Raw genomic sequence first — 115343 nt, 5'->3', positions numbered from 1 at the left:
ACCTACAGCAATCTAAGATATTTAAGTAAGACAAGTGTGAGTTAACGCACAGTAAGGAATTTTATGACTACTATCGTAAGCGTGCGTCGTGACGACAAAGTTGTTATCGGCGGCGACGGTCAAGTGTCACTTGGCAATACAGTAATGAAGGGTAATGCCAAAAAAGTACGCCGTCTTTATAACGGTAAAGTATTAGCGGGTTTTGCCGGTGGTACTGCAGATGCATTTACGTTATTTGAGCGCTTTGAAAGCAAACTAGAAATGCACCAAGGCCATTTGACCAAAGCGGCAGTTGAAATGGCAAAAGATTGGCGCAGTGATCGCGCACTTCGTAAATTAGAAGCTCTGCTAGCAGTTGCTGATGAAACCGCCTCATTAATCATCACAGGTAACGGTGACGTTGTGCAACCAGAGCATGACCTTATCGCCATTGGTAGTGGTGGTAATTTTGCTCAATCTGCAGCCATAGCACTATTAGAGAATACAGATCTAAGTGCACGTGAAATCGTAGAAAAAAGCCTGAAAATTGCTGGCGATATCTGCGTATTCACTAATAATTTCCAAACCATCGAAGAACTATAAGAGGATTGCCATGACTGCGATGACCCCAAGAGAAATCGTGCACGAGTTAGATCAGCACATTATCGGTCAAGATAAAGCCAAAAAAGCCGTGGCAATTGCACTTCGTAACCGCTGGCGTCGTATGCAACTTGACGACGATTTACGCGCTGAAGTAACACCAAAGAATATTCTAATGATCGGCCCAACAGGTGTCGGTAAAACTGAGATTGCGCGCCGTTTAGCAAAACTTGCTAATGCACCTTTCCTGAAAGTTGAAGCGACAAAGTTCACTGAAGTAGGCTATGTAGGTAAAGAAGTTGAGACCATCATCCGTGATTTGGTTGATATTTCAATCAAGATGACTCGCGAGCAACAAGCTAAAAAACACCAGCATCGCGCAGAAGAAGCAGCTGAAGAACGTATTCTAGATGCGCTCCTTCCACCAGCGAAAGATGCATGGGGCGAAGCTCAGCCTGCAGAAAATAGCAGTACACGCCAAGTTTTCCGTAAGAAATTACGTGAAGGTCAGTTAGACGACAAAGAAATTGACATTGATGTTGCTGAAGTTGCACCTCAAGTTGAGATCATGGCACCACCTGGTATGGAAGAGATGACCAACCAACTACAAGGTCTATTCCAAAACATGGGTGGCGACAAGCGTAAGAGCCGCAAGCTGAAAATCAAAGATGCTTTCAAGCTACTTGTTGAAGAAGAAGCCGCTAAAATGGTGAATCAAGAAGAGCTGAAAGAGCAAGCTATCTTTGCGGTAGAGCAAAACGGTATTGTTTTCATCGATGAAATCGACAAAATCTGTAAGCGCGGCGAAGCACAAGGCCCAGACGTGAGCCGTGAAGGTGTACAGCGTGATTTACTGCCTCTAATCGAGGGCTCAACGGTCAGCACGAAACACGGTATGGTTAAAACTGACCATATTCTTTTCATTGCCTCTGGTGCGTTCCAAATGGCAAAGCCGTCTGACTTAATTCCTGAGTTACAAGGTCGCTTACCTATTCGCGTAGAACTTGAAGCACTTTCTGCTGCTGACTTTAAACGCATTCTTACCGAGCCTCATGCATCGCTTACTGAACAGCAACAAGCACTACTTGGCACTGAGCAAGTAACTGTCGACTTCACTGATGATGCGTTAACTAAGATTGCAGAAGCTGCATGGCAAGTGAACGAGAAAACAGAAAACATCGGTGCGCGTCGCCTTCATACTGTGATGGAAAAGCTGATGGAAGAGATTTCATTCGATGCTTCTGAAAAGACAGGCACAACGCTTTCTATCGATGCAAGCTATGTTGAGCAGCATTTAGATATGTTGGTACAAGACGAAGACTTAAGCCGCTTTATTCTTTAAGTTTAGCAAAGATTATGCGCTATTATTAAGCGGGGCCTGTGCCCCGCTTTTTTGTAATACCAAAAATACTCATTGAGAGCAGTCATGTATATTGTCAATAAACTTCACTACCATACTGTATCTAAAACGCTCGACATTCATTTCGATGATGAGCAAATATTCACTTTAAGCTGTGAGTATTTGCGAACCCACTCCCCTTCTGCTGAAGTGCAAGGACATGGTAATCAATCCAAAGATCCACTGAATCTGGTGCTGAATAAACAAGAGGTAGCTATCAAAAAACTTGAGCCTGTTGGACATTATGCCGTAAGGCTGGTTTTTGATGATGGCCATGACTCAGGTTTATATAGCTGGCAATATCTTCGTGCACTTTCAGAAGAACAGACTGAACGCTGGCAGAGATATCAAGCGAGGGTTGAGGACTATCATGCCAACAAAGATCGTATTCCTATCAAGTTCACGCCATAATACCAATCCGCAATAACACTTAATCATTTTGAGGGATTAAACCTGACGCTAGCTGCGTTAAAGATTTCTCATTTAGAACAACTAAATAACGAAATCTTTGCCTTGCCTACATGGATGTAGGTACCTCAGCGATAGCAGGACGCGTGAGCGGTGCTACCAACAAGGTTTTCTTGCCTCAAAATAGACCACTTAGTTAAGCGGACTGGTATAATCTGGAGCGTTAAAACTTGAATATAAAAAAACGCAGCAAATGCTGCGTTTTTCAGTTTTTCCTAGCAATTTAGTAGTGATGCTAATTTAGTATCTATACTTAGCAACCGCCTCATGCAGTACTTTGGCTTGTTCAGAAACCTCTTCACTGCTTTGTGCATTACTCTTCGCATGCTCAGATGCAACTTGTGCAATATCGCGAATACGCACCACGTTTTTATTCACTTCAGACGCAACCTGATTCTGTTCATCAATAGCAGTCGCAATGTGCGTGCTCATTTCCATGATGGTCTGTACATCTGCCGTAATCGAGCTCAGTAATTCACCAGCTTTCTCGGCCTGTGAGACACTCTCACTGCCCTGGGTACGACATTGATGCATAATACTCACAACAGACTGAGTACGCTCTTGAAGAGTTGAGATAATACTCTCGATTTCTTGTGTTGAATCTTGCGTACGTTGCGCAAGTGATCGAACCTCATCTGCAACTACCGCAAAGCCTCGCCCTTGTTCACCTGCACGTGCAGCCTCAATTGCCGCATTCAATGCAAGTAAATTTGTTTGCTCTGCGATTCCACGAATAACATCCAACACCGATCCAATCGTTTCTGCATCACGCTCAAGTTGTGAAACCACATCTGATGCGCCGCCTAATGAGTCTGATAAAGCCATAATACGATGGATCGTCGCATCAACTTCAACTCGGCCTTGTTGAGCGTTTTCATTTGTTGATTCTGCTTTTTGCGCAGCCGCTTCTGTATTGTGCGAGATATCTTGAATCGTCGCTTGCATTTCAGTCGCCGCTGTTGCCACCATATCGGCTTCGTGCAATTGCTCATGCATACCTGCACTGGTTTGCGCGGTGGTTTCACTTAAGTGATGGGTCGCTTCATTAATCGTACCTAAGGCGGTATTCACCTCTGAAATCAGAATCTTGAAGTCATCAATCAAACTATTAAAGTCTTCAGTCATGGTAGTGATTTCATCATCACCTGTTGACTCGATTTTAATTGCTAAATTGTTTTCGCGGCGAATTCGCTCGATAGTTTGATACACACGTTCTACAGGCGTAATAATTGAACGGCTTGTAGAAAGCACTAAGATCATTACGATAATACCCGCAACAATAAAAATGCCAATGGCCGCAGTTTGCGTCGTTCTCGCATTTGATTCAATTGCTTCTTTAGTCTGTAAAACGATATTCTCAACCGTGGCATCACCTTGCTTCACAATCTTAACCATTTCACCAAGTGCGCCGTCTTCAAGGGACATACCCAACTTAACTTGGGCGTCAACAAGGTCAGTAAACTTGTTTTTATAATCTAGCAACAAAGGCGCTAGCCCATAAGATTGTAGCTTTGGATAAAGCTTGTCATAGGTAATATTAAATTTATCTAAGTACTTAGTATCTAAACGCAACATGAAATCTTTTTCTGCACGTCGTAACTGCAACATAAGACTTAATAATTCAAAATTATTGTGCTGCTTTAACCCTGTTTCTACTTCATGCACAGCTGAGCGTAATGCGCCGTACAAAGCATCTTTAGGGTGCAAGCCAATCGTCTTTTGTAACTCCACAACATGTTCAAAGGTTTCTTTGTAAGATCGACTCAAACCGCGAAACTTTTCAAGCTCCCCTTGATCGATAGATAAATCATTTAATAGAACATTTAACTGATCTATTTTTGTGATTAAGTGCTGATATTCTTTATCAAATTTACTAAGCGCTTCCGTGTCCTTATAAAATAGAAAATTCTTTTCGTACTTGCGCATTGATAACTCATGAATTTCAAGCTCTTCAGCGTACTTAATCGCTTCATTGAGTTTCAGCATTGTGCGAGCTTCAAAGATAATCACCGCGAGCATTACCAACATTGCAATTCCGACAACAATTGCATTCAGTTGCAAACGCCTTTTGATGGTTAAATTTTCTAATAAGGCCATACTGTTACCTAAGGTTATAAAACATATGATTAGTATAGACCAAGGTTGAAAAATAGGCTTTTAAATTTAACCTAATAACAATAAAAAATTCTAATACGCTCAATAAATGCACCTATTTATTTTTTAGAACTACCCAACCTTTAGTGTTTTCCAAGCTGTATCATGTAATGCATTAATTTCATGCCACTTTTCAGCTTTTATCCATTCAACTAACAAACAAGGATCCGATGAAAAACTCACCGAGGTTTGACCATCTATTTCTAAAAAATCCTCTACGGCATTATCATTTAAATAATGCATTTGCTTTGCCCAACCTAGTTTTATTAATAAACTTGCATCAATGGTTTGCACTAATTCATGTTCCAACGGTTTTAATAATAAGTTTTTACCCATTTTTAGTGCCGCGTTAATTACTTCAAACTGGGCGTGAGTGATGACCCCTTTACAACTTTTCATGTCTTGTAACAATTGTTCGTGATCGTCGCCTCGATAATGAATATTGCCAACAGATTTAGTGTCTGCCGCTGGGTGAAAACAATAAAATTCAGTATTGGGAAAGCTTTCCAATAAATTCTTTATTGCTGGCAATGACTCGGAAGGTAAGTACACCACCACTTTATTTTTTATACAGGTGGTGTGATAACTAGGTACTATCGGTGGCAAGATATTTTGTGCAAACGGGATCCAGTGAAACCCTAACCGATAATCTGCGGGTACTAACCATTGCTGCCAAATTCTCGTCAGGTTCGCACCATCAAAAGGTAATTGGTGGTGATTAACCGCCACATGATGTCCTAAAGCCATTACCGGGATCCCGGAAAGTTTTGCCGACCATGCGACGATTGACTCATTATCAGTAATCACCAAGTTATAATTCGCCCCCTTAAAATGAGAACGGTTGGTAAAGATATCAGCCACTTTCTGCCTAAAGGTTTTAGTAAACCGTGTGGGTTTATGCCTGATGAAGCAGCTCCCCGTTTTAAGCGCTTCAATCTGAGCAATCAACTGTTTGCTTGCTGGTTTAGATAAATTGTCACCGGATAAAATAACGTCCGCATCAACTTGATGTGTTTTAAAACACTGGATCAATAAATATGTTTGCTGTAATTGCGCAAGATCGATGATTTTTGCTGCATATAGTACTTTCAATGCCATTCACCTTATTCGTTCCATGTAACAATCAGTACCCCTTCGTTGTCATAAGCGGTACTTTTGCACAAATTAGTTGCTCATTGATTAAACTTTAGACTCGAAAAATAACAGCTAGGTGAACTTTTTAAGACACTATTATGGAATCTGCTCGGGTTTGACTAAGCGCATAAAGTGCCTGCTTTTACAGCAACTTTGCCATTGCTATGAAAGTGCATGAGAGTATACTGAAACAAACAAATACTCTCTGGAGAAATCAATATGGACTACAGCACATCTGACTTATGTGATCATTTTGCAGATTCAATCGATGTACTTGAACCCATGTTCATTAACTTTGGTGGCCACACTGCTTTTTGCGGTCGTATTGTCACAGTAAAATGCTTTGAAAATAACGAGCTTATTCAAGAGATTTTAGAGCAAGATGGTACAGGTAAAATTTTGCTGATCGATGGTGGAGGCTCTTCGCGTCGAGCACTTATCGATATCGAATTGGCAGAACTGGCTGTAGAAAACCATTGGCAAGGCATTGTGGTTTATGGCGCTGTTAGACATGTTGATGAACTAGAAGAGTGTGAACTGGGTATACAAGCTATCGCCTCGATCCCTGTTGCAGCTGATAGTCAAGGCAGCGGAGAACAAGGTGTTCCGGTTAATTTCGCTGGCGTCTCTTTTTATGAAGATGACTATCTATACGCCGACAGCACAGGCATTATTATTTCTGCAGAAGAGCTAGTGCTTGAAGATGTTCTAGAAGAAACTGAATAGTTATGAGTAAATGGTTAAATCGTTATAGTGAAGCCGACACCCAGAGCTTCACGACCAGCCGAGCTAATGAAACGCGTTTTTGGCAATCAATTTCATACCTAGACCACACGGCCCCCCTTGAAAGCGCTTTAAAAGATGCTGCACAATTTGGTATTCGTTATGTACTGATTGGCATTAATGAAGATATTGGCCCCAGAGCAAATTGTGGCCGAGGTGGCGCAACCCAAGGCTGGCAAGCATTCTTAAAACGCTTTTTAAATTTACCAAGCAATGAATTTCTCGACCCTAAATCAGTTTTGTTATTAGGTGAAGTGAAGTGTGATGATTTGCAGTCACAGAGTAAACCGCTAGATAACACCCAAGCCGAAGATTTAGCGCAATTGAGAAGTTTATGTGGCGAATTAGATGAGCGTGTCACAGCAGTTTTAAAATCGGTATTTGATGCCGGTTTAGAAGCCATTGTTATCGGTGGCGGCCACAATAATTGCTATCCAATTTTAAAAGCCTTAAGCACAAGTGAAGCCAGCCCATGTAATGCTATTAACTTTGACCCACATGCTGATTTTAGAGCCATTGAAGGTCGCCATAGTGGCAACGGATTCCATTACGCATACCAAGACGGATATTTACATGATTACCATGTAGTCGGTATGCATGAGCAAAAAAATAACCAAACCATTATCAGTGCTTTGACAAATGCCGGGTTTACCTACACCACTTACCAAACATTGCAGGTTATGCGCAGCCGAAGTTTAACTTCTGACTGCACGCACAGTTTAGCCCGCTTTAAAACTGATAAGCCTTTGGGCATTGAAGTTGATGTCGATGCGATTAGCGGCATGCCTGTTAGCGCATTTACTAATTGTGGTTTTTCTGTCAGTGATGCTGAGCACTTCGTATTCCTTGGGGCAACTCATAGTGCAAGCCGTTATTTACACTTATGCGAGGCTGCACCCGCAACCCACCCGAATGGTCTGGAGCAAGGTATCACTGAAGCTGGGCAGGTTTTAAGTGGTCTAGTCTGTAGTTATTTATTAGGCAAACAACAAGGGTAGCAAGGTGCTACCCTTTTTCGTGATCGACTAAATGATGATGCTCAAGCTGGTATTGTTTGATCCATGTAAGCATACCAACGCTACTGAGTGGCCTTTCGAAGTAATAACCTTGAGCAGCAAAAGTATTTAAACTTTGCGCAAAATTAAGCTGCTCTTGGCTTTCTACGCCTTCACAGATAACTGCACAATCTAACTGATGCTGCATATCTACAAGGCCTCTTACAATCCCTCTGAGCGCACCTTGATGTTGGTGATCTCGTGTAAGGGACTGCCCTACTTTAACGTAATCTACAGTTAGCTTAGGTAGTTTAGCTAATACCAGCGGGGCCTCACCAAAACCATCGACACACAAGCGCACACCAATACTACGAAGCCGAGCTATCATCGCAACCCCTTGCGCATCTAAAGACATAAACAACGCAGACGGACACTCTATAATTAAATCACCGGCCTCAAGGTGGTGAGTCAGTAAAACATCGTCTAAAAACTCAATAAATTCTTCATGTAGCATTTCGGGTCCAAACACATTGACACTGAGTGCCATTTTGATCCCTTCCATTTTCAGTGCCATCGCAATTTCTGCTGCTCGCTCAATAACATATTGCGCAACAGGTAATGCTAAACCCGCAATACGAATATCATCAATAAATTGACTCGCAGCAAGGATCCCTTGCTTTGGGTGCTGCCAACGTAGCAGTAACTCTAAGAACTCAATACCATTGTCGCTATGGCGAATGACAGGTTGAAAATAAAGCTCTAGCTGGCCTCTAAAATCACAATGGGTCAATTCTGCTAAGCGTGCTTGCTGCTCTTGTTTCGCCGTTTGCATGGTATTTTGATATTCAGTAACCACTTTTTTCGGCTCTGAATCCAATGCTAAAAATGCGCAAGTAATCGCATTATCAAAATCACTTACTCGTTCGGCACATTGCACAAAACTCGCTCTGGCTTTTATTTCAATCGTGCAGTTACCTACGTTAAAAGGCTTTAATGTACTCTGCACTATGGCACCAATCATTTGTTCGTGAATGTGCTTTTGATGTGCAAGAGAACACAAAAAAACAAAATGAAGGCCACCTAAATGAGCAAGCTTAGACGCTTCGCCGCCATGAGAGATAGCCACAATATCCACATTTTGCAGATGTTGTTTAATTCTATTTGCTGATTGTGCCAATAGTAGGTCACCATATTCTCGACCTAAATGAAAATTAACCTGCTCGAACCCTTCAAGCCTGATCATCACTAAAACCAGTGGTGAAGTGTCTTTTTCAACATGCTGATAGTACGCCTCTCTCAATCCAGCTCTATCAGGCAAACCAAGAATATCTTGCTTTCTTTCAGTTGCATGTTCAGTCGAGCTCGTATGCTGTTGCCCTACCGCTCTCAAACTAAACTCGTATAACTGAGAGATATAAACAAGGATTAAAGGCAAAAGCACCCATTGTATTGGCCAAAACCAGACAATGGAACCTGAAAGTAAAAAGAGGTAGCTTGCCGCTGATACAAAGGACGCAATGAGCAGTGTTTTAGAGCCATGGCGCAGCGCTAATAACAAATGACCGAGTAACACCAATGAGATGGCATAACTCGCCCAAATATTAGGGAGTAAGGCAACGAACGCAACAAGCATAGTCGCAATATGAAGCGCTCGAACAGATTGCAAGTGTGTGAGAATAATTAAGGCAATACTGCCCATTAACACTAACCCGCCCAGAAATGCGGTTAGTAGTGCCAGCTCCCCCTGTTGCAATCCATTGAATACAGGAAAGCTGGTCAATGTACCGATTAAGGTCATCACCAACTTTCACCTATAAATTAAATACTTCTTATTGGATCAGTTTACCTGAGATCCACAAATTTGATAGTTCATTTACACCAAATTGATAACTTAATTGTGCAGGCGTAGCCACATTCCATAACGCTAAATCAGCGCGCATACCCACTTTTAACACACCGCGATCTGCCAAACCTAGTGCTTGTGCTGCGTGCACTGTTACGCCTTGTAAGGTTTCTTCAGGGGTTAATCTAAACAGGGTACAGCCCATATTCAGCATCAATCTTAGAGAGCAAAGTGGCGCGGTGCCCGGATTGAAATCACTGGCCAGTGCCATAGGCACTTTGTATTGACGCAATAAATCGATAGGTGGCATTTGTGTTTCTCGCAGAAAATAAAAAGCCCCTGGCAGTAACACTGCAACAGTACCCGCCTCGGCCATTGCTTTTACGCCAGCCTCATCTAGAAACTCAATATGATCTGCTGATAAACCTTTAAATTCAGCCACGAGCTCTGTGCCATGCTGATTAGAGAGCTGCTCTGCATGGCATTTTACAGGGAGCCCTAACGATTGCGCCTTTGCAAAGACACGCTTAGTTTGCTCATAACTAAACCCTACATTTTCACAGAATACATCAACGGCATGCGCAAGGTTTTGTTCTGCCACCGCAGGCAACATCACATCACACACTAGATCGATATAAGCATCAGCATCATTTTTATATTCAGGAGGCAGTGCATGCGCACCTAAAAAAGTGCTTTGAATGTCAATTGGGTGGTTATCATTTAAAACTTTATTTACTTCTAGCAGCTTGATTTCGGTTTCTAAATCAAGGCCATAGCCTGACTTACTTTCTACCGTAGTCACGCCTTCATTCAATAAACTGTTTAACCTATTTTTACCTGCAACAAATAAGGTTTCTTCATCTGCTTCACGAGTCGCACGCACGGTGCTGGCTATTCCCCCGCCCTGCTGCGCAATTTCTTGATATGAAACACCATTTAAGCGCTGTTCAAACTCCCCAGCTCGATTACCTGCAAATAATATGTGTGTGTGACAATCTATTAACCCTGGTGTTAACCATTGCCCTTTGGCATTGATCACAGGCGTTGCTAGGGCATCAAATTCAGGCAGGTCATGCTGTTTTCCAAGCCATGCAATTTTGTTGTTTTTAATTATCAACGCGCCCTGCTCTATTGCCCCATAAGGCGCGTCAATATCGGCATCCATGGTTGCCAAGTTTACATCGGTGATCACTAAATCTGCTTCAAACATATCAGCCTCATCTGAATTCTTTTTAATTGTCTACAAGACTATCATGCAAACTTGTATATACAAGAAAACTGTGCCATTTTTAAATAAGATCCTAAAATTATATTTTCTAGTATGGCCAACGAACCTAAGTTTGCATTAATAAAACAACACATTACTGAACAGATCCGTACCGGCGTTTGGAAAGAAGATCAACGTGTCCCCTCTGAAAACGAACTTGCAGAGCAATTTAGTGTAAGCCGTATGACCGCCAGACGCGCTTTAAGCGAGTTGACTGATAGTGGCGTATTAACGCGTAGTCAAGGTTTAGGTACATTTGTAGCCAGCTTCAAATCACAGTCTTCTATGCTGGAGATAAAAAACATCGCCGATGAAGTAAAAGAGAGAAATGGTGAGTACAGTGCTGAGGTCATAGCCCTCGAAGAAATCGCCGCAATGGCCCCTATCGCTATCGCGCTCAGTGTTGATATAGACAGTAAAGTCTATCGCAGTGTGATTGTACACCACGAGAATGGCCAACCACTCCAAGCAGAAGAGCGCTTCGTAAGCCCACATCTGGCCCCGGAATATCTGCAACAAGATTTTACTGCCATCACACCACATGAATATTTATCGGTTGTGGCGCCACTGACTGAAGCGAGGCACACCATTGAAGCTGTGATGCCCAGCCAGGATGTTTGCCAATGGCTAAATTTATACAATGAAGAACCTTGCCTCCAAATGATAAGGCGCACATGGAGTTCAAGCGGTATCGTTAGCTTTACTAGGCTTATATCACCTGGCAGCAAATACCGCTTAGGCGGTCATCTTACTTTTAAAAAACAAGTAAGATGATTTAAATTGTGGCTTGATATGCAAACCCTAGCGCTTCAATGGCCGAGCCATCAATGATGCGAACACTCGCCACATCGCGCGCAAAAGTAGGTGGTTGGGTACCTAGCAGAGCACATTTCTCTTGATAATAATCTTCACGGGTTGGGTGCCAAGGGTGGCACACATTATAAATCGTATCGGCCTGCGGCCATTGTTCCAACACCGTCGAAATTGCAGCAACCACATCATGCTGATGCACCATGTTTACAACCGCTTTGCTGCTACTTTTAAGCGCCTTACCTGCAACAAACTGCCCAGGTTCACGGTTTGGCCCAACTAAACCAGCTAACCTCAGCACTTTGCCACCCGCTTCCAATACTTTATTTTCAGCTGCGATGAGCACTTTTTTCCGAGCTGTTTGGCTATCTAGCTCACTGTGCTCATTGTAAATCGCATCTTTTTCTGCATACACGCCCGTACTCGAACACAGTAAAAAACCTTTGCACTTTAGCTGCTGCGCAAGCTGCAATGCTGAACTGAGAGTGTCGAGATAGTTACTTGCCACATCACGTGCTCTTGGAGGAATCGCGCACACCCAATATGCATCTTTTAAATCAATAGAATGAACCAATTCACCTTCTTGAATCGCAAACTGACGAATGATGCTGCTGGTGTTTGTATTGCTTCGACTTGTTCCCTGAACTTGCCAGTGCTGCTGTCGTGCCTTTTCAATAAATGCACTTCCCAACCAGCCTGCTCCTAAAATTACAACATTCATCTCATACCTCTGTATTAATTTCTCTCTTTAAGTACCAAATCAGAAACAAACTATTGTCAATCTAACGTTTACAGTGGTCAAAATGGCTTAGATATGCTTTGATTGTAGGTAGTGCGATTTCCAATAAAAAGAATATATCATGCTTAACAATCTATCTCTCAGGAGAAAAATACTCCTGCTAATTGGTGGTACTATTTCAGTGCTACTTATCATTGCGTCTAGTTACTTTGTAAACCATCTTGCCAGCCTTTCACGAAATAGTGTTGAACGCGAAGCGCAAAGCTATTTATACGCAGAAAAACTCACTATGGAGTCCTTTTTTGCACAGTACGGTAAATTAGTCAGCACATTTGCCCAAAGCGCCCATGTTTTAGAGTTTTTCGAGCAATATACTGAACGTGAAAGTAAGCTTGCTGGACTGCCGACTTATGAGCGCGTCAATCAAGATTTTGTGCGCTTAACAAATACAGATAAAAATGTGCTGTCGACCTTTTTCGCTTCAGCGATCACCGGTGAATACTTCAAAGAAAATGAGCGAACATCACAATTTTCTGATGGTCGCCCTTATTATGCTTATAAACGCGGATGGTGGCCTGAAGCTATGGCTGTCGGCAAATTACATGTAAGTCCAGTCTCTGTCGATGCCAATACTGGTGATGTATCTGCCGTAATTAAATTACCTGTTTACAACTCAAGCCAAACACTACTCGGGATCGCGGGTATTGATTTACAGATGGAGCAAATCAATCAATTGGTTGAGCAGATCCGCTTTCAAGGGCAAGGGTATGGTTTCTTGCTAGATAATAATTTGAATGTAGTTCACTTATCTAAACAAACAGGCCATAAGCTGTCTATCACCGACGAAGGGCCAAATGGCAAAGAAGGGCTTGATGGACTCGAAAAGCAATTCTCAAATACGTCTGGTTTTAAAGAATTAAATTCACAAATTAAGCGCAACTCGTCTGGCACATCAACAGTGACATTCAAAGGCAAAGACTATTATGTTGTTTATAACAGCGTCAAGTTAGACGAGCCATTACTTGATTGGCACGTGGGTGTCATGATCCCAGTTTCTTTTATTGAAGAACCGGTCAATAAAGCGGTTATGAGCACCATTATCGCGTTCTTAGTGATCATCACCATTATTGTATTAATGATACTTTGGGCCACGCAAATGATCACTAAGCCTATCGTTTCACTTGCAGATACCATGCGTGATATCGCGTCAGGCGAAGGCGATCTCACCCGCCGTATCAACATTGAAAGCAATGATGAAGTTGGTCAGTTAGCAACACACATGAACACCTTTATTGAAAAGCTTCGCACCATGATGCAAATGACGGCTGAGCAAGCTTCGCAACTGGGTCATGCATCTGAGCAACTTAGCGCAGTATCAGCCAGCACTAATAGCGAAATTCAGCAAGAGAAAGAACAAGTAGATAGCGTAAGCGCTGCGGTAACTGAAATGGCGGCAACGGTGACTGAGATTTCTCGTAACGCACAAGAAGCAAGCCATGCTGCCGAGCAAGTACAGCACATGACCAATGATGGCGCAACACGTTCAAGTCAGGCGCAAACCGTGATGACTGAGCTAGCTAATCACATTGGTGAAGCCGCCAAAGTTGTTGCAGGCCTCGAAAAAGAAACTACCAATATCGGCGCCGTAATTGATGTGATTAATGGTATTGCCGAGCAAACCAATTTACTGGCACTTAATGCCGCCATTGAAGCTGCGCGTGCTGGTGAACAAGGTCGAGGTTTTGCCGTGGTTGCCGATGAAGTACGCTCATTAGCGAGCAGAACGCAAGAATCTACTGATGATATTCGCAACATGATTTCACGTCTGCAGCAAATCGCACAGCAAGCGTCAACCATGATGCAACAAGGACAAGATCAAGCCGAGGGCTCAGTTTCACAAACGCAAGAAGTACTCGACTCACTGCAAGAAATCGCTAGTTCGGTGGCAACGGTGCAAGATCAAAGCCATCAAATTGCAACCGCGACTGAGCAGCAGACCATTGTTGCTGAAGATATTAATACCAGCTTAAATGCGATTAATGACCTTGTTAACAGCACTGCTAATCATGCCCATACATTGGCTGATGAAGCGCATGATCTTAACAGCTTAGCCAGAGCATTAAATGGCACAGTAAATCAATTTAAGCTTTAACCTTACTCAGCAAAGCAGGGCATGATTTATGCCCTGCTTTGCTACAGATCAAAACCTACTTTCACTTCTCGTCATACACTACACGCTCTAATCTAATAGATGAGTGCGTATCGTGATTAATTTACCAACATGGGATGAATCCCTAATCAAAAAATATAATGTATCAGGTCCTAGATATACGTCTTACCCTACGGCATTATCATTAGAAAGCGGTTATCAACAGGCTGATTTACATACCGCTGTAAAACAGTCAAAAAACCAAGCCTTATCGCTCTATATTCACATCCCATTTTGCCACCAGCTTTGTTATTACTGCGGCTGCAATAAAATCGTGACGCGCCATCAGTCAAAGGCTGACGTCTATTTAGATCATCTAGAAAAAGAAGTTCAGGCACAATCATCTGTCTTTTCTGAATACCAAGTTGAACAACTACATTTAGGTGGTGGTACACCGACATTTTTAACCGCCGAGCAAATGACACGCCTGATTAATATTGTCGAAGCACACTTCAACTTTACCGAAGACGCACAACGCGGCATTGAAATTGACCCGCGCTCTATTGCTGACGATATGTTAGTCACCTTGAAAAACTTAGGCTTTAACCGAGTATCGTTTGGTATTCAAGATTTCAATGATGAAGTACAGGCGGCGGTAAACCGTCCGCAATGTGTCGAAGAAGTTTTAGCACTGGTTAAACAAGCAAGAGCACTCGGGTTTAAGTCAATCAATACAGATATGATCTACGGTTTACCTCACCAAACCCCAGAGAGCTTTAAACAAAGCATTGAGCAGCTGATAGCGCTGAGCCCAGACAGAGTGTCGGTGTTTAACTACGCTCACCTCCCAGATAGATTTGCCGCGCAACGTAAACTAAAAGAAGCGGATATGCCAAGCCCACAGCAAAAGCTGGAGATCTTCAAAAATACCCTACAGCAAATGACCGAGGCAGGTTATCAATTTATCGGCATGGACCACTTTGCTAAAAAAGACGACGAGCTAGCTATCGCCCAAAGAAACGGTGAGCTTCATCGAAACTTCCAAGGCTACACCACGCATGGCAACTGCGACTTATTAGGTTTAGGGGTTTCGTCGATTTCACAAATTGGCAATGCGATTTTGCAAAACCAAAAAGAGCTTAAAGCCTACTACTCAGACATTAATGAGATTGGTTGTGCCACACACAAAGGCATGCGCCTGAATAATGATGACGAGTTAAGAGCCGATGTAATCAAGCAACTTATTTGTCATTTTGAATTAGACACAAAGGCGATTGAGACGAAATATAATATCGACTTTAACGATTACTTTAGTGAAGCCCTTGAGGCACTCAAACCACTGGCTGAAGATGAATTAGTGGCCTTGTCTGACAACCGCATTGAAGTCACCAGTAAAGGTAACTTATTCATTCGCATTATCTGTATGTGCTTTGATGCGTATTTACAGCAGCAAATTAAAAATACGCGCTTTTCTCGCGTTATTTAATTGTTTTTTTGAATCGTTACAAAAAAGGATGGCTGCGCCATCCTTTTGATTTCACTTTTACTTTAGAGTGAGTCGTTAGCCTAGTGCAGGTAAATAAACTTCAGCGCTTAACCCACCCTCTTTACGATTACGCAGCTTCACAGTGCCACCATGCGTTGCCACAATACGCTTAATAATCGCCAGACCTAAGCCACTGCCTTCACTACCTCGTGCTTGGTCACCTTGTTTAAAGGGTTCAAATACTGTCTCTAACTCAGCCTCGGGAATACCCGGACCTCGGTCTTTGACAGTAACAATCACCATTTTTTTACGAGGGTTATAAGCGGTACTCACATCAATGGCTTCATCGGAATAGCGAATAGCGTTTTCAATCATGTTCGTCACAACTCGCTTTAACGCGACTGTATTCATAATAACCTTTGGCAAAGTCTCGGCCGCAAACAAGTTGATTTCACGCTGATGTTGTTGCTCGGCATGAACCACTTCAGATACTAAGCTATTAATATCTTCAGGGTGCATTTCACCACTATGATGATGACGAAGATATTCAATAAACTGATCAATGATGGCGTTCATATCTTCGATATCGTCGATTATCCCTTCTTTAAGATAATCCTCTTCGTCTGACATCATTTCGGTTGCTAATCGAATACGCGTTAAAGGCGTTCTTAAATCATGAGATACCCCAGCCATTAATAAGCGACGGTCATTCTCAAGCTCCGCGATCCCCTTAGACATTTGGTTAAACGCTTTAGTTACTTCGACCACTTCTGTAGAGCCTCGCTCGACCAATCGAGTTGAGAAGTCACCAACCCCCACTCTACCTGCTGCCGTTTGTAACGCTTTAAGCGGTCGGTTCAGATGCCGTGCAAACCACCAGCCACCCAAGACGCTTAAAAAACCGATACTCGATAAGTAGAAAACTAAAAACTCCATTTTCGTTTCACTAAAACCGGTCAGAGGCACCCTCACCCAATAACCCGGAGCCTGTGGAGCTTCAACCCAATATACCACCGGATCACCTTGGCTGATCCGCACTCGTGCAGATCCATTTAGCTGCTCTGACATGCTCTTCGACAATAAGCTATACTCTTTCGCCTTATCTAAGCCATTTAAATAAGCTTGTCGCTGTGTCATCACCTCAATGCCTGTTATTTCGAAAAACTTATCCGAAATTTCTCGATTAACCTCAACGCCTTCTTCCCAATCTATAAAGACTGTTTTTACCTGCTTAGCCAACATGAGATTGACTTGTTCAAAGGTAGGCTTAAACACATACAGGGTTACTGTGATATACGAAACAATTTGGTTGATCAACAGTAACGCACCGACGAAGAAAACTGTTTGCCCAAAGGCACTACGCGGAAAAAAACTCATAAAGAATTACTTTTCGCCATCAGGAACAAACACGTAACCCAAGCCCCAAACGGTTTGAATATATCTTGGATTGGCAGCATCCTCTTCAATCATGCGACGTAGACGAGAAACTTGAACATCAATACTGCGCTCCAGTGCACTGTAGTCACGACCACGAGCCAAGTTCATCAATTTATCACGACTTAGCGGCTCTCTTGGATGACTTACTAAAGCCTTTAACACCGCAAATTCACCACTGGTTAATGAGATGACCTCATCACCCTTATGCATTTCACGAGTTGCAAGATTCAGTTTAAAAATACCAAATTCAACTTCGTTTTCTTCAGCAGCTGGCGCGCCTGGCACTTCTTTAGCACGACGACGTAAAATAGCTTTAATTCTCGCTAGAAGCTCTCTTGGGTTAAATGGCTTGGGAATGTAATCATCTGCGCCAAGTTCAAGACCGATAATGCGATCAACTTCATCACCCTTAGCTGTCAGCATGACAATTGGAATATCATTTTCTTTTTGGCGTAGACGACGGCAAATAGATAAACCATCTTCGCCAGGTAGCATTAAATCTAATACCATTAAATGGAAGTTTTCGCGCTCAAGTAAGCGGTCCATTTGCTCACTGTTGGCCGCAGCACGAACAATAAAACCTTGCTCAACGAGATAACGTTCTAACAAACTGCGTAAACGCATGTCATCGTCGACAACTAATACCTTGGTAGTTTCATTTCCCATGATTGATTTCTTCTTTTTATCCAATATCTTTGCTTAATATAATTGAAAATAACACTTCTCGACACCATTACTATGAAGAGTTTTGTTACCGAACATTACAATTTTTTAATATTTTGCTAGCTCGACAGGTATAAAATTTTTTATTACCGTGTCGGTTTAGTAAGAATGACCCTAATTAGCGTATGAAAACTAACTTAATTACCCCTGAGGGTTATAACCAATTACAAAAAGAGCACGACCATTTATGGTATGAAAAGCGCCCTGAAATCACCAAGATTGTTAATTGGGCTGCCAGCTTAGGCGATCGTTCTGAAAACGCAGATTACACCTTTAATAAACGCCTGCTGCGACAAATAGATCGACGAGTTCGCTTTTTAAGAAAGCGCTTGCCCGATTTAAAAATCGTCCAATATGACCCTCAACAGGCTGGTAAGGTGTACTTTGGCGCTTGGGTTGAAATTGAAAATGAGCAAGAAGAAATAATGCGCTTTAGAATCGTCGGTCCGGATGAAATTTATGACCGTAAAGACTATATTTCTATAGACGCACCAATGGCACGAGCACTATTAGGTAAGGAAGTCGACGACGAGTTTGTCGTGCGTACACCAGAGGGAGAAAAACTCTGGTATGTAAATTCTATCGAATACCTTAAATAAGCTTCTTATTCATAGACGCTATGCTATGATCGCCCACATAAAATACGCTTAGATAGCACGTATACATCTGAATTTATAAGGATTTTGCATGAGCAACATCTCTGCACGTTTGGCACAAGAGCTAAATGCAAAAGAACAGCAAGTCATTGCTGCCACTGCACTTCTTGATGAAGGTGCCACAGTTCCATTCATTGCACGTTATCGTAAAGAAGTAACCGGTGGTCTTGACGACACGCAGTTGCGTCTACTAGAGCAGCGATTAGGTTATTTAAGAGAGCTAGAAGACAGAAGACGTTTTATTCTTGATACTATTTCTGAGCAAGGAAAGTTAAGTGATGCCCTTGCCGCCGATATCAATAACGCGCAAAGTAAAACAGAGTTAGAAGATTTATACCTGCCGTACAAACCTAAGCGTCGTACTAAAGGACAAATTGCCATTGAAGCCGGTTTAGAGCCACTTGCGGACGCTCTATACAATGATGCTGCTTTAGACCCAGAAAGCCATGCAGCTCAGTTTGTAAATGCTGATAAAGGCATTGAAGATGTCAAATCGGCGCTAGATGGTGCCAAGTTTATTTTAATTGAGCGTTTCGCCGAGGACGCTAAGTTACTAGCAAAATTAAGAAAACAAATTGATTCACACGGTGTAATTGAAGCAAAAGTCATTAAGGGCCAAGAAGAGGCCGGGGCTAAATATCGCGATTACTTTGAACACTCAGAAAAGCTTACAAAAGTACCTTCGCATCGTGCGCTTGCTATGTTGCGTGCCCGCAACGAAGGTATTTTACAGCTAACCATTAACCCTGAGCCGAGCAGCGAAAACCCAGCACAATACTGTGCACAGATCATCGCTGACCATTACCAGCTTAATGTCTCATCAGCCACAGCAAGCGATTGGTTGATGTCAGTTGTACAATGGGCTTGGAAAGTTAAGCTCGCTTTGCACCTGGAAAGTGAGTTCTTAGGCACAATGCGTGAAAAAGCTGAAACACAAGCTATCGATGTATTTGCGAAAAATTTAAAAGATCTATTAATGGCTGCACCTGCTGGCCCTCGCGTGACTATGGGGATTGACCCAGGTTTACGTACCGGCTGTAAAGTGGCAGTGGTTGATGCGACAGGTAAACTGTTAACTACAAACACCATCTTTCCTCATGCACCGCAAAATCATTGGGACAAGTCAGTACGCACCCTAGAGCAATTATGTCGCCAACACAAAGTTGAGTTAATCGCGATTGGTAACGGTACAGCTTCTCGTGAAACAGACAAACTTGCCGCTGAGCTACTTGCCAATAACAAAGAGCTCAACATGAGCAAAATTATGGTCAGTGAAGCGGGTGCATCGGTTTATTCTGCTTCTGAGTTTGCCGCGAATGAATTTCCAAATTTAGACGTGTCGTTACGTGGTGCGGTTTCAATTGCTCGTAGACTACAAGACCCGCTTGCAGAGCTGGTAAAAATTGAGCCTAAATCAATTGGTGTGGGCCAGTACCAACACGATGTGTCTCAAAGTCAGCTAGGTCAGTCACTGATCTCTGTGGTTGAAGATTGTGTTAACTCGGTGGGTGTTGATGTAAATACAGCGTCGGTACCACTACTAACCCGTGTTTCAGGTCTAAACAAAACACTGGCAAGCAATATTGTGCAGTTTAGAGATGAGAACGGTTCATTTAACAACCGTACTCAATTGAAAAAAGTTGCACGTTTAGGCCCTAAAGCATTTGAACAAGCCGCGGGTTTCTTACGTATCGTAAATGGTACTGATCCACTGGATAGCTCAGCAGTTCACCCTGAAGCATACCCTGTGGTTAAACAGATCTGTACTGAAAAGAATATCGAGGTCAGCGACCTGATCGGTAACAGCGATGTGTTAAAACAACTTGAGCCAGCTCAATTCACTAATGACAAATTTGGTTTACCAACGGTTACCGATATTATCTCTGAATTAGATAAACCGGGCCGTGACCCTCGCCCTGAGTTCAAAACGGCGGTATTTAAAGCGGGTGTCGAAACCATTCAAGACCTTAAAGTCGGTATGGTTTTAGAAGGTGTCGTATCGAATGTGGCTAACTTTGGTGCTTTTGTTGATGTCGGCGTACACCAAGATGGCTTGGTACATATTTCTGCAATTACTAACAAGTTTATTTCTGATCCACGAGAAGTCGTAAAAGCAGGCGATATCGTAAAAGTAAAAGTGTTAGAAGTCGATGTAGCCAGAAAACGAATTAGTTTTACCATGCGCCTAGACGATGAAGTGCCACAGGCTGCGCCTCAAAGTAAAGCGGCTTCAAGTAAGCCTTCACAGAACAAAACAGCGAACAAGCAAGCAAAGGGGCAGCGTCCTAAGAAAGATGCTGGCAATGCCGCAATGGGTAATGCCTTTGCTGAAGCCTTTGCTAAATTGAAGAAGTAAACTTGGTCCTTTTAGAGGATTGGTATTAAACCCATAAAAAAGCCGCTGAAGCGGCTTTTTTATTTATTAAGGGTTTTAGACTGATAGTGATAAGTTGCTATTTGAATTTGGCACTGCAACATGTTGGTAAAAATCACTGATCCTCAAAGCCCTAGCTTGAATTTCAGGGTCCGGCTCTATAGGTAAAGCAACTGCGTATGGATCGCCTTCACTTTGCAACGAGGCTTTCTCTAAAGTTTGAAGTTCATTATCAGCGCGATCTTCTTCATTTAACCTGCGTGTTTCATATGTTGCCACAGAACCGCTTTCAGATTTACTCTCTTCGTCACCACTAATAACTTGTTGTGCCAGATCTGCTTGTGCTGACGCCATTTTTTGCGTTGCATCGGCAGCTATTGCTCTGTCGGCACCGGATGGTTCAGCTGGTGCGAGTGCAGCAGCACGTACCGTCTGCATTTTATCTATAGTCGCTTTAGGATCGTTTGGTACTTCAGCTACATCAATCATCACTTGACCGCCTACAGCATAGTTATTGCCGTCTGGTCCTCGTTGATACTCATAGCTTGGTGAACCTGCATATTGTCCACCTACACGCGCATGTGCTTGCTCATGCAAACGCACCTCTCGATCTCGCGCCTTTAACTCTTCAATCTGCTGTTGTTCAGCTTCTTGATTCTGCTGCTCTTGCTCAGAGCTCTCTTCTTCCGAACCCTTACTTTGCTGCTGACCTTGTTGCTCTTCGTCTTCAGCAATAACCTTATTTTGCTGCAACTGACCTGCACTGTCGTAAGTTCCACCTTCGTCAGTAAGGTGAGAGCGAGACTTATCACCATCGTTGAGGGTTTTATTCTCAGTATGGCTGGCATTTGTAGGAGCTGGTTTTGGAATAACTTCGCGCAGCTGGTTATCTCGCCTAGCAGTTTCGGTGTAGACGTTAGAGGTGTTTAAATTCATCGCCGGCTGCGGCGTTACAATGTTCATGGCATGTTAAACAGAAATATCTATTAATGTTCCTAAGACTTCATCAGCTGTACGGATAGATTGAGTATTCGCTTTGGCATTAAACTCTTCAACTTTAAGGTTAACCAAGGCTTCATCGATTTTCGCTGGCTGAGATACAGGTGCTGTAACAGCCTCTTCAGGGCTTGCGCCTTGGAGCTGGCGTTGTTGTGCGAGTTGCGCATCATCCTGCTCAGAGGTTGTTGCACGATTAATTTCGGCAGCTGCACGCTCAATACCTTGACTAGCACGATTGTAACCGTCTATACCGTTATTTAGTACGTCACCTATAGGCATGTTTGCACCATTGAAAATCTTAAATATGTTTAATTATTGCGCAAACCTGGTGCAAAATAAAGTTTTTGGCAGTAAAAAGCGGCAATTTTTTGCCGCTTTTTATTAAAGTACTGATTTTAGGAAATTTAAACTTTCAGCCCGATGTGAGATAAATGGCGCATGCGACGCCTTTGGTAATATTTCTACTTGAAAATTGCTATTTAAGGCACTCATTTTCGTGATAGCGCGCCTTGGGACCAAGGAATCGAGCTTGCCAAACAGACCATAAACGGGCTGAGTTAACGAACTAAAAATGTCACGATAATCATCGTTTAATAAGATATCTAGTCCTGTACTCAACGCGTCTGGGTTAGCTTCTGGCGCATTAAGTAACCAAGCTTTTAATTGCTTTACATCAGCTTTTGCATGCTCTGATCCCATCGCCTGAATAGCTAAAAATCGCTCTATGGTTTTAGCGCTATTTTCTTTAAGTTGGGCTTTAAAATTCTTTAACACTTCAACTTTAATTCCTGCCCACCCTTCCGCTTCGGCAAAATAGGGGGTTGAAGCTATCAGCACAACTTTATTTACTTTTTGTGGATAATATTTTGCAAGGTGAAGTGCAAACAGTCCACCGAGCGACCAACCAACTAATGTTGTGTTATCAGCCAATTGTTCAGCGACAAGTTGAGCTGCGGTTGCTAAAGAGTAAGGTGCTTCGGGCATTGCACCATGCCCAAAGCCTGGTAAATCGATGCTTTTAACCAAGCAAGATACTTCAGACTTTAATTCTTCTTCTATTAATTGCCAAACCTGTCGATTCATTCCCCAACCGTGAAGCAGCACTGTCTCTTTTTGCATTATTTCAACTCTCAACCAAACTTAGAGGTATGATACTGATCCCAAGGATGAACACAATGTCACTGTTTAGGAATTTAATAGATGGCTTATTTCCAAGTATTTGCCATGTTTGTCATAACCCGCAGCAGGGCCGTGGAGGTGTTTGCCTAGATTGTCTGACTGATTATCCATTTATTTCTTTAAAGCAACCTAATTTACTGTTTCAACCTGATATAGCACGCATGTTTAACTTACCCTATTGTCATGGTCTATTAGCCTGTAGCTGGTACCAAGGACATATGCAGACTTGGTTAAAGGAATTTAAATTTTCGAAGCAAAGTTTTTATCAAAATTGCATTGGCAGCGTGATTAAAACGCAACTAGCTCATTTCAACCAAACTCGCATTTTTATGCCCGACTTGATCCTTATTTTACCTCTACATAATCGACGCTTGATCAACCGAGGTTTTAACCAGGTCGCGCAAACATGGTTGCCTTATTTGCCAAAAGAAAAAGTCAGTTTGGCTTGCTTAGTACGCTCTCGCCCTACCAAAGCTCAAAGTGGTTTAAACCTCAAACAGCGCACACGAAATGTAAAACAGGTCTTTACAGTAAATGGGGATTTGAAAGGAAAGAAAGTGGCGATCATTGATGATGTGATCACCACAGGTGCAACTATTAATGCAGCCGCAAAAGCTTGCTATGCAGCGGGTGCTACAGAGATTTGGGCCTATGCAACGGCATTAACGCCCTTGCACGGCCAGCGTATGACCAAAAAATAAGGTGTTCGTTAATAAACGACTACTCCCCTTCCAAAAACCTCTAAACACAGGGTTATCTATCATGCCGACAACACTCCCCTGTCCATATCGATGACCTATCAAGGCTGCTGTATTTGCAATTTGCTTCACATTCTCTTCAGCGGTATAACCTGCAAGTAATGGTTTCGCTTGATACTGGCTCACAGTGACGAATGGCTGCTCAGGCATCGTAAATAATTGAGTGCTATTTTTGAATAAAGGTAATAATTCACGTTCATAACCAAAACTTAGGGGATGAGTTAAATCAAGTTTCGACGCAAAAATAGCTCCAGCGATACGCTGCTTACCTGACAGTTTCTCTCTGTCGCCATAACTTAAACCAGCAGTATCAAACTGCTCTGCCACTTGTTTTGATGTAATCACCTGAGCACTAAGTAGTTGATTATCAACTAACCATTTAGCGCCTCCTTTGTGACCCCAGATCACTCCGCCTTTACTCACCCAAGCAGCAATCTTAGTTTTGGCTTTCTCTGCCATATTTCGATAACGACCATGCGCCAAAATGATGTGGGTGTATTTAGATAAATCAACGCGATGTAATCTATCTTGCTCAATAATCGTCGGCGCAATACCTAATTGCGTGTCTAAGTGATACCACACCTCGCCCACTTCATATTGGCTGCTACCAGAGCCGCCTACCAACAGCACTTTCGGTGCTTTTATCGGGCTCAATTGGCGCGACCCTAAATCAACCCCCTCGCTAGTCAAACCACTTTGAATTGCATGAATTTGTACACCATAGTCAGCTTGTGCTCGTTGCATGATGGCGACAATGTCAGATTGCTTTTGCACCCCAGAAGCAACAACGATGCTTCCGGCATTAAAGTTTTTCTCACCGAATGCGGTTTTTGCTTTAAAACCTTTAAGTGCAACACGTGCATCAATACCTCGCTGTAAAAGTGTATTTAATAACTTAGGTGCAGCACTTGGCTGCCAATCAAATGCATAAGCATAACTTTCTTGAAGCTCTGGAAAACGTGGCGACTCTGACTGCCAAGCTTGCTTCGATACATCAAGTCCCCAACGGCTAGATACCTGACCAAATTTTAAGTTGTAAGCATGTGGTAGCGTCCAACCCGATACATCATAAAACGTATTATCTTGGAAAGTGGTTTGTTCAGAAAAGATGGCTTTAATCAAACGGAATTGAGCTTGTTTCAGTGGAATATATACATCACCCTGAGAGAAACTTTGATCAGACGCTTTGACTGCTTTATTTAAGCCATACGCTTTAATCTGGTGCTGAGTCAGCACTGACATAAATTCTTCAAAGCGTTGTGGATCTTGTCCTTTAGCAACCACATACCCCAAAAACTTCTCTTTGTCAGCCAAGCTTTCAGCCTGATGATAAAAGCCATTCTTAAAATCAATTAACTGCTTCTTGTTTGCCATCACTCCAGCAAAGGTCGATAAACTCGTTGTGACTTGATTTTTAATACTTTGTGCAAAGGTTAACTGACCATTAATGGTCTCTTGTACATGGCCTCGACTACTTGCTTGTTCAAATAAAATACCCACCGAGCCATTGATATCAGGGTAAGTCGATCCCTTACCGTAGTAAAAATCATCAAAGCTTTCTTGTGTAAAATAAAGCTGATTTTGTGCATCTAAAGCTTGCGCATGAAAATTTGCTAGTTCGGTAGTTAATTGCGTATTTTTTGCAGGTGTTAATGGGTGGGTACGCGTTGGGATCCCCGGCTGAAAGAAATATGTACTGTTAGGGCCCATTTCATGAAAATCAGTTAATACATGCGGCTGCCATTTATGGAATGCCGCAATGCGAGCCCGAGATTCTGGATGCTGTAGTAATAACCAATCACGGTTCAAATCAAACATATAGTGGTTTGTTCTACCTGATGGCCATTGTTCAACATGCTCCCTATGTTGTGGATCGGCGGATAAGGTTTTACCTCTATTGCTATTTGCCCATTGTGCAAAACGTGCCAAACCATCGGGATTCAGTGATGGGTCTAAAAGCACCACTGAATTATTCAGCAATTGTTCTACTTCTTCTCCTTGTGCAGCAGCTAAGTAATAAGCAACTAATAAAGCAGCATTACTACCCGAAGATTCGTTACCATGCACGCTGTAACCCATCCAAATAAAAGCAGGTAGATTGTTCGCCTGTTGCTTTTCAAATACTTGCGCATAATGCTGCTCTCGAAGCTGTTCCAGCTTAGCGATGTTATCTGGCTGACTAAACTTTAGTAGTAGTAATGGCCTTTGCTCATGGCTAAAACCTATGGTCTCAATACTCACTCTTGGACTTTTTTCTGCCAATACACGCATATATTGTACTAACTGATCATGGCGAACATGCCACTGCCCAACCTGATAGCCTAATACCTCTTCAGGCTTAGGAATAGCGGGGTCAAACTGGACTTTTTGTTGAAAGTAATAAGAAACAGGTTGCGCTGCCACACCACTTGAAAATAAGTAAGTGCAACAAAATAACGTGAGTGCGAAGAGTGTACGCATATCAAAACCTTTTGCTGAAAATAGTAGCAACTAAGCTAGCAACCAAAATCTGATAAGCCAAATTTTTACGTTCAACACTGGCGACAATGCCACCAGCGGAGTATCATAGCCATTAACCGAGTAATTTAGTCAAGTATAGTTCGATTATGATCACAATTTCTGAAACTGCACAAAGTCACTTTGCCAAGCTTTTGGCTGATCAAACTGAAGGCACAAACATTCGTGTTTTCGTTGTAAACCCTGGTACTTCTCAAGCTGAATGCGGCGTATCTTACTGTCCACCTGATGCTGTTGAAGAAACTGATATTCGTCTTCCTTTCAATGGTTTCGATGCGGTTGTTGATGAAGAAAGCGCACCATTTTTAGATGAAGCTGAAATCGACTTCGTAACTGACAAAATGGGCACTCAGTTAACACTTAAAGCACCTAATGCAAAAGCTAAGCGTCTTAAAGATGATGCTTCTTTAGCTGAGCGTGTTGAACACATGCTAACGACTGAGGTAAACCCACAACTTGCCAACCATGGCGGCCAAGTAAGCCTAGTTGAAATCACTGCTGAAGGTATCGCTGTGGTGCAATTTGGTGGCGGTTGTAATGGTTGTTCAATGATCGATGTAACATTAAAAGAAGGCATCGAAAAAGAGATGGTTGCTAAGTTCGAAGAGATCACTGGAGTACGTGATATCACAGAACACCAAGCTGGTGAGCACTCTTACTACTAATTATGTTGAAGCCCATAATTTACCGTCTAGGGCAGCAACCTAAACTCAGCCTCAAACGCTTCTTTATTGGTTTGGGGCTGTTTGCCATTTCTGCGGCGTGTATTGCCTGGGGTTATTATCATCAAGCCTGGATACAAATCGTTGGTCTAGTTTTTCTAGTACCAGCACTTTTCTTTGCGGGCTGGGGCTATTTAGGCATCTTTGCCAACCGCTTTTCGCAAGTTATTGCAACAATAAACCCTGTCGTTGAATTTGACGATAACGATAAGCCAAAGTAACGCCCCTCAATAACATGAAGCAACTCATGGCGAACCACAGACCATGGTTTTCATACTCCAATGTAAGCCAAATAGGCACCATAAACCCAAAAATGGCAGAAAAGAACATACTGTTACGCATATCTTGAGCTCGGGTTAAGCCGACAAAAATCCCATCGAATATAAAACACCACATTGCCAATAAAGGTAGAAGAATGAGCCAGAATAGATAAGTTGTTGACGCACTGATGACCTCTGGAATGTTTGTTAAAAGCTTAACGATGCTTAAACCAAACACAGCAAAGACTAAGCTATAAAGCAACGCGAACACAGCCCCCCAAAACAAACTTAGGTTGACCCAGATTTTCACTTTTGCTTCTGAGCCTTCCCCCTTGGCCTGCCCTACCTTTGCTTCGGCAGCATAAGCAATGCCATCTAAAGCAAAACTCACTAACATTAAAAAGTTTAATAAAACGGCATTGACCGCCAGTGTCGTTTCGCCCAATCGAGCGCCATAAAAAGTCATAAAACTAAAGCAGAGCTGTAATAACAATGAGCGAATAAAAATATCTCGATTGAGTGATAACAATGCCAAAAATTGCGCTTTATTTGGTAATAACCAACGCCAATTAACTTGCTGCTTTGCCAGTTGCTTTTTTATTAATAAGATGGCGACCAGTAACGCCGTGTAATCTGCAATCACCGATGCCCAAGCCGCTCCAGCCACCTGCCAATCAAAACCAATCACAAATAAGATATCTAAAAGAATATTGGTGATATTTGTAAAGAGCAGTAAGTAAAATGGCCCTTTTCCATACTGCATCCCTAGCATAAGTCCCAACAGCACCAAGTTTGTCATCGCCGCAGGCGCACTGAAGATCCTTATTTCAAAGTAGCTTTGTGCCTGGGTAAAAACATCTGAGGATGCATTCGATAAGGCTTTAATTGCATCCAACAACCAAGGAGAGAGGAAGATTAATGAGATTGAGAAAGTCCAAGCAATCAATAAACTCGCTAAAAGCTGTTGCTGTAATCTAGGCCAGTTTTTTGCTCCATAAGACTGCGCAAGCACGCCCGTGGCGCTCATCCTTAGAAAGCTCGCAAGCCAAAATAGCAATGAAATACTGCCCGACCCTAATGCGATACCTGCCAGAAAGTGAGCTTCTGATAGATGGCCGATCACCGCTGTATCAACTAACCCTAACAATGGCACAGATATATTTGATAAAATCATCGGACCCGCTAGCAATAGCAAACTTATATGGTGCGTTTTATGATTTTTAAAAATCTCTTTCATTGCTTAGTTTTCACTTTGTTATTGTTTTCAAACCCATCGCTATCAGCGGTGATCTTACAGTATCACCACGTCAGCGAGAAGCTACCTGCGGTGACATCAGTGAGTGAAGAAACATTTAAAGCGCACTTAACTTACCTTAAAAACAATAACTTCAATGTTATACACCTAGATAAGTTACTCCAGCATACACAACAAGGTAAACCGCTGCCTGCCAAAACTGTGGCCATCACTTTTGATGATGGTTACGACAATAACATTGAGCAAGCGGCGCCTATTCTCGAAGAATTTGGTTACCCGTATACTATTTTTGTAAACCCTCTGCTTATCGATGAAAACAAATCGTATGTGATGACTTGGGACGAACTCAGAGCTTTAGCAAAACGCGGCGCATTAATTGCTAATCACAGCGCGAAGCATGATTACCTACATTTAAAACAAGGCGGTGAAACCCAAACGCAATGGTTGAAACGCGTCCGTGAAGATATCCTATTCTCAGAAAAACGCATCGAAGAAGAAGTGGGTCATAATGTAAAATTACTCGCCTACCCATATGGCGAATTCAATAGACCTCTACAAAACCTAGTGAAAGAACTCGGCTTTATAGGTATAGGACAACACTCTGGTGCGGTGTCACAATTTACCGACTACACGCGCGTACCACGTTACCCTGCATCAGGTTTTTATAGTAAATTAGATACCCTTAAAACCAAGCTGAACTCTCTGCCTTTTGCGATTGCTGAGCTAGATTACTCGGATTCAGTGACAACTGATCCAACTCCCACGATTGAAATCGAATTTGCAAATAAAGACTTTTATCAATCGCAATTTGCCTGCTTCGTCTCAGGGGTTGGGCGTGCTGATATTGTATGGAAAAATGAGAAAAGAGTGTCAGTGACTTCACCTGAAGACATTAAAAAAGGCCGTACACGATATAATTGTACAGCCCCTTCTATCAAACACTCAGGTCAATTTTACTGGTTTTCGCAACCTTGGGTGCTACAAGTTAGCGAGTAACTGTTTTCAATAAATGTGCTGCTACGCTTTGCAGTGGCAGCACTTGCTGCGCCGCATTCAAGTCAACCGCCGCTTTTGGCATGCCCCAAACTACTGAGGTTTGCTCATCCTGTGCCGCTGTTTTTGCTCCCGCTTCTAGTAACCCCAACATACCTCTGGCACCATCACTGCCCATGCCTGTTAATAGTACCGCGGATACATTTTTGGCAAACGGTTTTAAAGAGTCAAACAATACGTCAACTGCCGGTTTATGACGGTTAACTAGCTCGCCATCATCCAGTACACAGATTTTGTTTAAACCTTTAGAGACTACTTTTAAATGCTTATCTCCTGGCGCAATGTATACATGTCCAAATTCTAAAATATCACCATCTTCAGCTTCTTTAACGCTCATACTGCAGGTTTTATCCATTCTCATGGCGAATGAAGTGCTAAAAATAGGAGGAATATGCTGAGTTATCACTATGGGTGGTGCATCTTTTGGCATTTGCACTAGCACTTCTTTAATTGCCTCAGTGCCCCCAGTTGAAGCACCAATAGCTAGAATTGCGTGACGATCATATGACTGACCTACTGGCAAGGCCGCTTTTTGTGCCGCCGCCTCAGCCGTTCTAAATGGTCTCAATCTTGCTGTCGCGGCTGTTCTTACCTTCTCTTGTACAGTTTCGGCGTAATGTTGCAATTGCTCAGCAACGTTCATTTTTGGCTTTGCAATAAAGTCCACAGCACCGATTTCTAGCGCTTCGAGTGTAATGGGAGAGCCTTGCTGAGTCAGAGTTGAGATCATTACTACAGGCATAGGACGTAAACGCATTAGGTTTCTTAAAAAGCTAATACCGTCCATTTTCGGCATTTCGATATCTAGGGTGATCACATCAGGGTTAAGAGATTTAATCATCTCTCTCGCTTGATAGGGATCCTCTGCACTTCCTACAACTTCAAGATCACTCGCTTGCTGAATAACCTCTGTTAAAATCCCTCTAATCAAAGGTGAGTCATCAACAATTAAAACTTTTATCATGCCAACTCCTAAAACAGCTCAATATCTGTTTGTGCATCTTGCGATTCGATATCATGTAAATAACGCACTTCACGTTTCTCAATTGTATCGTTATGCATTTCTCTTAACTTTTTAACCTGCGCACGACCTGTTTGAGGATGAAAAACGACTTTTCTAGGCCAAGGCCCACCCACATCATGGGATACAAGCTCCAAACCTTCTTCTTGAATGTACGCATGTGCAAAGCGAATATTGCCTACACCGATATCAGTCATTGACCGAATAATTTTACCACCGCCAAATAATTTAACTTTCAGATTAGAGCGTGAAGCGCCGTTTTTGAGTACCTCGTTAATCAGATACTCCATCGCCCAGTTACCATAACGGCAAGTTAAATCATCAGCATGAACCTCTTTTATTCCTTTTGCAGCCGGTAACATAAAATGATTCATGCCACCCACGCCTAGCTTATCATCGTATACACAAGCAGCTATACATGAACCAAGTACAGTGGAAATAAGCTCATCGTTTTTAGATACGTAAAACTCTCCAGGCAATACTTTTGCTATAACACAGCCTCGACCAGAGTCCCAAAATCGCTTTACGTGTTCAAACCCTCTGATAACCGGCTTAAATCGATTATCCATACTATACCTTTTGATACATAGTGCGGCCTAAATTCTTAAACTCATGATGCTCTTTGCCCATAGTTTCTGAGTGACCAATAAATAAATGACCATCCGCAGCTAGCATCTGGTGATACCCTCTAAACAATTTATCTTTTGTTTCCTTATCAAAATAAATCAAAACATTGCGGCAAAAAATAACATCAAAAGGCCCTTTCATTGGCCACTTCTCTAGTAAGTTTAGTCGTTTAAAAAAAATCAGAGACTGCAACTTTGGTTTAACTTTGTAAGCATGGCTATCTGCACTTTTTAAAAACCACTTTTTCAAGACCTCATCATCTAAGCCTGTTACATTACCCGCATCGTAAATACCATTTTGCGCTTTTGCTAAAACATTTGAGTCTAAATCTGTTGCTAGGATCTTTACATCCCAATCCGCAGGAAAGCGATTGGCTATTGTCATGGCTATGCTATAAGGCTCTTCTCCTGTTGAACAACCCGCAGACCAAATACGTACCCTCTTAGTGGTTTTATTTTCATCTAAGATTTTAGGGATTAAGGTATTAGATAAATACTCAAAGTGGTGGTTTTCTCTAAAAAATGACGTCAGATTCGTCGTGATGGCATTAATAAATTGACTAAATTCTTGCTCTTCATTTTCTTCTAAAAAGCTTAAATATGCTGAAAATGAATCAAGTTGATTTGCTCGTATACGCCTCGCTAGTCTTGAATAAACCATTTCTCTTTTATGAGGACCAAGAACTATCCCGCATGCTTTATACACTTTTTGCGAAATGGTCTGAAAGTCCTGATCAGAAAGTGCAAATTCTCTCATGGTTAATCCTATTCAAAGACGATGCTTAGTAGACAAAATAGCTATATCGGAGGCTCATAGTTGGTGTTGAAGGCAGCAAATGCCGCCTTCAAACATGCTCAATTAAAACTCTTCCCATTCATCTGAGTTGTCTGCAAACTGGTTAGCAGTAGCAACAGGATTTACAGGAGATTTTACCGGTGACTTAATCTCAGCTCGCTCTGGACTCGTTGAGGGTGATGCTGAAATTTTCGCTGGGGCAACATTTGTACTTCTAGATTCAATCATGATTGAACTTGCTGAAGCCGAATCATCTATAGTAAAGAAGTTCAATAAACGACGCATATCGTTTGCTTGCTCAGCCATAGATTCACCCGCAGCGGATGCCTCCTCAACTAACGCGGCATTCTGCTGCGTCATTTCATCCATTTGCGTTACCGCTTTGTTCACTTGCTCGATGCCCGAACTCTGCTCTACAGACGCTTCTGCGATATCTGAAATCATATCAGTGACTCGTTTAACAGAAGCAACAATGTCTTTAAGTGTTTCGCCTGATTCATTTACTAACAGCGTACCATCTTCAACTTTACTTACACTGTCACGGATCAAGTCTTTAATCTCTTTCGCAGCACCTGCAGAACGCTGTGCCAGATTTCTCACTTCACCAGCCACTACAGCAAAGCCGCGGCCTTGCTCTCCTGCTCTTGCTGCTTCTACTGCGGCGTTCAACGCTAAAAGATTTGTTTGGAATGCAATTTCATCAATTACACCGATAATATCTGCAATCTTCTTACTCGACTCGTTAATGCCTGACATACTTTGAACAGCACGATTAACCACTTCACCGCCCTGCATTGCTTTTGAACTGGTCTCTTCAGCCAGTTCATTAGCAATTTTCGCGTTATCGGCATTCTGACGTACCGTACTTGTCATTTGCTCCATACTTGAAGCTGTCTCTTCCAGTGAAGAAGCTTGCTCTTCTGTACGTTGACTTAAGTCAGCGTTCCCTTGAGAAATTTCTTCTGCACCACTGGCAACAAGTGTCGCTGAAGAGCTAATACGATTAATAACTTCTGTTAGTTTATCAGCTGTAATATTGGCGTCTTTTTTCAGTTTATCGAACGAGCCATGGTATTCTTGGGTAATTCTTTGTGTTAAGTCACCATTTGCTAATGCATCCAGCATTTGCGCGGTATCAGTCACTGCGTCATCAACAATACTGACAAGTTGATTTAGGCCTTGAGATAACCTTAAGTAGAATCCTACCTTGTCATTCTCATTAATTCTTTGCGTGAGATTACCTTCTGAAGCAGCTTGAACCAGTGCATTAACTTCTTGCTCTATCATGACTTCATTCGTACGATCGCCCCATTCTACAACCGTGCCGATACGCTCATCTTTATCATTCAATATTGGGTTTGCAACTAGCGAGAAGGTACGGCCGCCCACATTGATTTCTGTTTTATATGTAGAAGTTAATCGTTCAAGCATTGTTCTTTGATGCGCCGGGTTCTTATGGAATACATCAATATTCGCCCCCATTAATTTATTGGCATCAAAATTCGGTAATTCTTTTCTTAAATCTGATTCTGCGTTTCTTAACATCTCAACAACAGAGTCATTTAAGTAAACGATATTGAAATCACCATCTGCAATCATGGCATTAGTAGAGACATTATCAAGTGCACATTTCACTCGGAAGTTATCATTCGCCTGCTTCTGAGCTATTTCTTCTTGCGCGATACGCTGCGTTTTATCGTCCCACTCTACAACTGTGCCAATACGTTCACCACTGTCGTCAAATACTGGTGTGGCGATTAACCCAAATGTAAAGCCAGCTACTTTAATATCAGTTTTATAGGTATCTTTTAACGCACTGAGCATTTGTCTTTGGTGTGCAGGGTTAGCATGGAAAACATCAATATTCTCACCAATTAGCTTGCTCGCATCGAAGTTTGGTAAGGCTGTACGAAGTTGCTCTTGGTTGTTACTCAACATTTCAAGCACAGAGTGATTTGCAAAAACAATATTTAAATCAGTATCAGCAAGCATCACATTTGCCTGGCAAACGTCGAGTGCACTTGTGATCCGCGCGTTATGAGCCGCAGAAATTTGCTTTTGTTTTTCAAAAGCAATTTGTTCGGTTATATCTTTCCATTCAACTAATGTAGCAATACGTTGCTGCTGAGCGTCGAATACAGGCGTTGCGATTAAATCAAACGATAAACCGGCAACACTGATTTGAGTTTTATAAACTGTTCGCAGATTACTAAGTAACCCTCTTTGATGACTTGGGTTCTTGTGGAAGACATCAATATTTTGCCCTAGTAATGTTGCAACATTGAAGTTTGGTAAGTCTTTTTGTAGTTTGTGCTCATTGGCTTTTAGCATTTCAGTGACAGAGTCATTTAAATAACTAATATTCAAATTTTCATCAGCAATCATGATGTTTGCTTGGCACACTTTCAGTGCGCTAATCATACTTTCAATATGTTTCGTATCATCAACGGCATCAGTATCATCATTGCTATCAGGCATTAATAAACTTTGTAGGGCTGGATAAGCATCTAAATGCAACCTGTGAGCGGCTTCTTCATCTTTGAACTTTAAATAAGGTATTGCATTATCAGCGGTTTCTAATTGTTCAGCATAAGCCCCAAAACTTTGCTTGAGATAGAAAATCACCGCTATTGTGATAACAAAAGGCAAGCCCAACCCAATTGCGTTTTCACCACTAAATGGCACGCCCAATATTTGTAATGCAATCGCGATTGATGCCACAATCAGAACTGCACTTATCAAAAGCTTATTGGTTATTTCGCTTTGTACGTTTCTACCACTCATCTTGACCCTACCCGTGCTGATTTATTTTTACTCTAAATTAAGAACACTTTCTAAGTTAAGAAGAACGACCATTTTCTCCCCAACATTAACTAACCCATGAACAAACTCTGCGTTATCCGAATCCTGAAAATCAGGAACATCTTTAGCTTGCTCTTCTGAAATACTGTATACATCTGATACTGCATCAACCACGATACCCATGACTTTGTTTTGACCATTAATTTCAACAGCTACAACAATAACAACGGTAAGTGGACCATATTCATTCTCTGCAATACCAAACCTAAGCCTCAAATCAATGATAGGCACAATAGTGCCGCGCAAGTTAATAGCGCCTTTTACAAACTTAGGTGAATTAGGGATTGTCGTTACGTCTTCCCAGCCTCTAATTTCTTGTACCGCTAAAATATTCATGCCGTATTCTTCACCTGCCATCATAAATGTCAGGTACTGATTTTCGTCATGTTGACCTTCTAAAATCAATTGTTGATTATGTTCAACCTGATCTGACATTTATGCTGCTCCTACGGCTTTTTGTTCAACGATTAATTCTTGAGAGCCTGGTCTTTTTAACCCACTTAATTTGATTAAGCCACTGATATCAATGATCAACGATACTCTGCCATCACCTAGAATCGTCGCGCCAGAGATGCCATCAACTTTTTGGTAGTTGGCTTCTAGGCTTTTAATTACAACTTGTTGCTGCGCGAGCAGGTCATCAACCAATAAACCCACTTTATGATTATCACTCTCAACCACAACAAGTAGAGTTTTATCGAGCTCTTCTATCGCGCCGTCATGATTAAAAATATCGTATAAACGAAGGATTGGTATATATTCATCACGTAACCTTAAAACATCTAGGTCTTTCCCTACGCGGCTCACTTTACTGATATCAATTTGTAATGATTCAACAATCGAAATAAGAGGGATAATGTAAGTGTGCTGTGCAACTTTAACCAACTGGCCATCTAAAATAGCCAGGGTAAGAGGTAAGCGTATAGTAAATGTTGAGCCAACCCCTGGTGCCGAGGCTACCTCTACAGAGCCATTAAGCGCTTGAATATTACGCCTGACCACGTCCATGCCAACACCACGACCTGAAATATCACTTACTTCATCTGCTGTCGAAAAGCCTGGCATAAAAATAAGTTCGTTTATCTCATCTGCAGAGAGTTCATCTGTTTCTTGAATTAAACCATTTGCAATTGCCTTAGACCTGATTTTATCGGTATTTAAGCCTTGCCCATCATCCATAATCTCGATAACGATGTTGCCACCTTGATGGAAAGCATTCAAAGTCACTGTTCCAACCGGGTCTTTTCCTGCTGCAACACGTTGTTCTGGAGTTTCTAAACCGTGATCGAGTGAGTTTCGAACAAGATGAACCATCGGGTCTGAAATTTTTTCCATCACCGTTTTATCTAACTCAGTTTGCTCACCCAATAATTTTAACTCGACTTGTTTGTTAAGCTTTTGGGATGTGTCTCGTACCAGACGAGGAAAGCGACTAAATACGAAACTGATAGGTAGCATGCGAATTCGCATCACATTTTCTTGCAGGTCTCGTGTATTGTGAGCTAACTGCGCCAAGCCTTCTTGCAAGGCGGTAATGGTTGACTCGGTGATCTCTTGTTCACCGATTTGGCTTAGCATCGCTTGGGTAATAACTAATTCACCAACCATATTAATCAGTGAATCAACTTTATCTATGCCAACTCGAATCGATGTTGCCGATGAGTCTGAAGATTTTTTTGGCTCTGGTTTTTTAGCGTTATTACTTGCTGCAGGTCCTGCTTGGGTCGTTTTGATCGGTTGAGAGGCTGGAACTTGGCTTTCTTCAGCAGGTCGAGTATCGTCTTGCTTAACGGGTGTAGTATTTTCAATACTTGCATCGGAGTCATCAGTAAGATCGGTCTCAAACAGCCCCCCACAAACAACAATTTCAATATCTGCGTCGTCTTCTACCCACTCGAAAATTTCTGAAATTGCAGACTCTGGTTTAGAGGTAGTAAGAAAGAATCGCCAAGCAAGAAAACACTCTTCAGCATGCAAAGAATCAATATCTGGAATTGCATCATAAAAAGCCTGAGTCTCTAACTCACCTAATTCGGCAAGTTCAGAGATCATATAAAGTGGCTCATTACCCGTTTTGAATAAGTGTGGATGTGGCTTAAAGTCAATTTGGTAGGTATTTTCGCTTAGAGATTCTGCCGTTGTCTGGCTATCTGATGATGACTGTTCAGCCATACCCAAAATAACTTCGAAACGCTTTCTGATTTCATCTGCTTCTGTTAAATCTGGTTCTTGCTCAGCCTGCAAAGCGGCTAACATTCCACGAAGGCAATCAACCGATTTTAGAAGCAAGTTTACATGTTCTGCAGTTAACGCTCGCTGGCCATCTCTTATTTGATCTAAGAGTGTTTCAAGCACATGGGTAAAGTCAGAAACTGACGTAAAGCCAAAAGTGCCACTGCCTCCTTTAATAGAATGTGCGGCACGAAATATAGTATTGATGGTCTCCATGTCTTCGTTTCCTGGCTCCAAATTTAAGAGCTCAGCTTCCATTGCATCTAGCCCTTCGAGGCTTTCCTCGAAAAAGACCTCGAAAAACTGACTTAAATCAATACTCATAATGACATCCTAGCTTAACGAATAACTTTTTTAAGAACAGCTAGTAACTGGTCAGGGTTAAATGGCTTTACAATCCAGCCTGTTGCACCAGCAGCTTTACCTTCGGTTTTCTTATCTAAACCAGACTCAGTAGTTAGCATAAGCAACGGGGTGAATTTGTAGCTTGGAAGTGTTCTCAACTCTTTAATGAGTGTAATACCGTCCATAACCGGCATATTGACATCAGAGATCACGGCATCAAAGCTTTGCTGCTTTGCGATACTTAAAGCCTCACTGCCATCCTTTGCTTCAACAACTTCAAAACCTGCTTTCTTTAGAGTAAAGCCCACCATTTGTCGCATAGATGCTGAATCATCCACTGCCAAAATCTTTTTCATAATGACCTCTTAATTCACGCCGATAGGGCGAGTAATTCTGTTAAACCAAGTTCATCAACCGCATTTTTCAGCGCTTGACTTTCACCATGCCAACGAATTCCATTGTTAATATCAAGGAGGTGCTTTTGCAACGCACATAAAACTTGTATTGATGCTGTATCAACACGCGTTACATCAGAAACATCAATGCTGACATCGTGCTCAGCATGAAGCACTTGAAGCACCTGCTGATGAAATTCTTCAACATGACTGATTGTGAGTTCTGAAGGAAGTTTTAACATGCGCTCTGCGCTCTCCTTGTGTAATTTTTATAATTTTAGCTTAGACCCAGTTAGCAGAAATGCCATAAAACTTATTAAGTAAAAGCTAAAAATAATTAGGGTGTTAGCTCAATTTACAGAGAAAACTAAAACGCACCCAGTTTACTCAAGCACTCTAATGCACGATAGCATTAAAATCTTTTATTACTTGCGCTGAATCAATTAATGGTACTTCATTCACGGCAAACTTTGCCTTAAAAATACCACTCAGATTTCCTTGTGGGTTTATTAATGCAACTGATGCACTGTGGTCCACATAATAATCTTCTTCCTTACTTGTATTGATCGCATATATCAAACCTATATTTCGAACAAAGGGAAACAAGGCTTCATGTCCTGCCGATATCCCCTTAAAATCCGGGTTGAAGTAATCAATATACGCTTTGCGCTTTTGTTGCGTATCTCTATTAGGATCGACCGAAACAAACCAAACTTTAACATTATATTGTTTTGATAATTCGCTTTGAATTTCGGTGAGTTTTGCGAGTGTCATTGGGCAAATATCTGGACAACTAGTGTAGCCAAGAAATATCAATGTCCATTGATTAAGTAAATCACGCTTAGTCACTTCATTACCATGTTGGTCCTGCAAGCTAAATTCATTGATTTCTTTTGCTTGTTTATAGTGAATAGCATGTTCCGAAACAGGCACATTTTCTTCACACCCAAGCATAAATAAAGCTAACAAAAACAATATGTAGCGCATTAAAGGATCCATCTATCAAGAAATAGCGAGATAAAGAGTAGCAGCAAATAAGTAATTGAAAAATGAAAAAGTGTCATCGCTGCCTCATCTGAACGTTTTACGTACAAAACAATACTTTTATACAAGAAAATACTATTAAGGATCAGCACTGAAAGCAGGTAAAAATTACCAGACATTGTGATCAAGTATGGTAATAAACAAACAAGAAACAAAAGAATTGAATAAATTACAATAAATAATCGGGTGAACTCACTACCGTGTGTCACAGGTAACATTGGAATATTGGCACGCTTATAGTCATTTCTTCTAGCGATAGCTAAAGCCCAAAAATGTGGCGGCGTCCAAATAAAGATAATCATCACCAACAACCATGCCTGTACATCAAGTTGCCCTGTTTCACTGATCCAACCAAGTAAAGGGGGCATTGCGCCAGCTAAACCGCCAATGACAATGTTTTGCGGCGTAGCTCTCTTGAGAAACATGGTATAAATCACTGCATAGCCTACCAGCGCCCCAAAAGTCATAACCAGCGTTAACGTATTACTCCAATAAAACAAAGCAAGGGAACCAATCAGTGCTAAAAGTGCCGCGAAGCCCAGTGCTTGATTAACACTTAACTGGGTTTGTGCCAAAGGCCGATGCCGTGTTCTGGCCATTTTCTTATCAATTTCACGATCAACAACATGGTTTATTGCCGCTGCCGACGCTGATAGGAAGCCTATACCAATTAAACTCATTACTTGCGATAAAAGGCCTCTGTCAGAGCTTGGAGCCAACATTAATCCAACCCAAGCTGTAATGACTAACATCATGACTACCTTAAATTTGCATATACCTATGTAAGCTGACAAATTTACAAAGCGGGTTAAACTTTCTGATTTTAACGTGAGACTTCTCATTAGGCCTCCTCAGCACAACGATAGGTAAGTAGAAACCAAATAAACAAACTAATTATGAGCAAACTAGCAGCCATTAAATTATGGAAAAGCGTGACTATAATTGGAAATTGAAGGTGCACTATTAATGCCCCTAACAAAAGCTGACAAAGCAGCCCAAGCATTAATAAAGCAGCCACTTTTTTTAGTAATTCATGTTGGCTATTTTTAAACAGCAACCAAGCCCAATACCCTAAGGTAAATACAGTTACAACAGCCCATAATCGATGGATCATATGTATCGATAGTCGAGTTTCAAATGGCAGTACACCATACTCATAATTTAATTCACCAATTGGTAAATGAAATAGGCTTTCAACAGAAAATAAGTGAATGTTTTCGCAAACGGGTAAACCAACACAATGTGGCGCTGCATAATTCGCAGCGACCCAACCACCTAAAGCTATTTGAAGGGTCAGTACTATCAAGCTTATCTCTGATAATCCCGAAGGGATCCCTTGTGGCTTAGGGATATATTGCTGTTGCGGCGTAAACAAATAAAAGCAGTGCATTGATAACAAAGCTAAAATTGTAAAGCCACCCAATAAATGACCCATAACAATGAAAGGTTGGAGATTCATGGTTACTGTGAGCATACCCAGCTTACCTTGGAGCAATATCATGACAAATAATGCAATGGTTAGCTGCTTAGGAACTTCTTGTATTTTCTTTCTAACGCCAATAAATAATAATGCGACGACAAGTAACCCCAACGAAGAGGCAAAATAACGGTGGATCATTTCAATCCAGGCCTTGGCCGGTTCAACTTCACTACCAGGAAATGCTGCCGATGCAGCAAGTAATTCATCAGCAGAATTTGGCACCGTTAGAAAACCATAACACCCTGGCCAATCAGGGCAACCTAGCCCAGCATTACTCAAGCGAGTGTATGCACCTAACGCAACCACACAAAATGTGACAAATGTACTAATGACAGTGAGGTAGATGTATTTTTTATTCATTATTCCTCCTAGCTGCTTCGCGCATAATTCAAAAGTTTCTTCAAATCAGACAACAATCCTTTGTGCATCAAACGACTTTTTTGTTCGCTCTCATCATATGGATACGCCAACACAATAAGGCCGTGATGATCGACTAAATACAACCAACCTGCTGTTAACTCATCAATTGATGGATATTGAGTGAGACTTGTACTTTGCTCTCCTCCGAGTATTACAAGAGACACCTTATCCTGCTTTTTCCCCAAAGCTTCATACACTTTATTCAGGCGCTTAATCTGCTGATTACAGATTGAAGTGCAAGTGTCAGGTGCAGATAAAGCTATGCTCCACAATTTGTGCTCACTGCTTTGCCAATTAGGCACATAAATTTCTTTACTCAGAAGTAACCCTTTATTTGTTGTATCTCTAGGTTGCCAATCGACTAAAATAGCCCCATAAGCCAAAACAAATGGCGTAATACAGCAAATAACAAACATCCAAATAGGTTTAAACTTCATGTTGTACCTCCATTTTTCTAACTTTCAGTGCAATAAATGCCGCTGCCACCGCAATTAAAAACCACTGCAGTGCATAGGCATGATGCTTTTCTGGACTCAAAACGACAGGGTTATAATGGGGTGATGCAATGAGAGGTGATTGGGGAAGTTGATAAAAAATGGCTGGATAAATTTCCTTGCCACTTTGCTCGGATAAAAATGTGATATCTACAAACTGTAAACGGTTACTGCGTGCATCGAAAGAATGCTCAGTTAAAGAAAATTGGCTTAGATAGCGGCTTTTCACCGCTAAGTTTAAGGTTTCTTGCTTTTCAGGTAATAAAACTTGAGGATTTGTCCTCCCGTGAGTTGCAATAAAACCTAGGTTTATCAACAATGATTGTTTTAGCCCCTTAACTTCAAATAAAGCAAGAACATCAACCCCCACATTACCATTCACAATTCGGTTATCTAAAAACCAAATATATTGCTTATCAAATATCCCCTGTAAAGCGACTTTAGTGCCATGCATAGCTGCTATTTCTTGATTATTTAATCGCGTTAAGAACTCGTGTACCGTCGTCGGTTTCGGCTGAGAAAATTCAGCGAGCTGTAGTTGTTTTTGTTGGCCTCTTAAGAACTGCCAATAAGCCAGGCCTAAGCAGGTCAAGACAACCACCAAACAAACTACCCAGGTAACTATTGCTCGCCATGAAATTAATTTCTTCCCAGCCATATAAATCCCTCATTCTTTGCCTACAAAACATAAACAAAGATAAACAAACAAACCCACACAACATCAACAAAATGCCAGTACCAAGCTGCAGCCTGAAACGCGAAATGTTTTTCTTCCGTGAAATGACCTTTTAAGACTCTTATAAGCATAATCGTAAGCAGGAGCGCCCCAATAGTTACATGCATACCGTGAAACCCGGTTAAAAGATAAAAAGTGTTACCATAAACACCTGACTGTAAGGTTAAATTGAGCTCTTGATATGCATGTACATATTCCTGTGCTTGAAGAGCGAGGAAAATAAATCCTAGCAATACCGTCACCAATAAAAAAACCGTTAATTGTTTGCGCTTATCTGATTCAATTGCTTTATGTGCAAAGTGTAAAGTCACCGATGACGTCAACAGAATAATGGTGTTGACCAAAGGCAAGCCATACCATGGCATGGCTTGAGTTACATCACCCGCAGGTGTAGTTAATAACGGCCAAACAGCCTCAAAGTTTGGCCAAAGTACTTCATTGGTCATTTGATTGTTACTGGCCCCGCCCAACCATGGCACAGAAAATACTCTTGCGTAAAAAAGTGCCCCAAAGAAAGCGAAGAAAAACATGACCTCAGAAAAAATAAACCAACTCATTCCCTGTTTAAAAGATCGATCCATTTGTGCAGAATAAAGTCCTTTGTCTGACTCTTGAATCACATGCTTAAACCAACCAAACAACATATAAAGCAAGACAATCACACCAACACTGAGCACAATCATCCCACTACTATCTTCACTTCCTAACTGCATAACTGTTAAACCGGCTCCAACTGCAATAAAAAACATGGCAACAGCACCGATGATTGGCCATGGACTTTGCGCTGGAACATAGTAGCTTTGCGTTTGCATATTTCCTCCTAACCCTTAAAAGGTTCGGTTATCTCTTCGTTGCGTTGTAACGCAACATCACTGATATCAAAAATGGCGTACGATAAAGTTAACTCTTCAACATCATGAGGCAGGCTCGTATCCACATAAAAAACTAGTTTAAATTCAACTTCTTGATTTGGTTCGAATGGCTGCCTATCAAAACAAAAACAGGCAACTTTATGTAAGTATTTAGCAGCTTTGCCCGGAGAAACAGAAGGTATTGCCTGCATCACTTTTTGCTGAGCACTCAAGTTCTTCGCAATGAATGTCAACTCAGACATTTCTCCCGGTTTAACTGCTACAGAAAATTGCTTGGCTTTTACGCTGAAAGGCACGCCATCTTTTGTTTGGGTAATAAAACTCACATCAACGTTTCTTGTTTCATCAACCAAACTACTGGCCTGTGCAGCTTCCATATCAGGCTTGCCATTAAGACCCGTTACTTCGCAGAAAACGTCGTAAAGCGGCACTAATGCAAAAGCAAATGCAAACATGCCTATGGCTGTTAACAAGAGTTTTTTTACAAGTGCGGCATGCATATTACTTAACCTCTGGTGGTGTACTAAATGTATGTAAAGGCGCAGGTGAAGGTACTTGCCACTCTAGCCCTTCGGCACCATCCCACACTTTATCTGGCACAGTCTCACCACCTTTCACACACTTAATAACACACCAAACAAAAATCAGCTGAGATAAACCAAATGCAAAACCGCCAATACTAATAATCGCGTTAAAATCGGCAAATTGCAGAGCATAATCAGGGATCCGTCTTGGCATACCAGCTAGACCAACGAAGTGCATTGGGAAAAACAAAATATTCACACTGATCAGAGACATCCAAAAATGCCATTTTGCTGTCGCAATACAGTACATATGACCTGTCCACTTAGGTAACCAATAGTAGACAGCTGCCATAATTGAAAATACCGCGCCTGTAACAAGTACATAATGGAAATGCGCCACAACAAAGTAGGTATCATGGTATTGGAAATCGGCAGGAGTAATAGCCAGCATCAGCCCAGAGAATCCACCTAAAGTAAATAACACGATGAATGCGATAGAGAACATCATTGGAATTTCAAAGCTGATCGAGCCCCGCCACATAGTTGCAACCCAGTTAAATACTTTCACTCCTGTTGGTACTGATATCAACATAGTCGCATACATGAAAAATAACTCTCCCGCTAACGGCATACCCGTCGTAAACATATGATGTGCCCAAACAATAAAAGACAAAAATGCAATAGAAGAGGTCGCATAAACCATAGAAGAATAACCAAACAGTTTTTTGCGAGAAAAGGTAGGAACGATCGTAGAAATAATGCCAAAAGCAGGCAGGATCATAATGTACACTTCAGGGTGACCAAAGAACCAGAATATATGTTGGAACATAACTGGATCACCACCTCCCGCAGCGCTGAAGAAACTCGTACCAAAATATTTATCCGTCAATACCATGGTTACTGCTCCAGCTAAAACAGGCATAACGGCAATAAGTAAAAATGCGGTGATTAGCCAAGTCCATACAAACAAGGGGAGCTTCATCCAAGTCATACCTGGGGCACGCAAATTTACGATAGTTACAATGACATTGATCGCGCCCATAATGGAGCTAATACCCATAATATGCACAGCAAACACAAACAGTGCAGTATTATCATTGCTATAAGTAGTTGAAAGGGGAGCATAGAAAGTCCAACCAAAAGCAGGGCCACCACCTTCCATAAATAACGACGCGAGCAATATTGCAAACGCAAAAGGTAAAATCCAAAAACTCCAGTTATTCATTCTGGGTAGTGCCATATCTGGCGCACCAATCATCATAGGGATCATCCAGTTTGCCAGACCCGTGAATGCCGGCATAACCGCACCAAAAACCATGATTAGTCCATGTACTGTCGTCATCTGATTGAAGAAATGGGGATCAACAAGCTGCAAACCAGGTTGAAATAATTCTGCTCTGATCACCATGGCCATCGCCCCGCCAATCAAAAACATGACAAGTGAGAAGATCAGATAAAGAGAACCGATTTCTTTATGATTAGTAGTAAACAACCAACGTTTAATTCCTGTTAAATGCTCTTCATGAGCATGCTCTGAGCTTTGAACTTGAGTACTCATGATTATTCTCCCGATGTTTTATCAATAAATGCTTGAACTTGGCTCGGTTGAATAACCTCCCCAGTATCATTTCCCCAGCTATTACGCTTATAAGTAATCACAGCTGCTATTTGCTTAACAGTTAACTGCTTGGCAAAAGCCTGCATAGCTGTGCCTGGGCGGCCATTAAGTAAAACATCTATATGCGCATCTAGATCTCCTTTCACCACAGCATTATCTTTTAGAGCAGGGAATACGCCTGGTAAACCAAGGCCCGTAGGTTGATGGCACGCAGCGCAATAACCCATATAAACTGTTTGCCCTTCTGCAATGAGCTCTTCTTTACTTAATGTCTGCGATAATAGAGCTTCAGCTTCTTTAGCCGCAGCAGTTTTAGCTTGCTGCTGTTCAGCTAACCAAGTATCAAACTGTTCTGGCGAAACAGCCTCTACAACTACCGGCATAAACCCATGGTCTTTACCACACAGTTCAGCACACTGGCCTCTATAAACACCTTCTTCATTAACTTTTGTCCAAGCTTCATTAATAAAACCTGGGTTGGCATCTTTCTTAACCGCAAAGTCAGGTACCCACCATGAGTGAATAACATCATCAGAAGTCATTAAGAATCGTACTTTTTTATTTGTAGGAATAACGAGTGGCTTGTCTACATCTAAAAGGTATGTCTCAGACTTTGACTCTTCGTTATTGACTTGAGACAAAGGTGTTGAAAGAACAGAATAGAAATCAACATCATGACCCAGATACTCGTAATGCCACTTCCATTGAGAACCTGTAACCTTAATCGTAATATCAGCTTTACTGGTGTCCTCCATAGCTATGAGCGTTTTAGTTGCTGGTATAGCCATAATTACAAGGATTAGAAAAGGGATTGCTGTCCAAATAATTTCTACCTTTGTACTTTCATGAAACTGAGCAGCTACAGCTCCTTTGGACTTTCGGTGTTTAATTAAAGCCCAGAACATTATCGAAAATACAATTACGCCAATAACACAACAAATTAGAAATATCGTCATGTGTAGTTCATAGACACTATGACTGACATCTGTTACGCCTTTGCGCATGTTATAGTCACTGTTAGCAACAGCTACTGAGTTAAAGAGTAGAAAACTAAGCAAATAAGCAAGACTACTTATTTTCATACGACGCCCCCATTTATCGACTTCAACCTGAAGTTCGCAGTTAGAATTATTGGATGACCGTCATAGGATCCGACTAAAGTCGAAGGCAATACATGACCTATTAACAATTAGTCAATAAATAAACAATAAGCAAGAAACCAAAATAGAAGAATTTGATATATGAAAACGTAAATTTAGAAGAGATGAGGGTTAGTTATAGGTAGAAAGCAAAGAAAAGGCAACTAACCCGATAATATTAAAACGAATAAATTACATCCAGTTAGAATTTCTGATTACACCAACTGCAAGGCCTTCAATCGCAAAAGATTCATGCTCTAGGTCAACCTCAATAGCTGAAAACTCTTCATTTTCAGCATGTAAATACACTTTACTTCCTTTTTGTTCAAGTCTTTTAACTGTAACGTCATTGTCAACACGCGCTACAACAACTTGACCATTTTGTGCCACTTGGGCTTTATGAACAGCTAAAAGGTCACCATCAAGAATTCCAATGTCTTTCATACTCATGCCGTCAACTCGGAGTAAGTAATCAGCCGCAGGCTTAAAGAGGCTTGGATCTACATCGAAGTGACTTTCAATGTGTTCTTGAGCAAGAATTGGTTCACCGGCAGCTACCTTACCGATTAGAGGGAGGCCCGTATCTTCAGATGATCCATCGTCAACCAAGCGAATGCCTCGGCTTGCACCAGGCACCATTTCAATAACTCCTTTCTTTGCTAGAGCTTTTAAATGCTCCTCAGCAGCATTAGCACTCTTAAAACCAAGTGCATCGGCTATTTCAACACGCGTAGGAGGCATACCTGTATCTTTGATAAAGACTTTGATGAGTTCAAATACTTGTTCTTGTCGTTTCGTTAGTGGTCGCATACAACTGGTTTTCCATACAGGTAAAGATACTGTGAGTATATACAGTTATCTAAAAATGGCAAATTAAATCTGGATAGATTTATACCAATCCGCTTAACTAAGTGGTCTATTTTGAGGCAAGAAAACCTTGTTGGTAGCAAGGCAAATATTTCGTTATTTAGTTGTTCTAAATGAGAAATCTTTAACGCAGCTATCATCAGGTTTAATCCCTCAAAATGATTAAGTGTTATTGCGGATTGGTATTAGTGCAAGAAAGTGCAAAGTGCTAACGACAATGAGCGGAGCGAATACGTTTGCTTTGCGCAAGGTGAACTGAGCTAGTTTAGGTGGAGTTGAGGGTGTATTGATAATGATTATGAAAAGAGTCGCAGTCGTCAGGACGAACCACGGTGAAGGTTGCTCACTTCACCTTGCGCTAATACCATTCCGCATAAAGATTAAGTCAGCTTTATCCATTCTCGGCTGCACATCTTCTTCACTCGATCCGGTAGTGAAATAAATTGATTCCATGCTTTTGAAACTTCATCAACTATGTCGTCATAGCCAGAAAACACTCTATTGGATAAACAATGTTGTCGTATCCAGCTCCATACTTGTTCTATTGGATTTAGCTCTGGTGAATAAGGAGGAAGTTTTATGAGCGTTAAGTTGCTGAATTCTGCCGCAGTATCATCTGTATGCCAGCCTGCGCCGTCTATAATCACAACTGCATGCCTGCCAACTGGTGTAGCTTGTGATATTTGACGCATATGCTGCCTCATCGCTTCTTTATTTACAAATGGACTTACTAACGCTTCAGTTTGGCCTGTGGCAGGACATACTGCACCAAATAAGTACCCGTATTCAAACTGTTGTTGTTTCACAATCCTTGGCCGTGTTCCTGTTTCAGCCCAAATGCGTGTAGTCGGGTTCTGCTGACCAAATCGAGCTTCATCCTGAAACCAGACATCGATACGGTCAAGAGGAAGGTGGCCTGGAGTGTGAAGGATCGTTTCCAGTAGAAAGTTTTTTAAAAGCTTCTTGCCTCTGCTGTGATTGCTTAGGATGCTTCGAGCGACTTGTGATCCAGCTAAAGCCAAGCTGTTTTAGTATTTTATAGACATGATTTAAGTGGTAATGAACGCCAAACTCGGTGCTAATGTATTGCACAATGTCGTCACCGGTTAGACGGCCACCTTGAAGGTCTGAGTTTGCGCGCTTTATAAACTCAGACAGTTGCTCAAGCTGTGGTTGTTGGAGTCTAGATGGACGCCCTTGAATAGGCTTATTGTCTAAGCCATCGAGGCCATGCTCTAGGTAACTAGAGACCCATTTATTAACACTACTTCGTGCAGTATTAAGGCGTTTTGCAATGTCGGCTCTACTATTGCCCTCATAAAATAATGACACGGCAAGCAATCGAATGCGCTTTCGTGCGTTGGGTTCTTTTCGGGAAAGCGATAAAAGCTGTTCAGATATGTTTGTGTTCAACGTTATTGAGTTGGTGATTTTATATGACTTCTATTAGATCAGATATTTAAGCGGAATGGTATAATTCGTCTTTTTATCACTGCTTACAATCTCATCACTGTGCAAGACGATTTAGCACCTTAAACGCAAAAAGCCCGACTCTTTCGAATCGGGCTTTCTATAAATAGGTGCTTGGCGATGTTCTACTTTCACATGGGAGACCCACACTATCATCGACGCTATCGTGCAAAATTAGCGACTGAGAACGCAGTGAGAGCGCTTCTTTTGCGCAAGGTGAGATAAACCATTTTAGCTGATATTGAGGGACTTAAACGCAAAAAACCCGCTGCATATCTGCAACGGGTTTCTTTAATTAGGCCCTGGCGATGTTCTACTTTCACATGGGAAGCCCACACTATCATCGACGCTGTTTCGTTTCACTTCTGAGTTCGGCATGGGGTCAGGTGGTTCCAAAACGCTATAGTCACCAGGAAATTCGGTGCGCTAATCGCTTTCGCAATTAACTTAAAATCTGGAAAAAATCTGATAATTCTTAAAACTTTCTACTTCAGTTCATATTAGCTTCTGAGCTAAAACCACTTTGGCGTTGTATGGTTAAGCCTCACGGGTAATTAGTACTGGTTAGCTTAATGTATCACTACACTTCCACACCCAGCCTATCAACGTTGTAGTCTCCAACGGCCCTTCAGTTAACTTAAAGTTAAAGTGAGAACTCATCTCGAGGCTCGCTTCCCGCTTAGATGCTTTCAGCGGTTATCGATTCCGAACGTAGCTACCGGGCAATGCAATTGGCATCACAACCCGAACACCAGCGGTTCGTCCACTCCGGTCCTCTCGTACTAGGAGCAGCCCCTCTCAATTCTCAAACGCCCACGGCAGATAGGGACCGAACTGTCTCACGACGTTCTAAACCCAGCTCGCGTACCACTTTAAATGGCGAACAGCCATACCCTTGGGACCGACTTCAGCCCCAGGATGTGATGAGCCGACATCGAGGTGCCAAACACCGCCGTCGATATGAACTCTTGGGCGGTATCAGCCTGTTATCCCCGGAGTACCTTTTATCCGTTGAGCGATGGCCCTTCCATTCAGAACCACCGGATCACTATGACCTACTTTCGTACCTGCTCGACGTGTCTGTCTCGCAGTTAAGCTGGCTTCTACCATTACACTAACCGTACGATGTCCGACCGTACTTAGCCAACCTTCGTGCTCCTCCGTTACTCTTTGGGAGGAGACCGCCCCAGTCAAACTACCCACCAGGCACTGTCCACAATCCCGATTAGGGACCTATGTTAGAACATCAAACATACAAGGGTGGTATTTCAAGGATGGCTCCATGACAACTGGCGTCGCCACTTCAAAGCCTCCCACCTATCCTACACATGTAGGCTCAATGTTCAGTGCCAAGCTGTAGTAAAGGTTCACGGGGTCTTTCCGTCTAGCCGCGGGTACACAGCATCTTCACTGCGATTTCAATTTCACTGAGTCTCGGGTGGAGACAGCGTGGCCATGGTTACACCATTCGTGCAGGTCGGAACTTACCCGACAAGGAATTTCGCTACCTTAGGACCGTTATAGTTACGGCCGCCGTTTACCGGGGCTTCGATCAAGAGCTTCGTCCGAAGACTAACCCCATCAATTAACCTTCCGGCACCGGGCAGGTGTCACACCGTATACGTCATCTTACGATTTTGCACAGTGCTGTGTTTTTAATAAACAGTCCCAGCCACCTGGTCACTGCGGCTATCGTCAGCTTAGAGAGCAAGTCTCATCACCAACAACAGCGTACCTTCTCCCGAAGTTACGGTACAATTTTGCCTAGTTCCTTCACCCGAGTTCTCTCAAGCGCCTTAGTATTCTCTACCTGACCACCTGTGTCGGTTTGGGGTACGATTCGAAATAATCTGAAGCTTAGAGGCTTTTCCTGGAAGTAGGGCATCATCAACTTCACACCCGTAGGTGCTCGTCTCGACTCTCAGCCTTAGCGACCCGGATTTTCCTAAGTCACCAGCCTACAGCCTTTCACATGGACAACCAACGCCATGCTTGATTAGCCTGCTCCGTCCCCCCATCGCAATTATTCCAAGTACGGGAATATTAACCCGTTTCCCATCGACTACGCTCTTCAGCCTCGCCTTAGGGGTCGACTTACCCTACCCTGATTAACATGGGATAGGAACCCTTGGTCTTCCGGCGTGCGGGTTTTTCACCCGCATTATCGTTACTCATGTCAGCATTCGCACTTCTGATATGTCCAGCATGCCTCCCGGCACACCTTCAGCCACTTACAGAACGCTCCCCTACCCCGCATACTAATGTATGCAGCCGTAGCTTCGGTGGTATGTTTAGCCCCGTTACATCTTCCGCGCAGGCCGACTCGACTAGTGAGCTATTACGCTTTCTTTAAAGGATGGCTGCTTCTAAGCCAACCTCCTAGCTGTTTTAGCCTTCCCACATCGTTTCCCACTTAACATACACTTTGGGACCTTAGCTGACGGTCTGGGTTGTTTCCCTCTCCACGATGGACGTTAGCACCCACCGTGTGTCTCCCGGATATTACTTTACGGTATTCGGAGTTTGCAAAGGGTTGGTAAGTCGGGATGACCCCCTAGCCTTAACAGTGCTCTACCCCCGTAAGTATTCGTCCGAGGCTCTACCTAAATAGATTTCGGGGAGAACCAGCTATCTCCCGGTTTGATTAGCCTTTCACTCCAAGCCACAGGTCATCCCCTAACTTTTCAACGTTAGTGGGTTCGGTCCTCCAGTTGATGTTACTCAACCTTCAACCTGCCCATGGCTAGATCACCGGGTTTCGGGTCTATACCTTGCAACTCAACGCCCAGTTAAGACTCGCTTTCGCTACGGCTACCCTAAACGGTTAACCTCGCTACAAAATATAAGTCGCTGACCCATTATACAAAAGGTACGCAGTCACCCTCGAAGGGCTCCTACTGCTTGTACGTACACGGTTTCAGGTTCTATTTCACTCCCCTCACAGGGGTTCTTTTCGCCTTTCCCTCACGGTACTGGTTCACTATCGGTCAGTTGGGAGTATTTAGCCTTAGATGATGGTCCACCTATATTCAGTCAAAGTTTCACGTGCTCCGACCTACTCGATTTCACTTTAGATAAGTTTTTGTGTACGGGACTGTCACCCTGTATCGTCAAACTTTCCAGAATGTTCCACTAACTACACTAAAGCTTAAGGGCTAGTCCGATTTCGCTCGCCGCTACTTTCGGAATCTCGGTTGATTTCTTTTCCTACGGGTACTTAGATGTTTCAGTTCTCCGCGTTCGCCTCGTTAACCTATGTATTCAGTTAACGATACCTGCAAGCAGGTGGGTTTCCCCATTCGGAAATCCTAGTCTCAAGCGCCTCTTACTGGCTTGACTAGGCTTATCGCAAGTTAGTACGTCCTTCATCGCCTCCAACTGCCAAGGCATCCACCGTGTACGCTTAGTCACTTAACCATACAACCCAAAATGGTTTGTATCGTCAAAGACAGTTTTAACTTCGCCAGAAGTTAATATTGAATACTAAAGTAGACGCTAATAAACAACTTAATGTTTATCGGCATTGTTTTACTTTTGAAAACTCTTTTTAGAATTTCTTCTAAAAGAATTAATTATCAGCTTTTCCAAATTTTTAAAGAGCAATATTAATTAGCTATAGAGCTAACTAACAATCATCTGTGTGGACACTACGAACAAATCTGTTCTAAATCGTTAAGGAGGTGATCCAGCCCCAGGTTCCCCTAGGGCTACCTTGTTACGACTTCACCCCAGTCATGAATCACTCCGTGGTAAGCGCCCTCCCTAAGGTTAAGCTACCTACTTCTGGAGCAACCCACTCCCATGGTGTGACGGGCGGTGTGTACAAGGCCCGGGAACGTATTCACCGCGGCATTCTGATCCGCGATTACTAGCGATTCCGACTTCATGGAGTCGAGTTGCAGACTCCAATCCGGACTACGACGTACTTTAAGTGATTCGCTTACTCTCGCAAGTTCGCAGCACTCTGTATACGCCATTGTAGCACGTGTGTAGCCCTACACGTAAGGGCCATGATGACTTGACGTCGTCCCCACCTTCCTCCGGTTTATCACCGGCAGTCTCCTTAGAGTTCCCGACCGAATCGCTGGCAACTAAGGATAGGGGTTGCGCTCGTTGCGGGACTTAACCCAACATCTCACAACACGAGCTGACGACAGCCATGCAGCACCTGTATCAGAGTTCCCGAAGGCACCAAACCATCTCTGGTAAGTTCTCTGTATGTCAAGTGTAGGTAAGGTTCTTCGCGTTGCATCGAATTAAACCACATGCTCCACCGCTTGTGCGGGCCCCCGTCAATTCATTTGAGTTTTAACCTTGCGGCCGTACTCCCCAGGCGGTCTACTTAATGCGTTAGCTTTGGAAAAGTTGTCCGAAGACCCCAGCTCCTAGTAGACATCGTTTACGGCGTGGACTACCGGGGTATCTAATCCCGTTTGCTCCCCACGCTTTCGTACATGAGCGTCAGTATTGACCCAGGTGGCTGCCTTCGCCATCGGTATTCCTTCAGATCTCTACGCATTTCACCGCTACACCTGAAATTCTACCACCCTCTATCATACTCTAGTTTGCCAGTTCGAAATGCAGTTCCCAGGTTGAGCCCGGGGCTTTCACATCTCGCTTAACAAACCGCCTGCGTACGCTTTACGCCCAGTAATTCCGATTAACGCTCGCACCCTCCGTATTACCGCGGCTGCTGGCACGGAGTTAGCCGGTGCTTCTTCTGTAAGTAACGTCACAGCTAGCAGGTATTAACTACTAACCTTTCCTCCTTACTGAAAGTGCTTTACAACCCTAAGGCCTTCTTCACACACGCGGCATGGCTGCATCAGGCTTGCGCCCATTGTGCAATATTCCCCACTGCTGCCTCCCGTAGGAGTCTGGACCGTGTCTCAGTTCCAGTGTGGCTGATCATCCTCTCAAACCAGCTAGGGATCGTCGCCTTGGTGAGCCATTACCTCACCAACTAGCTAATCCCACTTGGGCTAATCTAAGGGCGAGAGCCGAAGCCCCCTTTGGTCCGTAGACGTTATGCGGTATTAGCAGTCGTTTCCAACTGTTGTCCCCCACCCTAAGGCATATTCCCAAGCATTACTCACCCGTCCGCCGCTCGTCATCTTCTAGCAAGCTAGAAATGTTACCGCTCGACTTGCATGTGTTAGGCCTGCCGCCAGCGTTCAATCTGAGCCATGATCAAACTCTTCAATTAAAAGTTTTTTGTTTGAAGTAAACCCCAAACCATGCTCAATGAATTCTGATTTTGATTCTTTCGAATCGAATTGACTATGAAGTCACTCAGTTACATTTGAGACTCTAATTTTTTTGCTCCTGAATCAAGAGCTGTTAGAACTCAACCTGTACGAGTGCCCACACAGATGATTGCTTCATATTTTTAAAGAACAGTGCAACCAACCTTGGTTAGTTACCGCAGCCTTGCTGCGAAGTGGAGCGCCATAATAACGACTTCACTTTTTATGTCAACACTTAATTTTAAAAAGTTATTTAAGATTAAGTTTTATTTGACTCGACATCGTTTTGATTTGCTTTTCAGCGTCTCGCCCCGTGTCAGTGGGGTCGAATTATAGGGAGAGCAGAAAATTACGCAAGCCCTTTTTTAAAGAAAAATGCAAAAAACTGACTGTTCGCGTGTATTTTAAACGAAACGTCTGTTTTTGATACTTTAACGCTGTTTTATTGCACTATTTTGAGCAATAAATTTGATTTACACCCATATTAGGATTCCATAACTATACTAAGAAGAATGCTAACAGCACTATTTTGTTTATTCATGGTGTATCTACTTTCTGTTTAATAACAGTTCCAGAGCATCTAATTAGTTATGTGTTTATTTAAGGATTTCTGACTACTAATTTAGTAATTATGGTTTGTGGACATGCTGATAGCAGTACTATATTCCTTTGTAGTGCAAAAGTTTAATGACAAAGTGCGCAGCACTCTCATTCCTTTTGCGCAAGGGCGATGACTGACCGACAAAAATATCGGGAATATTTTTGAACAGCTATGCTGGCTCGAAGAGCGTAAGGCAGGGAGCGCCTGAAGTCACCGAAGCTTCGCAGCAGGAAGAGGTGAGCGCATGAATGCGCGATGGAACCCAGCTTCATGGATGATTCACAACTCAGAACTAGCCTGGAGCAAGTTTCACAGCTTCTAAAGTTTCTTAGTTTTATATCCCTAAAAACAAAAAACCCGAGCCTAAGCTCGGGTTTTTTTAATGCTTTGTGGCATTAACTAAAGTCGATATTACTCAACGATAGTTGCTACAACACTAGTACCTAATTGGTAAAGTGCGCCACATTCATAGGCTGTACTAAATTACAGGCATTAAAAAAGGCCACCGAAGTGACCTTTTCACAGTGTTACTGCAATCTGTAGATTATTCTACGATTGTAGCTACAACACCAGCACCAACTGTACGGCCACCTTCACGGATAGCGAAACGTAGACCTTCGTCCATCGCGATTGGTACGATTAGGTCAACAGTCATCTTGATGTTGTCACCAGGCATTACCATTTCTACGCCTTCTGGTAACTCTACGTTACCTGTTACGTCAGTTGTACGGAAGTAGAACTGTGGACGGTAGCCTTTGAAGAATGGAGTATGACGGCCACCTTCATCTTTAGATAGTACGTATACTTCTGAAGTGAACTTAGTGTGCGGCTTGATTGAACCAGGCTTACATAGAACCTGACCACGCTCAACTTCGTCACGCTTAGTACCACGTAGTAGTGCACCGATGTTCTCACCTGCACGACCTTCGTCTAGAAGCTTACGGAACATTTCAACACCCGTACAAGTTGTCTTCGTAGTTTCTTTGATACCTACGATTTCAACTTCGTCGTTCACGTTGATGATACCAGCTTCAACACGGCCTGTTACTACTGTACCACGACCCTGGATTGAGAATACGTCTTCGATAGGCATGATGAATGGCTTATCGATGTCACGCTCTGGCTCTGGGATGTAAGAATCTAGTGCTTCTGCAAGCTCTACGATCTTGTCTTCCCACTCTTTCTCGCCTTCTAGTGCTTTAAGAGCTGAACCTTGGATTAGTGGTAGGTCATCACCTGGGAAGTCGTACTCAGAAAGTAGTTCACGAACTTCCATCTCTACTAGCTCTAGTAGCTCTTCGTCGTCAACCATGTCACATTTGTTCATGAATACGATGATGTAAGGTACACCAACCTGACGAGAAAGTAGGATGTGCTCACGTGTTTGAGGCATAGGACCGTCAGTAGCCGCAACTACTAGGATCGCGCCGTCCATCTGTGCAGCACCAGTGATCATGTTTTTAACATAGTCAGCGTGTCCTGGACAGTCTACGTGTGCGTAGTGACGAGTTGGAGTATCGTACTCAACGTGTGAAGTTGAGATTGTGATACCACGCTCACGCTCTTCTGGAGCGTTGTCGATTGATGCGAAGTCTTTCGCTTCACCACCGTATACTTTTGCAAGTACGTTAGTGATTGCTGCAGTTAGAGTTGTTTTACCGTGGTCAACGTGGCCGATTGTACCTACGTTTACGTGCGGTTTCGAACGTTCAAACTTTTCTTTTGCCATCTTAAAAATTTCCTATAAAAGAAATTAAAGTCCGATCCAGTATGAATCGGACCGAACTAAAATTATCTTACAGCGCGAGCTGCAATTATTGTCTCTGAAACATTTTTTGCCGCTTCAGCATACTTGGAGAATTCCATAGAGTATGAAGCACGGCCTTGTGTTGCAGAGCGTAGATCAGTTGCATAACCGAACATTTCAGAAAGTGGTACTTGCGCATTAATTTGCTTCAAGCCGCCAAACGCTTCTTCCATACCTTCGATCATACCACGACGACGGTTTAAGTCGCCTACTACATCACCCATGTTTTCTTCAGGGGTGATAACTTCAACTTTCATTACAGGTTCTAGGATAACTGGGTTTGCTTCCAGCGCACCATTTCGGAAACCTATAGAACCTGCAATCTTAAAGGCCATTTCGTTTGAGTCAACATCATGGAATGAACCATCGAATAATGTTGCTTTAACGCCAAGAAGTGGATAACCAGCAAGTACACCCTGCCTCATCGATTCTTGGATACCTTTGTCAACTGCTGGAATGTACTCTTTCGGAACTACACCGCCTACGATTTCATTTACGAACTCGTAAGTTGGAGAGTCTTCATCGGCAATTTCCATTGGTTCAAGTTTAAGCCAAACATGACCGTATTGACCACGACCACCTGATTGACGTACGAATTTACCTTCAGCTTCCACTGAGGCACGAATCGTTTCGCGGTATGCAACTTGCGGTTTACCCACATTACATACAACACCAAACTCACGCTTCATACGATCAACAATGATATCAAGGTGAAGCTCACCCATACCAGAGATGATAGTTTGACCTGACTCTTCGTCAGTTTCAACACGGAAAGATGGGTCTTCTGCTGCTAGCTTACCTAGTGCGATACCCATTTTATCTTGGTCAGCTACAGTTTTCGGCTCAACAGCTACAGAAATCACTGGCTCAGGAAATTCCATACGCTCTAATGTGATAACTGAATCGCTAGAACAAAGCGTATCACCTGTGGTGACTTCTTTCAGACCGATCGCAGCTGCAATATCACCCGCACGAACTTCTTTAATTTCTTCGCGAGAGTTAGCGTGCATCTGAACGATACGACCTAAACGTTCTTTTTTAGCCTTTACAGGGTTATAAACTGAATCACCCTGTTTAACCGTACCTGAATAAACTCTAAAGAAAGTTAATGTTCCAACAAACGGGTCAGTTGCAATTTTAAATGCTAATGCAGAAAAAGGCGCATTATCGTCTGCTGGACGAGTTCCTTCGGATTCATCTTCGAGAATACCTTGGATCTCTTTTACTTCTGTAGGCGAAGGCATGTATTCAATTACAGAGTCAAGCACAGCTTGAACACCTTTATTTTTGAATGCACTTCCGCAAGCCATTGGCACGATTTCATTGGCCAGTGTGCGTTGACGTAGCGCAGCTTTAATATCAGCTTCGCTTAAGTCACCTTCTTCAAGATATTTGTCCATTAGCTCTTCAGACGCTTCAGCAGCAGACTCAAGCATTTCTGCTCGCCATTCTTCTGCAAGGTCTTGAAGGTCTGCTGGGATCTCTTCATAAGTGAAAGTCATCCCCTGGTCCGCTTCGTTCCAGTTGATGGCTTTCATTTTGATGAGATCAATAACACCTTTAAATTCGTCTTCAGCACCAATTGGTAACTGAATTGGCACAGGTGTCGCACCTAAACGGTTCTTCACCTGATCCACAACTGCTAGGAAGTCAGCGCCTGTACGGTCCATTTTATTTACGAAGATCATACGCGGAACTTCGTATTTATTGGCCTGACGCCAAACTGTTTCCGTTTGTGGTTGTACACCTGACGAAGCACATAACACCACAACTGCACCATCTAGTACACGTAATGAACGTTCTACTTCGATAGTGAAGTCTACGTGTCCTGGAGTATCAATGATATTAATGCGATGCTCATCAAACTGAGCATCCATACCTTTCCAGAAACACGTGGTAGCAGCAGAAGTAATAGTAATACCACGCTCCTGCTCTTGCTCCATCCAGTCCATAGTTGCAGCACCATCATGAACTTCACCAATCTTATGAGAAAGACCTGTGTAGAACAGAACTCGTTCTGTTGTGGTGGTTTTGCCTGCATCTACGTGAGCACAAATACCGATATTGCGGTAGCGCTCAATAGGAGTTGTACGTGCCATAATTTCCTCTTAAAGGCTGTTAGCAGATTACCAACGGTAGTGAGCGAATGCTTTGTTCGCTTCAGCCATACGGTGAACGTCTTCACGTTTCTTAACCGCAGTGCCTTTGTTGTCAGCTGCATCAAGCATCTCTTGAGCAAGACGTAAGCCCATTGACTTTTCGCCACGCTTACGAGAAGCGTCAACTAACCAACGCATACCTAATGCGTTACGACGTACTGGACGTACTTCAACTGGTACTTGGTATGTTGAACCACCTACACGGCGAGATTTAACCTCAACCTGTGGGCGAACATTGTCAAGTGCAGCTTCAAAGATTTCTAGGTGCGACTTGCCTGATTTCTCAGCAGCCACGTCTAACGCACCGTAAACGATTTTTTCAGCAGTAGATTTCTTGCCGTCTAACATTACTACGTTAACGAATTTAGCAAGAAGTTCTGATCCGAACTTAGGATCTGGAAGAATTTTACGTTGACCTATAACGCGTCTTCTAGGCATTTTATTTCTCCGGTATCTTCAGGTTCGCTTTACTTCAGCGACTCCCAAAACAAAATATAAAAATTAAAAATTTAAGTGCTTGGCCTTACTAACGGAGAACCATTAGCCCTTAGGGCGTTTAGCACCGTACTTAGAACGACCTTGTTTACGGTCATTTACGCCTGCACAGTCAAGTGCACCACGAACAGTGTGGAAACGTACACCCGGTAAGTCTTTAACACGACCACCACGGATTAGGATAACACTGTGTTCTTGAAGGTTGTGACCTTCACCACCGATGTATGAAGTTACTTCGAAACCATTAGTTAAACGTACACGCGCTACTTTACGTAATGCAGAGTTTGGTTTCTTAGGTGTTGTTGTATATACACGAGTACATACACCACGTTTCTGTGGACAAGCTTTAAGAGCAGCAGAGTTGCTCTTTGTAACCTTGCTACGACGTGGCTTACGCACTAGCTGGTTAATAGTTGCCATTAAATAGCTCCTGATTAATTACTACTGAAAAATGAAAAAATCTGCCCTATTTAAACATTCTTTTATTCGAACGAATAAATGGGTGGCGGAATTTTAATGAGCAAAGATTGAGCTGTCAACCAAAAAATAACGGGCAAGCCTGATTTCTCAGGCTTGCCCGTATTATCTTTTGCTATTTAGTGGGAAGAATTACTCTTCGCCACCTAATAGATCAGCATTCAGTGCATCAGTTAGTGCTTGAGTTGCCTCTTCAGCACTTACTGTTTGCTCTTCAACTGGAAGCTCAGCTTGCTTGCGACGGTTCATACGCTCTTGGTGATACGCGAAACCTGTACCGGCTGGGATCAGACGGCCTACGATTACGTTCTCTTTCAAGCCTCGTAGCTCATCGCTCTTACCATTTACTGCTGCTTCCGTAAGAACACGTGTTGTTTCTTGGAACGATGCTGCAGAAATGAAAGATTCTGTTGCAAGAGACGCTTTAGTAATACCCATCAGCTGAATTTCGTACTTAGCTGGGATCTTACCTTGCTTCTCTAACTCACGGTTTGCAATGCTAACGCGCGCCACTTCAACTTGTTCACCTGCTAAGAACTCAGTATCACCACCGTCTAAGATGATGCACTTACGTAGCATTTGGCGAATGATCGTTTCGATGTGCTTATCGTTAATCTTTACACCCTGTAAGCGGTAAACTTCTTGTACTTCGTTAACGATGTAGTTTGATACATCAGTTACACCACGAAGACGAAGGATGTCGTGTGGAGACTCTGGACCATCGGCGATAACTTCACCTTTAGAAACCATCTCACCTTCGAACACGTTAAGTTGACGCCATTTCGGGATCATCTCTTCGTATGCATCACCCTGTTCAGGTGTGATCACAAGACGCTTCTTACCTTTTGTCTCTTTACCGAAGCTCACAACACCTGTGATTTCTGCAAGAATTGCAGGATCTTTTGGCTTACGCGCTTCAAATAAGTCAGCAACTCGAGGTAGACCACCCGTGATGTCACGAGTTTTCGAGCCTTCCTGTGGAATACGAGCTAGAACCTGACCTGGTGCCGCTGTCGCGCCATCAGAGATTTCAATCGTTGTGAATGAAGGTAGGCGGATCTCTTGAAGGCCACGCTCTTCGTTCTCAATGATTAACTTAGGCTCTTTTGCGTTTACCTTAGCTAGGTCTTTAACAACTACACGTGTTAAACCTGTTAGATCATCAGTCTGTGCTTCTGTGTTGCTGTCATCGATGTCAGAGAATGACACTTTTGACTCATGCTCAAGAATGATTGGGTGACTGTGCGGATCCCAAGTCGCAACGATATCGTTACCTTTAACTTCTGCACCATCTTGTACAGAAAGAACAGCACCATAAGGTACTTTATAACGCTCTTTCTCACGACCATGCTCGTCAATAACAGTGATTTCTGTTGAACGTGAAGTGATAACAATCTTACCGTCTGTGTTTAATACATATTTTGCATTATGTAACTTCAGGCTACCGTTGTTTTTAACTTGTACGCTGTTTTCTGCTGATGCTCTTGATGCAGCACCACCGATGTGGAACGTACGCATCGTAAGCTGTGTACCCGGCTCACCGATTGATTGAGCAGCGATAACACCTACAGATTCACCTGCGTTAATGATGTGACCACGTGCTAGGTCACGACCGTAACAGTTAGCACATACACCGTAATCGTTATCACATGTGATAACTGAACGTACACGTACTTCGTCTACTGAGTGCTCTTCTAAAAGGTCACACAGCTTTTCGTCAAGCATAATGTTACGTTCAACAAGCACTTCGTCAGTACCTGGCTTTAAGATGTCTTCAGCAACAACACGACCTAGAACACGCTCGCGAAGTGGCTCAACAACGTCACCACCTTCGATTAGTGGCTTCATTGTTAGACCGTCTAACGTGCCACAGTCCGCGTTAGTGATAACTAAGTCTTGTGCAACATCTACTAGACGACGAGTTAGGTAACCCGAGTTCGCTGTCTTAAGTGCTGTATCGGCTAGACCTTTACGCGCACCGTGCGTCGAGATGAAGTACTGAAGTACGTTTAGACCTTCACGGAAGTTCGCCGTGATTGGTGTTTCGATGATTGAGCCATCTGGACGTGCCATTAGACCACGCATACCCGCTAACTGACGGATCTGAGCAGCACTACCACGAGCGCCCGAGTCGGCCATCATGAATACTGAGTTGAAAGAGTCTTGCTCTTCTTCTTCACCTTGCGCGTTTACAACGGTATCTTTCGATAAGTTCGCCATCATCTCACGTGATAAGTTTTCGTTAACACGTGACCAGATATCGATAACTTTGTTGTACTTTTCACCCGCAGTTACAAGACCAGACTGGAATTGCTGGTTGATTTCAGATACTTCCGCTTCAGCAGCTTCAATGATACCTGCTTTAGTCGGTGGGATTACCATATCGTTAATACCGATAGAAACACCCGACTTCATTGCGTAGTGGAAACCTGTGTACATCACTTGGTCAGCAAACACAACGGTGTCTTTAAGACCTAGACGACGGTAACACTCATTTAATAGACCTGAAATTTGCTTTTTACCTAGAGCACGGTTAATAAGCTCAAACGGTAAACCTTCAGGAATAGTTAATGATAGAATCGCACGACCTACTGTTGTATCTACAACTGTTGTTGACGTTGAACGCTCACCAGTTTCTTCTGAAATAACAGTTTCTGTAATACGAACTTTAACGCGAGCATGAAGTTCAGCAACACCTGTACGGTATGCTTTTTCAGCTTCTTTCGCATCTTTAAATACAATACCTTCGCCTTTCGCATTAATGCGATCACGCGTCATGTAGTAAAGACCTAATACAACGTCCTGTGAAGGTACGATGATAGGCTCACCATTCGCAGGTGAAAGAATGTTGTTCGTAGACATCATTAGGGCACGCGCTTCTAGCTGTGCTTCTAATGTTAACGGTACGTGTACCGCCATTTGGTCACCATCGAAGTCAGCGTTATATGCCGCACACACTAATGGGTGTAGGTGGATTGCTTTACCTTCGATTAGAACTGGTTCAAACGCTTGGATACCAAGACGGTGAAGTGTTGGTGCACGGTTTAGTAAAACTGGGTGCTCACGGATCACTTCGTCAAGTACGTCCCAAACCTCTGGCACTTCACGCTCAACCATCTTCTTCGCAGCTTTGATAGTTGTCGCCATACCGCGACGCTCTAGCTTACCGTAGATGAATGGCTTAAATAGCTCAAGAGCCATCTTCTTAGGAAGACCACACTGGTGAAGCTTAAGCGTAGGACCAACGGTGATTACAGAACGGCCTGAGTAGTCAACACGCTTACCTAGAAGGTTTTGACGGAAACGACCTTGCTTACCTTTGATCATGTCTGCAAGCGACTTAAGTGGACGCTTGTTAGAACCTGTGATCGCACGACCGCGACGACCGTTATCAAGTAGCGCATCAACCGCTTCTTGTAACATGCGCTTTTCGTTACGTACGATGATATCTGGTGCAGCTAAGTCTAGTAGACGCTTAAGACGGTTGTTACGGTTAATAACACGACGGTAAAGGTCATTCAGATCAGACGTTGCAAAACGACCGCCATCTAGTGGAACTAGAGGACGTAAATCTGGTGGAAGTACTGGTAGTACACTCATTACCATCCACTCAGGATTGTTACCTGATTGGTGGAAAGATTCCATTAGCTTAAGACGCTTAGTGATCTTCTTACGCTTAGTTTCAGAGTTGATTGTTGGTAACTCTTCACGCATTTCTGCGATAAGCTGACCAAGGTCAAGCTCGCGTAATAGATCAAGTACAGCTTCTGCACCCATCTTAGCTTCAAATTCGTCACCGTGCTCTTCTAATGCATCTAGGTACTCTTCTTCACCTAATAGCTGACCACGCTCAAGCGTTGTCATACCAGGCTCAGTTACCACGAATGACTCGAAGTAAAGTACGCGTTCGATGTCACGAAGCGTCATATCAAGCATTAGGCCGATACGAGAAGGTAGTGATTTAAGGAACCAAATATGTGCAACTGGGCTTGCAAGCTCAATGTGACCCATACGGTCACGACGTACTTTAGTTAAAGTAACTTCTACGCCACACTTTTCACAAATAACACCACGGTGCTTTAAGCGCTTATATTTACCACATAAACACTCATAATCTTTTACTGGGCCGAAAATACGGGCACAGAATAAGCCGTCACGCTCAGGCTTGAACGTACGATAGTTAATTGTCTCAGGCTTTTTAACTTCGCCGTAAGACCAAGAACGTACCATGTCTGGTGAAGCAAGACCGATGCGGATCGCATCAAATTCTTCGGTCTTATTTTGTTGCTTCAAAAACTTAAGTAAGTCTTTCACCTTAGCTCTCCTGTCGGAGTTAATCTCGAGGGCAAGCAGAGCTTGCCCCTACATTCTTTCAGTCCGGGGGAGCCGCAGCTAAGCTGCGGCTGTCGGATTAATTTTCTTCCAACTCGATGTTGATACCTAGTGAGCGGATTTCTTTCAACAATACGTTGAATGACTCTGGCATACCCGGTTCCATCTTGTGGTTACCGTCAACGATGTTCTTATACATCTTAGTACGACCATTTACGTCATCTGACTTAACTGTCAGCATCTCTTGAAGTGTATAGGCAGCACCGTATGCTTCTAATGCCCATACCTCCATCTCACCGAATCTCTGACCACCGAACTGCGCCTTACCACCCAACGGCTGCTGAGTTACAAGGCTGTAAGAACCAGTAGAACGCGCGTGCATCTTGTCGTCTACTAAGTGGTTTAGTTTCAGCATGTACATGTAACCAACGGTTACTTGACGCTCAAACGCATCACCAGTACGACCATCATATAGCGTTACCTGACCGCTACGTGGGTAACCACCTAGCTCAAGTAGGTCTTTGATCTCTGATTCACGTGCACCATCGAATGCAGGAGTCGCGATAGGTAGACCACCTTTCAGGTTGTTCGCAAGACGACGAACTTCATCATCAGAGAAGCTAGCAATATCAACTTTCTGACGGCAATCACCTACAGCGTAAGCTTTTGCAATGAAATCGCGCATTTCGTGAATTTCACGCTGCTCTTTCATCATCTCTTCTAGCGTTTCACCGATACCACGTGCAGCCAGACCCATGTGTGTTTCTAAGATCTGACCGATGTTCATACGAGATGGTACACCCAGTGGGTTAAGTACGATATCTACAGTACGACCTTTATCATCGTATGGCATGTCTTCTACTGGTACGATTGTCGAGATAACACCTTTGTTACCGTGACGACCAGCCATCTTATCACCTGGTTGGATACGACGTTTAACAGCTAGGTATACTTTAACAATCTTAAGTACGCCAGGTGCTAGGTCATCACCTTGAGTGATCTTGCGACGCTTGTTTTCGAACTTCTTGTCGTATTCAGCTTTAAGCTCATCGTACTGTGCAGCAAGTTGCTCAAGATCAGCTTGTTGCTGTTCATCAGCTAGGCTTTGAGTAAGTAGCTTGTCAGTGCTTAGCTCAGCTACTTTTTCTTCACTTAGACCCGCTTGTACAAGCAATGTACGTACGCGTGTTAAAATACCGCCTTCAAGAATTCTGAACTCTTCGTTGAAGTCTTTCTTCGCTTCACGAAGCTGCATGTCTTCAACTTCTAACGCACGCTTGTCTTTTTCAACGCCGTCACGAGTGAATACTTGTACGTCAATAACTGTACCAGTTACAGAGTTTGGTACGCGTAGTGAGCTGTCTTTAACATCAGATGCTTTTTCACCGAAGATAGCACGTAGTAGCTTTTCTTCAGGAGTTAGTTGCGTTTCGCCTTTAGGTGTTACTTTACCTACAAGGATGTCGCCACCTTTTACTTCTGCACCGATGTAAACAACACCAGACTCATCCAGTTTACCAAGTGCAGACTCACCTACATTTGGAATATCAGCTGTGATCTCTTCAGGACCAAGCTTAGTATCACGTGCGATACACTGAAGTTCTTGAATATGGATTGTTGTTAGACGATCTTCTTTTACAACGTTCTCAGATAGTAAGATTGAATCCTCGAAGTTATAACCATTCCATGGCATGAATGCCACGCGAAGGTTTTGACCTAGTGCTAAGTCACCTAAGTCAGTCGAAGGACCATCTGCTAATACGTCACCACGCACAACCGGCTCACCAACCATACAAGTTGGCTTCTGGTTGATACACGTGTTTTGGTTAGAACGTGTGTATTTAGTTAAGTTGTAAATGTCGATGCCCGCTTCACCTGGGATGCGCTCTTCTTCATTTACGTTAACTACGATACGGCTTGCGTCAGCATACTTAACAACACCGCCACGCTTAGCAACGATTGTTACACCAGAATCTTTTGCTAGTGTACGCTCGATACCTGTACCTACTAACGGCTTATCAGCGCGTAGTGTTGGTACTGCTTGACGTTGCATGTTCGATCCCATTAGTGCACGGTTAGCATCATCGTGTTCTAGGAATGGGATTAGTGCTGCTGCAACTGAGATAACCTGTTGAGGTGATACGTCCATATATTGGATGTCATCACGACCCATAAATGTCGATTCACCTTTGTGACGACATGGGATTAACTCATCAATAAATTCATTGCTGTCGTTCAGGTTCGTGTTCGCCTGTGCGATTACGAATTGACCTTCTTCGATAGCTGATAGGTAATCAACTTCATCGCTTACTACACCATCAACAACTTTACGGTATGGTGTCTCTAAGAAACCATAATCGTTAGTACGTGCGTATGTAGAAAGAGAGTTGATTAGACCGATGTTTGGACCTTCAGGCGTTTCGATAGGACAAACACGACCGTAGTGCGTTACGTGTACGTCTCGAACTTCAAAGCCAGCACGCTCACGTGTAAGACCACCCGGACCTAATGCAGAAATACGACGCTTGTGCGTTACTTCTGAAAGCGGGTTGTTTTGGTCCATGAACTGAGACAGCTGTGAAGAGCCAAAGAATTCTTTAACTGCTGCTGAAATAGGTTTCGCGTTAATTAGGTCTTGAGGCATTACGTTGTCAAGATCACCTAAGCTTAAACGCTCACGTACAGCACGTTCAACACGTACTAAACCAACGCGGAATTGGTTTTCAGCCATTTCACCTACAGAACGGATACGACGGTTACCTAGGTGGTCGATATCATCCACTTCACCTTTACCGTTACGAATATCGATCAATACTTTCATTACTGAAACGATATCTTCTTTGCTCAGTGTACCTGGGCCTGTATCTGAATCATAACCAACACGGCTATTGAATTTCATACGACCTACAGTTGATAGGTCATAACGTTCTTCAGAGAAGAATAGGTTTTCGAATAAAGCTTCTGCAGCTTCTTTCGTTGGTGGCTCACCAGGGCGCATCATACGGTAGATTTCTACAAGCGCTTCTAGACGATTTGTAGATGAATCAATACGTAATGTATCAGAGATATACGCACCACTATCTACTTCGTTGATATACAACGTTTCAATTTGTGAGTGACCTGCTTTTACTAGCTCAGCCATTAGCTCAAGTGAAAGTTCAGCATTCGCTTCAGCGATGATTTCACCTGTCGACTCATCGATGTAGTTTTTCGCTACTACACGGCCAATGATGTACTCATGTGGTACTTCAAGCTGCGTAATTTCTTTCTTTTCAAGAGTCTTAATATGACGAGCAGTTACACGACGACCTGCTTCAACGATCACTTCGCCGTCTTTATCTTTAATATCAAATGCAGCCGTTTCACCACGTAAACGTGAAGGAACAAGCTCCATTAATACTTTACCATTAGCAACTTCGAACGTTGTTGTTTCGAAGAACATTGCTAAGATTTCTTCAGTCGTGAACTCTAAAGCACGTAAAATAATAGACGAAGGTAATTTACGACGACGGTCAATACGTACGTATAGATTATCTTTAACGTCGAATTCAAAGTCTAACCATGAACCACGGTAAGGAATAACACGTGCGTTATAAAGTACTTTACCTGAAGAGTGTGACTTACCACGGTCGTTATCAAAGAATACACCAGGTGAACGGTGTAGCTGAGAAACGATAACACGCTCTGTACCATTGATTACAAAAGTACCGGTATCAGTCATGAGCGGGATTTCGCCCATGTAAACTTCTTGCTCTTTAATGTCTTTAACTGTGCCTGGTGCATCTTTATCCATTAGCACAAGACGTAATTTTACGCGAAGTGGAGCAGAATAAGTCACGCCGCGAATTTGACATTCTTTTACATCGAATACTGGCTCGCCAATACGGTAACTTACGTATTGGAGCTCAGAATTACCCGAGTAGCTTTTAATAGGGAAAACAGAACGGAATGCAGCTTCCAGTCCATAGTCGCCTACAGCGTCAGGATTCAAGAATTTTTTGAACGATTCTAACTGTGTAGACAGTAAGAAAGGTATATCCAAAACTTGTGGACGTTTACCAAAATCCTTACGGATACGTTTCTTTTCAGAATAAGAGTAAGCCATGGGGTTCCTCAGCTTGCTGATCTTTGACCCAACCTGTTCTTGTAAGAACAGCATTACTGGCATCTAAGCCATGATAACAACATCTCATTGTTGCACTAAATACCACTGCTATTAGCAAAAACTTAAGCTATTGAAATAAAAGTGAAATTTAGAGTTTTTTACGCCTAGTAATTATGATCATACTAGAGCGCAAAAGGGCCGGTGATTAAATAATCACCAGCCCTTGCCTGATTGCTCAGGCAGCGAACCTAGCCGTAGCTAGATTACTTGATCTCAACTTCAGCACCAGCTTCTTCAAGATCTTTCTTAAGTGCTTCAGCTTCTTCTTTAGAAACAGCTTCTTTGATTGGCGCAGGAGCAGACTCAACAAGAGCTTTTGCTTCTTTAAGGCCAAGACCAGTTGCACCACGTACAGCTTTGATAGCAGCAACTTTGTTACCGCCAGCAGCAGCTAGGATTACGTCGAACTCAGTCTTTTCTTCAGCAGCTTCAGCTGGACCAGCAGCAACAACAGCAGCAGCTGCAGTTACGCCGAACTTTTCTTCCATTGCTTCAACTAGTTCAACAACTTCCATTACTGACATTTCAGCAATCGCGTCAAGGATTTGGTCTTTAGTTACAGACATTGTAAATTTCCTAATTAATTACGAACCCATGAGGTTCAAAAAAATTTTTAAATGAGAAAGAGAATAAAGGCTTAAAATTAAGCAGCTTCTTCAGCTTTCTTAACGCGAACTGCTTCAATTGTTTTACACAATTTGCCAGCAGACGCTTCTTTCATAGCGCTCATTAAGCGTGCAACAGCTTCGTCGTAAGTAGGTAGCTTAGCAAGCATATCTACGTCAACAACTTTACCTTCGAATGCAGCAGACTTAAGCTCGAATGCTTCGTTCTTTTTCGCGAAATCTGAGAAGATACGCGCAGCAGCACCTGGGTGCTCTGAAGAGAAAGCGATAAGGCTTGGGCCTACTAGAGACTCGTTAAGGCACTCATAGTCAGTACCTTCTACAGCGCGGCGTGCAAGAGTGTTACGAACAACCTTCATCCAAACGCCAGCTTCACGAGCTTCTTTACGAAGAGTAGTGATAGCATCAACTGTTACACCACGAGAATCTGCAACTACTGCAGATAGAGCACCTTTGGCAACTTCATTAACTTCAGCAACAATTGCTTTCTTGTCTTGAAGGTTTAAAGCCATGGGTGTTACTCCTGGTTAAATAAAAACCTAACGGTTTTCAGTTCTACTCTTACCTCAACCTAACAGGATGAGGTGCTTTTTACGGCGAGAGCCAGAAGATTAGGAAAATCTAGCTGGGATTCACACCGTCTACGTAGGAATTATTAAGGCTTACACCACCTACGGTCTTGGACGGAAACGCAATTTATCGTTTGATTGTAGACCAACTGGTTAACAATACTACGAAATTATGCGCTTCAACCCGAATTCTTTACTTCGCAGAGAACAAGTTCTCAACGAAATGGCGCAAAATTATAGTTTAATTTTTACGCCATGTAAATGCTAATTTCTAAATTACGCTACTTGCGTGTTTAGAGTAGCTTGGTCAACAGCAACACCTGCGCCCATAGTTGTTGAGATGCTTACTTTCTTCAAGTAAGTACCTTTCGCTTGAGAAGGCTTAGCCTTCTTAAGAGCAACAAGTAGTGCTTCAAGGTTTTGTTGTAGCTGTTCAGCAGTGAAGTCAACTTTACCGATAGTCGTGTGAACGATACCGTTCTTGTCGTTACGGTAACGAACCTGACCAGCCTTAGCATTTTTAACTGCTTCTGCAACGTTAGGTGTTACAGTACCAGTTTTAGGGTTAGGCATAAGACCACGTGGACCTAGGATTTGACCTAGTTGACCAACAACGCGCATTGCATCTGGAGAAGCAACAACAACGTCAAAGTTCATTTCGCCTTTCTTAACTTGCTCAGCAAGATCTTCCATACCTACTAAATCAGCGCCAGCTTCTTTAGCAGCTTCAGCGTTTGCGCCAGCTGTGAATACAGCAACGCGAACGTCACGGCCAGTACCGTTTGGAAGTACAGTTGCACCACGAACGTTTTGGTCAGATTTACGTGCATCGATACCTAGGTTAACAGCAACGTCAACACTTTCAGTGAATTTAGCAGTAGCTAGTTCTTTAAGAAGAGCAACAGCTTCGTTGATTTCGTACTCTTTAGTTACGTCAACTTTTTCGCGGATTACGCGCATACGCTTAGTTAATTTAGCCATTCTCAATTACCCTTCTACATTCAAGCCCATTGCACGTGCAGAACCTGCAATCGTGCGTACAGCTGCGTCCATATCAGCAGCAGTAAGATCAGGACGTTTAGTCTCAACGATCTCTTCTAGTTGAGCACGTGTTACTGTACCCACTTTTTCAGTGTTAGGACGGCCAGAACCAGACTTGATGCCAGCTGCTTTCTTAAGAAGGTAAGAAGCAGGTGGAGTTTTCATGTCGAAAGTGAATGAACGGTCGTTGTAAACAGAGATGATTACAGGAACCGGAGCGCCTTTCTCGATAGACTCTGTACGTGCGTTGAACGCTTTACAGAATTCCATGATGTTTACACCGTGTTGACCTAGTGCAGGACCTACTGGAGGACTAGGATTAGCCATACCAGCAGCAACTTGTAGCTTGATTAGAGCTTCAACTTTCTTTGCCATTTTAAATAACCTCGTTAGTTGGGTCTTTGCCTTGTGCGCGCGAGGACGCGTACTCAAGCGGCTTCCCAAATTAAAAAAATCTGTGCTTTTGTTATACCAGATAACAAAAGGCCGCTGATTATAGATTAACCAGCGGCCTTTTTCAATCTCTTCGAAAAGAAATTATTTGTCTTTTTCTACCTGACCAAATTCTAGGTCAACTGGCGTAGAACGACCGAAGATAAGAACAGACACTTTTAAGCGGCTCTTCTCATAATCAACCTCTTCAACTACACCACTGAAGTCTGCGAATGGACCATCGTTCACGCGTACCACTTCACCCACTTCAAATAATGTTGCAGGCTTAGGCGCTTCAGCATTTTCTTGAATACGGTTAAGAATACGGTCAGCTTCTTTTTTGCTGATTGGTGCTGGACGATCAGACGTACCACCAATGAAACCCATTACACGTGGCGTGCTGTTTACTAAGTGCCAGCTCGCATCGTTCATGTCCATTTCAACTAGAACATAACCTGGGAAGAACTTACGCTCAGATTTGCGCTTTTGACCAGCACGCATTTCAACTACTTCTTCAGTAGGGACTAGTACTTCACCAAAGCTATCTTCTAAGCCTTCGATCTTAATGTGCTCAATGATTGTTTGAGCAACGCGCTTTTCGAAACCCGAAAACGCTTGAATTACGTACCAGCGTAATTTCTTTTCTTTGTTCTCATCCGACATGGGATCAGATCTCCAATCCAGTTAAAAAGCCAACAATACGGAATAAAATGCCGTCTAAACCCCAAAGGATTAACGCCATTACCACTGTTGCTAGCATTACGATAAAAGTTGTATGCGTTGTTTCTTGACGCGTTGGCCAAACAACCTTGCGTACTTCAATTCTAGACTCTTTTGCAAAAGCAATAAAAGTACGACCTTTTTCAGTAGTTGCCAGTAGACCTAAAGCGGCTGCTACTGCAACAACAACACCTACCGCACGCACTAACACAGATAGGTCAGCGTACATGTAATTACCTACAACTGCACCTAATAGCAATGCAATTGATACTAGCCACTTAACCGTATCCATCGAGTTTGACGGAGTTTCTACATTCGTGCTCATAAAAAATTTACCTTAAATACAGACACAACGACCCTGCATATGGCAGGGTAAATCCATTAATCCAAATCTACAAATAAGCGAGAGGTTCATTGAACGGCCACATTATTTTAGGTTTAGACTAGCTGTATGAATTGGCAGGGGCGGCAGGACTCGAACCCGCAACCATCGGTTTTGGAGACCGCTGTTCTACCAATTGGAACTACGCCCCTGCAAAGTGGATGCCCATTATACTGACGAACAAAGCGAAAACAAGAGTAAAAGATGCGCAAATTTTAATTTTGTCAAATCTTGCTAAAATCTCACGTTATCAATGGTTATAAATCAAACAAAAATACTCGCGTATTTTAACGTTTATGCCAGCTGTAACAGATCACCATGATGAAAATCACACAATAACCAGATCTGCTCAAATGGATGGGTATCAGGAAAGTTTAATTGTGCCTGCACGTTTTTAAAATCACTGTAGTGCCAAATCGGGCTGGCGTTACGGATCAACAACCATGTGCGCTCTGATTGATAACTTTTCTTGGCTTTTTGATTTAATAACCGCCCTAATGCCACTTTGAGTTGCTGTTCAGACGGTGCTTGCGACATCACAGCTAATTCTCGTTGCATCGATAACGATAGCGGCCTACCTAGCACGGCCATGGCTTCGGTTTCACTGGCATATAAATGCGCCACTTCAATGTCGAGTTTTTGATCGCCTTGATAACAGCTGACATCGGGTTTTCGTGGTTCATTATGCCAGATATGGCGCATAGGGGTGCCATGCGCCTTTTCGTAACATTTTAAAAATAACTTGGCAGCTTCATGCTCAAGTTCTATTTTTTCTTGCTCGCTGTATCTATGCATCTAAAGTGTTATGAATATCTTTTAATAAGCCTGATGCGCCGAATCTGAATTGCGCTGGCGTCAAACTATCGCATTCGAACTTTTGTTCAGTAAGTCGTAAGTAAGCACTCGCATCATCCACTGTTCTTACACCACCGGCGGCTTTAAAGCCCACTTCTCGTCCTGACGCTTTAATTGCATCAAGCATAATTTCAGTTGCTTCTAAAGTGGCATTAACAGGCACTTTACCGGTGCTGGTTTTAATGAAATCTGCACCCGCTTCTATCGCTAGGATACTTGCTTTGCGAATAAGATCAGGTGCTTTTAGCTCACCGCTTTCTATGATCACTTTTAAACAAGCCCCATACTGAGCGCATAGCTGCTTGCTTTTTTGCACATACAACTTGGCATTCTCTAGCTCGCCCTGCATCACTTCTTTATAAGGGATCACTAAATCAATTTCGTCTGCGCCCTCTGATAAAGCTTGCTCTGTTTCAGCCAATACTGATTCTAATGACTGCTCGCCATCATAAAAATTTGTCACTGTTGCAACTTTTACAGACTGCCAGTTTCTTTGTCTCAGTTCATTTTTTACTAAGCCAACAAATTGTGAATAAACGCAAATGGCAGTTGGCAGACCAATCTCAGGGCGCACACTATTAAGCAATGCCAATATAGATTGCTCTGTGTCGTTTTCATTTAAAGATGTGAGGTCCATTAGGGACAATGCTTGTGCTGCATCTTGTTGTATTGTCATGGTACTTTCCCGTGTATGTGTAAGTCATTCACCTTAGTTAAGTGAATGTATTGCCTCAATCCTAGGGCATTTGTCCGCTAAAGACTCTGCTCAAAATCAAATTTACCTGTTTAGCATATCTCATAACCAAACATAATAAGCTAAATTAGACAGCTAAAACTTAGCTCAAGAGCTTGTAAATAAAGCCTTAAACCAAATCAAACCCCCTTCTATAACTTTTAGTTATATAGACTAGGTTTTAATTATTTTTTCCTGTTTCAAAGCCGCTATATTCTGCTGCTCTGTAATGTTCTGCACGATAAAAATAGCAGAATATGAATATAACTAAGGGGCAAATGGTGCAGTACTTACCAATTTTTACCAAACTTGATAACAAACCGGTGCTGGTTGTCGGCGGCGGTGATGTTGCACTTCGTAAAGCGCGTGCGTTTTTAAAAGCTCGTGCGGATGTAACCATTGTAGCCCCTGAATTCTGCAAAGAGTTACTCGAAGCCGAGCAAGATGGCGAAGTAACGCTTATTAAAGACTATTTTAATGAGTCTCACCTTACAGGCAAAATGCTTGTTATTGCCGCTACCGATGTTGAGTCTGTTAATAACACCGTATTTGAATTGGCAAACCAGCATAATATTTTCGTCAACGTGGTAGACGACCAGCCTAAGTGCTCGTTTATTTTCCCGTCTATAGTTGACCGGGATCCAATCACCATAGCGATTTCAAGTGCGGGTACTGCGCCTGTTTTAGCTCGACGTCTACGGGAGAAATTAGAAACCTTTATTCCACAGCACATTGGCCCATTAGCAACCTTAGTAGGCAGCTTCAGAGATAAGGTGAAAGCACGCTTTAAGCATTTCGCAGATCGCCGCCAATTTTGGGAAAACGTGTTCGATTCAAGTGTGGTAAGTAAAGTACAAGTAGGCGATACTGAGGCAGCGACCGAACAACTACACGAAATGCTAGATGCCAAAGCTGAGCCAGAAGGCGAAGTATATGTGATTGGTGCAGGCCCTGGCGATCCTGAGCTACTAACACTCAAAGCGCTTCAGCTTATGCAGCAAGCCGATGTTGTGGTGTATGACTACCTCGTCTCTGACGAAATCATGGATTTAGTACGCCGCGATGCAGATTTAATTTGTGTCGGTAAACGCCTTAACTACCACAGTGTTAAGCAAGAAGACACCAATCAGATGTTGGTCGACCTTGCGAAACAAGGCAAAAAAGTTTGCCGTATCAAAGGTGGCGATCCGTTTATTTACGGCCGTGGTGGCGAAGAAGTACAAGTACTGAAAGCCCACGATGTACGTTATCAAATCGTACCGGGCATTACTGCCGCAGCTGGGTGTAGCGCTTATGCAGGTATTCCTTTGACGCACAGAGATCATGCACAGGCAATCCAGTTTGTAACAGGTCACTGTAAAAAAGACGGCCAAGAATTAGATTGGCAAGGGCTTGCTAAACCTAACCAAACGTTGGCAATTTATATGGGCGTGATCAAGTCACCGCATATTCAGGCTAAATTACTTGAACACGGCCGCAGTGCTAACACCCCTGTGGCAATCGTTGAAAATGGTACCCGTAAGAATCAACGCGTGGTTAGAACCGAATTAGGTCAATTGGCCGAACAAATTGAGGCACATGAGATTGTCTCACCAGCACTTCTGATTATCGGAGAAGTAGCTGCTTTACATGAAGAATTAGCTTGGTTTGGGCAAAGTGCACAGATCAGCAGTTTTGCTCAGCCACTGACCGATGTGGCGTAACGATTTTATTTTTTAAGTAGGACGACGACAATGGCTTTAACACACCTTCAGCAATTAGAAGCTGAAAGTATAAAGATTATTCGCGAAGTCGCAGCCGAGTTTGAAAACCCAGTGATGCTTTACTCTATCGGTAAAGACTCATCGGTACTTTTACACTTAGCGCGTAAAGCATTCTTCCCAGCGAAAATTCCTTTCCCTCTACTACACGTAGACACAGATTGGAAATTCCGCGAGATGATCGAATTCCGTGACCGCTTAGCAAAAGAATATAACTTTGACTTAATCGTCCACAAAAACCCAGAAGGCATCGCCATGGGTGTGGGTCCGTTTACGCACGGTTCAGCCAAACATACTGACGTGATGAAAACACAAGGCTTAAAACAAGCACTAGACAAATACGGCTTTGATGCTGCTTTTGGTGGTGCGCGTCGTGACGAAGAAAAGTCACGAGCGAAAGAACGTGTGTACTCATTCCGTGATAAGCACCACCGTTGGGACCCTAAAAACCAACGTCCTGAGCTTTGGAACACCTACAACGGTCAGGTTAATCCAGGCGAATCAATCCGTGTATTCCCACTGTCTAACTGGACTGAGCTAGACATTTGGCAATACATCTACCAAGAAAATATCGAAATCGTGCCATTGTACCTTTCTGAAAAGCGTCCAGTTGTTGAGCGCGACGGTACGTTAATCATGGTTGACGATGAGCGTATGCCATTAAACGAAGGCGAAGTGCCTGAGATGAAATCTGTGCGTTTCCGTACATTAGGCTGTTACCCACTAACCGGTGCGGTTGAGTCAGAAGCAAACACACTGACTGGCATCATCGAAGAAATGTTGCTTTCTACCTCTTCTGAGCGTGAAGGCCGAGTAATTGACCATGATTCATCAGGCTCGATGGAGAAGAAAAAACGTGAGGGGTATTTCTAATGTCTACGGCAAATGAAGTAAGAGAATTAGGTATCGACGCTTATCTAGCGCGCCAACAAGACAAAAGCCTTTTACGCATGATGACTTGTGGTAGCGTAGATGACGGTAAATCAACGCTTATCGGTCGTCTATTACACGACAGCCACCAAATTTATGAAGATCAGCTGGCCGCACTTCATAAAGACAACGAAAAAGTGGGTAATGCAGGTGAAGAGCTAGACTTAGCACTACTGGTTGACGGTCTTCAAGCTGAGCGTGAGCAAGGTATTACCATTGATGTTGCGTATCGCTATTTCTCAACAGCGAAGCGTAAGTTCATCATTGCTGACACCCCAGGACACGAGCAATACACTCGTAACATGGTAACGGGTGCATCTACGAGTGACTTGGCTATCATCTTAGTTGATGCGCGCTACGGTGTGCAAATTCAAACTAAGCGTCATAGCTTTATCTGTGACTCATTAGGTATCAAGCAGTTCGTTGTTGCCATCAACAAGATGGACATCGTGGACTTTGACGAAGCCGTATTTGAGAAAATCAAAGCTGACTATTTGAAGTTTGCTGAGCAGTTAAACGTATCTGACATCAAGTTTGTGCCTATGTCAGCACTTAAAGGTGACAACGTCGTAACGCGTTCTGAGCACACACCTTATTACACTGATAAGCCATTGCTTGAGCTACTTGAAGATTCTCCAGCAGCAGAGGCGAACACTGACTTTGAAGCGCGCTTCCCTGTTCAGTATGTGGTTCGTCCAAACCTTGATTTCCGTGGCTTCCAGGGCACATTAACATCGGGCTCACTAACGGTTGGTCAAGCGGTTAAGGTATTACCATCTGGCAAGCAATCTAGCATCAAAGAGCTAGTGACCTTTGACGGTAACTTAGAGCAAGCGCAAACAGGTCAAGCATTCACAATTACATTAAACGATGAAGTTGATGTAAGCCGTGGTGATGTGATCGTGCCTGCTGACTCAACAGCTGCTGTAACAAACCAAGTACAAGCAAAACTTGTGTGGATGCACGAAGAGCCATTAGTGCTAGGCAAGAGTTATAACTTCAAGCTAGGTAGCAAAAACACTGCTGCTATCGTGAAGAAGATTGACCACACGATTGATGTAAACACTTTAGAGCAAGGTCAAGCTGACAGCCTACAGTTAAACGAAATTGCGATTGTGACGCTGGAGCTGACTGAAAGCATTGTGGCTGATGTATATCGCAACAACCACGAAACTGGCGCATTCATTCTGATCGACCGTCTATCAAACCTGACGATTGGTGCAGGCATGATAGAAGCACTGCTTTCAGAGCAAGCAACGCAACACTCAGAGTTTAGTGACTTTGAAGTTGAGTTTAATGCCCTAGTTCGCAAGCACTTCCCGCACTGGCAAGCGCTTGACATTACCAAGCTTAAATAAGCTGTTTATTACCTTATGAAATTCGTAATGCACGTAGGCGGCAAGCAAATGAGACCAATGAGCATAGTTAGCCTATGTGATTTGGCGAATGCGCGAAGCCAACAACCGTGCATTGTGAAGGACAACGGGTAAGTGCCTGTTATGTGGAGCTAAAGCTAGATGTACGAACAGATCATATTAACAGGCATTATGCTGGCATTGGTGGGTTGCCTTTTTGGCACTCGCCTAAATCCAGCTTGGTTATTTGTTGGTGCCATTGGCACCGGCTATTTAACTGGTCTCATTGAGTTAGAAGAGATGTTAGCAAACTATGCTAACCCATCTCTTATCACCCTTATTCTGTTGATCTTGGTGTCGATTGCCATCGAGAAAACAACCCTAGTGCAAGGTCTTGCACAATCGTTAGCAAAAGGCAGTCTTTCTAAATCAGTGATGAAGCTTGGCTTATCGACTGCGTTTTTATCGTCTTTTACTAATAATACCGCAGTGGTGGCGTCGTTAATTTCAGCGATAAAAGACAGCCCAACCCACTCGCCTTCCAAATTATTATTACCGCTGTCTTATACCGCCATTTTAGGGGGGACTTTAACCCTTATCGGCACCTCTACAAATTTAATCGTCAATGGTTTTGCCGTCGAAGCAGGCATGCAACCATTGGGCTTTTTTGATTTTACTTTAGTAGGCCTAGGCGCACTCAGTGTCGGCCTGATCACCATTATCGTGCTACTAAAGTATTTACCTGATCACGGTAAACAAGACCAAGAAGTGGTGCCTTTTTACCTTGAAGGCAAAGTCGAAGCTGGTTCAAAACTGATTGGCCGCACCGTAGAAGAAAACGGTCTGCGTGATTTAAAAGATTTATTCTTAGCGGAAATCATTCATGGTGACCGCCGTATTTGTGCCGTGACACCTCAGCAAGTTATTCAACAAGGCGACATCTTATTGTTTGTTGGCGATATAAAATCAGTGCCTTTATTACAACGTTTTGATGGTTTGAAAATCGTCCATGACAAGCATGAAAAAGACGTTGAGCATTTAGTCGAGGTGGTGATCAGTCAGTCATCTCGCTTTGTTGGTAAAACTGTCAAAGAAGTACGTTTTCGCGAACAAGTACATGCAGCCGTTATTGCCATCCGCCGTGGTCATGACCGCCTGCAAGGTGGTTTAGGGCAAGTGCGCTTACAGGCCGGTGACTCTCTTATTTTAGCACCGGGCTCAGAGTTCTATCAGTTACCTAATTTAAAGCGTGAGTTTGTTTATATTTCAGGCCTTGATTTACAGACCCACCTGAAGCCGAAAAAGTCTAATTTAGTATTAGCGGGTTTTGTGGCCGTTATCGGGCTAAGCATTTTTGATGTGGTACCACTGGTTAAAGGGTTACTGGTATTTTTAATCGCGCTATTTGCGATGGGCGCAGTAAAAGTGACAGAGCTAAAACGTCGCTTCCCGATTGAACTACTTGCCATTGTTGGAAGTGCCATTGGTTTGGCCAAGCTCATGATAGACACAGGGCTGGCATCACAAATATCAGATGCTCTGTTTTATCTGCTTGGCGACTTCGGTCCATATGGCGCTTTTATCGCTATTTTTGTGATGACCGTGATTTTCACGGAACTCATTACCAATAACGCAGCGGCAGCGCTTTCTTTCCCAGTGGCCTTTGCACTCGCCATTGGTTTTGATGTGAGCCCATTACCTTTTGTGATGGCTGTGGCATTTGGCGCATCGGCGAGTTTTATTTCACCATTTGGCTATCAAACCAACCTCATGGTGTACAGTGCAGGTAACTACCGTATTAAAGACTATGTTACGGTCGGCTTACCGCTTTCAATTATTTATTCAATCACGGTGTTGACCTTAATACCGCTGGTTTTCCCTTTTTAAATAGGTGATGCAATGGATGAAAATATCGTTTGGCATAACTATGCCGTAAACAAGTCACAACGCAGCGAGCAAAAAGGTCACAAACCAGTGATTTTATGGTTCACCGGTTTTTCAGGCTCAGGTAAAAGTACCGTTGCAGGCGCACTAGAAAGTGCCCTTCACCAGCAAGGCGTGCACACTTACCTGCTTGATGGCGACAACGTGCGCCATGGTTTATGCAAAGACTTAGGCTTCAGCGATGAAGACCGCGTCGAAAATATTCGCCGTGTTGGTGAGCTAAGCAAGCTTATGGTAGACGCAGGACTTGTGGTACTCACCGCGTTTATTTCGCCATTCCAAGCTGAGCGCGACATGGTACGTAACCTTGTCGGTGACGGTGAATTCATCGAAGTCTTTTTAGATACGCCGTTAGATGTCTGTGAACAACGCGATCCGAAAGGCTTATACAAGAAAGCACGAGCCGGTGAAATTAAGCACTTCACTGGCATAGATTCAGACTACCAAGTGCCTGTTAATCCTGAGATCCGCATCGATACCAGCGCGAATAGCCTTGAACAATCAGTACAACAACTGGTAGCGTATCTGAAAGACAAGCAAGTAATTGGATAAGTAATGAATCAAACGGATCTGTTAGAAGAAATTTTACAACTGAGCGTTGAAGCAGGCGATGCCATTATGGGCATCTATGCGAAAGACTTTAACGTTGAGTACAAAGAAGATGAAAGTCCAGTGACCGATGCGGATCTGGCTGCGCACAAAGTCATTGCGGCTGGCTTGCAACAACTTACCCCTGATATTCCGGTATTAAGTGAAGAAAGTGCAGGTATTGATTGGGCAACACGTCAAACTTGGAACGAGTATTGGCTAGTCGACCCAATTGATGGCACCAAAGAATTCATTAAAAAGAATGGCGAATTCACCGTTAATATCGCGCTTATCAAAGCTGGCAAACCTATTTTAGGTGTGGTGCACGCACCCGCTTTAAATGTCAGTTACCTTGCAGCAGAAGCCGTAGGTGCATTCAAGCAATGCGACGAAGCACGTATAGAACTCAAAGTCACTAAGAAAACCAATACAGGCCTTATCAAAGTAGTTGGCTCTCGCTCACATCCATCGCCTGATTTAGCCGCTTATCTTGAGCAATTTGATGATGTCGAAATGGTACCGAAAGGCAGCTCTCTAAAGCTTTGTTTAGTCGCAGAAGGTGAAGCAGATGTTTATCCGCGTTTAGGCCCAACATCTGAGTGGGATACAGGTGCAGGTCATGCTGTGGCAGAAATTGCAGGTGCGACCATTACCCAAGTTGATGGTTCTGCACTGACATACAATCAAAAAGAAAGTTACCTTAATCCTTACTTTATTGTATCGAGATTAGAGGCTTAAACGTACTTGCTGAACTTATATAAAGAGTAACTTGAACAAACTAAATAAAAAAGCGAAGCACTTTTGAGTAAGGCTTCGCTTTTTTTAGTTGTGTTAGACAACAATCCTATTAAATTCCGTAAAGCACCTGCATCGCTTTGTAGTCCACCCCAAATGTTTGCTGAGCCCAACGGTTCACAAAATCATTATTTGGTTCTATCTGGGCACAGCGTAATGCTTGCTCGGCGACAAATGACAGATTAACCATAGAGCAATACCTTTGCTGCCAAAGCTTATTCAGGTCACCACTAAAGTCAGCACTTAATTGCGTTAAATGCTGCTCAAACTTTTGCACCTGATTGAGATAGTCAGCACTGAGCGGAGTGACATCAGCTTCTGCAAACTCAATATTATGACTACGGGTGAGATTATCATAAGAGCCTGATTCATTATTCGATAAACGCAGTCCCAGTAAGTTACCTGAATAGCTTACATTCACTGAATAGGTTTCTTGATGCTCTTTTAACTGATAAGCAAATGCCTTTTCGACATCTGTCGCCAGCTTGTTATTTGCATCTTTTGGATCAGGCTTTAGTTCAGTTACTACATATCGCTTTTCAATCTGTCGGTAAGACGTTTGCTTACGATATTGTACTTTACCGTCCAAAGTAAGAGGCAAAGTGGCAGTGCCTGTGTGACTAAACCACGGACTAGACTGAAAGGCTTGCTCAAGCTCTGCCTGTGTATTATTCAACGCATAGCGATGAGCCTGTGCATTAGGTGTTTTAAAGCGTTCACGCTTACTCACTTTCAAACCAGTAAAACGAGATTTATCTGATTTATCTACTGTTAAGCTCACAGGCTGTTGCCAAAGAGCACAGTATCGTTGCGTCAACTCATGTAAATAAAAACGCTGACCTTGCACTTGCTTTGCCAGAGCTAAGCATTGCTGTTTACCGGCTTTATTTAAAGTGTCTCTGTATTGCTGTAATTCACCTGTAAGCTGTGCATTGGCAATTAAATTACGATACTCATGCTCAAACCACTTAAATGGATCTGGTTGCGATAAATTGGCAAGTTGTTTGGCTTCGGTTTTCAACCACCCTTCTACGGCTAGCACTTCTTCACGCTGAGTCGCAGCCTGCGCCCCCATGGTCTCAACATGCCATTGGTTTTGACTAGCCAACAATGACTCTAGTTTACTCGCTGCACCTCTATAATTCGCGCCCAAGCGCAACATGCGCACTTCAATCAAACCTCGGTCGATGATTTTACTGCGCGTTTCAGCAAGGCGCTGTTTTGCTTCTACGTCTTCAGGGTCCTCTAAAAGCGCTTTTTCGTAGAACTCTGCAGCCTGTTGGTACATGCCTTTACCATACAGCTTGTCACCTTTCTCAACCAAACTAGTACAGGCTGAGAGCATCAGCGCAGCCACCAGCCCGATAGATATCTGTGATATTTTCATTCTCTTCCCTTTACTCTAGCCAAACTCATCGCTAAAAATCGTTCTTTGCATCGCAATATATATCAGCCTAAATTGAATGCCCAGTTTAACTGACTATGGCTAACCTTCGTTGAGCACACAATGAACTGGCATCATCTTTGTTCAATGGACGACTCATATAGTATCCCTGAGTTTGTTGACAATGTAATTTCACCAGCACATCTAATTGCTCGGATTGCTCAATACCTTCGGCAGTCACAACCAAATTAAAACTCTTTGCAATTGCACAAATGGCTTCAATTAATTGTCTTGGTTTTTCGCCACTTTCTATCCCTTCGATAAATGCTCTATCTATCTTTAGACCATCAACGGGTAAATGATTTAAACGTGCCAAGCTTGAATAGCCAGTGCCAAAATCATCAATGTAAATACCAAAGCCTTGTTCATGCAGTACTTCGAGCGGCTCAACAAGATTGTCTTCGGTTGCCATCATTGCCGACTCTGTTAATTCAATCTTAAATTGCTCAGGATTAAGCGCAGAGTGGGTAAACTGCTGGGTCAACCAAGCCATAAATTGCGGGCTCTGTAACTGTAACGGTGAGACATTAACACTCATAAAAATATTGCTGCCACTATGTTGCGTCATAAACGCCATGGCTTTTGTAAACACCCACTGACCTAACATAGTGATCTTGGCGCACTCTTCTGCAATTGGAATGAACTCTGCGGGGCTAACAAAACCCAAGCTTGGACTTTGCCACCTAAGCAAAGCCTCAAAGCCTTTTAATGCTTTGCCACGTTGGCAAAAGATCGGTTGAAAGTTTAAAGACAGCTCTAGATCTAAATTGATATCTTGCAGTGCTCGCTCAATCTCAATTTTGCGCGCAGCCTGACATGCAATATCTCGGGTATAAATATGAAACGCATTCTTACCGCGTTTCTTCGCCTCATACATCGCAATATCCGCATCATGTAACAGTTTTTCAGCTTTAACATTAGTACAAGGCGTTGTGAATGTGCGCACCCCAATACTGCCACTTACGCTATGAGTATGCTGTTTATAAGTAAATGGCTTACGGATCTCAGATAACATGTCTTCTAAAATCCCTTCCAATGGCCGCTCTAGTCGCTGTAGGTCAAATAACACAGCAAACTCATCGCCACCAAGTCGAGCAATGTCTGCAAAGCTGCCCAACAATAACTGCATACGCCCAGCAAATTCCACCAGCAGTTTATCGCCAGCTAAGTGACCTAAGGTATCGTTTATGAGTTTAAATCTATCTAAATCGATATAGAGCAGGATGAAAGTTTTACCTATACTCTCTCTGGCTTCATCAACCAATTTTAAGAAGGCTAATCTGTTTAGTAAGTCAGTTAGACTGTCATGGCGAGCTTTATACTTAAGCTGCTCGTTAAACAGCTTATCTTGGGTGATATCGGTGATCCTGCCCTCGTATAACACCGCATCAGGGTGGTGCAGCCAGTGCCCACTCTGCCTTAACCAAATCGTACCATGCTGCTCACTGCGCGCGAGCCAATCTAACTCTTTATGCTGCTGTTTATCAGCAACCACTTGCTGCCACAAAGCCTTCACTTCGTCATCGAGTATGTAGTCTTCTAGTGCGGTCCCATCTAGAGGTTTATTTTCGTCTATTAGTAACCGCTTAAATGCAGGGTTAGCCTCAATAATCTGACCTCGATGATTGAGTACGAATAACCCTTCCCGGCTATTCAAAAACAAACTTTTGTATTTTCGTTCTGCCACGACTTGCTGTTGCAATGCCTGTAAGCGCTTGTCTGATTCTCGCAAAACTTTTTGATTGGCTTGATCTAAGCTTGCCGTGCGTTCAATGACCAGATTATTAATGGTCTGATTTCGGCTTGCCAATGCTTTTAGTTGTAACCAAACTAAAACTCCGCAAATACTCGCAACGATCACAAAGCCGATAATGATGAGTTGACGACTCACTAAAAGGTTAGAGCTCAACTGCTTTTTAGTATAAAGCTGTAAAGTTAAGGTTTGACCGTAAAAATCAACATCCCTAGTCACCTTAGGGGACAAGGTGGCTAAGTTAAAGTTATTTTGCCAATCACTATTAAATACCGCTCGTTCTTCTACTATTACTCGCACATGCTGCTTTGTATTTTGATATACCTGACTAAACAGACCCTCTAAAAGTAAAGACAACTCGAAACTTAAGCCTATCGCTGTTTGTAATTCAAACTCCTGTGGTCTCGGCAGCAACAAGCTCCATTTATCACTATTACGCCAACTGAGCGCTTGTAATGTTTGACTAGCATATAAATGATGACTGAATGCTGGCTTTGTCGCAGTACTTTCACCTAATGTATGACCATATTCAGACAGCGGCGCTGCATTAACGATAGTGAAAAAGTGGTTATCTGCAGCAAGCGATTCTGGTATTTGCACTCTAAAGTCAAACGACCCCCTTTGCTGATAAAGCCGCTCTACTTGCGAAACTTGCGCCTTAGTGATGTCATGATAGACCTCTAAACTAATCGGCAACTCGCTGTTTGAGAGTTGCGAATGAGCAACTTGATGAAATAGAGATTGTGTTGAGGTCGCCGGTAAAAAGGCATCAATGGCATAGAGCAGATGGCCTAACTGGTCGAGTTTTGAATTAAGCTGGTATTCATATTGAGTGAGTTGCAGTTCAGCACTTTGCTTTTCTTGTTTATGGTAATAGTCATTTAAAACCACCCCAATGTAGGCCATTAAGCAAATAAACAGTACACAATAAATGGTACCTGATTGAAAGGGCGAGCGAAGCAAAGAAATAAATCGGGTCACTATAGACATCGTATAAAAAAGCACTGTATCCTATATGGAACCGATAATAATTCTTATTTGCAATGAAGAAAAGCTTTCTTTTAATTTTATCCCTTTTAATGGGACAAACAACGGCTGTATACGCTCAATCTCCGCAAATTAACATTTATTCATTTAGAAAGTATGAGTTGATCAAACCAGTATTGACCCAATTTGAAGCCGAATCAGGTATCAAGGTGAACTTAGTTAATGGTAAATCAAAACGACTACTTGCTCGCTTAAAGCAGGATGGGGCAGACTCTCAAGCAGATGTCATTTTAAGTTCTGATCTAGCACAACTACACAATCATAAAGATTTATTGCAACCGATAGAAAACAGGCAAAGGTGGCAAAATATTGCTGATGAACTTTACGATGAGAATGGGTATTGGGTCAGTATTTCAATGCGCACGCGTGCATTGTTCAGTCTGACCGAAAACACATCGCAACCGATCCCAAATTCATTTGCACAGTTAAAGCAAACAGGCTATCAAAGCTCGCTATGTATTCGTGATTGGCAACATAACTATAATGCAACCTTAGCCGCGGCACTACTGACAACAAGCAATGCAAAAGATAGTGATTGGTTAAAGCTCGGCAATAAATTGTTAGCCAAGCGACCAAGTGGTGGAGATCGCGACCAGTTACGCGCCCTAGCCCAAGGGCATTGTAAACTTGCTTTCGCCAACCACTACTATTGGCACATGATGAAACGCGCTGATAATAAGCGTGACCAAATGCTGGCTAAAAAGCTCAGCATTCATTTCTTACAAACCGAAGACGGCCTCACACCGGTTTCTACCACCACGGCCGCCATAGCAAAACACGCCCCGAATAAACAAAACGCGGAGCAATTTATCGCTTTCTTATTGACGCAAAAAGCCCAAGAGATTTATGCACAAAGTCTACACGAGTTTCCAGTATTGAATGGTATGATGGCCAGCCATGTGCCTTTCAAGCCCAATCTACCAGCCATAAAACAAGGGCTGATACGCTTATCTGATGCCAACAAACTATTGGCAAAACATTAATCAGCAAATATCGCCTGCAGATCACAATTGAATAAGCTAAACGAATAGGTGCGGTGCCCTAATACTTCATAGGTCACCGCTGGTTTGTAACCCTGCAACGTTCTAACTTGATGTTGTTTAGCTTGATAGGCTTGCTGTTGATATGTGCCATCATCAAAGTGCCTTCTGAGTGTCAGAAATGGTTCGCTAAACTCCCACTCTAACTTTAGACCTTTTATATCAACTGGGCTGTTCATCGCCGTCCATTGCCCGTTGGTTTTGATATGTATTTGAAAGTCTTGATCACCACAGTTATGGGCAAACAATAATTCAGGCAATACCCGCTCTGAGTAAGTACTCGGAAAGTAGAGGCCTAGGTTGCCTTTCGTATAATAGTGGCCTGTTTGACTAAATACTTGGCTGTCAAATCTTTCAAAACCCAAGCCTTTGACAATACGTTCAACATTTTGAATATACGCCTCGGTCACATCACCCGGAAAGTACAGTAAATGTGGCGTATTATATTTATCTGGAGTAGTAAGCTCAGTAAATTCATAGCTTATTTTCTGTTGCTCAAATTGTTGTTTTAATTGAAAGCGCTGTGTATCGGATAAACCTTCATGATAGATATGCACAACCGGCTGTTGGCAAGCTGAAAGCGCTAGCAAACCAATAACAGAAGTAGACAGGTGTTTTAAATTCAATGGACTGGCTCCGTGCCTATTTTTTAGGCCAGCCTACAAAATATGTCCCTGAACTGTCAATTACAAAGATCAGTGCACCTTTGAAAGCCAAATTTGAACTGCAGTACGTGGGTACAAGACTTCTTTAAACAATTTATGCTGTTGATGCTCTAGGCCCTTTTCATGACTAGGTAAGCCTGCCAGCACTTTATTGTGATGAGCATTAAATCGCGCAACTAAATTTACACCTTTTTGTTGCACCCGCTCTTTAGACTGCATTAAATGCATCCTTACATCATCAGCGGTCATTAGCCCTGTGGCATCAAGGTTCATTAGCTCTCGCTTTAACTGACTTCTTACACCCATATTCACCCTACTCCTAACTGTTTAAAAGCGATGCGCAAGTTACCTGTTATTTGCTGCAGAAAAATGACAAGCGCAATAAAACTTAAGACCGAGTCGCTCGCGAAAAAGTTTCGTCATTCACCTCAACTAAGCGTTATACCAATCCTCTTAATTAAGTGTTCTATTTTGAGGCAAGGAAAGCTTGTCGATAACGAGGCGAAAATTTTGCTATTTAGTTATTCTAAATGAGAGATTTTTAACGTGGTTAGCGGCAGCTTTAGTCCCTCAAAATGATTAAGTATTATTGAGGATTGGTATTATACTGTCGCAAAGACGACTTTTAAGGTTAGCAATATGTCTGAATACGAACCTGAATACATTGAAATTGAACTAGAAGAAGAGCCAATAGAACTCTGTAACCTATTAAAAGTGCTAGATTTGGCCGAAACTGGCGGGCAAGCAAAACAGTTGATCGCCGATGGTTACGTAGGCGTTAACATGGAGCTATGCACCGTTAAGCGCAAAAAAATGTACTCTGGTGACAGCTTACATTTTAATGGTGAAGATTTTTTACTAACCTTGGCTGAAGGTGTTACACCTGCAGTAAAGACAGAACCGGCGCCACCGAAAGAAGAAGCTCCAACTAAACGCAAACGTAGTCGTAGCCGCAAGAACAAAAAAGACAGCGATACTGGTCGCCGCCCTATCTCTTTTGGTTAACAACCCAAATAAACAGGTAAGAAAGATGGCTATTTGGTACCACCCGATCACACTTGAACTATGCCAAAAACTGGATGCAGGGTTGCATGGCAAAGGCTCCCTGATGAAAACCTTAGGGATCGAAATTTCTGAAATTGGTGATGACTACCTAGTTGCCACTATGCCTGCAACAGCCGGTCATCATAACCCAATCGGTATGGTGCATGGTGGTGCAAATGTGGCGCTTGCAGAAACCGTAGCCAGTTACGCCGCTAATTTCGCTGTCGATTTTGAACAATTTTATTGTGTCGGCCAAGAGATCAATGCTAATCACCTCAAGGCATCTCGCAACGGTACATTAACTGCAACGGCAAAACCGCTGCATTTGGGCAAACGCACCTCCGTATGGGAAGTAAAAATCACCAACGCAAAAGGTGAGCTATGCTGTATTTCTCGTATGACAGCAGCGGTTATTGAGCGCGCAAACAAACTGCCTCTTTAGCAACGCATCAATTTTTACTGTGCTTTATTTGATTTAGCACAACAATATCTAGCATAGTTTATCGCGCATTACGTTTTTACCAGTTAGGCTCTAAATATCCTCATCAGATTGTGTATTTGGAGCCTAGCATGACAAATCAAGCGCAAATTAAACTCCTTAAAGTATTTATCGTGATTGGTTTATTCCTGATAGTGACAGGCCACTTTATTATCAGCAAAGAATGGCTTGCACATATGGGCCCACTCGGTTTCATCATAGGCGCCGCTTGCATTGCGATAGGCTTAATTTGCTCATTACCGACTAAGATTTATCTGACGATTCTGTTAATGAAAAGAGAAGAGCCACACTAATCACTGACAGCACACCGAACTGCTTGTTAAACTCATGACATATTAAGTTAAGAGCATGATGTTTTGGATAAAGTAGAAACCTTAGTGATTGGCGCTGGCGTCGTGGGTTTAGCAATCGGTGCTGAGCTTAGCAAGTCACAAAATGTCTTGGTAATTGAACAAAACGCACATTTTGGTGAGCATACTTCAAGCCGTAACAGCGAAGTCATTCATGCCGGTATTTATTACCCTGAAAATAGTTTAAAAGCGTCGCTCTGTGTGCAAGGTAAAGCACACCTTTATAAACACTGCCAAGCATTTCATGTGACCGTCAAACCTATTGGTAAAGTATTAATTGCACAAAATCATGATGAAGCAGAAAAGCTCGAAGCCATACGCCTACAAGCACTTAACAATGGCGTTGATGATTTAGTCTGGCTTTCAAAGCAAGCACAAAAAAACTATGCACCAGACCTTAATCTATGCGAGGCGCTCTACTCTCCTTCTACAGGCATTATTGATAGTCACCATCTGATGTACTCTTTTATTACACAGATTGAGCAAAACCAGAGTCTATATGTTGCGAACACGCGTTTTATAAAAGCCACACCTGATGAGACTGGATTTGTTGTCTATTTACTCTGTGACGGCGAAGAAATGCAATTGCATTGTAAAAACTTAATCAATACCGCTGGGCTATTCGCACAAGATGTCGCTCGCCATATCGAAGGAGTCAATGATACTTTAATTCCCGAGCTACATTACTGCCGAGGGCAATACTTTACTTATCAGGGTAAACACCCATTTAAGCACCTTATTTATCCTATACCTGAACAACATGGCCTTGGGATCCACGCAACCCTTGATATGGCCAATCAACTCAAGTTTGGCCCAGATACCGAGTTTATCGATAGTCTGAATTATCAAACTGACGCGACACAAAAAGCCAAATTTGTGTCTGCGATAAAACGCTACTGGCCCAATTTAGATGAAACCAAGCTGCATTGTGACTATGCGGGAATTCGCCCTAAGCTCACTTTAAGCGGCCAGCAAGATTTCGTCATTCAAACTGAGCTACAACATGGTATTACTGGCTTAGTGAATTTATTTGGTATTGAATCCCCAGGACTCACCGCGAGTATGGCCATTGCAAAACAAGTGGCTCACATTCTGATACAACAAGATTGCTAGGCTAATCCTCTTTTGAGATAGTAAATAAAAACCACTAATTCATTTACCATGAGCGCTTCTTCACATTTATTGTTTTTCTTCTCCTCACTGGGCGCATTCAATGGCCTGCTGTTAGCGCTGTTTCTACTTCTAAAGAAAGATAAGCAAGCGACTGATAGTTGGTTGGCTATATTGCTGATTTTACTGAGTGTTAGAATTGGTAAGTCGGTGGCGTTTTACTTCACACCTACATTAGATAAGAGCATTTTACAGCTGGGTTTGACTGCTTGCCTGCTGATTGGCCCTTGTATCCTTGCTTATATTGCACAATCGACTCTAAATAACTTAATTATGAGGCGACTCACAATCACACTGAGCTGCTTTACTGTTGCAACAGTGATCATTGGCATACTCTTCCCTTATCAGCATTATCTAGAGCTATGGCAATATTGGATCTACCGCGGTTCGAGCTATTTATGGCTAATTAGTTTAGTCGTAGCGACTGTCATGTACGCTCGAAAAAGCACTCACAAATTAGCGCTATCAAAGCAATTATTAACGCAACAACCTGTTGTTGTGTTAGCGGGTAGCTGGCTAATTTGGGCGGCCTATTTCACCGCCTCTTATACTTCTTATATTATGGGGGCATTAAGCTTTTCACTGGTGTTATATCTTACCCTGCTATTGGCACTTAAATCGAAGTGGCATGAGAAGGCGTCGACCACGCAAAGCAAGTATCAAAATAATAAACTCAGCACCGAACAAGCTACCCGCTTCTCAAACTTACTCAATAATTTAATTGCGACTGAGCAGGTTTATTTAGACCCGCAACTTACTCTACCAAGACTTGCCAAGCGCATGGGCATCACTCACACTCAGCTCTCTCAATTACTCAACGATCACTACCAAATGAACTTTAAGCAGTTCATTAATACACAACGCATAACCAAAGCAAAAGAAAGTTTGAAAGCTTATCCAGAGATGCCTGTAGAAGAAGTTGCAGAGCGATGCGGTTTCAGTGCGTCATCGACGTTTTACAGCACCTTTAAACAACAAACAGGAATGACCCCAAACCAATATCGCACTGCTGAAATATAATTTAGGACTCTTAGAATATAACCTAGCTTATTGTTATATATGAATATAATTTAATTTTGTGCCGAACATTACTTTTGGAGCACAAAATATGAAATGGTTACGATTGCTTTTTATCGTTTGGTTTTTTACACCTATCCTCAGTTCGGCAAATGGTTACCCAGATGATGACTTGGCAGTAAGGCAAGTTATTCAAAACTATCTTGATGGCACAAGTAACGCGGATCCAACATTAATAAAGTCGGCTTTTCACCCGCAGGCACAGTTATTACTTAACCACAGTAAAAAATCTTTTTGGCAAGTATCAGCGTCTGAATACGCGAGTTGGTTTAGTAAAAAATCAAAGTCCAGAGATGGCTATTTATTGTCGCTAAAAGTAGACGGTGATACGGCGGTCGCTAGAGCCAAAATCACCACTTACGAGCCAGTGAAACAGTACGTTGATCAGTTTCTACTAAAAAGATTTGATGATAAGTGGCTAATCGTCAGTAAAACAGCCAGCCACATTGAAACTGAAGAAAACAAAAAGCAACTTAAGCTCGCTGCGGGTAAGCGCGTGTTGTTTATTGCCTCAAGTGCAGACTTTCATGGTGATTCAAAACTGGCAACAGGCACCAGCTTTTCAGAACTCGTTCATGCCTACGATGTATTTATCAAGGCAGGTTATCAAGTTGACTTTGTAACCCCGAAAGGCGGTCAATTACCACTTGCGTACATCAATACCTCAGATCCTATGCATCGTAAATATATCTACGATCGAGACTTTATGTATGCGCTTGCTAACACTGCAAAGCCAGAGCAAATCGATGCCAGTCAGTATTTAGCCGTGCACTATGTTGGTGGTGGTAATGCCATGTATCAGGTCGCTGAAAATAAAGTACTTCAGAAAATTTCAATGCAGGTATATGAACAAAACCAAGGCATAGTGTCATCGGTGTGTCATGGCACTGCGGGCATTGTGAATTTAAGATTGAGTAACGGCGAGTATTTAGTGTCAGGTAAAACTATCAGTGGTTACCCTATTGCTTTTGAAAAAACCGATGCCGCTTATTACCAAGAGTTTCCTTTTGAAATCGAAACGCTCATAAAGCAAAGAGGTGGCGCATTTAAGTATGGTGAACGCAATCAGTCTTATGTTGAAATTGATGGCAGAGTGATAACTGGCACTAACTTTCAGTCATCGCAGGCTGTCGCAGAAGCTATGGTGGACGCTTTAAATAAGTTGTAGATCTAATACAAGTGCCATAGTTATGGCACTTGATTTTTCATCGTCTGAGAAACCTATTAGTTCCACATACCTGAGCGTGAGTACATGTACTCGGCATCTGCACACCAATTTACATCTGCCCATGTGTAATCTTTATAATAAATTTTATCTACACATGCTGTCATGTAACCTTCCTCTAGCTGATATACGTCTACGACACACGATGTACCTGTACATTTACTCGCACTTGAGCGGTCATAAATACCACTGAACGTCCAATCAACGCGCGCAACTTCTTTTGTCGTATTCACCTTAAATGCAACTTTTGGAGAGAAATTTGGATAAGTTTCACTACCAAAACATCTATTCTGCGTGTAGTTGTCATATTTCATTGTATCTACATAGCAAGAAACAGAGTTAGCGAAGGTATTTGTTGAGAATAGGCCTACTACAAGCGCCATCAAAGCGATTAGTTTTTTCATCTTAATTTTCCTTATTAATTTTTAGTTTTGCCCAAAACTGAGCGAGAAATAACCTAGCATCTTAAAAACCAAAAATAAACACCTTATTTACATTAATTAAACACCAAATAAACCTTACTCTTTCTCGGTGTTTATCTATCATTTTTAAAGCTACACTCTTTAAAATTAATTACATTGAGAGAAGATATCATGATCGAACAAGGCCAAGCTCTACCTAATGTTGTGCTAACAGAACTGACTGCTGATGGCATACAAAACCACCAAGTGACTGAATTATTTGCAGATAAAAAAGTGGTTTTATTTGCCGTGCCAGGCGCCTTCACACCAACTTGCTCTGCTGCTCACCTACCTGGTTATGTGGTACTTGCAGATCAAATCAAAGCAAAAGGCGTTGATATTATTGCCTGTGTGTCTGTAAACGATGCATTTGTAATGAAAGCCTGGGGCGAAGCACATAATGCCAGCGAGCTAATGATGTTAGGTGATGGCGATGCGGCATTCACTAAAGCCATTGGTCTAGATAAAGAAACTGGCAGTTTTGGCGGTGTGCGCTCGCAGCGTTATGCCATGATCATTGACAATGGCGTGGTGACTGAGCTTTCAGTAGAAGCGGCAGGTGAATTTGAAGTATCAAAAGCGGAATCTATCTTAGAAAAACTGTAATGCGCTATTGAAGCAAAAAAGCTGAGTAACAAAAATGGGCACGTATTTACGCGCCCATTTTTATATAATTAACCAGAGCTTTGGTTAATTAGCCGATTAATATTTAAAAATTAATCGAGAAATCATCCGCATCTAAATGAGCTGGAAAGCTTTTTCTAAATTGCTCAAGTTTCTCTTTGCTAAGCTCAGTTATCACAACACCTGGCTTGTTATCTTCACCCTTCGCCAAAGCTTCACCAACAAAGTCATAGGCTGCCGTTCCGCCATTATGCGCAATGCCATTACCATCCTCACCTACGCGATTACTGGCTAACACGTAACATTGGTTTTCAATGGCGCGAGCTTGTAACAAGGTATCCCAGATACGGCGGCGCGCCGCAGGCCAGTTTGCCACATTAACCATCACATCATAATCGTTACGATTACGCTGAAACACCGGGAAGCGTAAGTCATAACAAATTTGCGGCAACAATCTAAAACCTTTAATGGTGAAGACTTTACGGCTATCGCCTGCACGCACATAGTCACCTTCTTTGCCTAGGCAAAATAAATGGCGCTTATCGTAAAATTCAAAGCTGCCATCAGGCCAACACCAATAAAAGCGATTGGCTTTCTTGCCCTGTTGCTCAACCAGCACTGAGCCCGCAACCACCGCATTATGCACAGCAGCTTGAGTTTGCATCCAGTTAAAAACTGGCCCTTGCTCTGCTTCTGCAACATCTAGGTTAATCGCAAACCCTGTGGCAAACGTTTCAGGTAAGAGAATTAAATCAGCCGACTCAATGTGCTTTAATTGCATCGTTAGGTTGTCTAGATTTTGCTGCGGCTGTAACCAAACAATATCGCTTTGCACTAAGGCAACTTTTAAATTTTCTGAGTTTATAGCTGACATAACTTCTCCGCAGCAGCAATCAATGTTGAGTCTTCTTTGGCAAAACACAAACGGATCACTTTGTCGTTCGGTGCTTGGTTATAAAATACGCTCAACGGGATCGCGGCAACACCCACGTCTTTGACAAGGTATTCGCAAAACGCCATATCGTCTAACTCGGAAATATCACTGTAATCTAACAATAAGAAATAAGTGCCTTCGCTTGGCAAAATTTTAAAGCGACTCTGTGCGAGCGCTTCGATTAACAGGTCGCGCTTTTGCTGATAGAACGCGCTTAACTCGTCAATGTGCTCAGGCTGCTGGGCCATCGCATCGGCAATAGCCAACTGGGCTGGCGTGAAGCTCGAGAAGTTTACATACTGATGGATTTTACGAAATTCCGTCATCAATGCCGCAGGCGCAACGCAATAACCCATTTTCCAACCTGTACAGTGGAATGTTTTACCAAAACTCGACACCACAAAACTGCGGGCAAATAAACGCTCATCACGTAAAGCACTTAAATGCGCTTGCCCATCAAAGCAAATATGCTCGTACACTTCATCGCTGATCAAATATAAGTCATGTTGTTCAAGTAAATGTTTTAACGCCTCAATATCTGTTTGCTTTAACGTCTTAGTGCTTGGGTTATGTGGGGTGTTGATAATAATGGCTTTGGTTTTATCTGTAATTGCCTCAGCCACTTGCTGCCAATCAACTTTATAATCTGGTGCGGTTAGCGCGATATGCACGGTTTTACCACCCGCTAACTCAATCGCTGGCTTATAAGAGTCGTAAGCTGGGTCAAATACAATCACCTCATCTTCAGGACTGACTAATGCCTGAATAGCCACATATAAGGCTTCGGTTGCACCCGATGTCACCGTAACAGAGTGCTCTGCATTCACCGCCAGGCCATACTTGCGCTCAACCAATTCCGCGATTTGCTGTTGTAAAGCAGGGACACCACTCGATGGCGCATATTGGTTAAAACCACTTTGACTGTAATGCGCCAGTCGCTCTTTTAACAGTGTCGGTGCATCAAATTCAGGAAAACCCTGAGATAAATTAAGTGCTTGATACTGATTAGCCAAACCAGTCATTTGCGAGAATATACTCACGCCTAAATTAGGTAATTTACTTTGCACAAGGGCCCCTTTTTTGTTGATGGTGCTTTCGCACGAGCGATGCTATCATTGCCAAAAATAGATGTATAGCCGTCTAAAATTATTTTTGAGATTCTTTATTATGCAGAATAATGCCGCAAAAAGCGCACTGATAGAAGCGGGTCGTTGGGTAAGTCAAAAAGGCTGGGTACCCGCGACAGGTGGAAACTTCTCAATTAAAACAGAAACGGGCTTTGTTGTGACTGCCAGTGGTTACGATAAAGGCCACTTAGCACCTGAGCATTTCTTAGAACTTAATCAACAAGGCGAAATCACCGTCGGTGATGGAAAGCCTTCAGCTGAAACAGCACTGCATTTAAAGCTGTATCAACTTCAGCCTGATACTGAATGTGTACTACATACTCACTCAGTCGCCGCAACTGTGCTATCACGCTTTATTAAAGGTGACACCTTGTCTATACAAGGCTATGAGATGCAAAAATCGTTACGCGGTATTAGCAGTCACGAAAGCACATTAAAAATTGCCATTTTCGACAATGATCAAGAAATCGACAGACTAGCCGAGCTTGTCGCACAGCGCCATCAATCTGAGCCTGTAGTACATGGCGTATTGATCCGCGGCCATGGTTTATATGCCATGGGTAATAGTGTGGCAGAAACCCGTCGCCATATTGAAGGGCTCGAATTTTTATTCGCCTGTGAATTAGAACGTATTAAATTGGAGTCAGCTTTATGATCAAAGCCATCATCACAGATATTGAAGGCACCATTACTCGCATTTCATTTGTGAAAGACATTCTGTTCCCGTACGCCGCTCAACACCTTGCACAATTTGTCGAGCAAAACCAAGACAAGTCAGAAGTCGCAGAGCAAATACAGGCGGTAAAAACCGAAATAGCACAGCCTGACGCACCATTGAGTACAGTCATTGATGCCCTACTTAGCTGGATAGCCGAAGATAAAAAAATCACGCCACTTAAACAACTGCAAGGTTTGATCTGGCAAACAGGTTACCAGCAAGGTGACTTTACCGGCCACATCTACCCAGACGCACAACAATTTCTCACGGAGCAAAAAGCCGCTGGGCGCGAGTTGTATGTGTATTCATCGGGTTCAGTAAAAGCACAGCATTTGTTATTTGAATACTCTGATTTTGGCGATATTCGCCCGTTATTCACTGACTATTACGACACCAAAGTTGGTGGCAAAAAAGAGCAAGCGTCTTATGAAAATATCTTGGCGCAGATCCCTTTTGCGGCCAATGAAGTGGTATTTTTAAGCGATGTATTAGCAGAGTTAGATGCAGCCAAAGCGGCGGGTATGCATACCTTACAGCTGTGGCGCGATGACCAAGACCGTAGCGAAACACACCCATTTATCGAAGATTTTACACAATTTAATGAAGCGTTATTTGTATGAGTAATTTAACTATCTACCGTCATGATGAGCCTGCGCAAGCAATCTTCCAAAGCGCAGACTTTAAAGCCATTCAAACCGAGCTAAACAAAGCTGGCGTGTTATTCGAGCAATGGCAAGCGAATGCCAAAATTGCAGTCGAAAGTACGCAAGAAGATATTATTTCAGCCTACGCGGATGACATTGCTCGCGTACAACAAGATGGTGGCTACCAAACCGTAGACGTTATCTCGTTAGCCAAAGGCAACCCAAATGCCGCCGAATTAAGACAAAAGTTTTTATTCGAGCATACTCACAGCGAAGATGAAGTGCGCTTCTTTGTGAAAGGTCAGGGACTATTTTGTTTGCATTTAAACGAGCGCGTTTATCAAGTGCTATGCCAGCAAGGTGATTTAATTTCTGTACCAGCAAACACCCAGCATTGGTTCGACATGGGCAGCGATCCTGAGTTTACCGCCATTCGCTTTTTCAATAACGAAGCGGGTTGGGTTGCACAGAGCACCGATAGCGATATTGCCACGCAATTTCCTATTTTAGATTAAACTCTTCCTCTGAAATAAAAAAAGAGAGCGGATGTTGATCACACCGCTCTCTTTTTTCACTTTATTACACCGTCTTTACCGACGTTTATAAATTCTTCAATGCACCCGCTGCCACTTGCGCTTGATCATAGACGCCAGTATTAAGCACCCAACCCGTAACTAGTTTTGCAGGGGTCACATCAAATGCAGGGTTGTATACTTGCGCATTGTTTGGCGCCCATTGGCAATCACCAAAACTACCACTGACACCTTTTACCTCTGCCGCTGCACGTTGCTCAATTGGGATATGCTGACCATCAGGACAATCAACATCTAACGTCGTTGTTGGTGCGACGACATAAAAATCGACACCGTGGAAGTGCGCTAACACCGCCAAGTTGTAAGTCCCCACTTTATTTGCAAAGTCACCGTTTGCAGCAATGCGATCTGCACCAACAAAGATTTTATCTACCTTGCCAGCCGCCATAAGGCTCGCTGCCATATTGTCACAGATTAAGGTATATGGAATTTGCCAGCTTTCAAGTTCAAACGCTGTTAAACGACCGCCTTGTAGTAATGGTCTGGTTTCATCAACCCAAACATGAATATCACCATGCTGTTGATGCGCATGATAGATAACCCCAAGCGCCGTACCCACACCTGCCGTGGCCAACGCACCGGTATTACAATGGGTTAAAATTTGCTCACCAGGTTTCACAAGCTCAGCGCCCATTTTCGCCATTGCATCACATAGTACAATGTCTTCATTGAATAAACGCTCAGCCGCTGTGACTAACGCATCGACAAACGCTGTTTGCTTGAGGGCTTCACGCATCTGCTTCATACAGTGCATTAAGTTAACAGCAGTCGGTCGGGTGGCTTCTAACTCATCGATCGCTTGGGCTAATTCAGTTTGACTCACACCTTGCTCGGCAAGATGCGCCACCAACAAAGTTGCAGCCAAGCCAATTAAAGGCGCGCCGCGCACTTTTAACGACAGAATTAATGCTTGCATCTCAGACACACTATTACACAGGTGCCAATGTTGCTCATGCGGCAGAAGGTACTGATCTAAAACGTATAGTTTTCCATCTTGATATTTAAGGCTGCGCGCCAGCAAATTTTGCATGTAAGTCACTCCACAATGATAACCGCTAGATTTTACATAAAGACACAAAGAAGTATAGACATCTAAACATTTAAAAATATAGAATGCCGCAATTATGTTCTACACAGTGATAAAAGAGTATGGCTGACTATATTGCTTTTGGTAACGCGCAAGCGCTGAATTATGTCGTACAGCTTGGCGAGTTTTTTGAACCCAACGCCCAACTAACCTGTAACGAGTTTGGCGATGGTAATTTAAATTTAGTGTTTCGCATTGCGGATCAAAATGGCAACAGCGTCATCCTTAAACAAGCATTGCCTTATGCTCGCTGTGTGGGTGAATCTTGGCCGTTAACGCTTGATAGAGCGCGTATTGAAGCATCCGTTTTAAAAAAGCATGGGTTAGTGTGCGAGCAACACACCGCCAAAGTACTACACACCAACGATGACTTTGCTGTTACTGTACTTGAAGACTTGGGCCATATGGCGATTTTGCGTGGCGAATTAAACCAAGCAAAAACATTCGCGCGTTTAGGTTCGGATGTCGCGAATTATCTGGCAACAACCAGTTTTTATTACTCTGATTTCTATTTAAAGCCAGCTGATAAGAAAGCCTTGGTTCAAGAGTTCACAAACCCTGAATTATGTTCGATCACAGAAGACCTGTTCTTTGATGACCCGTATCGAACGTCTGAACGCAATAACTACCCGGTCGAGCTAGAAACTGATGTGCAACGTTTACAACAAAGCCCTCAATTACTTCGCCAAGTTGCGCAATTGAAGAGCTTATTCTTCTCTGCACCACAAAGCTTATTACATGGTGATGTACATACTGGCAGCATTTTTGCTGATCAAGACAATACTAAATTAATCGATCCTGAGTTTGGCTTTTTCGGCCCAATCGGTTTCGACTTAGGCTCATTCATCGGTAATCTACTGCTTAACTATTGTGCGCAAAATGGCCGTATAAAAGAAACCCCTAAGCGTCGTCAAATGCAGTCCTATCTATTGACCCAAATACAACAGTGTTTAAATGATTTTGAAAGTATTTGGCTAACATTAGCAGCACAACATACCCGTGATTTAGCACTACAAGCACCTGGTTATGCACAACAGTTTGTAGAGCAGATCATCCAAGACGCATTAGGTTACGCAGGTACCGAATTAATTCGCAGAACCATTGGCCTTGCTCATGTGGTAGATGTGGATGGTATTGAAGACGACAGCGCTCGCTTGCAAGTACAAAAGCAAACTTTATTACTGGGTGAGCAATTGATTTTGCATGCCGAAGAGTGTGAAAACAAAGAGTCAGCTTATCAGCTGATTGTGAGTTTAGTTCAGTAAAAATCGATTTTACTGACAAATAAAAAAGCCTTAACTTCATCGTTAAGGCTTTTTTAATACAAATCCTAAAAGCTTATGCCATTAGCTATTATTTGTGATATTGACCACTGAACTCATGTACTGAGTTGATGAATACGCCAGCGTTCTCAGGATCTACGTCAGGAGTAATACCATGACCTAGGTTGAATACGTGACCAGAGCCTTCACCATAGCTTGCTAGAATATTTTGTACTTCTTCACGAATACGCTCAGGTGTACCGTGTAGCATTGCAGGATCCATGTTGCCCTGAAGTGCAACCTTATCACCAACACGACGACGCGCATCAGCAATATCAATTGTCCAGTCTAGACCTACTGCATCACAACCTGTTGCTGCAATCGCTTCAATCCATTGACCGCCATTCTTAGTGAATAGCGTTACTGGCACTTTACGGCCGTCGTTTTCACGAATTAGACCATCAACAATCTTGTGCATGTATTGCAGTGAGAACTCTTTATAATCACGTGGGCTTAACACGCCACCCCAAGAGTCAAAGATCATAAGTGATTGTGCACCTGCTTTTACTTGCGCGTTTAGATAATCAATTACTGAATCAGCGACTTTATCTAGCAATAGGTGCAGTGTTTTTGGCTCAGCAAAAGCCATCTTTTTGATCTTACCAAAGGTTTTGCTCGAACCACCTTCAACCATGTAAGTTGCTAGCGTCCAAGGAGAACCTGAGAAACCAATCAGTGGTACTTCACCTTTCAGCTCACGACGAATGGTGCTTACCGCATTCATTACATAGCCAAGCTCGTCAGTCGGGTCGATGTTTGGGATCTTTTGAACATCTGCTAAACAGCTGATCGGACGTTCAAATTTAGGGCCTTCACCAGTTTCGAAGTACAGACCTAAGCCCATTGCATCTGGAATAGTTAAGATGTCGCTGAACAGAATTGCCGCGTCTAACGGATAACGACGAAGTGGTTGTAAAGTAACTTCACATGCCAATTCTGCGTTTTTACACAAACTCATAAAGTCACCAGCTTGCGCACGTGTTGCGCGATACTCTGGTAAATAACGTCCAGCCTGACGCATCATCCATACTGGCGTTACATCAACAGGTTGTTTCATTAACGCACGTAAATAACGATCGTTTTTCAATTCGCTCATAGCGTATCTCGATTCCAAAGCCTAAAAAATTGCGCAAATTGTATCACTAAATATGCGTAGGCTCTATCTAAACGCCCAAGCAAAGTGAATTGTCATGATCTAGATTAAACCGTCAGAGCTTCAAACACTTATGGAAAGACAAGCAAAAAAATTAAAAAACATCTTGTTAAACTATTTGCAACAACAAAAAAAGCTTGGTATAACTTGCCCCGCGTTAAAAAAATAACAACAAAACACCTTTAATAATAAAAATAATATTTAAATTTAATAATAATAAAAAATAGCTAAACCAATTGATAAACCACCTTCGGGTGGTTTTTTTATTCCCTCAAGTCAGATAAAAATATAACCAAATAAATTTCAATAACTTACAAATCTCTTCGCACAAAAAATGAAAAAATGGTTGACCTTTGAGCAAGATTTTCTTCTTATAGAGTCATAGAAACGCGAAAGGAGGTTACTATGCTATCTAGATTTGAACAGGCACAACAAAAATGGGGTGGCAGTCATAGTGTCATCGATGCATGGTTAACTGAGCGTCAAGAATTGTTATTACAGTTTTGTAAATTAGCAGGTTTTGCGCCATACGATAAAAAAGATCACGCCTTGCCAGATCAGGTTCAAATTCAAGGGTTTTGCCAAATCCTAATGGACTACTTATCTGCGGGTCACTTTGAAGTGTACGACAATATAGTTCAGGCATGTAAAGAAAAAGGCCCTAAAAGTGTTGCTCTAGCAAATGCACTATATCCTCGTATCTCTGAAACAACTGATGTGGCATTAGACTTTAATGACAAATATGCAGAAGTAACACAAGACAACATATTGTCAGATTTTGACGCAGACTTATCTAAGCTGGGTGAAATTTTAGAATTACGCTTTGAATTGGAAGATGAGTTAATCGAAAACTTCTACGCGAATCACACTGATTAGAACAGAATTAAGATAAACTTTAGACACAAAAAAGGGTTCCAATGGAACCCTTTTTTATTTTAAGCCTTTCGAGTTAAAAGGCTTCATTCATCATATTACTCAGCCGCAGCTGCTTTTTTCTCTTGTTGGATCTCAAGTAACTCAACTTCAAACACTAATGTTGAGTTTGCAGGGATCTTGCCAAGGTCACGCTCACCGTAAGCAAGCTCTGAAGGAATAGTGAATTTAAACTTAGCACCTTCATTCATTAGCTGAAGACCTTCAGTCCAACCTTTGATTACTTGCTGTAGACCAAATGTCGCAGGCTCATTACGTGAGTATGAACTATCGAATTCAGTACCATCGATAAGTGTACCTTTGTAATGTACTTTTACTACATCAGTAGCAACTGGCTTTTTACCTTCACCTGCGCTGATCACTTCATACTGAAGGCCAGACTCAGTCACTGATACGCCTTCTTTTTTAGCGTTTTCAGCTAAATATTGAATGCCTTTTTCTTTGCTTTCTTTCGCTAACGCTTCAGCTTTTTCAGCTTGCTTAGCACGAACCGTTGTATCAAGCGCAGTTAGCACTTCACGAATTTTCGCTTCGTCTAATTTTGCTTCGCCAGCTAATGCATCTTTAAAACCACGCATTAGAAGTTCTTGGTCTAGCTCTACACCGATGTCTTTCTTATCAGCAAGGTCTTTTTGTAAGAAGTTACCCACTGACGCGCCAATACCATAAGCTTGTTGTTGTAGTTCTGTTTCTAGCTTAACTTCGGCAGGCTTTTGCTCTGCTTCTGCTTTTTGATTACATGCAGTCAACGCCAATACCGACGCCGCAATTAAAGACAGTTTAATCGTCTGTTTCATTCTATTTCTCCGGCTCGCTTTAATACGGCCTTTACTATTTATTTGAAAGGTTAAATTTATGTATCCACATTATCATTCATCCGCTTCAATGCCAATCCTCATGCGGTTATCGTCATCCAAGCTTCATAACGCGACTTTCCTGCTTTGATGCGCTACTATCAATAAAAAGCGCAATTACATGGACATGAGCGCAAGTGTACCCTTTGTGAAACAGAGCGTTAAGGGAAAATACCCAAACTATGCAAAGTATTCGACTTCTTCTCATTACTGCAACCTGTACCCTACTGCTGGCATGTAGCCCAGCATCGAAACAGGCAACTCATACAGTGGAACATGCTGTACGAGGCGCATTTTCAGCTGCAATTTCTGCAGATGGTCGATACTCTTTAATCTCATCAGTCGAGCATGGCGTTAGCCTTTGGGACAACCAAACACATGGCTTAAAATACCAATGGCAGCACTCTGCAGATCCCGAAAATTTAGTACACTCGCTGGCCATCGCATTTGATAATAGCTTTGCGGTGACTGCAGCCAACGATACATTTGCCATTTGGAATATTAAAACCGGTAAAAACCAAGGTTATTACCAAATTAAAACCGCCACGATCCGCGATATTGCCATTAGCAATCAAGGGCGATATGTGATGTATGGTCGCAGTGATAATGTCATTGTCCATCTCGACTTAGTCAACGGCAGGCGCTTGGAGTTCCTCGGTCATCAAGAAAAAATTAATAGTATTGCGTTATCACCCAACGGCCATTTTGCGTTAAGTGGTGGTAATGACTACACCGCCTACTTTTGGGACACAAAAACAGGACAAGTCTTGCACCGCTTTAATCATCCCAGTCGCGTCACCAAAGTCGCCCTTGATGCCAGTGGTCAATATGCCTTTACCGCCGACAGTTTGAAAAAAGCCACTGTCTGGCAGTTAACTTCGGGTGACCTCGTATCGCAATTACAGTATATTGCTCGCCAGAAAATCTTTAGCGCCGTTCGCTTCAATGAAAGTGCGACACTCATTGCCACAGGTTCACCTAATCGCGAACTATCGCTCTGGCGTGTGAGCGATGGCCTGCAACTAGATACCTTTTTAGTGAAACCAAGAGAAGGCAGCCGCCCTAAATCTGCGGTGGTATTTGATGTTGCTTTTACTGATAACGAGCGCGCTTTAACCACAGAAAGCTCAAGTGGTTTGCTAGAAATATTTACCGATTTGGATACACAATGACAGATTTAGAAAACCGCGTAATGGAGTTAGAAGCAAAAGTTGCTTTTCAGGACGATACCATTGAAACGCTAAACGATGAGCTTCGCACTCATCAAAAACATTTGGCAAAGATGCAGCGACAATTAGAATTATTAGCACAAAAGATTAAAGAGGGAGGTGACAGTGGGTTAATGCCACAGCATCAAGAGCCACCTCCGCCACATTACTAACCGATATTCAGGTTAATAATAAATACGTTTAAGCCAGCGTTACTCTGGCTTAAATACACCTATAACCTGTTCAAATTGGCGTGTTGAAGCCTGTACTGCATCTTTTGGCTGCGTCATCTTATGACCACACTCTACACATTCTACTTTTTCTACATCATGCTCTTTGTATAACATCATGACATCTTGCTTTTGACACTCAGGACATACCGCCCCAGCAATAAAACGTTTCTTCTGTTTCATCTTCGTCTCGACCCGCGATTAAGTTGTGCCCTATTCTATCTCAATACCCGATTTATACGAAACATGTTCACTCTGTTTATGAAATAAGTCGTCTTTCTATATCAAGATAGAGTTGAGCCCCACAAAGCACTTCATGCTATGATAGCCGCATTATTTATTGTTGCTGTAACACTATGATCCAACTGTCAGATATCGAGCTACTTCGCGGTGGCAAAACCCTACTTAAAAACGCCAGTGCAACACTTTTCCCAGAGCACAAGGTCGGCCTTGTCGGCGCCAACGGCTGTGGTAAATCCTCTTTGTTTGCATTGTTAAAGGGCGAACTACAGTTAGATTCGGGTGAGTTTCAATTCCCAAAAGATTGGTCTATTGCCTCGGTAAAACAAGAAACCCCGGCGCTTGAGATCAGTGCTCTTGATTATGTACTGCAAGGTCATCCTGAATATTACGCTTGCCGCATTGCACTGCGTGATGCAGAAGCGAGCGATGACGGTGCAAAACAAGCGCAAATACACCAACAGATTGAGCACCTAAAGGGCTACAGCATTGAGGCCAAAGCCGGTGAACTTTTGCATGGTTTAGGCTTCAGCAACGAACAAATCGATAACCCAGTGAGTGCCTTTTCGGGTGGTTGGCGTATGCGCTTAAACCTTGCTCAAGCACTTATCCGCGATGCAGATTTACTATTACTCGATGAACCTACTAACCACTTAGATCTAGATGCGGTTTACTGGTTAGAACGCTTTTTACGTGCTTACACCGGCACACTGGTTCTGATCTCTCATGACCGCGAATTTTTAGATGCGGTGGTTGACCAAATTTGGCATATCGATCGTAGTCTAATTAATGTTTACAAAGGTCATTACTCTCAGTTCGAGCGTCAAAAAGCAGAACGCATGGCCCAGCAACAAGCTTTGTTCGACAAGCAACAAGAGCAAATTGCTCACTTAGAAAAGTTCATTACCCGCTTTAAAGCCAAAGCAAGTAAAGCCAAGCAAGCACAAAGTCGTGTTAAAGCACTAGAGCGTATGGAAAAGCTTGCCCCGGCACATGCAGATTCGCCATTCGACTTTGAATTTGCCGAGCCAAGTGCACTACCCAACCCGCTGATGACACTAGATAACGCACAAGCAGGCTATGGCGACATCACCATCTTGCATCAGATCAAACTTAATCTGGTACCTGGCAGCCGCATTGCGCTACTTGGGCGCAATGGTGCGGGTAAATCAACCCTGATCAAATTACTTGCGGGCGAATTGCAACCACAATCTGGCGAAGTCTTTCAACATCAAGGGTTGAAAATTGGTTACTTCGCGCAGCATCAGCTCGAGTCACTAGATTTACAAGCGAGTGCTGTGACACATTTACAGCGCCTAGCACCCGATGCACCTGAACAATCTTTACGTGACTTTTTAGGGGGATTTGCCTTTAACGGCGACCGCGCTTTAGAGCCAGTAGCACCGTTTTCTGGAGGCGAAAAAGCCCGTTTAGTTCTAGCCATGCTGGTATTCCAGAAGCCAAACTTATTGCTACTCGATGAGCCAACTAACCACTTAGATCTAGAAATGCGTCATGCCCTTGTTATGGCGCTGCAGGGCTTTGAAGGCGCGATGGTGACGGTATCTCACGATAGACACATGCTAAAAAATACCGCCGACGAATTTTATTTGGTAGATAACGGCAGCGTATCGCAATTTGGCTATGATCTAGATGAGTATTACCAATGGTTACTGAATGCCAATAAAGCCGACAACAAAAAAGAGCAAGTCGAAGTTAAAGCGCATTCAAGTAGTAATCGTAAAGAAGTTAAACGCCTTGAAGCTGAGTTTAGAAAGTCAGTTCAACCTTTAAAAAAAGAAATCGATAAGCTTGAAAAGCAACTAGATAAGTTCTCAGAGCAGTTATCTGACGTTGAAAACCAGCTTGGCGACAACGATTTGTACAGTGATGAAAACAAAGCCAAGCTTACCGAGCTGCTTGGCAAACAAGCTGAATTAACGCCAAAAGTGAACCAAATAGAAGAAGACCTATTAATGGCACTTGAAGAGATGGAAGAGAAGCAAGCTGCATTTGAGGCAAGCCTCGCCTAATGTCTAAACTCACGCCCGGTACACTTTGGCAATTTGCATGCGATGTATATAGCAAAAATGGCGTGCAACCTTTGCTGCTCGAGCTACAAGACGAGCAGCAAAAAAACGTGAACCTATGTTTATTATTGATGTTCCTCGACAGCCTAAAGCTACAACTAACACAAGAACAGTTTGCAGCGCTCGACAATACCGCTGCGCTCAGTGATGCTCAGTTATTAAACCCGCATCGCTTGACCCGAAAAAATCTTAAAACACATCATGCGCATCGCACTGACTATGCGGTTATTCGCAAACAATTGCTCGAAAATGAGTTAGCCCTTGAGAAATTACAGCAAAGCTTATTATTAGACGCGCTACCGAGTTCAATCAGCGTTAACAACGGCGCTGACAACCTCGCTTTTTATTTATCTGAGCAAGATAAAAACCGCCTTTTCCAGTGTCTTTAGCGACGAAAAGCATGATCAAGATCAAGCTCTAACCCTAAGCCAAGCTGACCAGAAAACAAACTTGATCTCGATCATATCAAGCCCGTCATCCCTCACCTATGATTACTTCATCGAGTGATTAGGAGGCCAAGGCCATGAACGTATTCTTTAGAGATTTTTTTAGCGACCCAGTGTTGTTTCTTTCATTTGGTATCTTGGGCACAGTGATTGTGCTATGCGCTTACTACGTTTATTACTTCATGAAGAAAATTAACGAGTCAGAAGCTCCTGAATAAATAGTTTTTATACTAATCCTCTTAATTAAGTGATTTATTTTGAGGCAAGGAAAGCTTGTCGAGAACAAGGCGAATATTTTGCTATTTAGTTATTCTAAATGATAAATGTTCAACGCAGTTAGCGGCAGCTTTAGTCCCTCAAAATGATTAAGTATTATTGAGGATTAGTATTAGTGGTCTTGCCTTTGACCCACTTTAAATAAAGGCATTTGTTCCCCGATAGAGACGAATTAAGCACGACGCACAAAGCACCTTACTAACCTAGTTAGTCGGGTGCTTTTTATTTGTGAAGCAAAAAGGTTGTGTACAATATTCGGCACTTTCTCACCCATTCTCAGCTTTATCTCGACAGTTCTGGTTATTTAACCCATCACGACTCTTTGCTACACTGCCTGCGAGTATGCAAATAAGAAGAATTATGAGTTATCAGTTTGAAAGTGCTTGGTGGATGTCGAATCGTCATGCACAAACTATCTTGCCCCGTTTTTTTAGACCCTTTCAGCGCGTTGATGTGGAATATGAAGAACTGACTACGCCCGACGGTGACTTTTTAGAGTTAGCCTGGAGTCGCACAGGCAAAAAAGATTCACCTCTTGCCATTGTGCTACACGGTCTTGAAGGCAACCTTGATAGCTTTTATGCCAAAGGCATGCTTAAAGCCTTGACCCAGCAAGGCTTTGATACTGTGCTCATGCACTTTAGAAACTGCTCACGTTTACCTAATCGTTTGCCGCGCGCTTATCACAGCGGAGAAACCGGTGACTTACAGTTTTTAATTCAAACATTAAAGACACGCTTAAACCCAAGTTCTTTATTTGCTGTTGGCTTTTCTCTTGGTGGTAATGTACTTGCCAAATATTTAGGTGAGCAAGGTAAGCAGAGTGATCTCAGCGGTGCTGCGGTTGTTTCAGCACCCCATCATCTTTCTTCTTCGTGTCAGGTGATCAGAAAAAGCTGTTTTGGTTTATATCAAAAATACCTGTTAGACCGTTTGAAAAAGTCATCAGCCAGAAAATACCCGCAGATCGGTGAAGCGATTAAATTAAACAAGCAAGAATTGGCCAGTATTAACGACTTGTGGCAGTTTGATAATCAATTAACAGCGCCACTACATGGCTTTGAGGGTGCTGAAGATTATTATGCACAAGCAAGTGCTCAGCCTTTCTTAAAACATATTGCGACACCCACTTTGCTGATCCATGCCGAAGATGATCCTATGCTGTCTTTAGAGGCTGTGCCGAAAGCCGAACAAGTCAGCGACCAAGTCACTTTGGCGGTGTCTAAAAAAGGCGGCCATGTCGGCTTTATTGGTGGTAAGAATCCGTTCAAGCCAGAGTTTTGGCTAGAAAAAACCGTTCCCCATTATTTTCAATCGCTCATTAAAGGTCAGAAGTAGATGCTCATTCCATATCAGCAACTTGATCCAAATACGCTTAATAATCTCATTGAACATTATGTACATCGCGAAGGCACCGACTATGGTGATGCTGAAGTAAACACTGAAACAAAAGTGGCGCAAGTGAAAGCTCAGCTCAAATCAGGTGAAGCTCTAATTGTGTTCTCTGAACTCCATGAGTCGGTCAATATCGTCTCAAAAGCCCAATTCAACGCCATGCAGAGTGAAGAATATACCGAAGGCTATGACACTGATTACGCGTAATCAGTGTCAATCTAAGCGAGCTTTTTTAATCCGCTATTAAAACGCTGCAAAGCTCATTTGCTTTTTCAACGCAGAAGCTTGGCGGCGAGATATATCGACTTCTGAGCCATTACTCAGGGTCGCAGTTAACCCATAATTGATACTCTCCTCTAGATGAACCACCGCATCCAAACGAATTATTTCACTGCGACTTGCGCGTAAGTACACGCTAGGGTCAAGTTTTGCTTCTATTTTACTCAGTGAACTATGAATGTAAGACTTGCCAAATTCGGTGTAAATTGCCGCATGATTACCGACACTTTCAAACCGTAATATGTCTCTCAACAAGATGATTTTCATTTTGTCAGCAAATTTCACCATCAATTTAAAGTCATCTTCAAGCTGTGTGCTTTCGGTTTCTGATAGCAGACTTGTGAGCTTTTCAATGGCTTTCTCTAACCGCGTTGGGGCTGCGGGTTTTAGTAAATAGTCTACGGCATTGAGCGAAAAGGCATCCACGGCAAACTCGTTATACGCTGTACAGAAGACGATAGGAATTTCACCTTTTAATTGTTCAGCGAGCTCAAGCCCTGTCCCGCCTGGCATTTCAATATCTAAAAAGATTGCGTCTGGCTCCAAGTCCTCGATTAAGGCTTTCCCCTCGATAATATTTGGCGCTTCACCCAGCACTTCGATTTGCTTATGCTTTTTTAATAAACGCTGTAACTCTGCACGCGCCAAAGACTCATCGTCAATGATGAGCACTTTAATTGTTGCTTTAGGCTGCAAGGGGCACCTCCATAATGGCTTTAAATTCCTGACGCTCTTGTGAAATCAACAGTTGTGCCTGTTGTCCAAACATAAGCTCTAATCGAGATTGAATATTTGCCAGCCCTAACTGTGTACCACTTTTAACCCTGCTTTCATCAAAAGGGTTAATGACTTGTACCAGCACTTTACCTTCGCGCTCTGATACATGGATCTTTAGCTCTCCTCCGTTAGGAAGATGAGCAATACCATGCTTCACTGCATTTTCAACGAGTGTAAGTAGAGACATACTGGGCAAAGTTGCTTTAAGCAGTGCCTTCGGACAATCAAAACGTACTTTTAGTCGCTCACCAAATCTCACTTGCTCAATAGCCAGGTAGTTTTCGCAAATTTGCCACTCATCCTCAACACTGACATGTGTCCGTAAGTCTGTTGTCAGGTTATACCTAAACAACTCTGAAAGCTGAGTGACGATATCTGCGGCTTTATCTTGGTCTTGGTAGATCATGCCGCGAATAGTATTCAAAGAATTAAATAAGAAATGCGGGTTTATCTGATTTTGTAAGCTCGCGAGTTGCTGCTCTTTTAATTGTGTTTTTAGCATACGCTTTTCTCTTCTAGCAATCACTGCCAAATAACAGCCAGACCAGAGCCAATACATTGAACATTTCATGAAAATGGCTATCCACTCGACTCCTTTATTTTCGTGAAAGTCAATTTTGCTACCCTGCACTTGCATGGAAACTTCTTCACCAGCCAAACCTGTCGGGGTGAAAGGCTGAACCACATATAAGTAAGAGAGTTGATAAAGCGATGCGGCCACCAAGCTCATTATCAATAATAGTGATATTGTCGGTCTTTTCATGCCGCGTTTACGAGCAACCCATTGGCTGCCATTTCTGATAACGAAGTGACTAAACAAGATAAAAAAGGCTGAAGAAAGAAGTCCCCTAAGAAACAGCGAACTCTTCTGCTGGTTAGTAAACTCACTAACATCTAGGGTAACCAAGATGCTGCTATTCAATGCAAAAATCACAATGAAAACGGCTAGCTGACACAACCAATACTTCTTCATAGGTACAATACTCCTTGTTTCGATGCGGTGAATTGTACCCATACTACTTGTCATTACCAACTTAGAACTTTGAAACAATTGAAATAAACAGTGAATCATTGTCACCTACACTGCTAAACCCCATGCCCATTGAGTAAGCATCTGTCTTGGTTGATTCTACAGCGATGCGATAACCCAGTTCGTTCTGGTCACCATTTCTATGAATTGCTGAAGCATTGAGCACCAAACTCTTTTTAAAGTTGTAACGCGCACCTAAACGGGTGACATCATAACTGCGGGTAAAACTTGTTGGTTGACCTGATACTTCTTGCTGTAACATCGCGGATTCTAAATACACATGCAGCTTGTCTGAGTGAGCGTAATTTAAGCCAAGAGTAATATCAGCCTGAGAAAGCTGAGTATCTTCATCACTGCGGTTGATTTGGTAGTGCACACGGCCATATAAATTTAAATGCTCTTCCTGTTCTTTAAGTAAATTTCCAAAATCTGCTTGATAGCTCATACCAAGGCCACTGCCTTCAAAAACATCATCAATCTCATTGCTTTGTAGACTGATATTAAAGCCTTCTTTAAGTGCCAACTTGGCAGGTGCCTCAACTTTTTCAACTTGTTGTACTTGGGAACTTTCCGCCGCAATTGTAGTGCTTGATGCCGAACCTAAAATAGCTGCAATTAAAGTACGACGGATTGTTTTAGCATTGAATTTAGACATGTTGTTTTCCTTAATTTTTATTTATTTAGGCTGTGCGCCTCTGTTGGGTATAACTATATGGAAAACACCCCATGGCAATTTGCGAAAAGTGATAAATGGTCAGAAAAGAGGATAAGCGGAGAATATACATGACGAAGAAATTGTTGTTACAATCAGGTCACTTAAAACAAAAAAAGACTGAGCCATGAAAGCAACTTTTACTCTTGCCGCACTCGCGTTAGCAGTTGCCAGTGCAAACCTATCAGCAGCAGAAAAGCAATACTCTGCATCTGAACGTGCAGAACGTATTGCTAAACAAAACATTCTAATCGACACCCATATCGACGTGCCTTATCGCATCGCCGAAAAATGGGATGATGTCAGTAAGGCAACCGAAGGTGGTGACTTTGACTATCCTCGTGCGAAAAAAGGTGGCTTGAATGTGCCATTTATGTCGATTTATATTCCTGCTAGCTTAGAGTTCGAAGGTAAAGGGAAAAGCTATCAGTTAGCGAATGAGCTGATCGATGGCATGGAAGCATTAGTATTCCGTGCGCCTAAAAAATTCGCAATGGCCTATTCATATAAAGATGCATACACCCATTTTAAACTAGGCAAAATGTCGATTGCCATGGGTATGGAAAACGGCTCGCCGATGGAAGGCGATATGAAGAACTTAAAGCACTTCTATGATCGCGGTGTACGCTATATCACTCTGGCTCATTCGCAGAGTAACCACATCTCAGATTCATCTTATGACGTGCGTAGAAAGTGGAAAGGCTTAAGTCCATTCGGTAAAGATCTGGTCAAAGAAATGAACAACATCGGCATGTTAATCGATGTATCGCATATTTCTGACGATGCGTTTTATCAGGTAATGGAGTTGTCAAAAGTACCTGTAATTGCATCGCACTCTTCACTACGCAAGTACACGCCGGGCTTTGAGCGAAATATGGATGACAAAATGCTATTAGCTTTAAAGAAAAATGGCGGTGTGATCCAAATTAACTTTGGCTCGAGCTTTGTGACTAGTGCCTCGCGTGGTTGGTACGACAAACGTAATGCAGCTAAAAAAGAAGCCGAAGACAGTGGTAAGCAAACCACAGATTTCGCAGCTGCTTATCGCGCTAAAAACCCATTCCCATTCGCAACTTTAGAACAAGTGCTTGATCACATTGATCACGTCGTAAAACTCATTGGTATCGACCACGTTGGTATCGGTTCTGACTACGATGGCGTAGGTGACTCACTGCCTATCGGCTTAAAAGATGTATCAACTTATCCAAACCTTGTACAAGGCCTATTAGACAGAGGCTATAGCGAAGGTCAGATTAAGAAGATCTTAGGTGGCAACACCATGCGTGTATGGCGCCAAGCCGAAGAATACGCAAAACAGTACTAGTGCAAAAGGTTACCGACTGCGAACGTAGTGAGGGCGGTCTTTTTGCGCAAGGTGAAATGAGTAAGTTTAACAAGCGCTGACCTTCACCTATATTATGAGAGCGTGCCGCGCTCTCATTCCCTTTGCGCTAGGTGAAATGAGCCAGTTTAAAGATCTACCTCTTTAACTCTTGCAGTACGTCTAAAGTTGTACCTTTTATACTTTCATATAGTGCTTCGTAGCAAGCATTTCTTTCTTCATCTATTTTAGAGTAACGAACTAGTTCTTTTGGAGAATACTCATTCATTTGAGAATTTATTGTTAGTTTAAGGCTAGCGTCTGATTCTCCAAGAAAAAAATCACACAAGTTAACCAACTGCTCAACTAATTTTTCTTTTTGGATTAAAGTTCTAGCTCTATCTTTGATCGAGTAGAGAAGTTGTTTTTCCTCATCACGTACTTGATTACTAAAAAAATCTACAAGCAATCTACCTCCTTGAGCACTAGTAAGATCCTTTAACTCATATAGTTTTATACATAGGTCGTTATTTAACTGCATTTTAGAAAGTCTAACTGCTTGTTCAGAAATCCTTTGGGTTTTATGAGCAATCCATAATGTCACCCCTGCAATTAAAGCCGTTATGATAGCAATTACAATCATAAGAATATCAGCAACACTTAGTGCCATATAAATCTTCCTAAATATCGGTATGTAAATAACAAGTACGAAAAACACCATATCCCAAACAGGGAGTTTTTCTTCAATTACATCAATTACGCTATACAAAACAATTCCATGTATTGACTCAGAGCTTCATACTATCTTTCTTACAGGCATTAAAAAAGGCCGCACCTTTTACAAGGAAACGACCTTTTTCACAGTGTTACTGCAATCTGTAGATTATTCTACGATTGTAGCTACAACACCAGCACCTACTGTACGGCCACCTTCACGGATAGCGAAACGTAGACCTTCGTCCATCGCGATTGGTACGATTAGGTCAACAGTCATCTTGATGTTGTCACCAGGCATTACCATTTCTACGCCTTCTGGTAACTCTACGTTACCTGTTACGTCAGTTGTACGGAAGTAGAACTGTGGACGGTAGCCTTTGAAGAATGGAGTATGACGGCCACCTTCATCTTTAGATAGTACGTATACTTCTGAAGTGAACTTAGTGTGCGGCTTGATTGAACCAGGCTTACATAGAACCTGACCACGCTCAACTTCGTCACGCTTAGTACCACGTAGTAGTGCACCGATGTTCTCACCTGCACGACCTTCGTCTAGAAGCTTACGGAACATTTCAACACCCGTACAAGTTGTCTTCGTAGTTTCTTTGATACCTACGATTTCAACTTCGTCGTTCACGTTGATGATACCAGCTTCAACACGGCCTGTTACTACTGTACCACGACCCTGGATTGAGAATACGTCTTCGATAGGCATGATGAATGGCTTATCGATGTCACGCTCTGGCTCTGGGATGTAAGAATCTAGTGCTTCTGCAAGCTCTACGATCTTGTCTTCCCACTCTTTCTCGCCTTCTAGTGCTTTAAGAGCTGAACCTTGGATTAGTGGTAGGTCATCACCTGGGAAGTCGTACTCAGAAAGTAGTTCACGAACTTCCATCTCTACTAGCTCTAGTAGCTCTTCGTCGTCAACCATGTCACATTTGTTCATGAATACGATGATGTAAGGTACACCAACCTGACGAGAAAGTAGGATGTGCTCACGTGTTTGAGGCATAGGACCGTCAGTAGCCGCAACTACTAGGATCGCGCCGTCCATCTGTGCAGCACCAGTGATCATGTTTTTAACATAGTCAGCGTGTCCTGGACAGTCTACGTGTGCGTAGTGACGAGTTGGAGTATCGTACTCAACGTGTGAAGTTGAGATTGTGATACCACGCTCACGCTCTTCTGGAGCGTTGTCGATTGATGCGAAGTCTTTCGCTTCACCACCGTATACTTTTGCAAGTACGTTAGTGATTGCTGCAGTTAGAGTTGTTTTACCGTGGTCAACGTGGCCGATTGTACCTACGTTTACGTGCGGTTTCGAACGTTCAAACTTTTCTTTTGCCATGACGGAACCTATAAGTAAGATTTATGTGTATCTAGATTACATATAAAAATAACCCGCAAAATGCAGATTAAAATTATTCTTCAATTATTAAGTATTTTTATGACAAGTCAAAGGAAGTATTTTGGAAGATTCTTGGACTGGTGCTGATAGGCAGATTTGAACTGCCGACCTCACCCTTACCAAGGGTGCGCTCTACCGACTGAGCTATATCAGCACACCAGAACTCTGGAGCGGGCAGCGGGAATCGAACCCGCATCATCAGCTTGGAAGGCTGAGGTAATAGCCATTATACGATGCCCGCTTTAGGAACCTGTTATTCAACTACCTCTAACCGTCAAGAATAAAGTGGTGGAGGGGGCTGGATTCGAACCAGCGAAGGCAGAGCCGTCAGATTTACAGTCTGATCCCTTTGGCCGCTCGGGAACCCCTCCACGTCAAAAATTCTTGCCTAAAGCGCCTCATAGTGAGGGTAAATAAATGGTGCCGACTATCCGAGTCGAACGGATGACCTACTGATTACAAGTCAGTTGCTCTACCAACTGAGCTAAGTCGGCACTGCTTTAGTACGGGGCAGGATTCTAGAGCAAGGTTTGGGGTGATGCAACAAGAATCTTAAAAAAAATCAAAGTTTCTTGTTCAAACGCTCATATTTGCAACAAAAAAGCCCAAAAACACCTATTTGTGTATGAATTCACACCAATTTCTCAGCCCTTTTAAAACAAGGTCATCGATAAAGACACTGGGTTTAGCAAAATGAAGTTGAAGTAACTCACCATAGCCACCAGCAAAAATCACCTGAATCTCATCGCCATCAC

Annotated in this window: 103 protein-coding genes, 5 tRNA genes and 3 rRNA genes (1 of these 111 cut by a window edge); 41 read left to right on the top strand and 70 right to left on the bottom strand. The window is 42.7% G+C overall.

The window, feature by feature from the left end:
• The first annotated feature begins 63 nt into the window (after positions 1-63).
• The 3 genes from hslV (at position 64) to ACH784_RS01310 (ending at position 2389) form a co-directional block, all read left to right on the top strand.
• Complete coding sequence (hslV, locus tag ACH784_RS01320) at positions 64-582, top strand: ATP-dependent protease subunit HslV (RefSeq protein WP_404392858.1); 519 nt, start codon at positions 64-66, stop codon at positions 580-582.
• Positions 583-592: 10 nt separating this feature from the next.
• Positions 593-1921 carry an HslU--HslV peptidase ATPase subunit gene (hslU, locus tag ACH784_RS01315; RefSeq protein ID WP_404392856.1) on the top strand — a complete coding sequence of 443 codons (1329 nt, stop codon included), beginning with the start codon at positions 593-595 and terminating at the stop codon, positions 1919-1921.
• 84 nt (positions 1922-2005) lie between these two features.
• Entirely contained in the window at positions 2006-2389 is a 384-nt protein-coding gene (locus ACH784_RS01310; protein WP_404392854.1) for a gamma-butyrobetaine hydroxylase-like domain-containing protein, read from the top strand.
• A gap of 297 nt (positions 2390-2686) precedes the next feature.
• Here the strand turns inward: ACH784_RS01310 and ACH784_RS01305 are convergent, their stop codons facing one another.
• Entirely contained in the window at positions 2687-4543 is a 1857-nt protein-coding gene (locus ACH784_RS01305; protein WP_404392852.1) for a methyl-accepting chemotaxis protein, read from the bottom strand.
• Positions 4544-4672: 129 nt separating this feature from the next.
• On the bottom strand, positions 4673-5698 hold the full coding sequence (locus ACH784_RS01300) for a glycosyltransferase family protein (RefSeq protein WP_404392850.1): 1026 nt from the start codon (positions 5696-5698) through the stop codon (positions 4673-4675).
• Between the two features lie 255 nt (positions 5699-5953).
• Between ACH784_RS01300 and rraA the strand changes: the two genes are divergently transcribed.
• Both rraA and ACH784_RS01290 read left to right on the top strand, forming a co-directional pair.
• Positions 5954-6460 carry a ribonuclease E activity regulator RraA gene (rraA, locus tag ACH784_RS01295; RefSeq protein WP_404392848.1) on the top strand — a complete coding sequence of 169 codons (507 nt, stop codon included), beginning with the start codon at positions 5954-5956 and terminating at the stop codon, positions 6458-6460.
• Positions 6461-6462: 2 nt separating this feature from the next.
• Entirely contained in the window at positions 6463-7515 is a 1053-nt protein-coding gene (locus ACH784_RS01290) for a formimidoylglutamase (protein WP_404392846.1), read from the top strand.
• A gap of 7 nt (positions 7516-7522) precedes the next feature.
• On the opposite strand, the gene ACH784_RS01285 is transcribed toward ACH784_RS01290, so the two are convergent.
• Positions 7523-9310: an EAL domain-containing protein gene (locus ACH784_RS01285; RefSeq protein WP_404395146.1), complete on the bottom strand. Its 1788-nt coding sequence runs from the start codon at positions 9308-9310 to the stop codon at positions 7523-7525.
• A 31-nt stretch (positions 9311-9341) separates the two neighbouring features.
• Complete coding sequence (gene hutI, locus ACH784_RS01280) at positions 9342-10565, bottom strand: imidazolonepropionase (RefSeq protein ID WP_404392844.1); 1224 nt, start codon at positions 10563-10565, stop codon at positions 9342-9344.
• 111 nt (positions 10566-10676) lie between these two features.
• Between hutI and hutC the strand changes: the two genes are divergently transcribed.
• Positions 10677-11396: a histidine utilization repressor gene (hutC, locus tag ACH784_RS01275; RefSeq protein WP_404392842.1), complete on the top strand. Its 720-nt coding sequence runs from the start codon at positions 10677-10679 to the stop codon at positions 11394-11396.
• A 1-nt stretch (position 11397) separates the two neighbouring features.
• On the opposite strand, the gene ACH784_RS01270 is transcribed toward hutC, so the two are convergent.
• Positions 11398-12168, bottom strand: coding sequence for an NADP-binding protein (locus tag ACH784_RS01270; protein WP_404395144.1), 771 nt, complete (start codon positions 12166-12168; stop codon positions 11398-11400).
• Positions 12169-12292: 124 nt separating this feature from the next.
• Between ACH784_RS01270 and ACH784_RS01265 the strand changes: the two genes are divergently transcribed.
• Both ACH784_RS01265 and hemN read left to right on the top strand, forming a co-directional pair.
• The gene (locus ACH784_RS01265; protein WP_404392840.1) at positions 12293-14323 is read left to right on the top strand and encodes a methyl-accepting chemotaxis protein; all 2031 of its coding nucleotides are present in this window, start codon (positions 12293-12295) and stop codon (positions 14321-14323) included.
• A 112-nt stretch (positions 14324-14435) separates the two neighbouring features.
• A complete protein-coding gene (hemN, locus tag ACH784_RS01260; protein WP_404392838.1) occupies positions 14436-15806 on the top strand; it encodes an oxygen-independent coproporphyrinogen III oxidase in 1371 nt (456 codons plus the stop codon).
• 75 nt (positions 15807-15881) lie between these two features.
• Here the strand turns inward: hemN and envZ are convergent, their stop codons facing one another.
• Complete coding sequence (gene envZ / locus ACH784_RS01255) at positions 15882-17183, bottom strand: two-component system sensor histidine kinase EnvZ (RefSeq protein ID WP_404392836.1); 1302 nt, start codon at positions 17181-17183, stop codon at positions 15882-15884.
• Positions 17184-17189: 6 nt separating this feature from the next.
• The gene (ompR, locus tag ACH784_RS01250; RefSeq protein WP_404392834.1) at positions 17190-17909 is read right to left on the bottom strand and encodes a two-component system response regulator OmpR; all 720 of its coding nucleotides are present in this window, start codon (positions 17907-17909) and stop codon (positions 17190-17192) included.
• A 182-nt stretch (positions 17910-18091) separates the two neighbouring features.
• Here ompR and greB point away from each other — a divergent pair, with 182 nt between their 5' ends.
• Complete coding sequence (gene greB / locus ACH784_RS01245) at positions 18092-18565, top strand: transcription elongation factor GreB (protein ID WP_404392832.1); 474 nt, start codon at positions 18092-18094, stop codon at positions 18563-18565.
• Between the two features lie 88 nt (positions 18566-18653).
• On the top strand, positions 18654-20978 hold the full coding sequence (locus ACH784_RS01240) for a Tex family protein (protein ID WP_404392830.1): 2325 nt from the start codon (positions 18654-18656) through the stop codon (positions 20976-20978).
• A gap of 75 nt (positions 20979-21053) precedes the next feature.
• Here ACH784_RS01240 and ACH784_RS01235 read toward each other — a convergent pair whose 3' ends face one another.
• The 3 genes from ACH784_RS01235 to bioH form a co-directional block, all read right to left on the bottom strand.
• The gene (locus ACH784_RS01235) at positions 21054-21959 is read right to left on the bottom strand and encodes a putative metalloprotease CJM1_0395 family protein (RefSeq protein ID WP_404392828.1); all 906 of its coding nucleotides are present in this window, start codon (positions 21957-21959) and stop codon (positions 21054-21056) included.
• Positions 21960-21965: 6 nt separating this feature from the next.
• Positions 21966-22274 (bottom strand): hypothetical protein, encoded by a 309-nt coding sequence (locus tag ACH784_RS01230; protein WP_404392826.1) that lies wholly within the window; start codon positions 22272-22274, stop codon positions 21966-21968.
• A gap of 102 nt (positions 22275-22376) precedes the next feature.
• Positions 22377-23114, bottom strand: a complete 738-nt coding sequence (bioH, locus tag ACH784_RS01225; RefSeq protein ID WP_404392824.1) for a pimeloyl-ACP methyl ester esterase BioH — start codon at positions 23112-23114, stop codon at positions 22377-22379.
• 56 nt (positions 23115-23170) lie between these two features.
• On the opposite strand from bioH, the gene ACH784_RS01220 reads away from it, so the two are divergent.
• Positions 23171-23875, top strand: coding sequence for a ComF family protein (locus ACH784_RS01220; protein ID WP_404392822.1), 705 nt, complete (start codon positions 23171-23173; stop codon positions 23873-23875).
• Here the strand turns inward: ACH784_RS01220 and ACH784_RS01215 are convergent.
• Entirely contained in the window at positions 23837-26392 is a 2556-nt protein-coding gene (locus tag ACH784_RS01215) for a M14 metallopeptidase family protein (protein WP_404392820.1), read from the bottom strand. The genes ACH784_RS01220 and ACH784_RS01215 overlap by 39 nt on opposite strands.
• Positions 26393-26538: 146 nt before the next feature.
• Here ACH784_RS01215 and nfuA point away from each other — a divergent pair, with 146 nt between their 5' ends.
• Positions 26539-27114 (top strand): Fe-S biogenesis protein NfuA, encoded by a 576-nt coding sequence (nfuA, locus tag ACH784_RS01210; RefSeq protein ID WP_138478225.1) that lies wholly within the window; start codon positions 26539-26541, stop codon positions 27112-27114.
• A 2-nt stretch (positions 27115-27116) separates the two neighbouring features.
• Positions 27117-27392 (top strand): hypothetical protein, encoded by a 276-nt coding sequence (locus ACH784_RS01205; RefSeq protein ID WP_404392818.1) that lies wholly within the window; start codon positions 27117-27119, stop codon positions 27390-27392.
• On the opposite strand, the gene ACH784_RS01200 is transcribed toward ACH784_RS01205, so the two are convergent.
• A complete protein-coding gene (locus tag ACH784_RS01200; RefSeq protein WP_404392816.1) occupies positions 27337-28668 on the bottom strand; it encodes an MATE family efflux transporter in 1332 nt (443 codons plus the stop codon). The genes ACH784_RS01205 and ACH784_RS01200 overlap by 56 nt on opposite strands.
• Between ACH784_RS01200 and ACH784_RS01195 the strand changes: the two genes are divergently transcribed.
• On the top strand, positions 28645-29682 hold the full coding sequence (locus ACH784_RS01195; RefSeq protein ID WP_404392814.1) for a polysaccharide deacetylase family protein: 1038 nt from the start codon (positions 28645-28647) through the stop codon (positions 29680-29682). The genes ACH784_RS01200 and ACH784_RS01195 overlap by 24 nt on opposite strands.
• Here ACH784_RS01195 and ACH784_RS01190 read toward each other — a convergent pair.
• From ACH784_RS01190 to deoC, 37 genes are all read right to left on the bottom strand, one after another.
• Positions 29672-30703, bottom strand: coding sequence for a chemotaxis response regulator protein-glutamate methylesterase (locus ACH784_RS01190; protein ID WP_404392812.1), 1032 nt, complete (start codon positions 30701-30703; stop codon positions 29672-29674). The two genes, ACH784_RS01195 and ACH784_RS01190, sit on opposite strands and share 11 nt — an antisense overlap.
• An 8-nt stretch (positions 30704-30711) precedes the next feature.
• Positions 30712-31329 (bottom strand): chemoreceptor glutamine deamidase CheD, encoded by a 618-nt coding sequence (gene cheD / locus ACH784_RS01185; RefSeq protein ID WP_404392810.1) that lies wholly within the window; start codon positions 31327-31329, stop codon positions 30712-30714.
• A 1-nt stretch (position 31330) separates the two neighbouring features.
• Entirely contained in the window at positions 31331-32143 is an 813-nt protein-coding gene (locus tag ACH784_RS01180; RefSeq protein ID WP_404392808.1) for a CheR family methyltransferase, read from the bottom strand.
• A gap of 102 nt (positions 32144-32245) precedes the next feature.
• Positions 32246-34966 (bottom strand): methyl-accepting chemotaxis protein, encoded by a 2721-nt coding sequence (locus tag ACH784_RS01175; protein WP_404392806.1) that lies wholly within the window; start codon positions 34964-34966, stop codon positions 32246-32248.
• Between the two features lie 27 nt (positions 34967-34993).
• The gene (locus ACH784_RS01170) at positions 34994-35479 is read right to left on the bottom strand and encodes a chemotaxis protein CheW (protein WP_404392804.1); all 486 of its coding nucleotides are present in this window, start codon (positions 35477-35479) and stop codon (positions 34994-34996) included.
• Positions 35480-37600 (bottom strand): chemotaxis protein CheA, encoded by a 2121-nt coding sequence (locus tag ACH784_RS01165; protein ID WP_404392802.1) that lies wholly within the window; start codon positions 37598-37600, stop codon positions 35480-35482.
• 14 nt (positions 37601-37614) lie between these two features.
• Positions 37615-37977 (bottom strand): response regulator, encoded by a 363-nt coding sequence (locus tag ACH784_RS01160; RefSeq protein ID WP_404392800.1) that lies wholly within the window; start codon positions 37975-37977, stop codon positions 37615-37617.
• 14 nt (positions 37978-37991) lie between these two features.
• Positions 37992-38258 carry an STAS domain-containing protein gene (locus ACH784_RS01155; RefSeq protein WP_404392798.1) on the bottom strand — a complete coding sequence of 89 codons (267 nt, stop codon included), beginning with the start codon at positions 38256-38258 and terminating at the stop codon, positions 37992-37994.
• A 154-nt stretch (positions 38259-38412) separates the two neighbouring features.
• Entirely contained in the window at positions 38413-39015 is a 603-nt protein-coding gene (locus ACH784_RS01150; protein WP_404392796.1) for an SCO family protein, read from the bottom strand.
• The gene (cyoE, locus tag ACH784_RS01145; RefSeq protein ID WP_404392794.1) at positions 39003-39902 is read right to left on the bottom strand and encodes a heme o synthase; all 900 of its coding nucleotides are present in this window, start codon (positions 39900-39902) and stop codon (positions 39003-39005) included. The genes ACH784_RS01150 and cyoE overlap by 13 nt, the downstream gene beginning before the upstream one ends.
• Positions 39902-40900 carry a heme A synthase gene (locus ACH784_RS01140; RefSeq protein WP_404392792.1) on the bottom strand — a complete coding sequence of 333 codons (999 nt, stop codon included), beginning with the start codon at positions 40898-40900 and terminating at the stop codon, positions 39902-39904. Before ACH784_RS01140 ends, cyoE begins: the two co-directional genes overlap by 1 nt.
• A gap of 8 nt (positions 40901-40908) precedes the next feature.
• Positions 40909-41397, bottom strand: a complete 489-nt coding sequence (locus ACH784_RS01135; protein ID WP_404392790.1) for a transmembrane cytochrome oxidase associated protein — start codon at positions 41395-41397, stop codon at positions 40909-40911.
• On the bottom strand, positions 41387-42046 hold the full coding sequence (locus ACH784_RS01130; protein ID WP_404392788.1) for an SURF1 family protein: 660 nt from the start codon (positions 42044-42046) through the stop codon (positions 41387-41389). Before ACH784_RS01130 ends, ACH784_RS01135 begins: the two co-directional genes overlap by 11 nt.
• 86 nt (positions 42047-42132) lie before the next feature.
• Positions 42133-43002, bottom strand: coding sequence for a cytochrome c oxidase subunit 3 (locus ACH784_RS01125; RefSeq protein ID WP_404392786.1), 870 nt, complete (start codon positions 43000-43002; stop codon positions 42133-42135).
• Between the two features lie 8 nt (positions 43003-43010).
• Positions 43011-43562 carry a cytochrome c oxidase assembly protein gene (locus tag ACH784_RS01120; RefSeq protein ID WP_404392784.1) on the bottom strand — a complete coding sequence of 184 codons (552 nt, stop codon included), beginning with the start codon at positions 43560-43562 and terminating at the stop codon, positions 43011-43013.
• Position 43563: 1 nt separating this feature from the next.
• Complete coding sequence (ctaD, locus tag ACH784_RS01115) at positions 43564-45144, bottom strand: cytochrome c oxidase subunit I (RefSeq protein ID WP_404392782.1); 1581 nt, start codon at positions 45142-45144, stop codon at positions 43564-43566.
• 2 nt (positions 45145-45146) lie between these two features.
• Positions 45147-46286, bottom strand: a complete 1140-nt coding sequence (gene coxB / locus ACH784_RS01110; RefSeq protein WP_404392780.1) for a cytochrome c oxidase subunit II — start codon at positions 46284-46286, stop codon at positions 45147-45149.
• Between the two features lie 249 nt (positions 46287-46535).
• Entirely contained in the window at positions 46536-47153 is a 618-nt protein-coding gene (gene lexA / locus ACH784_RS01105; protein WP_404392778.1) for a transcriptional repressor LexA, read from the bottom strand.
• Between the two features lie 437 nt (positions 47154-47590).
• A protein-coding gene (locus ACH784_RS01100) for an IS630 family transposase (RefSeq protein WP_404395127.1) occupies positions 47591-48611 on the bottom strand; the annotation gives its coding sequence in 2 pieces (ribosomal slippage) (positions 47591-48157 and positions 48159-48611; 1020 coding nt in all).
• Positions 48612-48980: 369 nt separating this feature from the next.
• A 5S ribosomal RNA gene (gene rrf / locus ACH784_RS01095) occupies positions 48981-49094 on the bottom strand.
• A 119-nt stretch (positions 49095-49213) separates the two neighbouring features.
• Positions 49214-52097, bottom strand: a 23S ribosomal RNA gene (locus ACH784_RS01090).
• 256 nt (positions 52098-52353) lie between these two features.
• Positions 52354-53886: ribosomal RNA gene (locus ACH784_RS01085) — 16S ribosomal RNA — on the bottom strand.
• Together the 16S, 23S and 5S rRNA genes form the textbook arrangement of a ribosomal RNA operon.
• Positions 53887-55071: 1185 nt before the next feature.
• Positions 55072-56256 carry an elongation factor Tu gene (gene tuf / locus ACH784_RS01080; RefSeq protein ID WP_404392685.1) on the bottom strand — a complete coding sequence of 395 codons (1185 nt, stop codon included), beginning with the start codon at positions 56254-56256 and terminating at the stop codon, positions 55072-55074.
• A 62-nt stretch (positions 56257-56318) separates the two neighbouring features.
• Positions 56319-58433 (bottom strand): elongation factor G, encoded by a 2115-nt coding sequence (gene fusA, locus ACH784_RS01075; RefSeq protein ID WP_404392776.1) that lies wholly within the window; start codon positions 58431-58433, stop codon positions 56319-56321.
• Between the two features lie 27 nt (positions 58434-58460).
• On the bottom strand, positions 58461-58931 hold the full coding sequence (rpsG, locus tag ACH784_RS01070) for a 30S ribosomal protein S7 (protein WP_404392774.1): 471 nt from the start codon (positions 58929-58931) through the stop codon (positions 58461-58463).
• Between the two features lie 102 nt (positions 58932-59033).
• Positions 59034-59408 (bottom strand): 30S ribosomal protein S12, encoded by a 375-nt coding sequence (rpsL, locus tag ACH784_RS01065; protein WP_010387308.1) that lies wholly within the window; start codon positions 59406-59408, stop codon positions 59034-59036.
• A gap of 189 nt (positions 59409-59597) precedes the next feature.
• A complete protein-coding gene (gene rpoC / locus ACH784_RS01060; protein WP_404392771.1) occupies positions 59598-63779 on the bottom strand; it encodes a DNA-directed RNA polymerase subunit beta' in 4182 nt (1393 codons plus the stop codon).
• Positions 63780-63876: 97 nt separating this feature from the next.
• On the bottom strand, positions 63877-67902 hold the full coding sequence (rpoB, locus tag ACH784_RS01055; RefSeq protein ID WP_404392769.1) for a DNA-directed RNA polymerase subunit beta: 4026 nt from the start codon (positions 67900-67902) through the stop codon (positions 63877-63879).
• 263 nt (positions 67903-68165) lie between these two features.
• Positions 68166-68528, bottom strand: a complete 363-nt coding sequence (gene rplL / locus ACH784_RS01050; protein ID WP_058028511.1) for a 50S ribosomal protein L7/L12 — start codon at positions 68526-68528, stop codon at positions 68166-68168.
• A 77-nt stretch (positions 68529-68605) separates the two neighbouring features.
• On the bottom strand, positions 68606-69100 hold the full coding sequence (gene rplJ, locus ACH784_RS01045) for a 50S ribosomal protein L10 (RefSeq protein WP_404392767.1): 495 nt from the start codon (positions 69098-69100) through the stop codon (positions 68606-68608).
• Positions 69101-69433: 333 nt separating this feature from the next.
• A complete protein-coding gene (gene rplA, locus ACH784_RS01040) occupies positions 69434-70138 on the bottom strand; it encodes a 50S ribosomal protein L1 (protein WP_404392765.1) in 705 nt (234 codons plus the stop codon).
• Positions 70139-70144: 6 nt separating this feature from the next.
• Positions 70145-70573, bottom strand: coding sequence for a 50S ribosomal protein L11 (gene rplK, locus ACH784_RS01035; protein WP_010387320.1), 429 nt, complete (start codon positions 70571-70573; stop codon positions 70145-70147).
• A 162-nt stretch (positions 70574-70735) separates the two neighbouring features.
• Complete coding sequence (nusG, locus tag ACH784_RS01030; protein ID WP_130256507.1) at positions 70736-71293, bottom strand: transcription termination/antitermination protein NusG; 558 nt, start codon at positions 71291-71293, stop codon at positions 70736-70738.
• Positions 71294-71297: 4 nt separating this feature from the next.
• Entirely contained in the window at positions 71298-71675 is a 378-nt protein-coding gene (secE, locus tag ACH784_RS01025) for a preprotein translocase subunit SecE (RefSeq protein WP_058028507.1), read from the bottom strand.
• A gap of 132 nt (positions 71676-71807) precedes the next feature.
• Positions 71808-71884: transfer RNA gene (locus ACH784_RS01020), tRNA-Trp, on the bottom strand.
• A gap of 142 nt (positions 71885-72026) precedes the next feature.
• The gene (locus tag ACH784_RS01015; RefSeq protein ID WP_404392761.1) at positions 72027-72527 is read right to left on the bottom strand and encodes a hypothetical protein; all 501 of its coding nucleotides are present in this window, start codon (positions 72525-72527) and stop codon (positions 72027-72029) included.
• Positions 72520-73263: a deoxyribose-phosphate aldolase gene (gene deoC / locus ACH784_RS01010; RefSeq protein ID WP_404392759.1), complete on the bottom strand. Its 744-nt coding sequence runs from the start codon at positions 73261-73263 to the stop codon at positions 72520-72522. Before deoC ends, ACH784_RS01015 begins: the two co-directional genes overlap by 8 nt.
• A 338-nt stretch (positions 73264-73601) precedes the next feature.
• Between deoC and cysG the strand changes: the two genes are divergently transcribed.
• From cysG to cysQ, 6 genes are all read left to right on the top strand, one after another.
• Positions 73602-75023 (top strand): siroheme synthase CysG, encoded by a 1422-nt coding sequence (gene cysG, locus ACH784_RS01005; protein WP_404395142.1) that lies wholly within the window; start codon positions 73602-73604, stop codon positions 75021-75023.
• Positions 75024-75053: 30 nt separating this feature from the next.
• Positions 75054-75953 (top strand): sulfate adenylyltransferase subunit CysD, encoded by a 900-nt coding sequence (gene cysD, locus ACH784_RS01000; RefSeq protein ID WP_058028504.1) that lies wholly within the window; start codon positions 75054-75056, stop codon positions 75951-75953.
• Positions 75953-77368, top strand: a complete 1416-nt coding sequence (cysN, locus tag ACH784_RS00995) for a sulfate adenylyltransferase subunit CysN (protein WP_404392757.1) — start codon at positions 75953-75955, stop codon at positions 77366-77368. The genes cysD and cysN overlap by 1 nt, the downstream gene beginning before the upstream one ends.
• Positions 77369-77527: 159 nt before the next feature.
• Positions 77528-79252, top strand: coding sequence for an SLC13 family permease (locus tag ACH784_RS00990; RefSeq protein ID WP_404392755.1), 1725 nt, complete (start codon positions 77528-77530; stop codon positions 79250-79252).
• 12 nt (positions 79253-79264) lie between these two features.
• Positions 79265-79861 carry an adenylyl-sulfate kinase gene (gene cysC / locus ACH784_RS00985; protein WP_058028501.1) on the top strand — a complete coding sequence of 199 codons (597 nt, stop codon included), beginning with the start codon at positions 79265-79267 and terminating at the stop codon, positions 79859-79861.
• A 3-nt stretch (positions 79862-79864) separates the two neighbouring features.
• Entirely contained in the window at positions 79865-80635 is a 771-nt protein-coding gene (cysQ, locus tag ACH784_RS00980) for a 3'(2'),5'-bisphosphate nucleotidase CysQ (protein WP_404392753.1), read from the top strand.
• Between the two features lie 109 nt (positions 80636-80744).
• Here cysQ and ACH784_RS00975 read toward each other — a convergent pair whose 3' ends face one another.
• The gene (locus ACH784_RS00975) at positions 80745-82079 is read right to left on the bottom strand and encodes a tetratricopeptide repeat protein (protein ID WP_404392751.1); all 1335 of its coding nucleotides are present in this window, start codon (positions 82077-82079) and stop codon (positions 80745-80747) included.
• A gap of 85 nt (positions 82080-82164) precedes the next feature.
• Positions 82165-84879 carry a putative bifunctional diguanylate cyclase/phosphodiesterase gene (locus ACH784_RS00970; RefSeq protein WP_404392749.1) on the bottom strand — a complete coding sequence of 905 codons (2715 nt, stop codon included), beginning with the start codon at positions 84877-84879 and terminating at the stop codon, positions 82165-82167.
• Between the two features lie 89 nt (positions 84880-84968).
• Between ACH784_RS00970 and ACH784_RS00965 the strand changes: the two genes are divergently transcribed.
• On the top strand, positions 84969-85919 hold the full coding sequence (locus ACH784_RS00965; RefSeq protein ID WP_404392747.1) for an extracellular solute-binding protein: 951 nt from the start codon (positions 84969-84971) through the stop codon (positions 85917-85919).
• Here the strand turns inward: ACH784_RS00965 and ACH784_RS00960 are convergent.
• The gene (locus tag ACH784_RS00960; protein WP_404392745.1) at positions 85916-86602 is read right to left on the bottom strand and encodes a hypothetical protein; all 687 of its coding nucleotides are present in this window, start codon (positions 86600-86602) and stop codon (positions 85916-85918) included. The genes ACH784_RS00965 and ACH784_RS00960 overlap by 4 nt on opposite strands.
• Before the next feature lie 69 nt (positions 86603-86671).
• Complete coding sequence (locus ACH784_RS00955; RefSeq protein WP_404392743.1) at positions 86672-86947, bottom strand: hypothetical protein; 276 nt, start codon at positions 86945-86947, stop codon at positions 86672-86674.
• 333 nt (positions 86948-87280) lie between these two features.
• Here ACH784_RS00955 and ACH784_RS00950 point away from each other — a divergent pair, with 333 nt between their 5' ends.
• The 6 genes from ACH784_RS00950 to ACH784_RS00925 all read left to right on the top strand — a co-directional run bounded on the left by ACH784_RS00950 (position 87281) and on the right by ACH784_RS00925 (position 91949).
• Positions 87281-87646: an RNA-binding S4 domain-containing protein gene (locus ACH784_RS00950; protein ID WP_404392741.1), complete on the top strand. Its 366-nt coding sequence runs from the start codon at positions 87281-87283 to the stop codon at positions 87644-87646.
• Between the two features lie 25 nt (positions 87647-87671).
• A complete protein-coding gene (locus ACH784_RS00945; protein WP_404392739.1) occupies positions 87672-88127 on the top strand; it encodes a PaaI family thioesterase in 456 nt (151 codons plus the stop codon).
• A 128-nt stretch (positions 88128-88255) separates the two neighbouring features.
• Entirely contained in the window at positions 88256-88477 is a 222-nt protein-coding gene (locus ACH784_RS00940; protein WP_404392737.1) for a hypothetical protein, read from the top strand.
• Between the two features lie 63 nt (positions 88478-88540).
• Positions 88541-89647 carry an NAD(P)/FAD-dependent oxidoreductase gene (locus ACH784_RS00935; RefSeq protein ID WP_404392735.1) on the top strand — a complete coding sequence of 369 codons (1107 nt, stop codon included), beginning with the start codon at positions 88541-88543 and terminating at the stop codon, positions 89645-89647.
• Between the two features lie 48 nt (positions 89648-89695).
• Positions 89696-90724: a helix-turn-helix domain-containing protein gene (locus ACH784_RS00930; RefSeq protein ID WP_404392733.1), complete on the top strand. Its 1029-nt coding sequence runs from the start codon at positions 89696-89698 to the stop codon at positions 90722-90724.
• Positions 90725-90812: 88 nt separating this feature from the next.
• Positions 90813-91949 (top strand): nuclear transport factor 2 family protein, encoded by a 1137-nt coding sequence (locus ACH784_RS00925; RefSeq protein WP_404392731.1) that lies wholly within the window; start codon positions 90813-90815, stop codon positions 91947-91949.
• 56 nt (positions 91950-92005) lie between these two features.
• Here the strand turns inward: ACH784_RS00925 and ACH784_RS00920 are convergent, their stop codons facing one another.
• Positions 92006-92410 carry a hypothetical protein gene (locus tag ACH784_RS00920; RefSeq protein ID WP_404392729.1) on the bottom strand — a complete coding sequence of 135 codons (405 nt, stop codon included), beginning with the start codon at positions 92408-92410 and terminating at the stop codon, positions 92006-92008.
• Between the two features lie 189 nt (positions 92411-92599).
• Between ACH784_RS00920 and ACH784_RS00915 the strand changes: the two genes are divergently transcribed.
• Positions 92600-93073 carry a peroxiredoxin gene (locus ACH784_RS00915; protein WP_404392727.1) on the top strand — a complete coding sequence of 158 codons (474 nt, stop codon included), beginning with the start codon at positions 92600-92602 and terminating at the stop codon, positions 93071-93073.
• A gap of 103 nt (positions 93074-93176) precedes the next feature.
• On the opposite strand, the gene ACH784_RS00910 is transcribed toward ACH784_RS00915, so the two are convergent.
• Both ACH784_RS00910 and ACH784_RS00905 read right to left on the bottom strand, forming a co-directional pair.
• Entirely contained in the window at positions 93177-93965 is a 789-nt protein-coding gene (locus ACH784_RS00910) for an amidohydrolase (protein WP_404392725.1), read from the bottom strand.
• Positions 93953-95047 (bottom strand): methionine aminotransferase, encoded by a 1095-nt coding sequence (locus ACH784_RS00905; RefSeq protein ID WP_404395140.1) that lies wholly within the window; start codon positions 95045-95047, stop codon positions 93953-93955. Before ACH784_RS00905 ends, ACH784_RS00910 begins: the two co-directional genes overlap by 13 nt.
• Before the next feature lie 145 nt (positions 95048-95192).
• On the opposite strand from ACH784_RS00905, the gene ACH784_RS00900 reads away from it, so the two are divergent.
• Genes ACH784_RS00900 through ACH784_RS00890 form a run of 3 tightly spaced genes read left to right on the top strand, consistent with a single transcriptional unit; the run spans position 95193 to position 97029 of the window.
• A complete protein-coding gene (locus ACH784_RS00900; protein WP_404392723.1) occupies positions 95193-95807 on the top strand; it encodes a methylthioribulose 1-phosphate dehydratase in 615 nt (204 codons plus the stop codon).
• Positions 95804-96490, top strand: coding sequence for an acireductone synthase (gene mtnC / locus ACH784_RS00895; protein ID WP_404392721.1), 687 nt, complete (start codon positions 95804-95806; stop codon positions 96488-96490). Before ACH784_RS00900 ends, mtnC begins: the two co-directional genes overlap by 4 nt.
• Positions 96487-97029: a 1,2-dihydroxy-3-keto-5-methylthiopentene dioxygenase gene (locus tag ACH784_RS00890; protein ID WP_404392719.1), complete on the top strand. Its 543-nt coding sequence runs from the start codon at positions 96487-96489 to the stop codon at positions 97027-97029. Before mtnC ends, ACH784_RS00890 begins: the two co-directional genes overlap by 4 nt.
• An 85-nt stretch (positions 97030-97114) precedes the next feature.
• On the opposite strand, the gene mtnA is transcribed toward ACH784_RS00890, so the two are convergent.
• The gene (mtnA, locus tag ACH784_RS00885; protein ID WP_404392717.1) at positions 97115-98137 is read right to left on the bottom strand and encodes an S-methyl-5-thioribose-1-phosphate isomerase; all 1023 of its coding nucleotides are present in this window, start codon (positions 98135-98137) and stop codon (positions 97115-97117) included.
• Positions 98138-98256: 119 nt separating this feature from the next.
• On the opposite strand from mtnA, the gene mtnK reads away from it, so the two are divergent.
• Positions 98257-99459, top strand: a complete 1203-nt coding sequence (gene mtnK / locus ACH784_RS00880; RefSeq protein ID WP_404392715.1) for an S-methyl-5-thioribose kinase — start codon at positions 98257-98259, stop codon at positions 99457-99459.
• A gap of 88 nt (positions 99460-99547) precedes the next feature.
• Here mtnK and hemE read toward each other — a convergent pair whose 3' ends face one another.
• Entirely contained in the window at positions 99548-100612 is a 1065-nt protein-coding gene (gene hemE, locus ACH784_RS00875) for a uroporphyrinogen decarboxylase (RefSeq protein ID WP_404392713.1), read from the bottom strand.
• A 462-nt stretch (positions 100613-101074) separates the two neighbouring features.
• Between hemE and rsd the strand changes: the two genes are divergently transcribed.
• Complete coding sequence (gene rsd / locus ACH784_RS00870) at positions 101075-101545, top strand: sigma D regulator (RefSeq protein WP_404392711.1); 471 nt, start codon at positions 101075-101077, stop codon at positions 101543-101545.
• A gap of 95 nt (positions 101546-101640) precedes the next feature.
• On the opposite strand, the gene fkpA is transcribed toward rsd, so the two are convergent.
• The gene (gene fkpA, locus ACH784_RS00865; protein WP_404392709.1) at positions 101641-102399 is read right to left on the bottom strand and encodes an FKBP-type peptidyl-prolyl cis-trans isomerase; all 759 of its coding nucleotides are present in this window, start codon (positions 102397-102399) and stop codon (positions 101641-101643) included.
• A gap of 239 nt (positions 102400-102638) precedes the next feature.
• Here fkpA and ACH784_RS00860 point away from each other — a divergent pair, with 239 nt between their 5' ends.
• Together ACH784_RS00860 and ACH784_RS00855 are read left to right on the top strand one after the other, a co-directional pair.
• Positions 102639-103628: a WD40 repeat domain-containing protein gene (locus ACH784_RS00860; protein ID WP_404392707.1), complete on the top strand. Its 990-nt coding sequence runs from the start codon at positions 102639-102641 to the stop codon at positions 103626-103628.
• A complete protein-coding gene (locus ACH784_RS00855; RefSeq protein WP_404392705.1) occupies positions 103625-103837 on the top strand; it encodes a SlyX family protein in 213 nt (70 codons plus the stop codon). Before ACH784_RS00860 ends, ACH784_RS00855 begins: the two co-directional genes overlap by 4 nt.
• Before the next feature lie 39 nt (positions 103838-103876).
• On the opposite strand, the gene ACH784_RS00850 is transcribed toward ACH784_RS00855, so the two are convergent.
• Complete coding sequence (locus tag ACH784_RS00850) at positions 103877-104077, bottom strand: YheV family putative zinc ribbon protein (RefSeq protein ID WP_404392703.1); 201 nt, start codon at positions 104075-104077, stop codon at positions 103877-103879.
• Positions 104078-104250: 173 nt separating this feature from the next.
• Between ACH784_RS00850 and ACH784_RS00845 the strand changes: the two genes are divergently transcribed.
• The 5 genes from ACH784_RS00845 to ACH784_RS00825 all read left to right on the top strand — a co-directional run bounded on the left by ACH784_RS00845 (position 104251) and on the right by ACH784_RS00825 (position 108548).
• Positions 104251-106167: an ATP-binding cassette domain-containing protein gene (locus ACH784_RS00845; protein WP_404392701.1), complete on the top strand. Its 1917-nt coding sequence runs from the start codon at positions 104251-104253 to the stop codon at positions 106165-106167.
• Positions 106167-106613 (top strand): TIGR02444 family protein, encoded by a 447-nt coding sequence (locus tag ACH784_RS00840; protein ID WP_404392699.1) that lies wholly within the window; start codon positions 106167-106169, stop codon positions 106611-106613. Before ACH784_RS00845 ends, ACH784_RS00840 begins: the two co-directional genes overlap by 1 nt.
• 134 nt (positions 106614-106747) lie before the next feature.
• Positions 106748-106888: a DUF3149 domain-containing protein gene (locus ACH784_RS00835; RefSeq protein WP_083496476.1), complete on the top strand. Its 141-nt coding sequence runs from the start codon at positions 106748-106750 to the stop codon at positions 106886-106888.
• A 418-nt stretch (positions 106889-107306) separates the two neighbouring features.
• Positions 107307-108284, top strand: a complete 978-nt coding sequence (locus ACH784_RS00830; protein ID WP_404395138.1) for a hydrolase — start codon at positions 107307-107309, stop codon at positions 108282-108284.
• Positions 108285-108548: a YheU family protein gene (locus tag ACH784_RS00825; protein ID WP_404392697.1), complete on the top strand. Its 264-nt coding sequence runs from the start codon at positions 108285-108287 to the stop codon at positions 108546-108548.
• Positions 108549-108584: 36 nt separating this feature from the next.
• Here the strand turns inward: ACH784_RS00825 and ACH784_RS00820 are convergent, their stop codons facing one another.
• The 3 genes from ACH784_RS00820 to ACH784_RS00810 all read right to left on the bottom strand — a co-directional run bounded on the left by ACH784_RS00820 (position 108585) and on the right by ACH784_RS00810 (position 111082).
• A complete protein-coding gene (locus tag ACH784_RS00820) occupies positions 108585-109316 on the bottom strand; it encodes a LytR/AlgR family response regulator transcription factor (protein WP_404392695.1) in 732 nt (243 codons plus the stop codon).
• A complete protein-coding gene (locus ACH784_RS00815; protein WP_404392693.1) occupies positions 109306-110370 on the bottom strand; it encodes a sensor histidine kinase in 1065 nt (354 codons plus the stop codon). Before ACH784_RS00815 ends, ACH784_RS00820 begins: the two co-directional genes overlap by 11 nt.
• A gap of 61 nt (positions 110371-110431) precedes the next feature.
• On the bottom strand, positions 110432-111082 hold the full coding sequence (locus ACH784_RS00810) for a hypothetical protein (protein WP_404392691.1): 651 nt from the start codon (positions 111080-111082) through the stop codon (positions 110432-110434).
• Positions 111083-111266: 184 nt separating this feature from the next.
• Here ACH784_RS00810 and ACH784_RS00805 point away from each other — a divergent pair, with 184 nt between their 5' ends.
• Complete coding sequence (locus ACH784_RS00805) at positions 111267-112463, top strand: dipeptidase (protein WP_404392689.1); 1197 nt, start codon at positions 111267-111269, stop codon at positions 112461-112463.
• A gap of 154 nt (positions 112464-112617) precedes the next feature.
• Here the strand turns inward: ACH784_RS00805 and ACH784_RS00800 are convergent, their stop codons facing one another.
• From ACH784_RS00800 to ACH784_RS00770, 7 genes are all read right to left on the bottom strand, one after another.
• Positions 112618-113130, bottom strand: a complete 513-nt coding sequence (locus ACH784_RS00800; protein ID WP_404392687.1) for a hypothetical protein — start codon at positions 113128-113130, stop codon at positions 112618-112620.
• A gap of 213 nt (positions 113131-113343) precedes the next feature.
• Positions 113344-114528, bottom strand: coding sequence for an elongation factor Tu (gene tuf, locus ACH784_RS00795; RefSeq protein ID WP_404392685.1), 1185 nt, complete (start codon positions 114526-114528; stop codon positions 113344-113346).
• A gap of 138 nt (positions 114529-114666) precedes the next feature.
• Positions 114667-114742, bottom strand: a tRNA-Thr gene (locus ACH784_RS00790).
• Between the two features lie 12 nt (positions 114743-114754).
• Positions 114755-114829, bottom strand: a tRNA-Gly gene (locus ACH784_RS00785).
• A gap of 45 nt (positions 114830-114874) precedes the next feature.
• Positions 114875-114959: transfer RNA gene (locus ACH784_RS00780), tRNA-Tyr, on the bottom strand.
• 47 nt (positions 114960-115006) lie between these two features.
• Positions 115007-115082: transfer RNA gene (locus ACH784_RS00775), tRNA-Thr, on the bottom strand.
• A gap of 121 nt (positions 115083-115203) precedes the next feature.
• Positions 115204-115343 carry the end of a type III pantothenate kinase gene (locus ACH784_RS00770; protein ID WP_404392683.1) on the bottom strand. 565 nt of this gene lie beyond the right edge of the window, so only the last 140 of its 705 coding nucleotides appear in the window; the start codon falls outside the window, past its right edge — the gene reads right to left on this strand; its stop codon occupies positions 115204-115206.

Origin of the sequence: Pseudoalteromonas phenolica (assembly GCF_044788725.1) — a bacterium.
Classification (GTDB): domain Bacteria; phylum Pseudomonadota; class Gammaproteobacteria; order Enterobacterales; family Alteromonadaceae; genus Pseudoalteromonas; species Pseudoalteromonas phenolica_C.
Note: the sequence above shows the minus strand (reverse complement) of the source record. Positions and strands in the feature narration are given on the sequence as shown.

Coding starts and splice junctions, on each gene's coding strand:
- ACH784_RS00810 (WP_404392691.1), bottom strand. CDS start 111,082: ATGTCTAAATTCAATGCTAAAACAATCCGTCGTACTTTAATTGCAGCT.
- ACH784_RS01125 (WP_404392786.1), bottom strand. CDS start 43,002: ATGCAAACGCAAAGCTACTATGTTCCAGCGCAAAGTCCATGGCCAATC.
- ACH784_RS00925 (WP_404392731.1), top strand. CDS start 90,813: ATGAAATGGTTACGATTGCTTTTTATCGTTTGGTTTTTTACACCTATC.
- hslV (WP_404392858.1), top strand. CDS start 64: ATGACTACTATCGTAAGCGTGCGTCGTGACGACAAAGTTGTTATCGGC.
- nfuA (WP_138478225.1), top strand. CDS start 26,539: ATGATCACAATTTCTGAAACTGCACAAAGTCACTTTGCCAAGCTTTTG.
- ACH784_RS00845 (WP_404392701.1), top strand. CDS start 104,251: ATGATCCAACTGTCAGATATCGAGCTACTTCGCGGTGGCAAAACCCTA.
- deoC (WP_404392759.1), bottom strand. CDS start 73,263: ATGACAATACAACAAGATGCAGCACAAGCATTGTCCCTAATGGACCTC.
- ACH784_RS01160 (WP_404392800.1), bottom strand. CDS start 37,977: ATGAAAAAGATTTTGGCAGTGGATGATTCAGCATCTATGCGACAAATG.
- ACH784_RS00805 (WP_404392689.1), top strand. CDS start 111,267: ATGAAAGCAACTTTTACTCTTGCCGCACTCGCGTTAGCAGTTGCCAGT.
- rplL (WP_058028511.1), bottom strand. CDS start 68,528: ATGTCTGTAACTAAAGACCAAATCCTTGACGCGATTGCTGAAATGTCA.
- ACH784_RS01230 (WP_404392826.1), bottom strand. CDS start 22,274: ATGCCTATAGGTGACGTACTAAATAACGGTATAGACGGTTACAATCGT.
- rplJ (WP_404392767.1), bottom strand. CDS start 69,100: ATGGCTTTAAACCTTCAAGACAAGAAAGCAATTGTTGCTGAAGTTAAT.
- ACH784_RS00970 (WP_404392749.1), bottom strand. CDS start 84,879: ATGTCTATAGTGACCCGATTTATTTCTTTGCTTCGCTCGCCCTTTCAA.
- rpoB (WP_404392769.1), bottom strand. CDS start 67,902: ATGGCTTACTCTTATTCTGAAAAGAAACGTATCCGTAAGGATTTTGGT.
- ACH784_RS01240 (WP_404392830.1), top strand. CDS start 18,654: ATGAGCAACATCTCTGCACGTTTGGCACAAGAGCTAAATGCAAAAGAA.
- lexA (WP_404392778.1), bottom strand. CDS start 47,153: ATGCGACCACTAACGAAACGACAAGAACAAGTATTTGAACTCATCAAA.
- hutC (WP_404392842.1), top strand. CDS start 10,677: ATGGCCAACGAACCTAAGTTTGCATTAATAAAACAACACATTACTGAA.
- ACH784_RS00930 (WP_404392733.1), top strand. CDS start 89,696: ATGAGCGCTTCTTCACATTTATTGTTTTTCTTCTCCTCACTGGGCGCA.
- ACH784_RS01165 (WP_404392802.1), bottom strand. CDS start 37,600: ATGAGTATTGATTTAAGTCAGTTTTTCGAGGTCTTTTTCGAGGAAAGC.
- ACH784_RS00800 (WP_404392687.1), bottom strand. CDS start 113,130: ATGGCACTAAGTGTTGCTGATATTCTTATGATTGTAATTGCTATCATA.
- ACH784_RS00855 (WP_404392705.1), top strand. CDS start 103,625: ATGACAGATTTAGAAAACCGCGTAATGGAGTTAGAAGCAAAAGTTGCT.
- mtnC (WP_404392721.1), top strand. CDS start 95,804: ATGATCAAAGCCATCATCACAGATATTGAAGGCACCATTACTCGCATT.
- ACH784_RS01300 (WP_404392850.1), bottom strand. CDS start 5,698: ATGGCATTGAAAGTACTATATGCAGCAAAAATCATCGATCTTGCGCAA.
- fkpA (WP_404392709.1), bottom strand. CDS start 102,399: ATGAAACAGACGATTAAACTGTCTTTAATTGCGGCGTCGGTATTGGCG.
- envZ (WP_404392836.1), bottom strand. CDS start 17,183: ATGAGTTTTTTTCCGCGTAGTGCCTTTGGGCAAACAGTTTTCTTCGTC.
- hslU (WP_404392856.1), top strand. CDS start 593: ATGACTGCGATGACCCCAAGAGAAATCGTGCACGAGTTAGATCAGCAC.
- ACH784_RS01140 (WP_404392792.1), bottom strand. CDS start 40,900: ATGAATAAAAAATACATCTACCTCACTGTCATTAGTACATTTGTCACA.
- ompR (WP_404392834.1), bottom strand. CDS start 17,909: ATGGGAAATGAAACTACCAAGGTATTAGTTGTCGACGATGACATGCGT.
- ACH784_RS01175 (WP_404392806.1), bottom strand. CDS start 34,966: ATGAGTGGTAGAAACGTACAAAGCGAAATAACCAATAAGCTTTTGATA.
- ACH784_RS00915 (WP_404392727.1), top strand. CDS start 92,600: ATGATCGAACAAGGCCAAGCTCTACCTAATGTTGTGCTAACAGAACTG.
- ACH784_RS01310 (WP_404392854.1), top strand. CDS start 2,006: ATGTATATTGTCAATAAACTTCACTACCATACTGTATCTAAAACGCTC.
- ACH784_RS01150 (WP_404392796.1), bottom strand. CDS start 39,015: ATGGATCCTTTAATGCGCTACATATTGTTTTTGTTAGCTTTATTTATG.
- ACH784_RS00815 (WP_404392693.1), bottom strand. CDS start 110,370: ATGAAGAAGTATTGGTTGTGTCAGCTAGCCGTTTTCATTGTGATTTTT.
- ACH784_RS00990 (WP_404392755.1), top strand. CDS start 77,528: ATGTACGAACAGATCATATTAACAGGCATTATGCTGGCATTGGTGGGT.
- ACH784_RS01205 (WP_404392818.1), top strand. CDS start 27,117: ATGTTGAAGCCCATAATTTACCGTCTAGGGCAGCAACCTAAACTCAGC.
- cysN (WP_404392757.1), top strand. CDS start 75,953: ATGTCTACGGCAAATGAAGTAAGAGAATTAGGTATCGACGCTTATCTA.
- bioH (WP_404392824.1), bottom strand. CDS start 23,114: ATGCAAAAAGAGACAGTGCTGCTTCACGGTTGGGGAATGAATCGACAG.
- nusG (WP_130256507.1), bottom strand. CDS start 71,293: ATGTCGGATGAGAACAAAGAAAAGAAATTACGCTGGTACGTAATTCAA.
- hemE (WP_404392713.1), bottom strand. CDS start 100,612: ATGAGCGAATTGAAAAACGATCGTTATTTACGTGCGTTAATGAAACAA.
- cyoE (WP_404392794.1), bottom strand. CDS start 39,902: ATGAGAAGTCTCACGTTAAAATCAGAAAGTTTAACCCGCTTTGTAAAT.
- ACH784_RS01285 (WP_404395146.1), bottom strand. CDS start 9,310: ATGACCTTAATCGGTACATTGACCAGCTTTCCTGTATTCAATGGATTG.
- cheD (WP_404392810.1), bottom strand. CDS start 31,329: ATGGATAATCGATTTAAGCCGGTTATCAGAGGGTTTGAACACGTAAAG.
- tuf (WP_404392685.1), bottom strand. CDS start 114,528: ATGGCAAAAGAAAAGTTTGAACGTTCGAAACCGCACGTAAACGTAGGT.
- rsd (WP_404392711.1), top strand. CDS start 101,075: ATGCTATCTAGATTTGAACAGGCACAACAAAAATGGGGTGGCAGTCAT.
- ACH784_RS00890 (WP_404392719.1), top strand. CDS start 96,487: ATGAGTAATTTAACTATCTACCGTCATGATGAGCCTGCGCAAGCAATC.
- ACH784_RS01170 (WP_404392804.1), bottom strand. CDS start 35,479: ATGTCAGATCAGGTTGAACATAATCAACAATTGATTTTAGAAGGTCAA.
- ACH784_RS00825 (WP_404392697.1), top strand. CDS start 108,285: ATGCTCATTCCATATCAGCAACTTGATCCAAATACGCTTAATAATCTC.
- cysC (WP_058028501.1), top strand. CDS start 79,265: ATGGATGAAAATATCGTTTGGCATAACTATGCCGTAAACAAGTCACAA.
- ACH784_RS00835 (WP_083496476.1), top strand. CDS start 106,748: ATGAACGTATTCTTTAGAGATTTTTTTAGCGACCCAGTGTTGTTTCTT.
- ACH784_RS00920 (WP_404392729.1), bottom strand. CDS start 92,410: ATGAAAAAACTAATCGCTTTGATGGCGCTTGTAGTAGGCCTATTCTCA.
- mtnA (WP_404392717.1), bottom strand. CDS start 98,137: ATGCAAAATTTGCTGGCGCGCAGCCTTAAATATCAAGATGGAAAACTA.
- ACH784_RS01200 (WP_404392816.1), bottom strand. CDS start 28,668: ATGAAAGAGATTTTTAAAAATCATAAAACGCACCATATAAGTTTGCTA.
- tuf (WP_404392685.1), bottom strand. CDS start 56,256: ATGGCAAAAGAAAAGTTTGAACGTTCGAAACCGCACGTAAACGTAGGT.
- hutI (WP_404392844.1), bottom strand. CDS start 10,565: ATGTTTGAAGCAGATTTAGTGATCACCGATGTAAACTTGGCAACCATG.
- rplA (WP_404392765.1), bottom strand. CDS start 70,138: ATGGCTAAATTAACTAAGCGTATGCGCGTAATCCGCGAAAAAGTTGAC.
- ACH784_RS01290 (WP_404392846.1), top strand. CDS start 6,463: ATGAGTAAATGGTTAAATCGTTATAGTGAAGCCGACACCCAGAGCTTC.
- ACH784_RS00905 (WP_404395140.1), bottom strand. CDS start 95,047: ATGACTGGTTTGGCTAATCAGTATCAAGCACTTAATTTATCTCAGGGT.
- fusA (WP_404392776.1), bottom strand. CDS start 58,433: ATGGCACGTACAACTCCTATTGAGCGCTACCGCAATATCGGTATTTGT.
- ACH784_RS01215 (WP_404392820.1), bottom strand. CDS start 26,392: ATGCGTACACTCTTCGCACTCACGTTATTTTGTTGCACTTACTTATTT.
- ACH784_RS01265 (WP_404392840.1), top strand. CDS start 12,293: ATGCTTAACAATCTATCTCTCAGGAGAAAAATACTCCTGCTAATTGGT.
- ACH784_RS01305 (WP_404392852.1), bottom strand. CDS start 4,543: ATGGCCTTATTAGAAAATTTAACCATCAAAAGGCGTTTGCAACTGAAT.
- rplK (WP_010387320.1), bottom strand. CDS start 70,573: ATGGCAAAGAAAGTTGAAGCTCTAATCAAGCTACAAGTTGCTGCTGGT.
- ctaD (WP_404392782.1), bottom strand. CDS start 45,144: ATGAGTACTCAAGTTCAAAGCTCAGAGCATGCTCATGAAGAGCATTTA.
- rpsG (WP_404392774.1), bottom strand. CDS start 58,931: ATGCCTAGAAGACGCGTTATAGGTCAACGTAAAATTCTTCCAGATCCT.
- rraA (WP_404392848.1), top strand. CDS start 5,954: ATGGACTACAGCACATCTGACTTATGTGATCATTTTGCAGATTCAATC.
- mtnK (WP_404392715.1), top strand. CDS start 98,257: ATGGCTGACTATATTGCTTTTGGTAACGCGCAAGCGCTGAATTATGTC.
- ACH784_RS00950 (WP_404392741.1), top strand. CDS start 87,281: ATGTCTGAATACGAACCTGAATACATTGAAATTGAACTAGAAGAAGAG.
- ACH784_RS00965 (WP_404392747.1), top strand. CDS start 84,969: ATGGGACAAACAACGGCTGTATACGCTCAATCTCCGCAAATTAACATT.
- ACH784_RS00850 (WP_404392703.1), bottom strand. CDS start 104,077: ATGAAACAGAAGAAACGTTTTATTGCTGGGGCGGTATGTCCTGAGTGT.
- ACH784_RS00975 (WP_404392751.1), bottom strand. CDS start 82,079: ATGAAAATATCACAGATATCTATCGGGCTGGTGGCTGCGCTGATGCTC.
- ACH784_RS00900 (WP_404392723.1), top strand. CDS start 95,193: ATGCAGAATAATGCCGCAAAAAGCGCACTGATAGAAGCGGGTCGTTGG.
- cysQ (WP_404392753.1), top strand. CDS start 79,865: ATGAATCAAACGGATCTGTTAGAAGAAATTTTACAACTGAGCGTTGAA.
- ACH784_RS00945 (WP_404392739.1), top strand. CDS start 87,672: ATGGCTATTTGGTACCACCCGATCACACTTGAACTATGCCAAAAACTG.
- ACH784_RS01180 (WP_404392808.1), bottom strand. CDS start 32,143: ATGAGAGAATTTGCACTTTCTGATCAGGACTTTCAGACCATTTCGCAA.
- ACH784_RS00840 (WP_404392699.1), top strand. CDS start 106,167: ATGTCTAAACTCACGCCCGGTACACTTTGGCAATTTGCATGCGATGTA.
- ACH784_RS01015 (WP_404392761.1), bottom strand. CDS start 72,527: ATGCATAGATACAGCGAGCAAGAAAAAATAGAACTTGAGCATGAAGCT.
- ACH784_RS00830 (WP_404395138.1), top strand. CDS start 107,307: ATGAGTTATCAGTTTGAAAGTGCTTGGTGGATGTCGAATCGTCATGCA.
- ACH784_RS01135 (WP_404392790.1), bottom strand. CDS start 41,397: ATGAAGTTTAAACCTATTTGGATGTTTGTTATTTGCTGTATTACGCCA.
- coxB (WP_404392780.1), bottom strand. CDS start 46,286: ATGAAAATAAGTAGTCTTGCTTATTTGCTTAGTTTTCTACTCTTTAAC.
- ACH784_RS00955 (WP_404392743.1), bottom strand. CDS start 86,947: ATGGGTGTAAGAAGTCAGTTAAAGCGAGAGCTAATGAACCTTGATGCC.
- rpsL (WP_010387308.1), bottom strand. CDS start 59,408: ATGGCAACTATTAACCAGCTAGTGCGTAAGCCACGTCGTAGCAAGGTT.
- ACH784_RS00910 (WP_404392725.1), bottom strand. CDS start 93,965: ATGTCAGCTATAAACTCAGAAAATTTAAAAGTTGCCTTAGTGCAAAGC.
- secE (WP_058028507.1), bottom strand. CDS start 71,675: ATGAGCACGAATGTAGAAACTCCGTCAAACTCGATGGATACGGTTAAG.
- ACH784_RS00940 (WP_404392737.1), top strand. CDS start 88,256: ATGACAAATCAAGCGCAAATTAAACTCCTTAAAGTATTTATCGTGATT.
- cysD (WP_058028504.1), top strand. CDS start 75,054: ATGGCTTTAACACACCTTCAGCAATTAGAAGCTGAAAGTATAAAGATT.
- ACH784_RS01190 (WP_404392812.1), bottom strand. CDS start 30,703: ATGATAAAAGTTTTAATTGTTGATGACTCACCTTTGATTAGAGGGATT.
- ACH784_RS01120 (WP_404392784.1), bottom strand. CDS start 43,562: ATGCATGCCGCACTTGTAAAAAAACTCTTGTTAACAGCCATAGGCATG.
- ACH784_RS01235 (WP_404392828.1), bottom strand. CDS start 21,959: ATGAACATTGTAACGCCGCAGCCGGCGATGAATTTAAACACCTCTAAC.
- ACH784_RS01195 (WP_404392814.1), top strand. CDS start 28,645: ATGATTTTTAAAAATCTCTTTCATTGCTTAGTTTTCACTTTGTTATTG.
- ACH784_RS00860 (WP_404392707.1), top strand. CDS start 102,639: ATGCAAAGTATTCGACTTCTTCTCATTACTGCAACCTGTACCCTACTG.
- greB (WP_404392832.1), top strand. CDS start 18,092: ATGAAAACTAACTTAATTACCCCTGAGGGTTATAACCAATTACAAAAA.
- ACH784_RS01155 (WP_404392798.1), bottom strand. CDS start 38,258: ATGTTAAAACTTCCTTCAGAACTCACAATCAGTCATGTTGAAGAATTT.
- ACH784_RS01220 (WP_404392822.1), top strand. CDS start 23,171: ATGTCACTGTTTAGGAATTTAATAGATGGCTTATTTCCAAGTATTTGC.